At 66.3% G+C, this 112,568-nt stretch carries 104 protein-coding genes, 1 tRNA gene and 1 pseudogene (2 of these 106 running past the window's edge); 63 read left to right on the top strand and 43 right to left on the bottom strand.

The genetic code is table 11. The annotated features are described in order from the left end of the window. Together SPYCA_RS07960 and rsmD are read left to right on the top strand one after the other, a co-directional pair. A protein-coding gene (locus SPYCA_RS07960; RefSeq protein WP_120219703.1) for a pseudouridine synthase crosses the window boundary here: on the top strand, positions 1–124 show its 3' portion. Its footprint begins 731 nt before the window's first position; 124 of the gene's 855 nt are visible here — the last part of the coding sequence; the start codon falls outside the window, past its left edge; the stop codon is at positions 122–124. Next, entirely contained in the window at positions 124–666 is a 543-nt protein-coding gene (rsmD, locus tag SPYCA_RS07965) for a 16S rRNA (guanine(966)-N(2))-methyltransferase RsmD (protein ID WP_120219704.1), read from the top strand. The genes SPYCA_RS07960 and rsmD overlap by 1 nt, the downstream gene beginning before the upstream one ends. On the opposite strand, the gene SPYCA_RS07970 is transcribed toward rsmD, so the two are convergent. Beyond that, the gene (locus SPYCA_RS07970; RefSeq protein WP_172595007.1) at positions 663–1,217 is read right to left on the bottom strand and encodes a septal ring lytic transglycosylase RlpA family protein; all 555 of its coding nucleotides are present in this window, start codon (positions 1,215–1,217) and stop codon (positions 663–665) included. The two genes, rsmD and SPYCA_RS07970, sit on opposite strands and share 4 nt — an antisense overlap. A gap of 458 nt (positions 1,218–1,675) precedes the next feature. On the opposite strand from SPYCA_RS07970, the gene SPYCA_RS07975 reads away from it, so the two are divergent. From SPYCA_RS07975 to SPYCA_RS07985, 3 genes are read left to right on the top strand one after another with little or no spacing between them, the layout of a single operon-like run. Continuing rightward, complete coding sequence (locus SPYCA_RS07975; RefSeq protein WP_232003591.1) at positions 1,676–3,988, top strand: ATP-dependent helicase; 2,313 nt, start codon at positions 1,676–1,678, stop codon at positions 3,986–3,988. A 52-nt stretch (positions 3,989–4,040) separates the two neighbouring features. Then, positions 4,041–5,090 (top strand): aspartyl/asparaginyl beta-hydroxylase domain-containing protein, encoded by a 1,050-nt coding sequence (locus SPYCA_RS07980; protein WP_232003593.1) that lies wholly within the window; start codon positions 4,041–4,043, stop codon positions 5,088–5,090. Between the two features lie 19 nt (positions 5,091–5,109). Then, the gene (locus SPYCA_RS07985) at positions 5,110–6,273 is read left to right on the top strand and encodes an acyl-CoA dehydrogenase family protein (protein WP_120219707.1); all 1,164 of its coding nucleotides are present in this window, start codon (positions 5,110–5,112) and stop codon (positions 6,271–6,273) included. A 112-nt stretch (positions 6,274–6,385) separates the two neighbouring features. Here the strand turns inward: SPYCA_RS07985 and SPYCA_RS07990 are convergent. Then, positions 6,386–6,461: transfer RNA gene (locus SPYCA_RS07990), tRNA-Ala, on the bottom strand. 99 nt (positions 6,462–6,560) lie between these two features. On the opposite strand from SPYCA_RS07990, the gene SPYCA_RS07995 reads away from it, so the two are divergent. Then, entirely contained in the window at positions 6,561–7,574 is a 1,014-nt protein-coding gene (locus SPYCA_RS07995) for an NADP-dependent oxidoreductase (RefSeq protein WP_120219708.1), read from the top strand. A 434-nt stretch (positions 7,575–8,008) separates the two neighbouring features. Here SPYCA_RS07995 and SPYCA_RS08000 read toward each other — a convergent pair whose 3' ends face one another. Beyond that, the gene (locus tag SPYCA_RS08000) at positions 8,009–9,367 is read right to left on the bottom strand and encodes a DEAD/DEAH box helicase (protein ID WP_120219709.1); all 1,359 of its coding nucleotides are present in this window, start codon (positions 9,365–9,367) and stop codon (positions 8,009–8,011) included. 114 nt (positions 9,368–9,481) lie between these two features. Then, a complete protein-coding gene (locus SPYCA_RS08005; protein WP_120219710.1) occupies positions 9,482–9,997 on the bottom strand; it encodes a hypothetical protein in 516 nt (171 codons plus the stop codon). A gap of 187 nt (positions 9,998–10,184) precedes the next feature. Here SPYCA_RS08005 and SPYCA_RS08010 point away from each other — a divergent pair, with 187 nt between their 5' ends. Together SPYCA_RS08010 and SPYCA_RS08015 are read left to right on the top strand one after the other, a co-directional pair. Continuing rightward, positions 10,185–11,609 (top strand): FAD-binding oxidoreductase, encoded by a 1,425-nt coding sequence (locus tag SPYCA_RS08010; RefSeq protein WP_120219711.1) that lies wholly within the window; start codon positions 10,185–10,187, stop codon positions 11,607–11,609. 111 nt (positions 11,610–11,720) lie between these two features. Beyond that, on the top strand, positions 11,721–12,500 hold the full coding sequence (locus tag SPYCA_RS08015; protein WP_120219712.1) for a SapC family protein: 780 nt from the start codon (positions 11,721–11,723) through the stop codon (positions 12,498–12,500). 57 nt (positions 12,501–12,557) lie between these two features. Here SPYCA_RS08015 and SPYCA_RS08020 read toward each other — a convergent pair whose 3' ends face one another. Further along, positions 12,558–12,767 (bottom strand): DUF1674 domain-containing protein, encoded by a 210-nt coding sequence (locus SPYCA_RS08020; protein ID WP_120222215.1) that lies wholly within the window; start codon positions 12,765–12,767, stop codon positions 12,558–12,560. Between the two features lie 52 nt (positions 12,768–12,819). Here SPYCA_RS08020 and SPYCA_RS08025 point away from each other — a divergent pair, with 52 nt between their 5' ends. After that, the gene (locus tag SPYCA_RS08025; RefSeq protein ID WP_120219713.1) at positions 12,820–14,121 is read left to right on the top strand and encodes an RsmB/NOP family class I SAM-dependent RNA methyltransferase; all 1,302 of its coding nucleotides are present in this window, start codon (positions 12,820–12,822) and stop codon (positions 14,119–14,121) included. Here the strand turns inward: SPYCA_RS08025 and SPYCA_RS08030 are convergent. Both SPYCA_RS08030 and SPYCA_RS08035 read right to left on the bottom strand, forming a co-directional pair. Next, a complete protein-coding gene (locus tag SPYCA_RS08030) occupies positions 14,113–15,888 on the bottom strand; it encodes an adenylate/guanylate cyclase domain-containing protein (RefSeq protein WP_120219714.1) in 1,776 nt (591 codons plus the stop codon). The two genes, SPYCA_RS08025 and SPYCA_RS08030, sit on opposite strands and share 9 nt — an antisense overlap. Then, complete coding sequence (locus SPYCA_RS08035) at positions 15,885–17,060, bottom strand: TIR domain-containing protein (RefSeq protein WP_120219715.1); 1,176 nt, start codon at positions 17,058–17,060, stop codon at positions 15,885–15,887. The genes SPYCA_RS08030 and SPYCA_RS08035 overlap by 4 nt, the downstream gene beginning before the upstream one ends. A 117-nt stretch (positions 17,061–17,177) precedes the next feature. On the opposite strand from SPYCA_RS08035, the gene SPYCA_RS08040 reads away from it, so the two are divergent. The 6 genes from SPYCA_RS08040 (at position 17,178) to SPYCA_RS08065 (ending at position 22,277) form a co-directional block, all read left to right on the top strand. Next, the gene (locus tag SPYCA_RS08040) at positions 17,178–18,491 is read left to right on the top strand and encodes an MFS transporter (protein ID WP_120219716.1); all 1,314 of its coding nucleotides are present in this window, start codon (positions 17,178–17,180) and stop codon (positions 18,489–18,491) included. After that, positions 18,488–19,408 carry a cysteine synthase A gene (gene cysK, locus SPYCA_RS08045; RefSeq protein WP_120219717.1) on the top strand — a complete coding sequence of 307 codons (921 nt, stop codon included), beginning with the start codon at positions 18,488–18,490 and terminating at the stop codon, positions 19,406–19,408. Before SPYCA_RS08040 ends, cysK begins: the two co-directional genes overlap by 4 nt. A 9-nt stretch (positions 19,409–19,417) precedes the next feature. Next, positions 19,418–20,554, top strand: a complete 1,137-nt coding sequence (locus tag SPYCA_RS08050; RefSeq protein ID WP_120219718.1) for a cell wall hydrolase — start codon at positions 19,418–19,420, stop codon at positions 20,552–20,554. Between the two features lie 116 nt (positions 20,555–20,670). Next, positions 20,671–21,354 carry an RluA family pseudouridine synthase gene (locus SPYCA_RS08055; RefSeq protein ID WP_120219719.1) on the top strand — a complete coding sequence of 228 codons (684 nt, stop codon included), beginning with the start codon at positions 20,671–20,673 and terminating at the stop codon, positions 21,352–21,354. Continuing rightward, the gene (gene arfB, locus SPYCA_RS08060; RefSeq protein WP_120219720.1) at positions 21,347–21,748 is read left to right on the top strand and encodes an alternative ribosome rescue aminoacyl-tRNA hydrolase ArfB; all 402 of its coding nucleotides are present in this window, start codon (positions 21,347–21,349) and stop codon (positions 21,746–21,748) included. Before SPYCA_RS08055 ends, arfB begins: the two co-directional genes overlap by 8 nt. 199 nt (positions 21,749–21,947) lie before the next feature. Continuing rightward, entirely contained in the window at positions 21,948–22,277 is a 330-nt protein-coding gene (locus SPYCA_RS08065) for a PilZ domain-containing protein (RefSeq protein WP_172595008.1), read from the top strand. A 110-nt stretch (positions 22,278–22,387) separates the two neighbouring features. Here SPYCA_RS08065 and SPYCA_RS08070 read toward each other — a convergent pair whose 3' ends face one another. Continuing rightward, positions 22,388–22,813 carry an EVE domain-containing protein gene (locus SPYCA_RS08070; RefSeq protein WP_120219722.1) on the bottom strand — a complete coding sequence of 142 codons (426 nt, stop codon included), beginning with the start codon at positions 22,811–22,813 and terminating at the stop codon, positions 22,388–22,390. A gap of 217 nt (positions 22,814–23,030) precedes the next feature. On the opposite strand from SPYCA_RS08070, the gene SPYCA_RS08075 reads away from it, so the two are divergent. Beyond that, complete coding sequence (locus SPYCA_RS08075) at positions 23,031–23,960, top strand: isopenicillin N synthase family dioxygenase (RefSeq protein WP_120222216.1); 930 nt, start codon at positions 23,031–23,033, stop codon at positions 23,958–23,960. A gap of 307 nt (positions 23,961–24,267) precedes the next feature. Here the strand turns inward: SPYCA_RS08075 and rpsU are convergent, their stop codons facing one another. After that, positions 24,268–24,474, bottom strand: coding sequence for a 30S ribosomal protein S21 (gene rpsU, locus SPYCA_RS08080; protein WP_003047635.1), 207 nt, complete (start codon positions 24,472–24,474; stop codon positions 24,268–24,270). Between the two features lie 275 nt (positions 24,475–24,749). Here rpsU and SPYCA_RS08085 point away from each other — a divergent pair, with 275 nt between their 5' ends. The 3 genes from SPYCA_RS08085 (at position 24,750) to SPYCA_RS08095 (ending at position 27,071) form a co-directional block, all read left to right on the top strand. Beyond that, the gene (locus SPYCA_RS08085) at positions 24,750–25,514 is read left to right on the top strand and encodes a class II aldolase/adducin family protein (RefSeq protein WP_120219723.1); all 765 of its coding nucleotides are present in this window, start codon (positions 24,750–24,752) and stop codon (positions 25,512–25,514) included. 27 nt (positions 25,515–25,541) lie between these two features. After that, entirely contained in the window at positions 25,542–26,081 is a 540-nt protein-coding gene (locus SPYCA_RS08090) for a (2Fe-2S)-binding protein (protein WP_120219724.1), read from the top strand. A 111-nt stretch (positions 26,082–26,192) separates the two neighbouring features. Continuing rightward, a complete protein-coding gene (locus tag SPYCA_RS08095) occupies positions 26,193–27,071 on the top strand; it encodes an RcnB family protein (RefSeq protein ID WP_232003594.1) in 879 nt (292 codons plus the stop codon). 64 nt (positions 27,072–27,135) lie between these two features. On the opposite strand, the gene SPYCA_RS08100 is transcribed toward SPYCA_RS08095, so the two are convergent. The 5 genes from SPYCA_RS08100 to SPYCA_RS08120 all read right to left on the bottom strand — a co-directional run bounded on the left by SPYCA_RS08100 (position 27,136) and on the right by SPYCA_RS08120 (position 32,359). After that, entirely contained in the window at positions 27,136–27,540 is a 405-nt protein-coding gene (locus tag SPYCA_RS08100) for a ribose-phosphate pyrophosphokinase (protein WP_120219726.1), read from the bottom strand. Then, positions 27,516–28,331, bottom strand: coding sequence for a DUF1295 domain-containing protein (locus SPYCA_RS08105; RefSeq protein ID WP_120219727.1), 816 nt, complete (start codon positions 28,329–28,331; stop codon positions 27,516–27,518). The genes SPYCA_RS08100 and SPYCA_RS08105 overlap by 25 nt, the downstream gene beginning before the upstream one ends. Continuing rightward, positions 28,328–28,960 carry a lysophospholipid acyltransferase family protein gene (locus SPYCA_RS08110; RefSeq protein WP_120219728.1) on the bottom strand — a complete coding sequence of 211 codons (633 nt, stop codon included), beginning with the start codon at positions 28,958–28,960 and terminating at the stop codon, positions 28,328–28,330. The genes SPYCA_RS08105 and SPYCA_RS08110 overlap by 4 nt, the downstream gene beginning before the upstream one ends. A 70-nt stretch (positions 28,961–29,030) precedes the next feature. Next, a complete protein-coding gene (locus SPYCA_RS08115; RefSeq protein ID WP_120219729.1) occupies positions 29,031–29,846 on the bottom strand; it encodes a ferredoxin--NADP reductase in 816 nt (271 codons plus the stop codon). A gap of 593 nt (positions 29,847–30,439) precedes the next feature. Continuing rightward, the gene (locus SPYCA_RS08120) at positions 30,440–32,359 is read right to left on the bottom strand and encodes a potassium transporter Kup (protein WP_120219730.1); all 1,920 of its coding nucleotides are present in this window, start codon (positions 32,357–32,359) and stop codon (positions 30,440–30,442) included. 135 nt (positions 32,360–32,494) lie between these two features. Here SPYCA_RS08120 and SPYCA_RS19805 point away from each other — a divergent pair, with 135 nt between their 5' ends. Then, complete coding sequence (locus tag SPYCA_RS19805; RefSeq protein ID WP_172595009.1) at positions 32,495–33,796, top strand: DUF4118 domain-containing protein; 1,302 nt, start codon at positions 32,495–32,497, stop codon at positions 33,794–33,796. Between the two features lie 182 nt (positions 33,797–33,978). Here the strand turns inward: SPYCA_RS19805 and SPYCA_RS08130 are convergent. Continuing rightward, positions 33,979–35,153 (bottom strand): IS3 family transposase gene (locus SPYCA_RS08130; RefSeq protein WP_120219132.1). Its coding sequence is split into 2 segments (ribosomal slippage): positions 33,979–34,868 and positions 34,868–35,153, totalling 1,176 coding nucleotides; the frame shifts between segments, so codons are not numbered across the junction. Positions 35,154–35,209: 56 nt separating this feature from the next. On the opposite strand from SPYCA_RS08130, the pseudogene SPYCA_RS08135 reads away from it, so the two are divergent. Then, a pseudogene (locus SPYCA_RS08135) lies at positions 35,210–36,172 on the top strand (IS481 family transposase). Positions 36,173–36,201: 29 nt separating this feature from the next. Here the strand turns inward: SPYCA_RS08135 and SPYCA_RS08140 are convergent. After that, the gene (locus SPYCA_RS08140) at positions 36,202–36,897 is read right to left on the bottom strand and encodes an MBL fold metallo-hydrolase (protein ID WP_120219732.1); all 696 of its coding nucleotides are present in this window, start codon (positions 36,895–36,897) and stop codon (positions 36,202–36,204) included. Positions 36,898–36,990: 93 nt separating this feature from the next. Between SPYCA_RS08140 and SPYCA_RS08145 the strand changes: the two genes are divergently transcribed. Then, on the top strand, positions 36,991–37,296 hold the full coding sequence (locus SPYCA_RS08145) for a YdeI/OmpD-associated family protein (protein WP_120219733.1): 306 nt from the start codon (positions 36,991–36,993) through the stop codon (positions 37,294–37,296). A 12-nt stretch (positions 37,297–37,308) separates the two neighbouring features. On the opposite strand, the gene SPYCA_RS08150 is transcribed toward SPYCA_RS08145, so the two are convergent. The 3 genes from SPYCA_RS08150 to ygfZ are packed head-to-tail and all read right to left on the bottom strand — an operon-like array spanning position 37,309 to position 39,274. Further along, on the bottom strand, positions 37,309–37,866 hold the full coding sequence (locus SPYCA_RS08150) for a retropepsin-like aspartic protease family protein (protein ID WP_120219734.1): 558 nt from the start codon (positions 37,864–37,866) through the stop codon (positions 37,309–37,311). Positions 37,867–37,901: 35 nt separating this feature from the next. Continuing rightward, positions 37,902–38,537 (bottom strand): hypothetical protein, encoded by a 636-nt coding sequence (locus SPYCA_RS08155; RefSeq protein ID WP_120219735.1) that lies wholly within the window; start codon positions 38,535–38,537, stop codon positions 37,902–37,904. An 11-nt stretch (positions 38,538–38,548) separates the two neighbouring features. After that, the gene (gene ygfZ / locus SPYCA_RS08160) at positions 38,549–39,274 is read right to left on the bottom strand and encodes a CAF17-like 4Fe-4S cluster assembly/insertion protein YgfZ (protein ID WP_120219736.1); all 726 of its coding nucleotides are present in this window, start codon (positions 39,272–39,274) and stop codon (positions 38,549–38,551) included. 68 nt (positions 39,275–39,342) lie between these two features. Between ygfZ and pyrC the strand changes: the two genes are divergently transcribed. Beyond that, complete coding sequence (pyrC, locus tag SPYCA_RS08165; RefSeq protein ID WP_120219737.1) at positions 39,343–40,365, top strand: dihydroorotase; 1,023 nt, start codon at positions 39,343–39,345, stop codon at positions 40,363–40,365. A gap of 129 nt (positions 40,366–40,494) precedes the next feature. On the opposite strand, the gene rarD is transcribed toward pyrC, so the two are convergent. Continuing rightward, positions 40,495–41,412 (bottom strand): EamA family transporter RarD, encoded by a 918-nt coding sequence (gene rarD / locus SPYCA_RS08170; protein WP_120219738.1) that lies wholly within the window; start codon positions 41,410–41,412, stop codon positions 40,495–40,497. Positions 41,413–41,432: 20 nt separating this feature from the next. Then, complete coding sequence (locus tag SPYCA_RS08175; protein WP_120219739.1) at positions 41,433–41,654, bottom strand: hypothetical protein; 222 nt, start codon at positions 41,652–41,654, stop codon at positions 41,433–41,435. A 183-nt stretch (positions 41,655–41,837) separates the two neighbouring features. On the opposite strand from SPYCA_RS08175, the gene SPYCA_RS08180 reads away from it, so the two are divergent. The 4 genes from SPYCA_RS08180 to SPYCA_RS08195 all read left to right on the top strand — a co-directional run bounded on the left by SPYCA_RS08180 (position 41,838) and on the right by SPYCA_RS08195 (position 44,221). Next, the gene (locus SPYCA_RS08180) at positions 41,838–42,236 is read left to right on the top strand and encodes a glycine zipper 2TM domain-containing protein (RefSeq protein WP_120219740.1); all 399 of its coding nucleotides are present in this window, start codon (positions 41,838–41,840) and stop codon (positions 42,234–42,236) included. 160 nt (positions 42,237–42,396) lie between these two features. Beyond that, positions 42,397–42,948, top strand: coding sequence for a GNAT family N-acetyltransferase (locus tag SPYCA_RS08185; RefSeq protein ID WP_120222217.1), 552 nt, complete (start codon positions 42,397–42,399; stop codon positions 42,946–42,948). Continuing rightward, positions 42,945–43,385 carry a DUF1330 domain-containing protein gene (locus tag SPYCA_RS08190; protein ID WP_120219741.1) on the top strand — a complete coding sequence of 147 codons (441 nt, stop codon included), beginning with the start codon at positions 42,945–42,947 and terminating at the stop codon, positions 43,383–43,385. Before SPYCA_RS08185 ends, SPYCA_RS08190 begins: the two co-directional genes overlap by 4 nt. An 86-nt stretch (positions 43,386–43,471) precedes the next feature. After that, entirely contained in the window at positions 43,472–44,221 is a 750-nt protein-coding gene (locus tag SPYCA_RS08195) for a hypothetical protein (protein ID WP_120219742.1), read from the top strand. Positions 44,222–44,298: 77 nt separating this feature from the next. Here the strand turns inward: SPYCA_RS08195 and SPYCA_RS08200 are convergent, their stop codons facing one another. Further along, positions 44,299–44,481 carry a CsbD family protein gene (locus SPYCA_RS08200; RefSeq protein WP_120219743.1) on the bottom strand — a complete coding sequence of 61 codons (183 nt, stop codon included), beginning with the start codon at positions 44,479–44,481 and terminating at the stop codon, positions 44,299–44,301. A 233-nt stretch (positions 44,482–44,714) separates the two neighbouring features. Here SPYCA_RS08200 and SPYCA_RS08205 point away from each other — a divergent pair, with 233 nt between their 5' ends. After that, positions 44,715–46,361 carry a hypothetical protein gene (locus SPYCA_RS08205; protein WP_146625106.1) on the top strand — a complete coding sequence of 549 codons (1,647 nt, stop codon included), beginning with the start codon at positions 44,715–44,717 and terminating at the stop codon, positions 46,359–46,361. Between the two features lie 12 nt (positions 46,362–46,373). Here the strand turns inward: SPYCA_RS08205 and SPYCA_RS08210 are convergent, their stop codons facing one another. After that, the gene (locus tag SPYCA_RS08210; RefSeq protein WP_120219745.1) at positions 46,374–47,186 is read right to left on the bottom strand and encodes a bifunctional sulfur carrier protein/thiazole synthase protein; all 813 of its coding nucleotides are present in this window, start codon (positions 47,184–47,186) and stop codon (positions 46,374–46,376) included. Further along, positions 47,149–47,349, bottom strand: coding sequence for a sulfur carrier protein ThiS (thiS, locus tag SPYCA_RS19755; RefSeq protein WP_058804940.1), 201 nt, complete (start codon positions 47,347–47,349; stop codon positions 47,149–47,151). Before thiS ends, SPYCA_RS08210 begins: the two co-directional genes overlap by 38 nt. An 81-nt stretch (positions 47,350–47,430) precedes the next feature. Between thiS and SPYCA_RS08220 the strand changes: the two genes are divergently transcribed. The 4 genes from SPYCA_RS08220 to SPYCA_RS08235 all read left to right on the top strand — a co-directional run bounded on the left by SPYCA_RS08220 (position 47,431) and on the right by SPYCA_RS08235 (position 51,261). Then, positions 47,431–47,871 carry a type II 3-dehydroquinate dehydratase gene (locus SPYCA_RS08220; protein WP_172595011.1) on the top strand — a complete coding sequence of 147 codons (441 nt, stop codon included), beginning with the start codon at positions 47,431–47,433 and terminating at the stop codon, positions 47,869–47,871. Between the two features lie 67 nt (positions 47,872–47,938). Next, positions 47,939–48,427 (top strand): acetyl-CoA carboxylase biotin carboxyl carrier protein, encoded by a 489-nt coding sequence (accB, locus tag SPYCA_RS08225; RefSeq protein ID WP_120219746.1) that lies wholly within the window; start codon positions 47,939–47,941, stop codon positions 48,425–48,427. Between the two features lie 9 nt (positions 48,428–48,436). Further along, on the top strand, positions 48,437–49,798 hold the full coding sequence (gene accC, locus SPYCA_RS08230) for an acetyl-CoA carboxylase biotin carboxylase subunit (protein ID WP_120219747.1): 1,362 nt from the start codon (positions 48,437–48,439) through the stop codon (positions 49,796–49,798). Positions 49,799–49,902: 104 nt separating this feature from the next. Beyond that, the gene (locus tag SPYCA_RS08235) at positions 49,903–51,261 is read left to right on the top strand and encodes a L,D-transpeptidase family protein (RefSeq protein WP_232003596.1); all 1,359 of its coding nucleotides are present in this window, start codon (positions 49,903–49,905) and stop codon (positions 51,259–51,261) included. Between the two features lie 180 nt (positions 51,262–51,441). Here SPYCA_RS08235 and rplA read toward each other — a convergent pair whose 3' ends face one another. The 7 genes from rplA to SPYCA_RS08270 all read right to left on the bottom strand — a co-directional run bounded on the left by rplA (position 51,442) and on the right by SPYCA_RS08270 (position 56,809). Continuing rightward, positions 51,442–52,140 carry a 50S ribosomal protein L1 gene (gene rplA, locus SPYCA_RS08240; RefSeq protein ID WP_120219748.1) on the bottom strand — a complete coding sequence of 233 codons (699 nt, stop codon included), beginning with the start codon at positions 52,138–52,140 and terminating at the stop codon, positions 51,442–51,444. Between the two features lie 2 nt (positions 52,141–52,142). Next, positions 52,143–52,574, bottom strand: a complete 432-nt coding sequence (gene rplK, locus SPYCA_RS08245; RefSeq protein WP_120219749.1) for a 50S ribosomal protein L11 — start codon at positions 52,572–52,574, stop codon at positions 52,143–52,145. 252 nt (positions 52,575–52,826) lie between these two features. Then, positions 52,827–53,771, bottom strand: coding sequence for an acyl-CoA thioesterase (locus SPYCA_RS08250; protein WP_172595012.1), 945 nt, complete (start codon positions 53,769–53,771; stop codon positions 52,827–52,829). A gap of 61 nt (positions 53,772–53,832) precedes the next feature. Continuing rightward, a complete protein-coding gene (gene nusG / locus SPYCA_RS08255) occupies positions 53,833–54,369 on the bottom strand; it encodes a transcription termination/antitermination protein NusG (RefSeq protein WP_011541737.1) in 537 nt (178 codons plus the stop codon). Positions 54,370–54,404: 35 nt separating this feature from the next. Then, a complete protein-coding gene (gene secE, locus SPYCA_RS08260) occupies positions 54,405–54,602 on the bottom strand; it encodes a preprotein translocase subunit SecE (RefSeq protein WP_120219750.1) in 198 nt (65 codons plus the stop codon). 157 nt (positions 54,603–54,759) lie between these two features. Continuing rightward, positions 54,760–56,106 (bottom strand): MFS transporter, encoded by a 1,347-nt coding sequence (locus tag SPYCA_RS08265; protein WP_120219751.1) that lies wholly within the window; start codon positions 56,104–56,106, stop codon positions 54,760–54,762. Positions 56,107–56,164: 58 nt separating this feature from the next. Next, positions 56,165–56,809 carry a TetR/AcrR family transcriptional regulator gene (locus SPYCA_RS08270; RefSeq protein WP_172595013.1) on the bottom strand — a complete coding sequence of 215 codons (645 nt, stop codon included), beginning with the start codon at positions 56,807–56,809 and terminating at the stop codon, positions 56,165–56,167. 113 nt (positions 56,810–56,922) lie between these two features. On the opposite strand from SPYCA_RS08270, the gene SPYCA_RS08275 reads away from it, so the two are divergent. From SPYCA_RS08275 to SPYCA_RS08290, 4 genes are read left to right on the top strand one after another with little or no spacing between them, the layout of a single operon-like run. Then, positions 56,923–58,077, top strand: a complete 1,155-nt coding sequence (locus SPYCA_RS08275) for an efflux RND transporter periplasmic adaptor subunit (protein WP_120219753.1) — start codon at positions 56,923–56,925, stop codon at positions 58,075–58,077. Positions 58,078–58,083: 6 nt separating this feature from the next. Continuing rightward, on the top strand, positions 58,084–61,248 hold the full coding sequence (locus tag SPYCA_RS08280; RefSeq protein WP_120219754.1) for an efflux RND transporter permease subunit: 3,165 nt from the start codon (positions 58,084–58,086) through the stop codon (positions 61,246–61,248). Beyond that, positions 61,241–62,656: an efflux transporter outer membrane subunit gene (locus SPYCA_RS08285; protein WP_120219755.1), complete on the top strand. Its 1,416-nt coding sequence runs from the start codon at positions 61,241–61,243 to the stop codon at positions 62,654–62,656. The genes SPYCA_RS08280 and SPYCA_RS08285 overlap by 8 nt, the downstream gene beginning before the upstream one ends. Continuing rightward, positions 62,653–63,759 carry a DNA alkylation repair protein gene (locus tag SPYCA_RS08290; RefSeq protein WP_120219756.1) on the top strand — a complete coding sequence of 369 codons (1,107 nt, stop codon included), beginning with the start codon at positions 62,653–62,655 and terminating at the stop codon, positions 63,757–63,759. The genes SPYCA_RS08285 and SPYCA_RS08290 overlap by 4 nt, the downstream gene beginning before the upstream one ends. A gap of 62 nt (positions 63,760–63,821) precedes the next feature. On the opposite strand, the gene SPYCA_RS08295 is transcribed toward SPYCA_RS08290, so the two are convergent. From SPYCA_RS08295 to SPYCA_RS08310, 4 genes are read right to left on the bottom strand one after another with little or no spacing between them, the layout of a single operon-like run. Then, positions 63,822–65,891, bottom strand: a complete 2,070-nt coding sequence (locus tag SPYCA_RS08295; protein ID WP_232003598.1) for a transglycosylase domain-containing protein — start codon at positions 65,889–65,891, stop codon at positions 63,822–63,824. Positions 65,892–65,948: 57 nt separating this feature from the next. Then, positions 65,949–66,860, bottom strand: coding sequence for a DUF4886 domain-containing protein (locus SPYCA_RS08300; protein WP_232003600.1), 912 nt, complete (start codon positions 66,858–66,860; stop codon positions 65,949–65,951). A gap of 56 nt (positions 66,861–66,916) precedes the next feature. Beyond that, entirely contained in the window at positions 66,917–70,045 is a 3,129-nt protein-coding gene (locus tag SPYCA_RS08305; protein ID WP_120219759.1) for a TonB-dependent receptor domain-containing protein, read from the bottom strand. Positions 70,046–70,075: 30 nt separating this feature from the next. Then, positions 70,076–71,395: a dicarboxylate/amino acid:cation symporter gene (locus SPYCA_RS08310; protein ID WP_120222221.1), complete on the bottom strand. Its 1,320-nt coding sequence runs from the start codon at positions 71,393–71,395 to the stop codon at positions 70,076–70,078. Positions 71,396–71,635: 240 nt separating this feature from the next. Between SPYCA_RS08310 and SPYCA_RS08315 the strand changes: the two genes are divergently transcribed. Together SPYCA_RS08315 and SPYCA_RS08320 are read left to right on the top strand one after the other, a co-directional pair. Beyond that, positions 71,636–73,432: a sensor histidine kinase gene (locus SPYCA_RS08315; protein WP_120219760.1), complete on the top strand. Its 1,797-nt coding sequence runs from the start codon at positions 71,636–71,638 to the stop codon at positions 73,430–73,432. After that, complete coding sequence (locus SPYCA_RS08320; RefSeq protein ID WP_120219761.1) at positions 73,429–74,766, top strand: sigma-54-dependent transcriptional regulator; 1,338 nt, start codon at positions 73,429–73,431, stop codon at positions 74,764–74,766. The genes SPYCA_RS08315 and SPYCA_RS08320 overlap by 4 nt, the downstream gene beginning before the upstream one ends. A gap of 140 nt (positions 74,767–74,906) precedes the next feature. On the opposite strand, the gene SPYCA_RS08325 is transcribed toward SPYCA_RS08320, so the two are convergent. Then, entirely contained in the window at positions 74,907–76,088 is a 1,182-nt protein-coding gene (locus SPYCA_RS08325; RefSeq protein ID WP_232003602.1) for a dipeptidase, read from the bottom strand. A gap of 260 nt (positions 76,089–76,348) precedes the next feature. Between SPYCA_RS08325 and SPYCA_RS08330 the strand changes: the two genes are divergently transcribed. The 3 genes from SPYCA_RS08330 to SPYCA_RS08340 are packed head-to-tail and all read left to right on the top strand — an operon-like array spanning position 76,349 to position 79,992. Further along, the gene (locus SPYCA_RS08330) at positions 76,349–78,043 is read left to right on the top strand and encodes an N-acyl-D-amino-acid deacylase family protein (RefSeq protein WP_120219762.1); all 1,695 of its coding nucleotides are present in this window, start codon (positions 76,349–76,351) and stop codon (positions 78,041–78,043) included. A gap of 19 nt (positions 78,044–78,062) precedes the next feature. Further along, positions 78,063–78,812: a helix-turn-helix transcriptional regulator gene (locus SPYCA_RS08335; protein WP_120219763.1), complete on the top strand. Its 750-nt coding sequence runs from the start codon at positions 78,063–78,065 to the stop codon at positions 78,810–78,812. Positions 78,813–78,861: 49 nt separating this feature from the next. Next, entirely contained in the window at positions 78,862–79,992 is a 1,131-nt protein-coding gene (locus tag SPYCA_RS08340) for an acyl-CoA dehydrogenase family protein (protein ID WP_172595014.1), read from the top strand. A 140-nt stretch (positions 79,993–80,132) separates the two neighbouring features. On the opposite strand, the gene SPYCA_RS08345 is transcribed toward SPYCA_RS08340, so the two are convergent. Next, entirely contained in the window at positions 80,133–81,149 is a 1,017-nt protein-coding gene (locus tag SPYCA_RS08345) for an acyl-CoA dehydrogenase family protein (RefSeq protein ID WP_120219764.1), read from the bottom strand. Positions 81,150–81,380: 231 nt separating this feature from the next. Between SPYCA_RS08345 and SPYCA_RS08350 the strand changes: the two genes are divergently transcribed. Continuing rightward, positions 81,381–82,292 (top strand): EamA family transporter, encoded by a 912-nt coding sequence (locus SPYCA_RS08350; protein ID WP_232003604.1) that lies wholly within the window; start codon positions 81,381–81,383, stop codon positions 82,290–82,292. A 141-nt stretch (positions 82,293–82,433) separates the two neighbouring features. Here SPYCA_RS08350 and SPYCA_RS08355 read toward each other — a convergent pair whose 3' ends face one another. Then, positions 82,434–83,336, bottom strand: a complete 903-nt coding sequence (locus tag SPYCA_RS08355; protein ID WP_120219766.1) for a hydroxymethylglutaryl-CoA lyase — start codon at positions 83,334–83,336, stop codon at positions 82,434–82,436. Between the two features lie 119 nt (positions 83,337–83,455). Here SPYCA_RS08355 and SPYCA_RS08360 point away from each other — a divergent pair, with 119 nt between their 5' ends. Further along, positions 83,456–84,619: a CaiB/BaiF CoA transferase family protein gene (locus SPYCA_RS08360; RefSeq protein ID WP_120219767.1), complete on the top strand. Its 1,164-nt coding sequence runs from the start codon at positions 83,456–83,458 to the stop codon at positions 84,617–84,619. An 85-nt stretch (positions 84,620–84,704) separates the two neighbouring features. Here the strand turns inward: SPYCA_RS08360 and SPYCA_RS08365 are convergent, their stop codons facing one another. Further along, positions 84,705–85,211, bottom strand: a complete 507-nt coding sequence (locus SPYCA_RS08365) for a DUF3237 domain-containing protein (protein WP_120219768.1) — start codon at positions 85,209–85,211, stop codon at positions 84,705–84,707. A gap of 123 nt (positions 85,212–85,334) precedes the next feature. Here SPYCA_RS08365 and SPYCA_RS08370 point away from each other — a divergent pair, with 123 nt between their 5' ends. The 5 genes from SPYCA_RS08370 to SPYCA_RS08390 all read left to right on the top strand — a co-directional run bounded on the left by SPYCA_RS08370 (position 85,335) and on the right by SPYCA_RS08390 (position 91,037). Next, complete coding sequence (locus SPYCA_RS08370) at positions 85,335–87,698, top strand: TonB-dependent receptor (protein ID WP_172595015.1); 2,364 nt, start codon at positions 85,335–85,337, stop codon at positions 87,696–87,698. Between the two features lie 96 nt (positions 87,699–87,794). Further along, entirely contained in the window at positions 87,795–89,090 is a 1,296-nt protein-coding gene (locus SPYCA_RS08375; RefSeq protein WP_120219770.1) for a spinster family MFS transporter, read from the top strand. Positions 89,091–89,106: 16 nt separating this feature from the next. Continuing rightward, positions 89,107–89,502 (top strand): nuclear transport factor 2 family protein, encoded by a 396-nt coding sequence (locus SPYCA_RS08380; RefSeq protein WP_172595016.1) that lies wholly within the window; start codon positions 89,107–89,109, stop codon positions 89,500–89,502. Between the two features lie 151 nt (positions 89,503–89,653). Then, a complete protein-coding gene (locus SPYCA_RS08385; protein WP_120219772.1) occupies positions 89,654–90,301 on the top strand; it encodes a carboxymuconolactone decarboxylase family protein in 648 nt (215 codons plus the stop codon). A 142-nt stretch (positions 90,302–90,443) separates the two neighbouring features. Next, positions 90,444–91,037, top strand: coding sequence for a VOC family protein (locus SPYCA_RS08390; RefSeq protein ID WP_232003605.1), 594 nt, complete (start codon positions 90,444–90,446; stop codon positions 91,035–91,037). Positions 91,038–91,103: 66 nt separating this feature from the next. On the opposite strand, the gene serB is transcribed toward SPYCA_RS08390, so the two are convergent. After that, a complete protein-coding gene (gene serB / locus SPYCA_RS08395; RefSeq protein ID WP_120219774.1) occupies positions 91,104–91,988 on the bottom strand; it encodes a phosphoserine phosphatase SerB in 885 nt (294 codons plus the stop codon). On the opposite strand from serB, the gene miaA reads away from it, so the two are divergent. From miaA to rsmA, 10 genes are all read left to right on the top strand, one after another. Beyond that, positions 91,987–92,961 carry a tRNA (adenosine(37)-N6)-dimethylallyltransferase MiaA gene (gene miaA, locus SPYCA_RS08400; protein WP_120219775.1) on the top strand — a complete coding sequence of 325 codons (975 nt, stop codon included), beginning with the start codon at positions 91,987–91,989 and terminating at the stop codon, positions 92,959–92,961. The genes serB and miaA overlap by 2 nt on opposite strands. Before the next feature lie 74 nt (positions 92,962–93,035). Beyond that, positions 93,036–94,790 (top strand): biosynthetic-type acetolactate synthase large subunit, encoded by a 1,755-nt coding sequence (gene ilvB, locus SPYCA_RS08405; RefSeq protein WP_172595017.1) that lies wholly within the window; start codon positions 93,036–93,038, stop codon positions 94,788–94,790. A gap of 148 nt (positions 94,791–94,938) precedes the next feature. Further along, complete coding sequence (gene ilvN / locus SPYCA_RS08410; protein WP_011541764.1) at positions 94,939–95,457, top strand: acetolactate synthase small subunit; 519 nt, start codon at positions 94,939–94,941, stop codon at positions 95,455–95,457. A gap of 124 nt (positions 95,458–95,581) precedes the next feature. Then, positions 95,582–96,622: a ketol-acid reductoisomerase gene (gene ilvC, locus SPYCA_RS08415; RefSeq protein ID WP_120219777.1), complete on the top strand. Its 1,041-nt coding sequence runs from the start codon at positions 95,582–95,584 to the stop codon at positions 96,620–96,622. Positions 96,623–96,731: 109 nt separating this feature from the next. Continuing rightward, entirely contained in the window at positions 96,732–97,868 is a 1,137-nt protein-coding gene (locus SPYCA_RS08420) for an 8-amino-7-oxononanoate synthase (protein ID WP_120219778.1), read from the top strand. Beyond that, positions 97,865–98,473 (top strand): dethiobiotin synthase, encoded by a 609-nt coding sequence (gene bioD / locus SPYCA_RS08425; protein WP_120219779.1) that lies wholly within the window; start codon positions 97,865–97,867, stop codon positions 98,471–98,473. Before SPYCA_RS08420 ends, bioD begins: the two co-directional genes overlap by 4 nt. A gap of 68 nt (positions 98,474–98,541) precedes the next feature. After that, a complete protein-coding gene (locus tag SPYCA_RS08430) occupies positions 98,542–99,798 on the top strand; it encodes an adenosylmethionine--8-amino-7-oxononanoate transaminase (RefSeq protein WP_120219780.1) in 1,257 nt (418 codons plus the stop codon). A 134-nt stretch (positions 99,799–99,932) separates the two neighbouring features. Continuing rightward, on the top strand, positions 99,933–101,273 hold the full coding sequence (locus SPYCA_RS08435; protein WP_120219781.1) for a peptidylprolyl isomerase: 1,341 nt from the start codon (positions 99,933–99,935) through the stop codon (positions 101,271–101,273). Next, positions 101,273–102,292, top strand: coding sequence for a 4-hydroxythreonine-4-phosphate dehydrogenase PdxA (gene pdxA / locus SPYCA_RS08440; protein ID WP_120219782.1), 1,020 nt, complete (start codon positions 101,273–101,275; stop codon positions 102,290–102,292). Before SPYCA_RS08435 ends, pdxA begins: the two co-directional genes overlap by 1 nt. 14 nt (positions 102,293–102,306) lie before the next feature. Next, positions 102,307–103,128, top strand: a complete 822-nt coding sequence (rsmA, locus tag SPYCA_RS08445) for a 16S rRNA (adenine(1518)-N(6)/adenine(1519)-N(6))-dimethyltransferase RsmA (RefSeq protein WP_120222224.1) — start codon at positions 102,307–102,309, stop codon at positions 103,126–103,128. Between the two features lie 274 nt (positions 103,129–103,402). Here the strand turns inward: rsmA and SPYCA_RS08450 are convergent, their stop codons facing one another. The 3 genes from SPYCA_RS08450 to guaB all read right to left on the bottom strand — a co-directional run bounded on the left by SPYCA_RS08450 (position 103,403) and on the right by guaB (position 106,733). Continuing rightward, positions 103,403–103,933: a tetratricopeptide repeat protein gene (locus SPYCA_RS08450; RefSeq protein ID WP_120219783.1), complete on the bottom strand. Its 531-nt coding sequence runs from the start codon at positions 103,931–103,933 to the stop codon at positions 103,403–103,405. Between the two features lie 32 nt (positions 103,934–103,965). Further along, entirely contained in the window at positions 103,966–105,156 is a 1,191-nt protein-coding gene (locus SPYCA_RS08455) for an RsmB/NOP family class I SAM-dependent RNA methyltransferase (RefSeq protein ID WP_120219784.1), read from the bottom strand. Positions 105,157–105,275: 119 nt separating this feature from the next. Continuing rightward, a complete protein-coding gene (gene guaB, locus SPYCA_RS08460; RefSeq protein ID WP_120219785.1) occupies positions 105,276–106,733 on the bottom strand; it encodes an IMP dehydrogenase in 1,458 nt (485 codons plus the stop codon). Positions 106,734–106,995: 262 nt separating this feature from the next. On the opposite strand from guaB, the gene SPYCA_RS08465 reads away from it, so the two are divergent. The 5 genes from SPYCA_RS08465 to SPYCA_RS08485 form a co-directional block, all read left to right on the top strand. Next, on the top strand, positions 106,996–108,366 hold the full coding sequence (locus SPYCA_RS08465; protein WP_232003608.1) for an MFS transporter: 1,371 nt from the start codon (positions 106,996–106,998) through the stop codon (positions 108,364–108,366). A gap of 26 nt (positions 108,367–108,392) precedes the next feature. Then, positions 108,393–109,481 (top strand): ABC transporter ATP-binding protein, encoded by a 1,089-nt coding sequence (locus SPYCA_RS08470; RefSeq protein WP_120219786.1) that lies wholly within the window; start codon positions 108,393–108,395, stop codon positions 109,479–109,481. 112 nt (positions 109,482–109,593) lie between these two features. After that, positions 109,594–110,622 carry a LacI family DNA-binding transcriptional regulator gene (locus SPYCA_RS08475; protein WP_120219787.1) on the top strand — a complete coding sequence of 343 codons (1,029 nt, stop codon included), beginning with the start codon at positions 109,594–109,596 and terminating at the stop codon, positions 110,620–110,622. Between the two features lie 16 nt (positions 110,623–110,638). Then, the gene (locus SPYCA_RS08480) at positions 110,639–111,907 is read left to right on the top strand and encodes an extracellular solute-binding protein (protein ID WP_120219788.1); all 1,269 of its coding nucleotides are present in this window, start codon (positions 110,639–110,641) and stop codon (positions 111,905–111,907) included. Next, on the top strand, positions 111,904–112,568 hold the 5' portion of the coding sequence (locus SPYCA_RS08485; RefSeq protein ID WP_232003610.1) for a carbohydrate ABC transporter permease. 232 nt of this gene lie beyond the right edge of the window; the window shows 665 of its 897 coding nt (coding positions 1–665); its start codon is at positions 111,904–111,906; the stop codon falls past the right edge of the window. Before SPYCA_RS08480 ends, SPYCA_RS08485 begins: the two co-directional genes overlap by 4 nt.

Raw genomic sequence — 112,568 nt, forward strand, 5'->3', positions numbered from 1 at the left:
GCTTCAGGTCAGCCGCCTGATCCGCACCCGCTATGGCGAGTTCACCCTCGCCGGGCTCGACATGGGGGCGGTCGAGGTCGTGCCGCGCGATGAATTGTTCAAGTTCCGGCGGCATCTCGGCTGATGCGCGTGATCGCCGGCGAATGGCGCGGCCGCAAGCTGCTCGCGCCCAAAAACGACGCCACCCGCCCGACCGCCGACCGCACGCGCGAAACGCTCTTTTCGATGCTCGCCAGCCGTCTCGGCAGCTTCGAGGGACTGTATGTCGCCGACCTGTTCGCCGGGTCGGGCGCGCTGGGGATCGAGGCCCTGTCGCGCGGCGCCGAACAATGCCTCTTCGCCGAGCAGGATCGCGACGCGCTCGATGCGCTCCGCAGGAATCTCGACGCGCTGGGAGCAACCCCACGCGCCGACATCCGCGCCGGGTCGGTGCTCGCGCTCGGCCCTGCGCGGCGGACCTGTGACCTGCTGCTGTTCGACGCGCCCTATGCCACTGGCGCGGGCAGCGTCGCGCTCGACAAGCTCGCCCGCCTCGGCTGGATCGCCCCCGACGGCTGGATCTCGATCGAAACGGGCGAGCGCGAAACGGTCGAGGTCGCGGGCTTCGAGATCGACGCCGAGCGCAAGGTCGGCAAGGCGAAACTCACGCTTCTGCGCCCGGTTTAGCGCAATCGCGCGCGCAGCCGCTGCAATTCGTCCACAGGCACCGGCGCCAGCGCCGCCGCGGCCCTGCCCTCGCGCAGCCGCTTGCGGTCCTTTTCCGACGGTTCGACGCGGCGCACGCGCACCGGCACATGGCCCTGCGCGCGCATCCCCAGCGCCTCGGCCGCGCCGCGCGACAGGTCGATGATCCGCCCGCGCGCAAAGGGGCCGCGATCGTTGACGCGCACGATGATCCGCCGCCCGGTGTCGAGCGCGGTCACCTCAACATAGGTCGGCAGCGGCAGCGTCGTATGCGCGGCGGTGATCCAGCCGGGCCGGAACTTCTCGCCATTCGCGGTCCGGTTGCCCGACTCGCTCCCGTACCAGCTCGCATAACCGACGGCGTCATAGGCGGGCGCGGCGGCGGGGACATAGGTGGTGCCGCGGATCGTATAGGCGGGCCCGATCCGCACCGGGGTGTCGGCGACCGGGCGGTAATTGCCCCCGGCGCAGGCGGAGAGCGCCAGAACCGCCATCGCAGGCCCGGCCGCTCGCATCGCTGAATCCCATTGCATGACCCATGCCCTAAAGGGCCGGAAGGAGGAGATAAAGTCTGGAGTTGGTTGGGGTGTTCACTGCCATCAAACCTCGTCATGCTGAACTTGTTTCAGCATCCATGGCCTGACCTCTCATCCGGCGCCGCGCCAAAGGAAACGACCGGGCCATGGACCCTGAAGCAAGTTGGCGATTATCCCCTTACCATAGGGAGACCCGACTCGTCATTGCGAGGACCCCGGACTTGATCCGGGGGACGAAGCAATCTCCAGCCATCGTTCGGGTGCTACGCAAGCTGGAGATTGCTTCGCTGCGCTCGCAATGACGCCTACGGATGCGAGCGGGATAAGCGCCAAACAAGTTCAGGGTGACGGACAAGGAACAATGGCCTTCAGCCGAGCTACCCGCCCTCGCCACAACCGACCCGACCTCAGCCCCGCACTGGACAGTCCGCGCCGCGTTCCCTAATCGTTCGCGCGTGAACACGCCCCCCGCCTCGACGCCCGACCTGACCCGCCCCGACCCATCGGACCCGCCCTATCTGCGCGGATTGAACGGGCCGCAGCGGCAGGCGGTGCTGACGACCGAGGGCCCCGTGCTGATGCTCGCGGGCGCGGGCACGGGCAAGACCGCGGCGCTCACCGCGCGCCTCGCGCACATCATCTGGACGCGGCGCGCCTGGCCTTCGGAGATTCTCGCGGTCACCTTCACCAACAAGGCCGCGCGCGAGATGCGCGAGCGGATCGGGCGGATGATCGGCGACGCGGTCGAGGGAATGCCGTGGCTCGGCACCTTTCACAGCATCGCGGCCAAGATGCTGCGCCGCCACGCCGAGCTGGTGGGGCTCCAGAGCAATTTCACCATCCTCGACACCGACGACCAGCTGCGCGTCCTCAAACAGCTCATCCAGGCCGAAGGACTCGACGAAAAGCGCTGGCCCGCGCGCCAGCTCGCCGGCCTGATCGACAAATGGAAGAACCGCGGGCTGACGCCTGCCGATCTCGACGCCGCCGACAAGGAGGCCTATGCCGACGGCAAGGGGCAGCATCTCTACGCGCTCTATCAGGCGCGGCTGAAAACGCTCAACGCCTGCGACTTCGGCGACCTCTTGCTGCACATGCTTGTGATATTGAAGACGCACCGCGACGTGCTCGAGCACTATCAGCAACGCTTCAAATATATTCTCGTCGACGAATATCAGGACACCAACGCCAGCCAGTATCTGTGGCTCCGCCTGCTCGCGCAGGCGCGCAAGAATATCTGCTGCGTCGGCGACGACGACCAGTCGATCTATTCGTGGCGCGGCGCCGAGGTCGCGAACATCCTGCGCTTTGAAAAGGATTTTCCGGGCGCGACGGTCATCCGCCTCGAACAAAATTACCGCTCGACGCCGCAGATCCTTGCCGCCGCATCGGCGCTGATCGCGCAAAACAGCGACCGGCTCGGCAAGACGCTCTGGACCGAACTCGACGCCGGCGACAAGCTGCGCGTCGTCGGCGTCTGGGACGGGCCGGAGGAAGCGCGGCGGATCGGCGAGGAACTGGAAACGCTCCAGCATCGCGGGATCAGCCTCGACCGCGCCGCTATTCTCGTCCGCGCGCAGTTCCAGACGCGCGAGTTCGAGGACCGCTTCATCGCGATCGGCATGCCTTACCGCATCGTCGGCGGTTTCCGCTTTTACGAACGCGCCGAAATCCGCGACGCCCTCGCCTATCTCCGCCTCGTCCAGTCACCCGCCGACGATCTGGCGTTCGAGCGCATCGTCAACGTCCCCAAGCGCGGACTCGGCGACAAGGCGCTTGGGCGCATCCACCAGTTCGCGCGCGCCGAACGCGCCCCGCTGTTCCACGCCGCCTCGCGCATCACCGAAACCGATGAACTGACACCGCAGGCGCGCCGCCAGCTCGCCAGTTTCATCGCGATGATGCGCGGCTGGCAGGCGAAGGCAAGCCAGCTGCCGCACCCCGAGCTGACCCAGCTCATTCTCGACGAATCGGGTTATACCGCGATGCTCCAGGCCGATCGCAGCGCCGAAGCCGCGGGGCGCCTCGAAAATCTCTCCGAACTCGTCCGCGCGATGGAGGAGTATGACTCGCTCGAAGCCTTCCTCGAACATGTCAGCCTTGTCATGGACCGCGACAATGACGATCAGACCGAAACGGTCACGATCATGACGATCCACGCCGCCAAGGGACTCGAGTTCGACCATGTCTTTCTCGCCGGGTGGGAGGATGGCGTCTTTCCGTCGCAGCGCGCGATGGACGAGGGCGGCACCGCCAGCCTCGAGGAGGAACGCCGCCTCGCCTATGTCGCGATCACCCGCGCCCGCCAGCGCGCGAGCATCTATCACGCCGCGAACCGGCGTATCTATGGCCAGTGGATGAGCAGCATCCCCAGTCGCTTCATCGCCGAGATTCCACCCGAGCATGTGGAGAGCGAAAACAGCTTCGGCGGCGGGCAGAGCCTGTGGCGCGCCAACTGGTCGGTGCAGGGCGATCCTTTCGCGCATGTCGCCGAACGCCAACCGTCGCGCATCATGACGCGCGGCCCCGCCTGGCAGCGCGCGGTGGCGGCATCGAACACCGTCACCCGCGCGCCCGCGCCTTCCGAACGCGGCCCCGCCGCGTCGGTCGGCGCCAGGCCGCGCGCCGACCTCGCGATCGGGCTGCGCGTGTTCCACGAGAAGTTTGGCTATGGCGAGATTATCGACATCGACGGCAACAAGCTGGAGGTCGAGTTCGACCAGGCCGGAACCAAGCGCGTGCTCGACAGCTTCGTCCGCGCGGCCTGAAACGGCGGGGCGCTCGCTTGCAAAGCCCGGGTGGCGCGTTATGGCAAAGGCGATGACGGCACCCGCGACATGGCTCGATCAGGCGCGCGACGCGCACCGGCGCGGCGACGTCGAGGCGGAGACGGCGGCGCTCGACAGCGCGATTCGTGCCGACCGCGGCAACATCCCCGCATTGCTGGCGATGGCCGAACTCAAACGGCGGCTCGCCGACGAACGCGCGGCGGGCAGCTTCTATCGCCTCGCGCTGGCCACCGCTGCGCAGGCGCGCAGCGTCCCGGCTGCGCTCCATGCCGGGCTCCAGCGCGCCGAAGCGTTCATCGCCACGTCCGAGCGCGCCTTCGCCGACCATTTGCTTGCGCAGCTCGGCGCAGCGGGCATCGACCGGTGCACCGCCCCGCCGCGCGTCGCCGAAGCGCTCCGCATGCTCGCGGGCGAACAGCCGCTCTACCTGCAACAGCCGGGCATGTTCTATTTTCCCGGCCTCGCGCAGCGGCCTTTCTTCGAGCGTTCCAGTTTCGCCTGGGCGGAAGCGATCGAGGCGGCGACCGACATGATCCGTGCCGAGCTTCAGGCCTTGATCGAGCAGGCGGCCGACCGCTTCACTCCCTATGTCAGCGCGAACGCCGACCGCCCGCCGCCGAATAATCCGCTGCTCGACAAGCCCGACTGGGGCGCCGCCTGGCTGTGGAAAGACGGCGCGGTGGCCGACGGCATGGACCGACTGTGCCCCGCGACCCTCGGCGCGCTCGAACTGGCGCCGCAGCCCGTCATCCCGAACCGCGCGCCGATCGCGCTCTTTTCGCGCCTCACCCCCGGCACGCATATCCAGCCGCATCACGGCATGCTCAACACGCGGCTGATCTGCCACCTGCCCCTGATTGTCCCCGATGGTTGCGGGCTGCGCGTCGGCGCCGAAACGCGCAGCTGGCGCGAGGGCGAGCTGCTGATTTTCGACGACAGTTTCGAGCATGAGGCGTGGAACCGCGGGACGAGCGACCGCACCATCCTGTTGTTCGAAATCTGGCGCCCCGACATCGACGCCGACGAACGGGAACAATTGACGCGCATCTTCTCCGCGATCGACACATATGGCGAACAATAGACCAAGGGACACAGAAACGATGACCAATCCGGGAATGGACGCCGACATCTACGACGCTTTCATCGAACAGCTGCAACGCTATGTCCGCGAACGGCTGATCCCCGCCGAAGACCAGCTCGAGGAGCTCGGCCGCGTTCCCGACGACATCCTTGCCGAAATGCGCGACATGGGGCTGTTCGGGGTGACGATGCCCGAGGAATATGGCGGCGCGGGCATGAATATCAGCCAATATGTCGGCTTCATCCGCGAACTCGCTTACGCCGCGCCCGCCTATCGTTCGATCGTGTCGATCAATATCGGCATGGTGTGCAAATCGATCCTCGGTTTCGGAACCGAGCAGCAGAAGGCGCATTGGCTGCCCAGGCTCGCCGGCGGCAGCATCGCCGCCTTCGGCCTTACCGAGCCCGACAGCGGATCGGACAGCGCGGCGATGAAGACGCGCGCGGTGCCGAGCGGCAATGGCTATGTGCTGAACGGCACCAAGCGCTACATCACCAACGCGCCCTTTGCCGACGTCATCCTGGTCATGGCGCGCACCAATGCCGAGGCGCTGCCCAAGAATGCGCATGTCAGCGCGTTCCTCGTGCCGCGCGACACGCCGGGCGTGTCGATCGGCAAGCCCGACGGCAAGATGGGCCAGGCAGGGTCGCAGATCGCCGACGTGATCCTCGAGGATGTGCATGTCGACGGCGATGCGCTGCTCGGCGGCGAGGAAGGCATCGGTTTCCGCGCCGCGATGCAAAGCCTCGACAATGGCCGCCTGTCCGTGGCCGCGGCCAGCGTCGGCTATGCCAGGCGGATGCTCGACGCGGGGCTCAAATATGCGATGGAGCGCAAGGCGTTCGGCGAGCCCATCGCCAATTTCCAGCTGATCCAGGCGATGCTCGCCGACAGCAAGGCCGAAATCTACGCCGCCGACTGTATGCTGAGCGACGCCTGCGCGCGCGCCGATCGCGGCGAGAAGATACTGGTCGAGGCGGCGGCGACCAAGATGTTCGCCAGCGAAATGTGCGGCCGCGTCGCCGACCGCGTGGTACAGATCCACGGCGGCGCGGGCTATCTCAAGGAATATCCGGCCGAACGCTTCTATCGCGACTGCCGCATTTACCGCATTTATGAAGGGACGACGCAGATCCAGCAGCTAGTGATCGCGAAGAACATGATTCGCGATTATGTTGGTTAAGCTGTTCGGCACCGGCCCGCTCCCCCACCCGGCCTCCCCGACGATAGTAGCCTATGGCAGGCCGGGTGGGGGAGCGGGCCGGTGCCGAACAGCAATGTAGGGGAAAGGTCGCTGGTGGAGCCGAGGGGAATCGAACCCCTGACCTCTGCAGTGCGATTGCAGCGCTCTCCCATCTGAGCTACGGCCCCGCGACCGGCGGGGTCTTAACGGCACAGCCCGGCAGTGGCAACGGCTTTTCTGACCTTGGCCGTCGCCACGAAGTTTTTTTGAGGAATGGGGGGATTCCGATGAAAGCCTGGCATCTGACCAGTCGTCCGCAGGGGCTGCCGACGATCGACAATTTCGCACTCCGCGACCTGCCCGACACGCCGCTCGAAAAGGACCAGCTTCGCGTCCGCAACCGCTGGCTCTCGGTCGATCCCTATATGCGCGGGCGGATGAACGACGCCAAAAGCTATGCCGCGAGTTTCCAGCTCGACCAGCCGATGACCGGCGGCGCGATCGGCGAAGTCCTTGAAAGCCGGATGGACGGCTTTGCCCCCGGCGACCTGATCCTCCACATGGGCGGCTGGCGCGAAGGCGGCGTGATCGGCCTCGACATGATGCCGAACAAGCTGCCGACCGCGCTGCTCGATGCGGGGCTGCCGCCGCAGACCTTCCTGCACAATATGGGTCTCACCGGTGGCACGGCATGGATCGGCCTGCTCCGCGTCGCGGCGGCGAAACCCGGCGATACCGTCTTCGTCTCCGCCGCCGCGGGCGCGGTCGGATCGGCGGTGGTCCAGATCGCCAAGGCACGCGAGATGACCGTGATCGGCTCGGCCGGCGGCGCCGAAAAATGCGCCTGGGTGACCGAACTCGGCGCCGATGCGGTGGTCGATTACAAGTCGGCGCCGGTGCTGCCCCAACTCGCCGCCGCGCTCGAACGGCTCGGCAAGGGCGGCATCGACGTCTATTTCGACAATGTCGGCGGCGAACATCTCGACGCGGCTTTTGCGACCGCCAATGATTTTGCGCGCTTTGCGATCTGCGGGATGATCGACGTCTATAACGACGCAAAGCCGCAGGAGATGAAATATCTCATCCGCACCATCCCCGCGCGCATCCGCATGGAAGGCTTCATCTACACCGACCAGTTCAACGACTGCATGGAGGAATTCTATGCCGACATGAGCGGGCTGCTCGCCAGCGGCGCGGTGACGATCCGCGAAACGGTCCACGAAGGGATCGAGGCAACGCCCGACGCCTTCCTCGGTCTGTTTTCGGGGAAGAATATCGGGAAAATGCTGGTGCGGTTGTAGCGTGGCGGGGGGCGGCAGCTAGCGGCCGGAAGCTGCCATTCTCTCCCCTCCCGCTTGCGGGAGGGGTCGGGGGTGGGCAGCAGCGTGGCAATGGCCCACCCCGCTGCGACTAACGAACAAAGTTCGTAAGTCTCGCTGCCCCTCCCGCTTGCGGGAGGGGAGACCAGCGCAACCCCTCAATGTCCGCTAACCACCCCAAAGCAGCCGTCAACGCAGCCCAAAATACCGCTGTCCTACACGGCCGCGCCGTGCCAGCGTCGGGTCGCTCTTTGACATCGTCCGATTCCATGTACCGGCGCTAAAGCGACAAAGGAGACAGTTTCGCCGCGCCCATGCGTATCCTTTGCCGCGTTAACGCCACAAAGAACACAGAAACGATGCGCACATGCGGGGCTTTTGTGGCTTTATAGGCCTTCCGCCGAGCCGCTTTCAGCTCAGCTACCGAACCCCACCGACAGGAAATCGGGCATCGGGCCGTTCCAGCCGTCGTCGGCACCATCGTCATCGTCGCGCCGGGCCTGTGGTGCCGGTTTGCGTCCGGCGTCCTTCTTCGGAGCCTCGCGCGGCTTTTCCGTGGCACGTTTCGGCCCTCGCGCGGCTTTCGGTTCCGCGCGGCGTGCGCTGCGGCGCGGTTCGCGCGCCTCGGCGTCGCTTTCCGGCGCCGAGGCCGGGGTCGCCACGCCGCCACCATGCACCGGGATCTTATAGCCGGTCAGCTTCTGGATATTGTCGATCGCCTCGTCATCCGAGGGCGTCACCAGCGTGAACGCCCGCCCCTTCGCTCCCGCGCGGCCCGTGCGGCCGATGCGGTGAACATAATCGTCGGGGTGCCAGGGCGCGTCGAAATTGAAGACGTGACTGACGCCCTTGACATCGAGCCCGCGCGCCGCGACGTCCGACGCCACCAATATATTGATCGTTCCCGCCTTGAAGCGGTCGAGTTCGGCGATGCGGCTCGACTGGTCCATGTCGCCATGGATCTCGCCCGCCTTGTAACCATGGCGCTGAAGCGACTTCGCCAGCTCGCGCACGGTGGTCTTGCGGTTGCAGAAGATGATCGCGGTCGCCAGCTCCTCGGCCTCGATCAGCCCGCGCAGCGTGTCGCGCTTGCCCCGTTCGCTGGTCTTGACCACGAACTGCTCGATATTCTCGTTGCGGCTCGCCGGACGCGCGACCTCGATCGTCTTGGGGTTCGACAGGAACTTGTCGGCGAGTTTCTTGATCGGTGGCGGCATCGTTGCCGAGAAGAGCAAGGTCTGCCGATTCGCGGGCAGCTTGGTGCAGATATTCTCGATGTCGGGAATGAACCCCATGTCGAGCATCCGGTCGGCTTCGTCGATCACCAAGAGGTTGCAGCCGGTGAGCAAAATCTTGCCGCGCTCGAACAGGTCCATCAGGCGGCCCGGCGTCGCGATCAACACGTCGACGCCCTTTTCCAGCGCCTTGACCTGATCGCCCATCTGCACGCCGCCGATCAGCAGCGCCATCGACAGCTTGTGATATTTGCCGTATTTTTCAAAGTTTTCCGCCACTTGCGCGGCCAGTTCGCGCGTCGGCTCGAGGATCAGCGAGCGCGGCATCAGCGCGCGGGCACGACCATGCGCCAATATGTCGATCATCGGCAGCACGAAGGACGCCGTTTTACCCGTCCCCGTCTGCGCAATGCCGATCATGTCGCGCATCATCAACACCGAGGGGATCGCCCCCGCCTGGATCGCCGTCGGTTCGCTATAGCCCGACTCGTCGATCGCGCGCAAAAGTTCGTCGGAAAGGCCGAGATCGGCAAATTTCATGTGGTATCATGTCCGGAAAAAGAGGGTTCGCCCAGCCGCCCACGCAGGCGAGCGATGCCGCGGCCATTGGGCAAATCGGGGCGAAAAGTCAAGGAATGCCGGTGAAAAAGACGCTCAATCGTCGTCGCGGACCGGAACCAGCAGCCGAAACTTGTCGACCTCGCACTTCGCGCCCGTGCGCGCATGGATTTCGTCGCGGTCCTCGCAGAGCTTTCCGTCCTTGCTGCCCTCCATGTAAAAACCGGCGTAGAAATCGAGCGCTCGACACCCGCGGTTGAGCTGCGCGCGCAATCGCTGCTTCTGCCGCGTGATCAGGTCGATACTGTCGCGCTGCACCGCGCTCATCCCCACGATATTGCGCATGGCAACGCATTTCGGAGCCTTTTTTTCTTTCCATACAATGGGAACGTCGGCGATGCGCGGCGGCGGCGGGGCGGCGAAATTGTTGAGTTGCGATCGCTGCGCGGGCACGCGGATGATCAACTGCTGTTCGATCACCATCTGCCAGAAGGACAGCGGAGCGTCGGGCGCTGGGCGCGGGGCCGGCATCAACGCCTCTGGAACCGGAACGGGCGACGCCACATCGGCCGCGGGCGCGGCCATGATCCACAGGAAAGCCGCCGTCAGCACCGCCGCGCCACCGCCGTTCGCGCATCGTCACCCATATCGCCGCTCACTCGTCGCTCCCGCGCCCATCCCCGCTGGACGTAAAGACATTATTTGTCCATCGCAGCTTTACCATCCATGATTGAACGACCCATGAACTGCAACACGCGGCCGGATCGACCGTGAACCCGGACAAACGGAACCGAACGACATGACGCGCCCCCCTTCCCCTTCGCTGCTCCGGGCGCTCGCCGATCTGCTGGGCGCCAAGGGGTTCAGCACCGACGCCGACGCGATGGCGCCATGGCTCACCGACTGGCGCGGCAAATATCGCGGGCACGCCGCGGCGATGCTGTCGCCCGCCACCACCGAAGAGGTCGCCGCCGCGGTGCGGCTCTGCGCCGAGGCGGGCGTCGCGATCGTGCCGCAGGGCGGGAACAGCGGCATGGTCGGCGGCGCTACTCCCGACGCCAGCGGTAACCAGCTGCTGCTCAGCCTCCGCCGCATGAACCGCGTCCGCCGGATCGACGTCGAGGCCCAGATCGCAGTTGCCGAGGCGGGCGTGATCCTCCAGGCCTTCCACGACGCCATGTTCGCGCACGGCTTGCGCTTCCCGCTGACGCTCGGCGGCAAGGGATCGGCGACGATCGGCGGCCTCGTCTCGACCAACGCGGGGGGCACGCAGGTGCTGCGCCACGGCACGATGCGCGCGCTCGTCGCAGGGATCGAGGCGGTGCTTCCCGACGGCAGCATCTTCGACGGCCTCGCGCCGCTCAAGAAGGACAATCGCGGTTACGACCTCAAGCACCTCTTTTGCGGCGCCGAAGGCACGCTGGGCGTCGTCACCGCCGCGGCGCTGCATCTCGTCCCCGCGGCGGCGGCGCGGCGCACCGCCTGGATCGGCGTCGAATCGCCCGACGTCGCCCTCGCGCTTCTTCGCCGTCTCGACGCCGCGATAGGTCGCGCGCTCGAGGGGTTCGAGCTGATCCCGCACGCCTGCCTCGATGCCGTCCTGCGCCATATCCCCGGCACACGCGCGCCGCTCGCCGCCACGCATCCCTGGTATGTGCTCGCCGAACTGGTCGGCGACGATGATGCCGCGCTCGGCGACGCGCTTGAAGGGCAGCTCGCCGCCGCGCTCGACGCGGGGCTCGTCCGCGACGTCGCACTCGCCAAGAATGATCGCGAGAGCGAGGATTTCTGGCGCCTGCGCGATTCGATCTCGGAGGCCGAGCGCGCCGACGGCCCGGCGCTTCAGCACGATGTCAGCGTTCCCGTCGACCTGATGCCCACTTTCATCGCTGACAACCCCGCCCGTCTGGCCGCCGCCTTCCCCGGCGTGCGGGCCCTCTCCTTCGGTCATCTGGGCGACGGCAATGTCCATCATCATGTCCAGCCGCCCAGCGGCGGCGATGGCGCGGCGTGGATCGCCGCGCACGGCGCCGACGTCAGCCGTCTCGTCTACACCCATGTGATCGAGCTAGGCGGCTCGATTTCGGCCGAACATGGCATCGGCCAGATGAAGCGCGATATGCTCGCCGAGCTCGACAGTCCGGCGCGGCTCGCGGCATTGCGCGGCGTCAAGCACGGGCTCGACCCCACGGGCATCTTCAATCCGGGCAAGCTGATCGCCTGACACTTCGCCCGCCTTGCGTCATCGCCCCCTTGCGCCGCAAGCGCCGGGTCAATAAGGCGCCTTATCTTTCTGCATCCCCGCCCGCGCGGGACATCTTACCGGAGTTCGATCATGGCCACCGCGCCCGCACCTGCCAACCTGCCGCTGTTCTACAAAGATCTCACCCCGCTTTCGAGCGTCGATCACGCCGATTTCCACGCGCGCCCCCTCGACAGCGCGGAGTTCCTCGTCGGCCAGCACGCGGTCCCGCTGACCTCGGACGAGTTCGTCTCGGCGTGCCGCTTTTACCCGATCGTCTTTTCGGCCGGCGACAATCCCGTTCCGCTGGCGCTGATGGGCCTCAACGAAGGGATCAACACCTTTGTCGACGACCAGGGCAAGCTCATCAATCCCGTTTATGTCCCGGCCTATATCCGCCGCTACCCCTTCCTGCTCGCCAAGCTTCAGCCCAATACCGAAGAGCTGTCGCTCTGTTTCGACCCGACATCGGGCGCGATCGGCAAGTTCGACGAGGGCGACGCACTGTTCGTCGACGGCCAGCCGTCGGACCAGGTCAAGGCGGTGCTCGAGTTCTGCAAGAACTTCGAGGAAGCCGGCCAGCGCACCGGCATGTTCATGGAAGAGCTGAAAAAGGCCGACCTCCTCATGGACGGCGAAGTCGCGATCCAGCAGGAAGGCAATGACAAGCCCTATATCTATCGCGGTTTCCAGATGGTCGACGAGAACAAGCTGCGCGAACTGCGCGGCGACGTTCTGCGCAAGCTGATGCAGAACGGCATCCTCGGCCTCATCTTCGCGCATCTCTTCTCGTTGCAACTGATGCGCGAGGTTTTCGCCGAGCAGGTGAAGAGCGGCAAGATGCAGCTCGTCAGCGAAGCGCCGACCGTCTGACCTTCAACGAAAAGCCGCTTCCGTATTGCGCGGAGGCGGTTTTTTGTGCGGCGGCGGTCAGAAGTCGACCGCAATCCCCTTCAGCTCCCAATCGCCATAGCGCACCGGATTGCGGCCGCCCGGCTGATCCTCGGCGCGCTCCTCACGGATCGGCGCGGGCGATGGCAACGGGCTGTTCGTCCAGCCTGCGGGCGGCTTCACGTGCTGCGGGCGCTTTACAGCGCGTGGCGTTCCGCCGATGGTCGCATCTTCACTGATGTCGGTCATGCCCGCCATATAGGATCATTGATGCCTTCCGCCAACCATGCCCCGGTCCGTCATGGCTGATCGCCGTCCTGCCCGGCGCCGACGGCCGCGCGGCGCGGCCGATCCGCCGGGTCTCGCGCCGCGCCGCGCCGCGCTGCGGCTGCTCGACGCGATCCTGCGCCGCGGCGATCCGCTCGATGTCGCCATGCACGCCGCGGCGCAGGGGCTGACCGGCGCCGACCGCGCCTTTGCCGTCGCCATCGCGTCGGAAGCGCTGCGCTGGATGACCGACATCGACGCGCTGATCGACAGCGCGACCGCGCAGCCATTGCCCGACGATGTCAAGTCGCGCGCGGTGCTCAGGATCGCGCTGGCGCAGCTGCTCGCGCTCAAAAGTTCCGCCCACGCCGTCGTCGCGACCGCACTGCCGCTCGTCGATGGCGGCCCGCGTCGCCTCGTCCACGCGATCCTGTCGCGCGCGCAGCAGGAGGGGTGGCAGTTGCCCGACCGCGCGACATTGCCGTCCCCCGCCGCCGAACGCTGGACCGCGATATGGGGCGCACCGATGGTCGACGCGGCCGCCGCAAGCTGGAGCGTGCCGCCGCCGATCGACCTCAGCTTCGCCGCCGAACCCGGTTCCGACGAATGGCCCGATGCCGTGGCGCTCGCACCGCGCCACCGCCGCCTGCCGCGCGGGCAGGCGGTCGAGGCGATGCCCGGTTTTGCCGAAGGCGGCTGGTGGGTGCAGGATCTTGCCGCCAGCCTTCCCGCGCGCCTGCTCGGGGCGGGCGAGGGGCGGACCATCCTCGACCTCTGCGCCGCGCCGGGCGGCAAGACGATGCAGCTTGCGGCCGCCGGATGGGCGGTCACCGCGGTTGATGCCAGCGCCAGACGCCTCGAACGACTGCGCACCAACCTCGCGCGCACCGGGCTGGCCGCCGACGTCGTTCAGGGCGACATCCGCAGCTGGGCGCCCGATGCCGCGGCCGATGCCGTGCTGCTCGACGCTCCCTGTTCGGCGACGGGCATCTTCCGCCGCCACCCCGACGTCCTCCACCGCATCGAGCCGCGCCAGATCGCAGAGATGGCGGTGCTGCAATCTGAACTTCTCGCGCGGGCGGCAAACTGGGTCAAACCGGGCGGCACGCTCGTCTACGCGACCTGCTCGCTCGAACGCGCCGAGGGCGAGGATCAGATCGCCGCCTTCCTCGAGGCCAATCCGCGCTGGATGATCGAGCCTGCGCGCGCGGACGAGCTTCCCGCCGGTATCGGGCGCGATGCCAACGGCTTCGTCCGCACGCTTCCCGGCCAGCTTGCCGATGCTGGCGGCCTCGACGGCTTTTTCATCGCGCGCCTTCGTGCGCCGTCAGTCTGACCGCCGCGACAGGCGATAGAGCGCCAGCTCGCCATAATCCTTGGCGAGCCGCACCTTGCCGACATAGTCGCACGCGAAATCGCCCACATCGTTCAGCGCCAGCATCGCCGCCAGCGGCTGTGTGCAATAAACCTGGCCGACCAGCGTTACCGGCTCGATCCGCGCGGTGCGCGTCACCTCGGTTCCATACCACAGCTCACCGCCGACGATGGGGTCGATGCCGCGATAAATCGGACCGAAATGAACGCCGATACGCATTCCCGCGCGCGTTCCTTCCAGCCCCAGCCCCGCGGGCAGCACCCGCAGCGCATCCTGCATCGCCAGCGCAATCCGCGCCGCGGTCGTCGGCGCGTCGATCACCGCATAAACCGCGTCGCCCCAGGTGTTGCGGAACAGCACCGCCTCGCCAAACCCATCGAGGACGCGGCCGACACCACCCATCACCTCACGCGCGAAAATCGGCAATTCGGCCTCGCCCAATCTGGAAAAGCCCGCAAAATCGGCGAACAAAATTGCGTAAAGTCCCCGCCGCGCCCCCTCGGGCACCGATGGCGCCGCCGGAAAGTCGAGCGCGCGGTCCAGCCCCTTGGCAACAAGGCCGACGGTCCGCCCGCCGCAACCCTGCCACAGCGCAACATCGGCATCGGTCCCCGCCATCGCATCGGCAGACCGCGCATCGCCGTCGACCACCGCGAACTGTATCGCCTCGGTCTCCAGCTCGCGCGCGCGCAGCCGCGCCAGCCCCATCATCGTCTGCGCCCCCAGCACGAACTGGCCATCGTCCCCGACATAGCGCGCGCCGCTCGCCAAATGGACCGTCGCTGCCCCGGCGCGGCACGCCTCATATCGCGGCAGCCAGTCGGCGCCGCCCGATACGACCGACTGGGCGACAAAATCCTCTTCGGCAAAGGGCAGCACCACCGACAGGTCGATATCGCGCGCCATCGCTTCTTCGGCAAAGAGAATGTCGGCACCGCAGGCCAGCGGCCCGATCAGCGCCGACAGCGGCTGTGCGTCGAGCCCGGCGGCGATCGCGGCGCGGGCGCTGGCTTCGCCCGCCCCGCCCGCGCGGAACATCCGCCCGCAATAGACCCCGACCGGCGGCGGACGCAGCACCTCGATCACCGCCGCGGCATCGTCGCCGTCGATCGCCCCCGCCGCCGCAAGCCGCGCGATCTGGCGGCAGGTCGCGGCGCGGTCGCCGATCCGCTGGGCAGCGACCGCACAGGCCGCTTCGGCGGCCTGCCGCGCCCCGGCGCCGCGCCCCGTCAGCAGCAGTGCCTCGGCGAGCGTCGCCTGTTCCCAATAATCCTCGCCGGCGCCCGCCATCGCAATCGGTTCCGCCAATGCCGCGACCCGCGCACGATCGCCGAGCAGCGCACGCAGGCTCGCGGCATTGATCGCCGGAAAAGCCGCGCCCGACAGCGCAAAGGCCCGCTCATAGGCCGCGGCGGCGCGCGCCAGCAATTCGGTGCGGCGCGCGCCCGCATGGCCAAAGGCGGCGTCCTTCCAGATCCGCCCGGCAAGCGCGACGCAATCGACGTCGTCCGACGTCGCGAGTCCCAGCCGTTCGTACAGCGCCATCGCGCCCATGCTGTCGCCCGACGCTGCGAGCGCGCGCACCATCAGATAGCACAGCCGCGCGCTGTCGAGCCCGTCGCGGTGCGCCGCCGCTGCGCGGTCGAACGCGGTCAGCGCATCGCCCCGCTCCAGCCGCCGCGCGACCTCGACCTCGGCCGCCGCCACCGGGTCGTCGGCAGCGATCACCGCGCTGCGGCTTCGGCCGATTTGAGCAGCGCGACATTGGCCTTTTCGACGTCCGACAGCTCGACGGTCACGCTTGCCGGGCGATACCAGTCGAACCGGCCGAAATGCGCGCGCAACGCCGGGTCGCTGAAACGGAACCCGTGCCGCGCGAAAATCTCGTTGCGCGCGATCCGCAGCTCACCCGCGCTCAGCCCCCTCAACTCGTCCGGGGAGAGCAGCCGCTCCGACGAATCGGGGATGACCACGCCGCTGCCGCCAACCCCGGCCGGAACCTCCACAGCCGCAGGCGCCGCCGCGCCTTCGATCAGGCGGATATATTTTCGGTACATGAAACCCGTCGTGCCGTCGCCCTTGCGTACGCGCCACCAGGCGCCGGGTTGCCGGTAAGTCAGAAACGTCTCGCCCTCCAGCACCTTGCCGATGATCGCGTGTCTGGTCCCGCGACCCGCGCGAATGTTGGTAAAGCCGTCGGGATCGTCGATCACCGCGGCAAGCGTGAAAGCCTCGGCGGGCGCGCTCACCGTCGGCGCGCTTGCCGCGGCGGTTGGCTCTGCGGCGGCGTCGCCCTCTTTCTCCGCCACCACCGGCGGCGCATCGGGCGTCGCCGGCGCGGGCTCAGTCAGCTTCCATGCGAGCAGCGCGACGGCAACCACCGCCAGCCCCAGCAAGACCCAGGGCAGAAAGGAGGATTTGGGCGGCGTCGCGGCGCCGGGGTCGGCGAGCGGCGGCATCGGCGGCGGCGCGGCCGGGATCGGCCTTGGCGGCGGCGCTGACACCGCCCCGCGCCCGCACAATTCTTCGAGGCTCATCAGCACCTTGCGCCAGCCGCTGTGCGCCGGATCTCCCGTCCAGTCGCTGAGGTCGGCAAACTGGATCTGGTTGAACGGCAGCGGCGGCATGACGTCGTCAATCGCCGTCTGCACCAGCTTTTTCTGGTTGCGCGCGACATCGGCTTCAGCGCGCACCCATTCGGACTGCGCCGATGCCCGCGACCAGACAACGATCGCCGCCTTCGCGCTGCCGATCTTTTCGGTGATGACGTCGCCATAGGAGCGGTGCGGCGGCAGTTCGGCGTCCCACCACACGTCATATCCCGCCGCGGCCACCGCCGCGGCAATATCGGCCACCCGCGCCTTGTTGTCGCGCGAATAGGAAATGAAGACATCGACCATCGGCTCGCCCCCTCGATCGCAAGGCTAGCCGCGCCGCCCCCGATTCGCCAGCATCTCGGCGCGCGCTGTTCACCAAGCCATCTGGACAGTCGCGAAAAGCCGTTTAGGTGGAGCGTGATGGCGACGATCCCTCCCCCCGAAGGCGTAGATCCGGTCATGCCCGAGGCGGCGCCCAAAGCTCGCTCCCCGCTCAGCTTTCCCGATTTCCGTTATTTCTGGCTCGCGCGCTTCACCGCGGTGATGGCGACGATCGCGATGGTCGTCGTCATCGGCTACCAGCTCTATGACACCGCGCGCAGCGACTACGGTATGTCGATCAAGGAGGCATCGTTCCAGCTCGGGCTGCTCGGCCTGTTCCAGTTCGTCCCGCTCGCGGTTCTGACCCCCGTTGCGGGCTGGGCGGCCGATCGCTTCGAGCGGCGGCGCGTCGCCATCTTCTCGAACCTCATCGACCTCGTCATCGCCGCAACGCTCGGCTGGTTCACCTGGACCGACGGATTGACGCTCTGGCTGCTTTTTGCGCTTGCCGCCCTGCACGGCGTCGCACGCGTCTTTTCGGGCCCCGCAATGAGCGCGATCGCGCCGAACATCGTGCCGCCCGCGGTGCTGCCGCGCGCCATCGCGATGAGCAGCATCGCGTGGCAGTCGGCGTCGGTCATCGGCCCCGCCGCTGGCGGCCTCATCTATGCCGCGCATCCGGCGGCGGTCTACGTCTTCGCGGCGATCCTTCTCGCCGTCTCGGCTTTCACCCTGAGCCGCGTGCGCCCGGTGCTGCCCCCGCCCGCCGAGGTTCGCCGCCATCCGCTGCGCGAGATGGTCGATGGCCTGCAATTCGTCTGGGTTGAACGCTTCCTTTTGGGCACGATCACGCTCGACCTCTTCGCCGTGCTGCTCGCGGGGGCGACGGCGATGTTCCCGGTCTTCGCGCGCGACATATTGGACGCCGGGCCAGAGGGTGCCGGATTGATGCGCGCCGCGGTCGCGCTTGGTTCGGTCGCAGTAGCGGTCGGCCTCGCGATCCGCCCGATCGAGCGCAATGTCGGGGTCAAGATGCTGTGGGCGGTCGCCGTGTTCGGCGCCACGACCGTCGCCTTCGGCACTTCGACCAGCCTCCTCCTCTCGCTCGGCCTGCTCGTCGTGATGGGCGCCGCCGACATGTTCTCGGTCTTTGTGCGCGGCACGCTGATCCAGCTCAACACCCCCGATCATATGCGCGGGCGCGTCAGCGCCGCATCGGGCCTCGCCATCTCGGCGTCGAACGAACTGGGGGAAATGCGCGCGGGCGCGATGGCCGCGGCCCTGGGTCCGGTCGGCGCGGTGGTGATCGGCGGCGCTGGCGCGATCGGCGTGACGGCGCTATGGGCATGGATATTCCCCGAACTGCGCCGCGCGCGTACCTTTGAACCCCAATTCAAGGCAGGATCGACATGAAAGCCAATTCCATCCTCGATACGATCGGCAACACGCCGCACATTCGCATGGCCAAGCTTTTCCCCGATGCCGAAGTCTGGGTGAAGTCCGAACGCAGCAATCCGGGCGGGTCGATCAAGGATCGCATCGGCCTCGCGATGATCGAGGCGGCCGAGCGCGACGGCAGCCTGAAGGAGGGCGGCACGATCGTCGAGCCGACCTCGGGCAACACCGGCATCGGCCTGGCGATGGCCGCGGCGGTAAAGGGCTACAAGCTCGTGCTCGTCATGCCAGAATCGATGTCGCTCGAACGCCGCCGCCTGATGCTCGCCTATGGCGCGACCTTTGACCTCACCCCGCGCGAAAAGGGGATGAAGGGCGCGATCGAGCGTGCGATCGAACTGGTCGAGACGACGCCGGGCGCCTGGATGCCGCAGCAGTTCGAAAATGAAGCGAACATCGACGTCCATGTCCGCACCACCGGCCCCGAAATCCTCGCCGATTTCAAGGATACGCCGATCGACGTGCTGATCACCGGCGTCGGCACCGGCGGCCATATCACCGGCTGCGCGCAGTTCCTGAAAGCACATTGGCCGAACCTGAAAGTCTTTGCGGTCGAACCCGAAGCCTCGCCGGTGATATCAGGCGGCCAGCCGGCGCCGCACCCGATCCAGGGAATCGGCGCCGGGTTCATTCCGCGCAATCTCCATACCGACCTGCTTGACGGGGTGATCAAGGTCGACGCCGCCGCGGCAAAGGACATGGCGCGCCGCGCCGCGACCGAGGAAGGGATGCTCGTCGGCATCTCGTCGGGGGCCACGCTCGCGGCGATCCAGCAAAAGCTCGCCGAACTGCCGCCGGGCAGCCGCGTGCTCGGCTTCAACTACGACACGGGCGAGCGCTATCTGTCGGTGCCTGACTTCCTGCCGGAAATCTGACCTCTCGCCATGGGCGCGACAAGCGATCGGCCGGTGCCGCTGCGGCGCGACTGGACGGGCTGGCTGTTCGTCCTGCTCGTGGCGCTTGCCGTCGGGGCCGTCCTCGATGCGAGCGGCAACCGCAACATCCGCGCCCCGCGCCCGCATCCCGTCGCGCCGCCGGCCGACGTCGTGCCGCAGGCGCCGCCGATGGTCTTTGCGCCGGTGACCGAAGCCGATGCCCGCGCGCAGAATGCCGCGATTGCGCTCGTCACCACCGGCTTCGTCGCCCCGCGTCCTTTCGTCTATGTCGGCAACGGGGACGCCCGCGCCCGCGCGCGCGACTGTCTCGCCGCCGCGATGCTCTATGAAGCCGGAGACGATGCGCGGGGGCAGCAGGCGGTGGGACAGGTCGTCATCAACCGCGCGCGCCACCCCGCCTTCCCCAAATCGATCTGCGGCGTCGTGTTTCAGGGTGCCGAACGCGCGACCGGCTGCCAGTTCACCTTCACCTGCGACGGCGCGCTCGCGCGGCGCTATTCGGAAGCAGCGTGGCAGCGCGCGCGCGACAATGCCGATCTGATGCTGTCGGGCGGCACCTATCCGCCGGTCGGGCTTGCGACCCATTATCACACCGACTGGGTGCGCCCTTATTGGAGCGACAGCCTCGAGAAGATCGCCATCGTCGATACGCACCTCTTCTTCCGCTGGCCGGGCTATTGGGGCACGCCGGGCGCCTTTCGCGGCGCGGTGTCGGGCGGCGACGGCCCTGTCGCCAAGCTCGCCGCCATTTCGCCGCTCCACGCGGTCGCGCTGGGCCTGCCTGCCGACTCTGCGCCTGCCAATGCCACGGTGGGCGCGGCACGCGTCGTGCCCGGTCTCGGTGACGCCGCGGGGCGCGATACCATCTATGTCCAGCTCGACCGCCGCGCCGCGCCCGAAAGCTTCGTCACCACCGCGCTTCGCCTCTGCGGCGACCAGCCCTATTGCAAATTCATGGGCTGGACCAATCCGGTGCTCAAACCCGACAGCGACGCGATGTCCGACACGCAGCGCGCGGCGATGAGCTTTTCCTACCTTCGCGACGACAAGGCGGGGTTTGAAAAGGCGCTGTGGAATTGCAGCGAATATAAGCGCGACGACCCGCGCCAGTGCATGAAACGATAGCGCGAACCCCCTCCCCGTCATCCCGGCGAAGGCCGGGATGACCATGCCAAAGAGCGACAGCGCCGGTCCGCTTTGGGGGGGCTTCCACCCGCGCGCGCCGCGCCCTATAGCGCGCCATGCTCCTTTCCGACCGCGTCCTCTTCCTCGACGGCGAAGCGCTCGTCATCGACAAGCCCGCCGGGCTTCCCGTCGATGCGCCGCGCGACGGCAGCCTCAGCCTCGAGAACCATCTCGACTCGTTGCGCTTCGGCTTCAAGCGCTGGCCCCTGCCCGTTCACCGGCTCGACCGCGACACCTCGGGCTGCCTGCTTCTCGCGCGCAATCCCAAGGCACACGGCCGCTTCACCCGCGCGTTCGAGGAGCGCGCGGTCGAAAAACAATATCTCGCCATCCTCGACGGCGTGCCGACGGAAGGCGGCGGAACGATCGACCTGCCGCTCGCCAAGACCTCGACCGCCGAGGCGGGGTGGCGGATGGTCGTCGATCCCGCCGGGAAGCCCTCGGTCTCACATTGGGAAAAGCTTGCCGTCGTGGATGGCCGCGCGCTGCTGCGCTTCCGTCCCGAAACCGGCCGCACGCACCAACTGCGCGTCCACGCGCTCGAGGGACTTGGTTTTCCGCTCGCGGGCGACCCCGTCTACGGTCGCGGCGGCGCGAAGGACCGCACATTGCTCCACGCCGAACGGCTGGTGGTAAAACGTGACGTCAAGCCGTCCATAATTGCCGAGGCGCCCTTCCCCGACGCCTTCGCCGCGATGGGGTTCGCCGTGCCCGAGGGAGCGGCGCCGACCCGTGGCTGACATCCCCGAACAGGCGATCAGCGAAAAGTTCCTCGCCGGGTCGGGGCCGGGGGGCCAGAATGTCAACAAGGTCGCGACCGCGTGCCAGCTGCGCGTCGATGTCTATGCGCTCGGCCTGCCCCCCGACGCCTTTCGCCGGCTGAAGCAACTCGCGGGCAGTCGGCTCACCGGCGACGGCGAGCTGATCATCCTCGCGCGCCGCTTCCGCACGCAGGAAGCGAACCGCGCCGACGCGCGCGCGCGCCTCTCCGAGCTGATCGACGCTGCGCTCGTCCGCCCCGAACGCCGCATCAAGACCAGGCCGAGCAAGGCCGCAAAAGCGCGGCGCGTCGATGGCAAGAAGGCGCGGGGCGCACTCAAGGCCGGGCGCGGCCGCGTGCGCGCGTCGGACTAGGACGGATCGCGCATGGAGCCGAGGCTCCCTCAAGCGAGCGGCTTGATTTGCCTCGGAACCGGATGGCTCTCGGCTCCCAAGGCGGCCCACGATCCGACCCGTTATGGGACAAGGACGCGCGCGCCTTCACCATATCGCTTCATTTCGGGGTAACCAACACGGCCCTATTCTGTCCGTCATACAGAGACAGGCGGGGGTCATGGCCGTGTTGGGATACAACAGCATCGAAACCGGATCGGCGCTCAAAAGAGCACGTGGCGCCGAACGGGCGCCGGTCCGTGGCCGCGCGCGCTACCGCGAACCGGGGCTCAACCCCTTCGACGTCGAATTGTTCGATCTTTCGTCGACCGGCTTTCGCATGGTCACCTTTTTCCGGCCGCAGCTTGGCAAGCATATCTGGGTGAGTCTGCCCGGCCTCCAGCCACTCGAAGCGATCGTTCGCCGCGCCGACGGCAATGATTATGGTTGCGAGTTCGTCTATCCGCTCCACCCGTCGGTCGCCAAGCATCTGCAGATCAAGTTGCGTTGACACCGGCGCCGGCGACGGCGAGACCATCGGGAGGATGGTCGGCGTTTATTCTCTCGCCATGGCGGAGGAACGGAAAAAACTGCAAAAACCGCGGAGGCAATGTCGGCGATTCAACCCGCAGCCGTCTCCGACATCTGCAGAATCAGCTTCCATTCGGCCGCCGTCACGCGCCCGACCGACAGGCGCGACTGGCGGATCAGATCCATGTCGGCAAGCCGCGGCTCGGCCTTGATCGCCGCGAGCGTCACGGGATGCGCCAGCGCGCGCACGGGCGCAACGCGCACCACCACCCAGGGCGATCCTTCTTCGGCGGTCGGGTCGGGGAAGCTCTCCTCTACGATCTCCATGATCCCCACGCATTCCTTGCCGATATTGCTATGATAAAAGAGCGCTTCGTCGCCCTTTTTCATCGCCATCAGATTCAGCTTCGCGGTGTGATTGCGCACCCCGTCCCAGATGCCGGTGCCGTCCCGGACAAGCTGGTCCCACGCATAGGCGTCGGGTTCGGATTTCATCAGCCAGTATTGCTTTGCCATGCCGCTCTCTTATCAACCTCCTCGGCCGTGAAAAGAGCGCAGGTTTCTTTTCCGTCATCGTCGCGCGGCCCTGGCGCGCAAGCGACACTCTTCACATCGAGCGAAATCGGGATGCGCCGTGGGGTCGCGCGGCATCAAGCCGCGTCTCGACTTCGCTCGACACAAGCGAAATCTTGGCTAAACAGGCGATTTCCAGACCCCCACTACGGATGTAATGATGACCGCTGCCGTCCCCGTCATTTCCATGGCCCTTCCCGCCGACCAGTTCGCGCGCGATTTCGGGGGGTCGTTCGAGCGTTTCGGCTTCGCGATGATCACCGATCACGGCATCGACGCCGCGCTGATCGACGAGGCCTGGGCGAAAGCCAAGGCGTTTTTCGCGCTGCCCGAAGCGGTCAAGCGCGCCTATCACATCCCCGGCGGCGGCGGCGCGCGCGGTTACACGCCCTTCGGCACCGAAATCGCCAAGGGCGCCAAAGAGGTCGATCTCAAGGAGTTCTGGCACGTCGGGCGCGACCTGCCGCCCGGCCACCCGCTCGCCGCGCAGCAGCCGAACAATGTCTGGCCAACGGAGATCGAGGGATTCCGCGCCGTTTACGACAAGCTGTTCGCCGAGTTCGACCGCGTCGGCGGCCAGCTCCTGTCGGGAATCGCCCGCTATCTCGGCCTTGCCCCCGATTTCTTCGACGACCCGGTGAAGGACGGCAACAGCGTGATGCGCCTGCTCCACTATCCCCCCGTCGAAGCGCCCGCCAAGGGTATCCGCGCCGAAGCACATGAGGACATCAATACCATCACCCTGCTGTTGGGCGCCGAGGAAGCGGGGCTCGAAATACTCGACAAGGACGGCAGCTGGCTTCCCGTCTCGCCGCCGCCCGGCGCGATGGCGGTCAATGTCGGCGACATGCTCCAGCGCCTGACCAACAACCGCCTCCCCTCGACGACGCACCGCGTCCGCAATCCCGACGAAGGCCGCGCCGGCATCGCGCGCTATTCGATGCCCTTCTTCCTTCATTTCCGTTCGGACTATCTGATCGAAACACTGGACAACTGCATCGACGCCGACCATCCCAACCTTTACCCGACGCCAATCACCGCCGACGATTATCTGCAACAGCGCCTGCGCGAAATCGGGCTGAAGAAATAGGCCCTGGCCTTATCCTCCCTGTGGCGAAGCCATGGGGAGGGGGACCGCCGCCGCAGGCGGTGGTGGAGGGGCAAGGGTCGCGGCAGCGCCGTAAAACGGCCCTCATCCGCCAGATCAATCTCGCTCAGTCGTCATCCCGGCGAAGGCCGGTATCTCGCCGTCGCGCCCCAAGCCGAGGTCGAGATCCCGGCCTTCGCCGGGATGACGGAAGCTAGAGATGTTGACCCGCCACACTCCCAAACGAAAAAGGGCGCCGCGTTGCCGCAGCGCCCCCTTTTTCGATCAGGATCCCGAACGGGAACGGGTCTTACTTGATCCCGTCGCGCTCCATCCGCTTGCGCTCCATCTTGCGGGCGCGGCGGACGGCGGCGGCGCGCTCGCGGGCGCGCTTTTCGCTGGGCTTCTCGTAATGACGGCGCAGCTTCATTTCGCGATACACGCCCTCACGCTGCAGCTTCTTCTTGAGCGCGCGAAGGGCCTGGTCGACATTATTGTCGCGAACGATGATCTGCATAAACCGTGTCGTCTCCTGTTCGTCAAAACAGTCCGGGCCACCGGGTCATCCGGTCCGCCGCAAACCGCCGATATTCGGGCAATAAAAAGAGCGCCGCGAAAGCGCGACGTTCCGGTTGAGGGCCAACTAGAGGGATTCGCCCCGAAATGCAAGCATAAAGGCGGCGAGGCGCCCGCGGCGCTGCGCCGGACCGCTCTGCCTCGCACGGGATTGTGCCCGCCCCGCCCCCTGTGGCATAGGTAGCAGGACGAAACCGATAGGAAGAGGAACCGGCGATGGCGACCCAGCTCAAGCGCAACAGCAAATATAGCGAAGCCGAATGGACGGCGCGGCAGGAACTCGCCGCATGTTACCGCATTTTCGCGATGATGGGCTGGGACGAGATGATCTTCAACCATATCACGGTGAAGGTGCCCGACCAGGACGGCGCCTTCCTCATCAACCCCTACGGCCTGCATTTCAGCGAGGTTTGCGCGTCGAACCTCATCAAGATCGACATCGACGGCAACAAGCTCGACGCGGATAATCCCTGGCACGTCAACAAGGCGGGCTTCGTCCAGCACAGCCTGTTCCATCGCGTCCTGCCCGACGCGCACGCGATCATCCACACCCACACCACCGCGACGATGGCGGTTTGCGGGCTCGAAGATGGGCTGCAACCGACCAATTTCTATGCCTGCAACTTCATCGGCCAGCTCGCCTATCACGATTTCGAGGGCGTGACGGTGCGCGAGGAAGAGGGCGAGCGGCTGGTCAGGAACCTTGGCGACAAGCGCATCCTGATGCTGCGCAATCATGGGCCCGTCGTGATGGGCAAGTCGCTCACCGACGCCTTCATCAAATATTGGGCGCTCCAGCGCGCGTGCGAAATCCAGCTCGCGACGATGAGCATGGGCAAGCCGATCCTGGTGAACGACGACGTCATCAAGGTCCACCAGCGCGACCTCCATATGGCCGCCATCCCCGGCCAGTCGGGCAAGGCCGAGTTTGACGCCATGGTGCGCAAGGTCGACAAGATCGACACAAGCTGGCGTGACTAATCGGCAAAGGGCGCTAACAGGGGCGGCATGACGCGATTCTCGGTCAACGACCGTCCGGTCGAATATCGCATGGAGCCCGACACGCCGCTGCTGTGGGCGCTGCGCGATGCGTCGAACCTCACCGGCACCAAATATGGCTGCGGCACGGGCGATTGCGGCGCCTGCACCGTCGACATCGACGGCGAGGCGATCCGCAGCTGCCTGGTCACGATTGCCGAATGCGAAGGCCGTTTCGTGACGACGATCGAGGGACTTTCGCGCGACCGCAGCCATCCCGTTCAACAGGCGTGGGTCGCCGAACAGGTGCCGCAATGCGGTTTCTGCCAGTCGGGAATGATCATGGCCGCCGCCGCGCTGCTCCGCAAGAACAGCAATCCCAGCGATGCCGAGGTTGATGCGGCCATGACCAATATCTGCCGCTGCGGCACTTATCCGCGCATCCGCAGCGCGATCCGTCTCGCCGCACGGGTGATGCGCGGCGAGGAACGCATCGCCGCCGCGCCGCCGCCCGGCATCCGCCCCGACGACGCCGCGCGCGCCGTTCCCGCGCTGCGCCCCGAAAGCTGAACCGCAGGCAACGGCGCGGTCAGGCATCGATCATCTTGCCGCTGGTAAGAATCGATTCATCATCCCGGCTGGCGTCTCCAGCAAACGGGACGTGAGTTGGAGAATGGCGAGATGAGAAAGATGTTAGGAGGAGTGCTGATCGCCGCGACGATGCTGACCCCGATCGCGCCCGCCGCCGCGCAGGCATCGGGCGAGCGGATCCTGATCGCGCAGCGCGACGACCGCGGACCACGCGGTCCCGAGGTTCGCCGCGGCGGATACCGCGACGGCGAGGCCCGTCCGCAGCGCCAGCCACGCAGCGAAATGCGGGCCGAGCGCCGCGGCGAACAGCGTCAGCAATGGCAGGGACGAAGCGACCAGCAGCGCCAGCACTGGCAGCAGCAGCGCGAGGCGCGTCAGGCCGAGCGCAATCGCGGCAACGCCTATGACCGCAACCGCGATGGCCGCGTCGATCGCCGCTGGGATCGCAATCGCAACGGCGAGGTTGACCGGCGCTGGGACCGCAACGACAACGGACGCGTCGATCGCCGCTGGGATCGCAACCGTGACGGCGACCTCGATCGCCGCTGGGATCGCGACAACGACAATCGTGTCGATCGCCGCTGGGACCGCAATCGCAACGGCTATGTCGATCGCCGCTATCGCGACGGACGCCACGACCGCTGGGACCGGAATCACGATCGCTGGAACCGCGACTGGCGCCACGACCGCCGCTACGACTGGCGCAGCTATCGCGATCGCTATCGCAGCTACTACCGGATGCCGCGCTACTATAATCCTTATCGCGGCTATGGCTACACGCGCTTCAGCATCGGCTTCACGCTCGGCTCGCTGTTCTACAGCCCGCGCTACTGGATCAACAACCCCAGCTACTATCGCCTGCCGCCCGCCTATGGGGGCTATCGCTGGATCCGCTATTATGACGATGCACTGCTTGTCGACACCTACACCGGCGAGGTGGTCGACGTGATCTATGATTTCTTCTGGTAAACTTCCTTTCGGTTACCGGAATGACAAACTGGGGCCGCTTCGTCGGCCCCTTTTTTGCACCCTTTCATCGGTCGGTCCAATAGTCGAACACCGCCTGCTGCTGCTCGCGGATGAAGCGCGCCGCCGGCGCGCCCTCCCACGGTCCATCGTAACCGAGCAGCAGCGCCGTCCCGCCGACCCACCAACCCTGCCCCGGCAGCCGGTCGCTCTCGCGCACCACCAGCACCGCGAGGTCGGGTTCGCCGTCCAGCGCGCACAACCGGTCGACTTCGGCCAGCGTCTTGCACAGCGCGCGCATCTTGGGCCGCGTGAACCGGAACCCCAGCTCGCCAAGCAGCTCGGAATAGCTGACGCTGTTCCCCGCGCGCGCCGCGTCGGTCAGGATCGCCCGGATGCGCGGCGCATCACCGAGAGCGCCCGCGTCGGCGGCGGCGACCGCGCCGCCTAGGCCTTCGTCTTTGGCGGCCATGGCACAAACCCCGACGTGCGCGCGACATAGGCTGCATAGTCGGGTCGCGTCTTGTGCAGCCCCTTTTCGAGCAGCGCCTTGCCCGACCATTTGGTGAGCGTGAAGGTCAGGAAGACCGGACCGATCAGGCTCGCCAGGGCCGGTTGCCAGCCGATGTCGAGCACGACGATCCAGATGCCCCACCAGCTCAGCGCGTCGCCGAAATAATTGGGATGGCGCGTATAGCGCCACAGCCCCGTATCGAGCACCCGCCCCTTGTTCGCCGGATTCCGGCGAAAGGCGTGAAGCTGCGCGTCGCCGATGCTCTCGAACGCGATGCCCGTCAGCGCCGCCACCGCGCCGACCCAGCCGAGGATGCCGACGCCGACGCCGACGCCCCCGCCGGCCCAGATGCCCACCTGCGCGGGCAGGCAGGTGATGAACAGCAGCGGCGCCTGCGTCAGAAACACCGTCAGCAGCGACGCCCGCGCCCAGCTCCAGCCACGTGTCTCCATCGTTCTCGCCAGAATCCGGGCGTAGCGCGGGTCTTCGCCCTCGCGCACCCAGCGGCGCGCGAGGTGGATCGCGAGCCGCAGCCCCCACAGCGACGTCAGCCCCAGCAGCAGCCTGGCATGCGCCCCCTCGATCCCCGCCTGCGCCGCGCTCCCCCAGGCAAGCAGCACCATGCCGAACGCCCAGAAGGCGTCGATGAACGACACGTCGCGGATCGTCACGGCGAACAACCAGAGCAGCAGGATCACCGCCAGCAGCCCTGCGAAATTGATCGCCAAAAGCCCCGCTATCTCGGTCATACCGGCCTCTCTCCGTCCGCACCCGTCCCGACAATATCGTCGATCGAACGCACCGCGCGCTCGGGATATTTCGGGATACAGCTTTTATAGATGTCGAACACCTTTTGCATGTCGGCGCGAAAATCGCCCGTCGGCCAGATCAGCGGCCCCAGCCCACCGGTCCTGGTGCCATAATCCATCAACCCGACGACCAGCGGCACCTTGGCGCCCAGCGCAATCTGATAAAATCCGGTGCGCCACTTCGCCGTCTTGCCGCGCGTGCCTTCGGGCGCGACGGTCAGCATGAACTCCCCCCGCCGCGCGAACTCGGCGATCATCTGCGCGACAACGTCGCCACCGCCGCGCCGGTCGACGGGCACGCCGCCCATCTGGCGGATGAAACCACCGATCGGCCAGCGGAACAGCGACAGCTTCGCCATGAAATAGGGCCGGAGCTTGAGGTCGGCGGTCAGCCCCAGGAAGTTGACGAAATCCCAATTGCTCGTGTGCGGCGCCGCGATGATGATGAAGCGCCGTGGCTCGGGCACCACGCCCACCGCTTTCCACCCGCGCGCACGATAGAGCATCAGCAACAGGCAGCGCACCGCGCGCGCCGCCAGCCCCGGCGGATTGTCGTCGATCCTTGTCACGCCCGCTCCTCTCCCAACGTCGGATTGCGCGAAAGCCGCGCCCGACGCAAGGGGCCAAGCCTGGGCGGCTCTATCCGACGAACGCCCGTTCGATGACGAAATCGCCCGGCGCGGCGTTCGACCCTTCCTTGAACCCCAGCGCCTCGAACCGCGCTTCGAGGTCGCGGATCATCGCCATGCTGCCGCACATCATCACGCGGTCGGTCGCAGGGTCGAAATGCGCGGGGCCGGTCAGCGGATGGCCGAACAGCCGCCCGCCGTCGATCAGCGCGTCGATGCGCCCCGTGGTGCGGAACGGCTCGCGCGTCACCGTCGGCAGGTAATGGAATTGCAGCAGCGCCTGATCCTGAACCAGCGGATCCCCCGCAAGCTGGCTTTCCAGCGCGTCGCGGAAGGCGAGATCGCTCACCTGCCGCACGCAATGGACGAGCTGGATCTGGCTGAACCGCTCGTAAATGTCGGGATCGCGCACCAGACTCAGAAAGGGCGCCAGCCCCGTTCCCGTCGACAGCAGGAACAGCCGCTGGCCGGGAAGCAGTGCGTCGGCAACGAGCGTTCCCGTCGGTTTTCGGCCAAGATAGACCGGATCGCCCGGCTGGATCTTCTGAAGCCGCGAGGTCAGCGGCCCGTCAGGCACCTTGATGGACAGAAACTCCAGCTCGTCGGCATAGGCGGGGCTGGCGATCGAATAGGCGCGCAGCAGCGGCCGCCCCTCGCCCGGCAGCCCGATCATCACAAACTCGCCCGACCGAAAACGAAAGCTCGGCGGGCGCGTGATCGTGAAACTGAACAGATGCTGGTTCCAGTGCCGCACCGCGCGCACCTCCTCGACAGTCAGCGAGGCGGAGGGAGCCAGCTTGGCGGCGGCGGCAATACGGTCACTCATAATCTCGGCTTTCTTGACGGTTTTCGCGCCGACTGCGCGACATCAACCGCGCACCGGCGTCCGGGCTTCCCCAGAGCGGAATCCCGGCGCCAGGTCCAAGCAGAATTGCTTGCGCTGCTGAAACCGGAAACCACAGCGAATGATTCGCGCGGCCTGGAACATATATTTCTAGTGCAAATCATTATCAATAATGCGCTGACAGGGATTGCGTGCGAATCCTTATGTCCGACGGCACCAAGCTTGCTGCATCACGCGGTCGACGAAAGCCGTCGACTCACGCGAAGCCGGAAAATGGCGCGCCCACGATGATGAAGCTGACGACCATGTGGGGCTTCCCCGCAGGCCGATCAGCGCCGTCAGTTCCCGGGCAACGCGGATGCTGGACAGCGACCTATCGGCCACTGGCGCCGGACACTCCCACGCAAAGTCATCGACGATGCACAGGATGCGGACCGCCAACCGCACACCAGGCTGTCCGACACGGATTCCGAGCGAAGCGAAGAAGGGCGCGCAGCGCTCAATTCGAACGACCGGCGCTGGTTCGGACCCCGCGGCAGTGCCATCGGCGTCCGCGTGCCCCTGAACCGGCGCGCTCATATCTGGATCTGGCTGCCGAGTTCGACCACGCGGTTGGTCGGGATCTTGAAAAACTCCATCGCGCTTTCGGAGCTTTTGCTCATCCACGCGAACAGCCGCTCGCGCCACAGCGCCATCCCCGGCTTGGCAGCCGAGGCGACGAGCTTTTGCCGCCCAAGGAAGAAGCTCGTCGTCATCATGTCGAACGGTCCTCCGATCGCGTCCAGCCGCGCAAGGTCGCGCGGGACGTCAACGTCCTCCATGAAACCATAGCGCAGGATCACGCGATAAAAGCCGCGTCCGGCGTCCTGCGCCTCCAGCCGCGCTGCGGGATCGGCGTAGGGTACATCCTCGACCAGCACGGTCAGGATCAATACGCGCTCATGCAGCACCTGATTATGCTTCAGATTGTGGAGCAGCGCCGGGGGGATGCCCTCGGCCGCGGCCGACATGAACACCGCGGTGTTGCGAACGCGGTGCGCCGAGGCGGCGGCCGATTCGATGAACAGCGGCAGCGGCATACTCGCCTCCTCCAGCCGCGCGCGCATCAGGCGGCGGCCGGTCGCCCAGGTGGTGAGTATGGTGAACAGCGCCGCCGCGACCACCAGCGGGAACCAGCCGCCGTCGGGGATCTTGGTGATATTGGAGGCGAAGTAGATGCCATCGACGAGCAGGAACAGGCCGATTGTTCCCGCCGCCAGCCAGCGGTTCCAGCGCCACACCTTGAAGATCAGGAAGCCGAGCATCAGCGTGGTGATGAGCATCGTGCCGATCACCGAAATACCATAGGCCGATGCCAGCCGGGTCGATTCGCCGAAGCCGAGCACCAGCAGCAGCACCATCGCCAGCAGGCCCCAGTTGATCGCCGGAATATAGATCTGCCCCGCCGCCTTCTCGCTGGTGTGGAGCGTGCGCAGGCGCGGCAGGAAACCCAGCTGGATCGCCTGGTGCGTCACCGAAAAGGCGCCCGAAATCACCGCCTGGCTGGCGATGATCGTCGCTGCGGTAGCGATGAACACCAGCGGCAGCCGCGCCCATTCGGGCGCCATCAGGTAAAAGGGATTCTGGACGGCTTCGGGCGTGCCGAGCAGCAGCGCGCCCTGCCCCATATAGTTGAGCATCAGGCACGGATAGGCGAGCGTCAGCCAACTGAGCCCCACCGCCTTGCGCCCGAAATGGCCCATGTCGGCATAGAGCGTCTCGGCCCCGGTCACCGCGAGAAACACCGACCCCATCGCGAGGAAGGCGAGCCGCGTATCATAGAGAAAAAACTCGACCGCCCGCCAGGGGTTGAGGATGCCGAGGATTTCGGGGTGCGCCGCGATGTTGACCACGCCCAGCGTCGCCAGCGTCGCGAAATAGACGAGCACGATCGGCCCGAAGAACGCCCCCACCCGCGCCGTCCCGCGCGACTGGATCAGGAACAGCGCGATAAGGATCACCACCGCGATCGGCAGCACGAGCGGTTGCAGGCCCGCCTCGACCACCGTCAGCCCCTCGACCGCCGAGAGCACCGAGATCGCCGGGGTCAGCATCGCATCGCCATAGAACATTGAGGCCGCGAGCACGCCGAGCACCACCAATGTCCCGCTCCAGCGGCTTCGGCCGAGGTGGCGCGAGACCAGCGCCAGCAGCGCGAACGAACCGCCCTCGCCGCGATTATGCGCGCGCATCGCCACGAACACATATTTGACGGTCACGATCAGCATCAGCGACCAGAAGATCAGGCTGAGCACGCCAAAGATGTGCAGCCGGTCGACCGCGAGCGGATGCGGGCCGATGAAACTTTCCTTGAGCGCATAGAGCGGCGAGGTGCCGATGTCGCCAAAGACGACGCCGATGGCGCCGAGCATCAGCACGGGCAGGCGGTCCTTGGGCGCGTGGGAGAGCGGAGCCGCGGCAGCGGCGGACGATGATGCGTCGGGATGGTTTTCCATGCCCGCGATGTGGGCTTCCGGCGCATAAAGATTCCATGTGGATTTTATCCGCGCCTCTCGACGCCGGGGCGCGGGAAGCGCATTTAGGCGCGCATGGACACGATAGCGGCAGGCCGGGCGCTCCGGCAGAATGAGATGGCCAGGCGCCTTGGCAGCTATGCCGTCACCTTGCTTCTGATCGCCGGCGCGACGCTCGCCGGCTTGCTGATCGCCGATCGCTGGGGCAACGCGCCGGTCGCGCTGCTCTATATTCCGCCCGTGCTCGTCGCCGCGGTCAGCTGCGGGCAATGGCCGGCGATTATCGCCGCCACCCTCTCGACGCTCACCTATAATTTCTATTTCACCGAACCCTATCGCACCTTCGTCATCCACAGTCCGGCCGACATTGTGACGGTGGCCGCGCTGTTTCTGGTCGCCATGGTCACCAGCCGTCTGGCTGCGTCGCTGCGCGAACAGAGCCGACGCGCCGACGCGCACGCCGCGCGCAACGCGACGATCGCCGGCCTCGCGCGTCGCCTCCTCTCCTGCACCGACGAACAGGCGATTGCCGACGTCGCGGTGCATGAGCTTGCGCGCCTCTTCGGCGGTCATGCGGTGCTTGTCGTCGGACGCGAAGCACCGCAAATCGTCGCGGCCACCCCGGCCGGCGTCGCGCTCGGCCCCAGCGACCTTGGCGCCGCGGCGCTGACCCTCGACACCGGCGAACCGTCGGGCCGCGGCGTTTCGCGCCGCGATCCCGCCGACTGGCAATTCCATCCGATTGCCGCGGACCATGCCGTTCTCGCCGCCGTCGGCCTCGCGCGCGAGGATGGTTTGCCGCCGGTCGCTCCGAATCAGCATCAGCTGCTCGGCAATCTGCTCGACCAGGTCGCGCTCGCGCTGGAACGCGCGCGACTGGAGGGCGAGGCGCGCGATGTCGCCGCGCTGCGCGAGCGCGACCGGCTGCGCGCGGCGCTGCTCATGTCGATTGGCGAGGACGTCAAGCCGCGCCTCAACGCGATCGCGGCCGCGGCACGCGCGCTGCGGCGTGCCGAGGGCGGCGACAAGGCACTCGCCGCGACCGTCGCTGCCGAAACCGCGCAGCTCGATCGCTATGTCGACAGCCTCGTCGACCTCAGCCCCGGCGCCGCGCAGGAGCCGCTGGTCATTGGTTCGCTTGCGATCGACCTGCACCACCGCAGCGTCCGGCGCGACGGCGAAACGGTGCATCTGACACCCAAGGAATATGCGGTGCTCGCCGAGCTCGCCAAGCACGCCGGCCGCGTCCTCACCCACGCCCACCTGCTGCGATCGGTGTGGGGACCGGCGCAGCAGGACCATATCGACTATCTGCGCGTCGCGGTGCGAAGCCTGCGCCAGAAGCTCGAGCACGATCCGGCGCGGCCCGCGCTGATTATCAACGAGCCTGCGGTGGGGTATCGCCTGGTGGCCGGATAAGGTGGCGCGCTGTGACCGGCGAAGATGAGCAATACAGTTTCGCTATCGCGCGCTAGCTGTTTGGTCCCAGCATGTGGTGGTGTAATTTTGTCATCATCACAGCGGAGGGAGCTATGGGACAGATTCTACACGGCAGCGCCAAGACCACGCATGATCTTCCCCCGGTTGCGCGGACACCAGGGTTAGCCCGTCATGCGTTGCTCGGCCTGTTCGGGGGTGAGATACCCGAGGGCCGAGTGCATGCGGTTCCGATTATAATAGCCTTCGATATATCCGAACAGAGCCTGCCGGGCTTCGAGATGCGTTGCCCAGCGGCATTGATGGACCAGTTCGACCTTCAGCGTATGGAAGAAGCTCTCCATCGGCGCGTTGTCGTAACAGTTCCCAGTGCGGCTCATCGACGCGGTCGCGCCGATCGCAGTGAGTTGATCGACATAAGCCCCGGCGGCATATTGCGATCCGCGATCGGAGTGATGCACGAGTCCGCGTAGCGGTCGCTGCCGTTGGGCGGCCATCATCAACGCAGCGAGCGTCAGTTCGGTGCGCATGTGATCCCGCATCGCCCAGCCCACGATCTTGCGAGTCGCCAGATCGAGCACGGCGGCCAGATACAGCCAGCCTTCGCCGGTCGGGATATAGCTGATATCGGCCAGCCACACGCGGTTCGGCGCCGTGGCTTCGAAGCGCTGCGCGAGCAGGTTCGGCGCGATCGGCAGGTAATGGCGGCTGTCGGTCGTCGAGGGCCGAAAGCGGCGACCGGCAAGCGCACGGATGCCGTGGCGGCGCATCAGCCGCTCGACACGACCGCGGCTGCAGCCGCGCCCTTCCGCGCGCAGCGCGGCATGCATCCGGGGACTGCCGTATCGCCCGGAATGCCGCGCCTGGATCCGACGGATATCGCCGAGCAACACGGTGTTCGCCGTCGTGCGCATACTCGGCGGCCGATCGCGCCAATCGTAATAGCCGCTGCGCGACACACCGAGCATGCGGCACATGACGCTGACCGGCCAGGTGCCAGCATGGGCGCGGATGAACTGGAACTTCACCGTGGCATCTCCGCGCAAATGCCGACCGCTTTTTTCAGAATGTCGCGCTCCATGCGCGTGCGATCGAGTTCGCGGCGCAGCCTGGCAATCTCCGACGCCTGATCCGCCGGCGACGCCATCGGCGATGATAGCGGCTTCGCCGCAGGCACTGTCCCCTTGATCTCCAGTGCCCGCTGCCAGCGCCTCAACATCGTCGGCATGATCCCCAGCTCACGCGCAACGTCGGTCTGCATCCGACCGCTCGTCTCCCACAGCGTCACAGCCTCGCGCTTGAACTCGTCTGTGAAATATCGCTTCCCAACCTTCGCCATCTTACACCTCCTCGCTCCAATGAGCCGTTCATCGGTGTCCGCGCAACCGGGGGAAGATCACGCACGCCATTCGAGGCGAGCTACAGCGATCGCAAGCTTCGGTCGCGAGCCTTGCCAAGAAGTACGGGACCAACGAGAAGACCGTCCTGAAGTGGCGGCATCGGCAGTCTGTGGAGGACATGCCGATGGGGCCGAAGGAACGCCGCAGCACCGTGCTCTCGCCGATGGAGGAGGCCGCGATCGTCGCGCTGCGCGTGCAGGCCCGGTTGCCGCTCGACGATGTCTACATCGTGCTCAAGGACGTAATCCCGCACCTGACCCGCTCGTCGCTGCACCGCTGTCTGCAACGGCACGGCATCAGCCGACTGCCCAAGGCCGACCGCGAGAAGCCGAAGAGCGCAGGCGTGATCCGATGATCCGGGGGATCATCGGATAGGCAAGCCAAGAACTACGAGATCGGCTACTTCCACATCGACATTGCCGAGCTGCGCTATGAGGGCGGCAAGGCCTTCCTCTATGTCGCCGTGGACCGCACCTCGAAGCTGGTCTTCGCCCGCATCTACCGCAAGGCTACCAAGCTCGCCGGCGCCGGCTTCCTCAAGTCGTTGGTCAGAACCGTACCCTACATGATCCACACCGTGCTGACCGACAACGGCGTACAGTTCGTCCAGCTGCAGCGGGGCCAGAGCAGAAGCTACCTGATCCACATCTTCGAGCGCGTCTGCCTCGAAAACGGCATCGAGCACCGGCTGCCCAAGCCTTGCCATCCCTGGACCAATGGCCAAGCCGAGCGGATGGTCCGAACCATCAAGGACGCGACCGTCAAATCCTTCCATTACGCCTCGATCCAGGAGCTACGACGACACGTCGCCGACTGGCTGGTCGCCTACAACTTCGCCAAGCAGCTCAAGGCTCTCAAGTTCAGAACGCCATATCAGGCCATCGACGAACTCTGGAAATCAAACCCAGACGCCTTTATCGTTCAGCCAACCCACCACATGCTGGGACCAAACACCTAGATTCTTGTATTGCCGTGTTTTCCGAGTCATCAGGTGATTTCACCCGACTTGAAAACACTCTGGTTGTTCAAAGCCATATCGCTCACAAACGGGTTCGTGCGGCGTTCGTGCGCAAAACTGCTGTGCGCGCCATGCCCCGGCAGGAAGGTCGTGTCGCCGCCGAGCGGCCACAATTTCTGTGTGATCGATGCGAGCAGTTGCTGGTGATTGCCGCGCGGAAAATCGGTGCGCCCGATCGAGCCCTGAAAGATGACGTCGCCGACGATCGCCAGCTTCGACGGCGCATGATGGAACACGACATGTCCCGGCGTGTGGCCGGGGCAATGGATGACGTCGATCACGAGATTGCCCACCGTCACCGTGTCGCCGTCGACCAGCCAGCGGTCGGGCTCGAACGGCTCGCCGATCATGCCGAAGCGCGCGCCATCCTCGGCAAAGCGTTCGATCCAGAAACGGTCGTCCTCGTGCGGCCCTTCGATCGGCACGCCGAGTTCCTTCGCCAGCATTCCGGCCTGTCCGCAATGGTCCATATGGCCATGGGTGACGAGGATCTTCTCGACCTCCACGCCCGTCTGGCGCACCGCCTCCTTCAGCTTGGGCAGGTCGCCGCCGGGATCGACGAACGCCGCCTTGTTCGTTTCGGTGCACCAGAGGAGCGTGCAATTCTGCTGAAAGGCGGTGACGGGCACGATCGCCGCGCGCATCGGGGGGTTGGGAGCGTTCATGCCGGTGATGTGGGGAAAAGCGGCACAAATGGCAAGCCGCGCTCCCTCCCCGCCGTTTGACCCGGCAACGGGGCTGGCTTATGGCCTCACGCCATGACCGAGGCTTTTCTTCACGGAACCGTGCACGAGGCGCGGGCGGATATGCAGGCGGCCATCACGGCCGATCCAGCGGCGCTGGCGCTGTGGCAGGCGCTGACCCCGCTCGGGCGCAACGAGTTCATCTGCTGGGTCGATGACGCCAGGCAGGACAAGACGCGCGCGCGCCGGATCGTGCGGACCGTCGAGGAATTGCACGAAGGAAAAAAGCGCCCCTGCTGCTGGGCCGGATGTATTCATCGCACCGACAAGGCGCCGAGCAAGTGGCAGCAGGCGGTGCTGATCGACAAGAAGGCAAAATAGGGCGCCAGCGCCTCAGCGCAGAGTCATCGTGTCGCCTTCGACATTCACTGCGTCGAGCTTCGATAAAAAACTCTGTCCGAGCAGCGACACGCCCATGTCGGCGTCGATCACCGCCGCCCGGACGTCGCGCACCTCGATCCCCTGCACTTCGACGCTGTCCAGCATCACCGTCCGCATCGGCACGTCGCCGCCCGCGGTGCGCGCCATGCCGCCAATCGGCAGGCGGTCGACGTCGATCCCGATCGCCTCGGCGTCGCGCCGTGTCAGCGCGACGATCGACGCGCCGCTGTCGACCATCATTCGGATAGAGGCGCCATCGACTTGCGTATCGGCATAAAAATGCGAATCGCCCGCCCGCGCGAGGCGCACCTCGCCACCGGACGAAGCCGGAGCCGGCGCCGACGACCAGCCGCCGCGCCTGCCGCGCGCGGTCGTCCAATTGCTGTTGGTCGATGGATCCTCGGCCGCCGTTTCGGCGCGATCCTCACCCGTCGAGCGGCTGGCAACGCTCGCCACGCCGACCGACACCGCGGTAATCGCAACCGCCAAACCAAGAAACCGCCCGATCATGGGCATCCTTGTCGCAAACAGGGGTTGGGGATTGGTTAAGCGGGATCGCGGTTCGTGGCAGTTCCGGCCAACGCGCCGCCGCCCTGCTCGATGAAGGCGCGCCACCTGGGCGTTTCGCCGCGAATGCTGTAGGCGATGCGTGCGCAGGCATAAGGGCGTCCGGGCCGATTGTCGGCCTCCGATGCGGTCGTCGGCCACACGCTTTCGCCGCGCGATGACCAGCACACCAGCGCCTCGGCCTCCTGCCCCGCCTCGATCGCCGCGCGCTCGTCGGCGCTCCATGAAGCGGGGGCGCTCCAGCCGAAGATTGCGCGGTGCGGCGTCGCCCGGCCCCACAGGGCTTCGCCGAACGGGCTGTCGTGGTCGGCGAGCATCGCCCGCACCCGCGCGCGATCGGCGGGCGCGAGCCACTGGCCGCCGAGCATCGCCGCCCAGCGCGCCTCGTCGCGCGCGCGCAGCGCCGCCGCCAGTTCGTCCGCCGCTGCGGCGAAACGCGGGGTCCACGCCGAATCGGCCGCGAGCGGCGCGAGCCGCGCGGGCGGACGCGGGGCTTCGGCTTCGGCCGGCAGCAGCGATTCGGGCGCCGCGGCCAGCGGCGCGGTGGGGGCGATAGCGGCGGCGAACGCCGACAAGAGCAGCAGGGCGCGCATCGACACGATGATAGCAGACATGGCTGCACCTGTCATGAACTGGCGAGAAGCCCCTCGCGCATCCACGGCGGCGCGGCGGCGGGATCGATCGCCTCGACCCGCCGATGCTCGACCGACCAGCCAAGGTCGGAATAGGCAACGATCTGCCTTTTTTCATCGGCATCGGCGATCGGCACGACGACGAGCCGTCGGTTGACCTTTTGCCGCCAGTTCATCCGCGCGGTATTTTCCTGTCCGACATAGCAGCCCTTGACGAAGCTGACGCCATTAAGCTCGGCGGCATTGCATTCGAGCCACAGCGTCGTGCCGTCGCCCAGCTCGCCGCGCCCCTCGGCGACGCCGAGCGCCAGCCGGTGCGCGCGCCACGCGGCGTCGGCGCCCTCGCCTTCCGCCGCGGGCGCCAGCCAGCGCTGGCCGAGTTCAGGCAGACGCGGATCGACGACGCCAAGGTCGCCGCCGGGCGCCCAATGGACGCACAGATCGGGTTCGCGCGCGATGGTGATCGCGCGGCGCAGGCGATAGAGCGTCAGCCGCCTGGCAAGGTCACCCGCCGCGTCGCGCTCGCAGTCGATCAATATGTCGTCGCCATCGCCCCAGATCAGGAAATCGAACAGCGCCTTGCCCTGCGGTGTCAGCAGCGCCGCCCAGACGGGCAGATTGCCTGCCACATCATTGGTGACGAGGCCCTGGAGGAAACCGCGGACGTCCTCGCCCGACAGGCGGATGAGCGCGCGGTCCATGAGGGTTGTGTTAGCCATGCGCGGACAATAGGGAGCGCGGGAGCCAAGTTAAAGCCCCTCCCCTGAAGGAGAGGGGGGAGAATGACATGACCGACCGCCTGACGATCCGCCGCCCCGACGACTGGCACGTTCATCTGCGCGACGGGGCGATGCTGGCCCATGTCGCGCCCTATACCGCGCGCCAGTTCGCGCGCGCGATCGTCATGCCCAACCTGTCGCCGCCCGTGACCACCGCCGAGGAAGGCCGCGCCTATCGCGAACGGATCAATGCCGCGGTGCCCGCCGGGTTTGACTTCACTCCGCTGATCGTCGCCTATCTGACCGACGCCACCGACGCGGACGAAATCGCGCGCGGCCATGCCGAGGGGGTGTTCACCGCCGCCAAGCTCTACCCCGCCCATGCGACCACGGGCAGCGCGCACGGCGTCACCGACGTCGCGAACATCATGGGCGTGCTCGAACGGATGCAGGACATCGGCATGCCGTTGCTCATCCACGGCGAGGTCACCGACGCGCACGTCGACATCTTCGACCGCGAGGCGGTGTTCATCGACCGCACGCTCGAACCGCTGGTGCGCGCGCTGCCCGCGCTCAAGATCGTTTTCGAGCATATCACCACCGCCGAGGCCGCGCAGTTCGTCGCCGACGCGCCCGCCAATGTCGCCGCAACGATCACGCCGCAGCATCTCCACATCAATCGCAACGCGATGCTCGTCGGCGGCATCCGGCCGCACGCCTATTGCCTGCCCGTCGCCAAGCGCGAGCATCACCGGCTCGCGGTGCGCGCCGCGGCGACATCGGGCTCGCCCAAATTCTTCCTCGGCACGGACAGCGCGCCGCACGCGGTCCACACCAAGGAAGCGTCGTGCGGCTGCGCGGGCATTTTCAATGCGCCGTATGCGCTCGAAAGCTATGCGATGGCATTCGATCAGGACGGCGCGCTCGACAAGTTCGAGGGATTTGCCAGCGAGCATGGCCCGCGCTTCTACGGCCTGCCGCTCAATGAGGGAACGGTGACATTGGAGCGCGCCGAAATCATCGTCCCCGACCGGATCGGCGAGGTTGTTCCCTTCCACGCGGGCGAAACGATCGGCTGGCGGCTGGTCTGATCCAGCGGACCCTTATTTGACTATATCGTCATCCCGGCGAAGGCTGGGATGACGGGAAGGGATGAAGGCGGCGTCTGTGCGATCGATCGAGGTCGCTGGCGGCCCCCGCCTTCGCGGGAGCGACGGTGATTAGGCCACCTCGATCATCCGCTCGGCGCGCATCTTGCGCCACATGTCGAAACTGAACACCCCGATGCTGATCCAGATCAGCACGAAACAGGCAAGCTGGGCGGGTTTCATTGGCTCGCCGAAAACGAACAGGCTGAGCAGGAACTGGATCGTCGGCGCCAGATACTGCACAAAGCCGAGCGCGGCGTAGCTCATCCGCCGCGCCGCCGTCGCAAAGAGCAGCAGCGGCACCGCGGTCACCACCCCGCCCGCCATCAACAGCAGGCTGATCGACGTGTCGGAAGCAAAGCCGCGACCGTCGCCGATGCCGATATACCAGGCCGATAGCGCAAGCGACGGCAGCAGCAGCACCGTCGTTTCGACCGACAGGCCGGGAAGCGATCCCACCGGCACAACCTTGCGCAGCAGACCATAGACGCCGAAGGAAAAGGCCAGCGTCAGGCTGATCCACAGCGTATCGAGCGCCCCCGCGAGCAGGATCGCGACGCCGATGCCCGCGATCACCACCGCGAGCAGCTGCATCCGCGACAGCCGCTCGCCGAGGAAGAGCATCCCCAGCATCACATTGACGAGCGGATTGAGATAATAGCCGAGGCTCGCGGCGAGCACATGGTCGGTGAAGATCGCATAGATATAGACGAGCCAGTTGACCGCGATCAGCAGCGCGCTCGCGAGCAGCAGGCGCAGCGTCCGCCAGTCCTTGAGCGCCGCCAGATATTCGCCGATCTGGCGCCGGAAAAGCATGATGAGGAAACAGAGCGGCAGCGACCAGATGATCCGCTGTGTCAGCACTTCGACCGGCGGGACGCTGTCGACGAGCTTGAAGAACAGCGGGACAAATCCCCAGATGCCATAGGCGGCGATCGCAAAGGGCAGGCCGCCCTGGTCGCTCCCCGCGGGGGCCGCTGTCTGTGCCATGGCGCCGCGCTTCTAGAAGATCAGATGATGCCGCCGCCCAGCATCAGGCGGATGACGCCGATGATGACGACCACGATGTTGAGGTTCCGCCCGCTCGTCTTGTCCGACATCGCGCCGAGGGCGAGGCCGACCACGGCGAAAGGCACGATCACCCAGTTTGCCCAGCCGAGCAGCGGAATGAAGGCGAAAACCGCGAGAATCAGAGCGATAACCCCGATGGCGAGCGAAGCGATGTTGAGCATGGCCGGAGTTCTCGCACGCCGCCGCCGATGCGGCAAGGGGCTTTCGGTTCGTCGATGGATGCGGTCGATTCATCTTGTTGTTTCAGGTTCATGCAACGGGATTCGGGCCTGGCTCGTTTTTCTTCCCGAAGCGCCCGACCCCGTCCTGCGGGGTGGAAGCGCCGAACCAGGAAAGGACTTGTCATGCGTATCTTGAGCAAAGGCCTGATGGGCGCATTCGTCGCCGCCAGCGTCCTTGGCACCACGCCGCTCCATGCGGGTGTGACCACCCCGGCAAAGGCGCCGAGTTATCACGCGTTCGACCAGGCGTCGGACTTTCACCGCAAGCGCAAGGATCGCCGCTATTATGCGCGTGGCGAGCGTCTTGGTCGGGATTCGCGCATCTGGCGCGGCGATGACGGCCGCTATTATTGCCGGAAGGACAATGGCACCACCGGCCTGTTGATCGGCGGCGCCGTCGGCGGCCTCGCGGGGCACGAGATCGCGGGCGACGGCGACAAGCTGCTCGGCACCGTGCTTGGCGCCGCGGGCGGTGCGCTGCTCGGTCGCGAGATCGACCGCGACAAATATCGCTGCCGCTAACGAACAGAAACCGTCTCGCGTGCGGGTTTGAGACCCCTCCACCCGCACACGCTGATGGCGAGGGCACCGGTTAACGCCGGTGCCCTCAAGCGTGTGCGTCTTGTTCATCGGCCGTTCTTGCCCCACAAGCGTCGTCCAACGCTGCGGGAAAGTGAATATCATGCTGAACGGCCCTCTGCTCGTCACCGAGCGATTGATCCTTCGTCCACCCGCGGCGGAGGATTTCGACGCTTTTGCCGCGATGTGCGCCGAAGAAGAGACGATGCGCTTCATCGGCGGCGTCTGCCCGCGGTCGGCGGCCTGGCGTCAATGGTGTACGCTCGCCGGCGCCTGGCATATCCGCGGCTTTTCGATGTTCTCGGTGATTGAGCGCGCCAGCGGCGAATGGGTCGGCCGCCTCGGCCCGTGGGAGCCCGACGGCTGGCCCGCGCCTGAAATCGGTTACGGCGTGCGCGCGAAGTTTGCCGGCAAGGGCTATGCCTTTGAAGGCTGTATCGCGGCGTGCGACTTTGCGGTCGAGTTTCTGAAATGGCCCGAGCTGATGCACAGCATCGACCCCGCGAACACGCGGTCGCAGGCGCTGGCGACGCGGCTGGGGGCGAGGAACAGCGGACCGACCCGCCTCCCCGCGCCCTTTGAGGACGCACCCGTCGATGCCTGGACGCAAAGCGCCGACGCCTGGCGTAGCAAGCGAAAGGAGTTCCGCCCGTGACCGACCAGCATATCGACCCCGAACGCGCGCAGTTCGACGCCTTCAAGGCGCTGCCGCGCGATACCGTCATTCACATGCTCAACCTTGTCCGCTTCCGCGGCAAGGCCGCCTATCCGCCCGATCATCCGCTTGCCGCTGAGGGTCTGACGGGCGCCGAGGCCTACCGCCATTATGGCGCCGACAGCGGCCCGGTCTTCCGGCGTGTCGGCGGGCGGATCGTCTGGACGGGCACGATGGAGGCGATGGTGATCGGCCCCGCGGCCGAGCGCTGGGATGCGGTCTTTATCGCCGAATATCCGAACAGCGGCGCCTTTCTGGAAATGGTCACCGACCCCGTCTATCGCGCCGCCGTCGTTCACCGCCAGGCGGCGGTCGAAACCTCGCGGCTCATTCGCTGCGCGCCGAAAGCGTCTCGGTCCGAGACAGGTTTTGGCTAATAAAGCCTTACCCGTTAACGCATTTTCTTTGCCCCTTTTTAACCAGGATCGGGCAATCCGGGGGAAAGATTAAGGGAGTGTTAGCGATGATGGTGCGCGGAAAATGGCTGGTCGCCGGGCTGCTGATGGCGGCGATGCCGCTCGGCGGGTGCCGGGACCAACCCGAAGCCAAGTCCGACCTGGCACCGCTCGACGGCGATCTGGCGAGCGGCGATCCCGCGATCAGGGGCGCGCTCGAAGACAGGATCATGGTGGACCCCAAGCTCGCGGGGCAATCGAATCGCAACGCCGCCGGGCCCGGCAACCGTCCGGTCGACGGCGGCGTTCCCGGCCTTGCGGGCGGCAAGGCGGCGACGGCGGCAGAGGCCGCTGCGGCGCTCAAGGCGGGCAAGCTGCTCCCCGCGCCCAAGGCGCTGCCGCTGGAAGCCGGCTGTGACGGCTGCGAGGCGCAGGCGCGCCCGGTCACGATCGGCGCACTCGCGCGCGACCAGCAAAGGGGCGGCTGCGACGCGAAGCTGACCTATGGCAATGGCTGGGCGAACCGTCTGCCCGCGGCATTCAAAGTCTATCCGCGCGCGACGCTGCGCGAAGCCGCGGGCGTCGATGGCGGCAAGTGCAACCTGCGCGTCGTCAATTTCCAGACCGCGGCGTCGATGCAGGCGGTGCTCGACTATTATCACACCATGGCGATCCGCGCAGGCTATACGAGCGACCACCGCGTCAACGGCAACGAACATATGCTCGGCGGCACCAAGGGCGATCTGGCCTATGTGCTGATGCTGCGCCGCGACGGCGGGATGACCGACGTGGACCTGGTGGCATCAGGCGGCAAATAGGCTCTCCTTCAAGCGGGAAAGAAAGGCGCCGGGGACTGGCGCCCCGGAGCCTTCTCAAGCATAAGGACGGCCGCGCGTCAGACCTTGTCGCCGAGCGCGCCCTTGACCGTACCCTTCAGATTCTCGGCCTCGCCCTTGCGCTCCTGCACTTCGCCCTCGGCGCGCAGGCGCTCATTGTCCGTCGCCTTGCCGATCGCCTGCTTGACGTTGCCCACGGCTTCGTTGGCCAGGCCTTTCGCTTTGTCGGTGAGTTCACCCATGACATTTCTCCGTTGTTTTCCAAGAGGCTGTCGATCAACCTCCTGATAAGGCAACGCCCGCATGCCGCCATCGTTCCGTCGGCGACGATCAGGCGACGCCGCGCCGGGACAGGTCGCGCTTCGTGCCAATGTGGCCACGATATCGGTTGCAATCAGCGCCGGTTCGGGCATCCTCGACTTCTGGGCATCGCAAAAACAGTTCCATTCTTGTCCTGTTCGGGGGGAGTTCGGCGATGCGCAATTTTATTCCCGCAGCCATGATCGTGCCGCTTGCGGCCTGTACCCATGTTGCGACTTTTCGGACGCAGGACATTGCCCCGCCCGCAGAGGGCGAAGCGCTGAAGGGCGCCTCCTACGCCCTTCCGATGGTCCAGTTCGATCTGGAGATAGCCCGGTCGCTTTCCTCCTGCGACGCGACGGCCGCGCCTGTGTTCGCGGTCAAGGCGACCGCCAAGGAGTCCTATGTCGAAGGCGAAAGGTTCGAGATCGACCCCTCCGCGCTCAGTTCGGTTTTCAAGACATCCTCGCTCGCGATCGAGAAATATGACGATCTCGACACGCTCAAATCGTTCAACGCCAGCGCCGACGACCGAACCGGCGACATCCTCGTGGCCGTCGCGCGGACCGGGATCGCGATTGCCGGGGCGACCGCGGGCATCCCGGTGCCGCTGGACGCGGTCGGCGAGTCCTCGCCCTGGAAAAATGTGCTCGAAAGCTCGCAGTCCATCCGCTTGTGGTGCTCGGCGGAGGCGCAGAAGCGTCTGGCCGCGGTTGAGGCCGAAACCGACAATCTCGAACGGCTGAACGCCGAGCTCGATGCCGTCAACGCCCATGTCGTACGCCTGAAAGAACTCGCGGTGTTTCGCCGGTTCGACAAGGCGATGATGGACGAGTTGTATCAGGAGGTCCAGAAGCAGCAGCAGCTTGCGGCCGCGATCGAGACCGCCCAGACGGCGCTGGCCGACGCGACCGCCGCGCTCAGCGCGAAAACCGAACTTCGCTGGCCCACCGCCTCGTCGGCGACGCCGCGCGCGGAAGATCTCCAGCACGACGTCCGCTTTTCGGATTCCTCGCGCAAGCTACGAAAATTCTGCGCCAATTTTCAACTTGTCGCCTGGAACGGCGTCAGCGGCGTGCCGCTCGATCCTGCAACCCTCGCCGGCGATGACGCGGCGCTCGACGCGCATTGCGAAGCGGTGATTGCGGTCCTCCGGAAATCGATCGACGTCCGGCTGCGGTTCGCCCCCGTCACTCAGACCCGCTGGGTCGCCGACGGCACCGCCAGCCTCGCCTACCAGCTGCCATCCGGGGCACCGGCCAGGGGCCTTTTGATTCGCGAGCCGGTCCGCGCCAGCCTTGTCGCCGAATATCGCCTTTCCGGGTCTGCGGACTGGAAGACCGCGTTGAAGGATGAACCATTATGGGTGCCCCAGCTCGGTACGCTGCGTTTTCTGAAGTTCGCGAGCGGTCCGTTTGAAAATGAACTGCTGTCGGTCGAACTGCGCAAGGACGGCCGGATCGAAAAGCAGCGATATGAAACCAAGGAAGCCGCGCTTGCGCGGCTGGCGACGAGCGCCACGGACATCGCCGAACGTGTGCGCAGCGACGCCGAAAAGCGCGAGGACCGGCGGCGCGCCGACGAAAAATATCTCCGCGAGACCGCCGCGGCCGCGCGCGCCGAGGATCTGGCGCGGCTGCAATATCAACTCGACATGCTGACCAAGCAAAAAGCGCTGATCGAAGCGGCGCGCGACGATTCGGCGGAACGGCTCGCCGCCGCCGAACTGGCGCAGATCAACGCCGACATCGCGATGCTCAAGGCACAGATCGACCGGATCAAGCTGACAAACGAACTCAGTCTGCTGCAACCGCCGGAATGAACGACTCTCCGATCAGATGAGCCCCGCCAGCGGGCTCGACGGGTCGGCATAACGGCGCTGGCCCATCCGGCCCGCCAGATAGGCATCGCGCCCCGCCTCGACCGCGAGCTTCATCGCGCGCGCCATGCGCACGGGGTCTTTGGCTTCGGCGATAGCAGTATTCATCAGCACGCCGTCGCAGCCGAGTTCCATCGCCACCGCCGCATCGCTCGCCGTGCCGACGCCGGCGTCGACGAGCACCGGCACCGACGCGCCCTCGACGATCAGGCGGATCGTCACGCGATTCTGGATGCCGAGGCCCGACCCGATCGGTGCACCCAGCGGCATGATCGCGACCGCACCCGCATCCTCGAGCTGCTTCGCCGCGATCGGATCGTCGACGCAATAGACCATCGGCAGAAAACCCTCCTTGGCGAGCACCTCGGTCGCCTCGAGCGTTTCGCGCATGTTCGGATAGAGCGTCTTCGCCTCACCGAGCACCTCGAGCTTCACCAGATCCCATCCCCCCGCCTCGCGCGCGAGGCGCAGCGTGCGGATCGCGTCGTCGGCGTTGAAGCAGCCTGCGGTGTTGGGGAGGTAGGTGATCTTCTTGGGGTCGATATAGTCGGTCAGCATCGGCGCCGCCGGATCGGACACATTGACGCGGCGCACCGCGACGGTGACGATTTCCGCCCCCGACGCCGCGACCGCGGCGGCATTCTGCTCGAAATCCTTGTACTTGCCGGTGCCGACGATCAGTCGCGACGTAAATGTCCGCCCGGCGACACTCCATTGATCCGATGACAACTCAACCGCCTCCCACGAAATGAACGATCTCCAGCGCATCGCCTTCGGCGAGCGCGACGTCGGCGAGCGTCGAGCGCGGCACGATCGCGCGATTGCGTTCGACCGCGACCTTTTTGACGTCGAGGCCGAGCGACGCGACGAGATCGGCGATGCTGCCTTCGCGCACCTGCCGCGGCTCGCCGTTGAGAATGACCGAGATCACTTGGGATTCCGCCTTGCTTTGCCTTTTGCCGAGCAGCCCATATAGGGGGAGCGCGCATAGTAGCAACCGAAAGCCAAGCCTTTGCCCGACCTGCCCACCGTCTTCGTCCTCTCCGGCCCCAATCTCAACCTGCTCGGCACGCGCGAGCCCGAAATCTATGGCCATGACACGCTGAACGATATTCACGCCCGGCTGGAGGCGCAGGCGGCCGAGCTGGGCCTGCGCGTCGAATGCCGCCAGACCAACCATGAAGGCGTGCTGATCGACTGGCTGCACGAAGCCTATATATCGGGCGCCAAGGCCGTGCTGTTGAACGCGGGAGGCTATACGCACACGTCGATTGCGATCCACGACGCGATCAAGTCGATCAAGGTGCCGGTGATCGAGGTGCATCTGTCGGACCCGGCAAAGCGCGAGCCCTTTCGTCATATCAGCTATGTCGGCATGGCGGCCGCGGCTCATTTTGCGGGGCATGGCGCAAACAGCTACACGCTGGCGCTGGACGCCGCCGCCCGTCTCTGACAATAGGGCGCATCAAAAACGGGGTCAGGCGCCTCGACGACGGCGCCGCAACAACAGGACAATTCTCATGGGTGACCATAAAGACAATGGCATCAACATCGATCCGGCTTTCGTTCGCGCGCTCGCCGAATTGCTCGACGACACGCAGCTCAGCGAAATCGAGGTCGAAGACGGCGACCGCAAGGTGCGCGTCGCGCGCAACCTGAGCGCCGCCGCCGCGCCCGTCGCCTATGCGCCGCCGTCCGCGGCAGCCGCGCCCGCCGCCGCCGCTCCGACGCCCGCTGCCGCTACCGCTGCTGCCGCGCCCGCTGCCGACAACTTCGCCGACGCGGTCAAGTCGCCGATGGTCGGCACCGTCTATCTCGCGCCGGAACCCGGCGCGCCGAACTTTGCCACCGTCGGCTCGGCGGTGAAGGCAGGCGACACGATCCTGATCATCGAGGCGATGAAGGTGATGAATCCGATCACCGCGCCGACGGCGGGCACGCTGAAAGCCGTGCATGTCGAGAACAGCCAGCCGGTCGAGTTCGACCAGCCGCTGTTCACCATCGGATAAGGTCCGCCCATGGCCATCGAAAAACTGCTCATCGCCAACCGCGGCGAGATTGCGCTGCGTATCCACCGTGCGTGTCACGAAATGGGCATTCGGACGGTCGCGGTCCATTCGACCGCCGACACCGATGCGATGCACGTCCGCCTCGCCGACGAAGCCGTGTGCATCGGTCCGCCCGCGGCGAAAGACAGCTATCTCAACATCCCGGCGATCATCTCGGCCGCCGAGATCACCGGCGCGGACGCGATTCATCCGGGCTATGGCTTCCTGTCCGAAAACGAGCGCTTCGCCGAGATCATCGAAGCGCATGACATGATCTTCGTCGGCCCGAAGCCCGAGCATATCCGCACGATGGGCGACAAGGTCGAGGCGAAGCGCACCGCGGTCGCGCTGGGCCTTCCTGTGGTTCCGGGCTCACCGGGCGCCGTCACATTCAACGACGAGACGAAACGGCTCGCCAGGGACATCGGCTATCCCGTGCTCATCAAGGCCGCCTCCGGTGGCGGCGGGCGCGGCATGAAGGTGGTGCCCGACGAGGACAGCCTCGAAAGCCTGATGGGTCAGGCTTCATCCGAAGCGGCCGCGGCATTCGGTGACCCGACCGTTTACATGGAAAAATATCTCGGCAACCCGCGCCACATCGAGTTCCAGGTGTTCGGCGACGGCAACGGCAATGCCATCCACCTCGGCGAGCGCGACTGCTCGCTCCAGCGCCGTCACCAGAAGGTGCTCGAGGAAGCCCCCTCGCCCGTGATTTCGGCCGAGGAGCGCGCACGCATGGGCAAGGTCTGCGCCGACGCGATGGCGGCGATGGGCTATCGCGGCGCGGGCACGATCGAGTTCCTCTGGGAAAATGGCGAATTTTTCTTCATCGAGATGAACACGCGCATCCAGGTCGAACATCCGGTGACCGAGATGATCACCGGCTTCGACCTGGTGCGCGAACAGATCCGCATCGCGGGCGGCGCCGGGCTTTCGGTAAGGCAGGAAGAGCTGGAGTTCCGCGGCCATGCGATCGAATGCCGCATCAATGCCGAGGATCCGCGCACTTTCCTGCCCTCGCCGGGCAAGGTCACGGCCTATCACCCGGCGGGCGGGATGCATGTTCGCGTCGATAGCGGGCTTTATGCGGGCTATTCGATCCCGCCCTATTATGACAGCATGATCGGCAAGCTGATCGTCTATGGCCGCAGCCGGGAAAGCTGCATGATGCGGATGCGCCGCGCGCTCGAGGAAATGGTGATCGCAGGCGTCAAGACGAACATCCCGCTCCATCAGGCGCTGCTCGCCGACCCCGACGTCATCCACGGCGATTATACGATCAAATGGCTGGAAGAATGGCTGGCGAAGCAGGATGAGGGCGGCGGGGCCTGAGCCACGCCCGCTCTCCTTCAGGGGAGAGGGCATTGGGCCTCGTGCGCCGAGCCGTGCTCCGCTTGACTTTCGCTAACGCGTCTTTTTGGCTATGGGCTTTGACTATGGTCAAAAAAGCCTCTTTTCCGGCGCGTCCCGCCGCGATGTTTCTCATCCCGCTGGCGTTGCTCGCGGCCCCTTCCTTCGCGCAAACCGATGTCAAGGAAGATTCGGTCGTCCTCCAGCCCGACAAGGTGACCGACGACGCGCCGGTCGTCGCGGCGCAGCTCGAAATGCCGAGCTGGTCGGAGGAGAATGCAACCGCGCTGCTGAGCTTTATCGAAAGGGTCGGCGACGAGGGGCTGTTCGCCAGAGATTATAATCCCGATGCGCTCGCCGCCGCGATCCTGTCCGACGATCAGGCCCGGCTCGACAAGCTCGCGACCGAAACCTTCCTGCTGCTTGCAACGCATCTGCGCGATGGGCGCACGCCCAATGCGGCGCGCAAACAATGGTTTATGACCGACAGCGATGCCGAGACCGAGCCGCTGCTCGCGCTGCTGACCGCCGCGCTCGGCGCCGCTACCGTGCCCGAAACGCTGGCGAGCCTGAACCCCGTCCATCCCGATTTCGCGGCGCTCAGGGCATCGCTGAAAAAGGCGAAGACAAGCGCCGACGCCAATGCGATCCGCGTCAACATGGAACGCTGGCGCTGGATGCCGCGCGACCTTGGCGAACGCTATGTCGTCAGCAATGTGCCCGAATATCTGACGCGCGTCGTCCACGGCGGCACCGTCATCGCGACGCACAAGGCCGTCGTTGGCAAGAAATCGACCCCGACGCCGCAGCTCAACCCGATGGCGACCGGGATCATCGTCAACCCGAACTGGACGCTGCCGCGCAGCATCATCAACGAAGGCATCGGCGCGACGATCGCGCGCAACCCGGCCGCCGCGCGCGCGCAGGGCTATACCTGGACCGGCAGCGGCAAGACGCTGTCGGTCGTGCAGAAGCCGGGGCCGAACAATGCGCTCGGCGTGATGAAGATGGAAATGCTCAACGAACATGCCATCTATCTTCACGATACGCCCTCCAAGGAAGCGTTCAATGCCGCGGCGCGCGCTTTCAGCCACGGCTGCATCCGCACCGAACGCGCGCTGCACTTCTCGGGCCTGATGGCGGTGATGTTCGCGGGGCGCAGTCCCGAGGAGTTTGGCGAAGCCATCGCCAGCGGCAAGACGACGCGCTTCGGCTTCGACCAGCCCTTCCCCGTCTATGTCGCTTATTGGACCGTCGTGCCCGACGGCAAGGGCGGCGTCAGAAAGCTCGCCGACCTGTACGAGCGCGACGCGCCTGTTGTGGCGAGCTTCGCCAAGCCCGGCCGACCGGCCGCAACGGTGATCGCGCCGGTGCCGCCGCCGGTCGTCCCCACGGTCGAAACGACGGTGCGCGTCACGACGCCGGGGACCAGCGGCATTTATTGAGCGGCGTCGGCCGGCACGGCCGGAAGCTGCCCTCTATCTAATCGTCATACCGGCGAAGGGCGGGATCTCGCCGGTAGGGCATGGCCGAAAACCGCGATGCCCCCTTTCCGTACGCCGATGCGGCCACAAGAAAAGGGCCGGAGTTTCCCCCGGCCCTTCCCCAAATCCGATGCGCTTCGATCAGGCGCCGGTCAGTTCGGCCGTATCGACCTTCACGCCGGGGCCCATCGACGACGACAGCGCGACCTTGCGGACATATTTGCCCTTGGCGCCCGCCGGCTTCGCCTTGACGATCGCGTCGACGAAGGCGTCGAAGTTCTGGCGGAGCTTTTCCTCGCCGAACGACAGCTTGCCGAGACCGGCGTGGATGATGCCGACCTTTTCGACGCGGAACTCGATCTGACCGCCCTTGGCGGCCTTCACGGCTTCGGCGACGTTCGGGGTGACGGTGCCCAGCTTCGGGTTCGGCATCAGGCCCTTGGGCCCCAGCGTCTTGCCGAGGCGCCCGACGATGCCCATCATATCCGGCGTCGCGATGACGCGGCCATAATCGAGGTTGCCCGCGAGCATGTCTTCCATCAGGTCTTCGGCGCCAACCTTGTCGGCGCCGGCGGCCAGCGCCTTTTCGGCATTGTCGCCGCGTGCGAACACGGCAACCTTGACGTCCTTGCCGGTGCCGGCGGGCAGCGTGACGACGCCGCGGACCATCTGGTCGGCGTGACGCGGATCGACGCCCAGGTTCATCGCGATTTCCAGCGTTTCGTCGAACTTGGCCGAAGCCAGCTCGCGCACCAGCTTGATCGCTTCGTCGACGCCGTGCAGCTTGGCCTTGTCAATCTTGCCCTCGAGGGCCTTCTGCTTCTTGGTCAGCTTGGCCATGGTCAGCCCTCCGTCACTTCGAGGCCCATCGAGCGGGCGCTGCCTTCGATGATCTTCGTCGCCTGTTCGATGTCGTTGGCGTTGAGATCCTTCATCTTGATCGCGGCGATTTCGGCGAGCTTCGAGCGCGCGATCTTGCCGCCGCTGATCTTGCCGGGTTCCTTCGAGCCCGACTTCAGGTTCGCGGCCTTCTTGATGAGGTAGGTCGCCGGAGGCGTCTTGGTGACGAAGGAAAAGCTCTTGTCGGCGTAGACGGTGATGATCGTCGGCGTCGGCGTGCCCTTGTCGAGCCCGTCGGTCGCGGCGTTGAACGCCTTGCAGAACTCCATGATGTTGACGCCGCGCTGACCGAGCGCCGGCCCGAGCGGCGGCGAGGGGTTTGCGGTCCCCGCCGGAACTTGCAGCTTGATATAGCCGCTGATCTTCTTGGCCATGACGGCCTCCTTTCTTTCTGTCGCCCCGAACCTTGATCCGGGGCTCAAAATAAGCGGTCAAGCAGAGGGCATCACCCCTCCTCCCGCGCGGAATCGCACCCGTGCCTGATGCGAAGCGGCGCCGTTAGCGGGTATGGCTGGAAAAGGCAAGCATTGGTCGCCGACGGACCGGCGAGATCCCGGCCTTCGCCGGGATGACGATCAAAAGAATGTCGCCCTTATCGTCATCCCGGCGAAGGCCGGGATCTCGCCCTATCCGCCCGCCGCGCCTTCGGGCGGCGTGATGCGCAGCAGGCCTTCCTGCATCGCCGAGGCGATCAGCGTGCCGTCCTGGCGGTAGATCAGCCCGCGATTGATGCCGCGGCTGCCGCCGGTCCAGTCGCTGTCCATGACATAGACGAACCAGTCGTCGACGCGGATGTCGTCGTGGAACCACATCGCATGGTCGAGGCTGGTCGAGAACAGCCCCGGCGTCGACCAGGTGAAACCGTGCGGCAACAGCGACGAGGAGAGCAGCCCCATGTCGGAGGCATAGGCGAGGAAGGCGCGGTGGAGCAGCGGATCGTCGCCGATCGGCGCCGCGAGCCGATACCATTGATAATGCGCCGTGGCCTTTTCGGTCGAGGGGGGACGGAAACTGCGAATCTCGAACGGCCGCAGCCGCGCCATGCGGTCGAGCTGCGCGTCGCTGACATTGGGGTCGGCGGCCATATTCTCGACGAACTCGGCGCATTCTTCGGGCGGCAGCAGGTCGGGCATCAGCGCCTGGTGCGCGGCGCCCGGCTCGGGCGCGTGAAAGGATGCGGTGAGGTTGAAGATCACCTTGCCATCCTGTCGCACCACGACGCGGCGGTTGGCGAAGCTGCGCCCGTCGAAGTCGCGGTGGACGCGGAAATGGAGCGGCTTGGCCTCGTCGCCGCCGCGCAGGAAATAGGCGTGCAGCGAATGCGCCGCCTTTCCGGGATCGACGGTGCGCGCCGCGGCGACGAGCGCCTGCGCGATCACCTGCCCGCCAAAGATGCGCTGGCGCGTCGGCTTGGCAAAGGCGGGAAAGGTGAACTCATCCTCCAGCCCCGGCACGGGTTCGAGGTCGAACAGCCGCGTCACCGCCGCGACGACCTTTTCGGGCGAAAAGGTGGCCTGGATTTCGCGCGCGCGTTCCACGCGGGCCTGAATCGCGTCGGGAGTCAGGCTCATGCGATCATCCCATCTTTCGCTGGATCCCCGCGTTCGCGGGGATGACGACCTTTTGGGGTCGTCACTTCATCCGTTCCACCTGCTCGAAATCGAGTTCGACCGGCGTGGCGCGGCCGAAGATCGAGACGCTGACCTTCACGCGCGCCTTGTCGAAATCGAGTTCCTCGACCACGCCGTTGAAGCTCGCGAACGGGCCTTCGAGCACCTTGACCTGATCGCCGATTTCGTAATCGACCCGGATTTCGGTCTTCGGACGCGCCGCGGCCTCTTCCTTGCTGTTCAGGATGCGCGCGGCTTCGGCCTCGCTGATCGCCTGCGGCTTGCCCGACGAGCCGAGGAATCCCGTGACCTTCGGCGTATTCTTGACGAGGTGATAGACATCGTCGGTCATCGTCAGCTTGGCGAGGACGTAACCGGGGAAGAATTTGCGTTCGGCCTGAACCTTCTTGCCGCGCTTGACCTCGGTGACGGTTTCGACCGGCACCTCGACCGCCTCGACGAAGTCGGTGAGGCCCATGCGCTCGGCCTCGGCGAGCACCGAATCGCGAACCTTGTTCTCGAAACCCGAATAGGCGTGAATGATGTACCAGCGCGCCATAATGATCCGTATCCTGTCCCTGAAAGCCGCGGGCGTTAGCGCGCGAGCGACGTCAGCCAGCTGACGATGTAACTGAAAACCGTATCGACGCCGAGGAAGAAGAGCGACAGGATCGTGGCCATGATCAGCACCAGGATCGTCGTCTGCACCGTTTCGCGGCCGGTAGGCCAGACGATCTTGCCAGCTTCGGTCTTCACCTGGTTGACGAATTCGCCGATTTTGACTTTCGCCATGTCCGTTCGGTCCTCGTAAGCGTCAAAGTTACCGGCCAGATGGGTCGTCGCGCCCGGCGCGTCAAGCGCGCTTCGGGCAACAGTCCGCCCACCCTCCCCGAGCATGTCGGCGAAAGGCGGAAGGAAAACGGCGCATCTGTCCGAATGAAAGCGGCCTTTACTTGCGCGCCGTGGCGATTGCAAGCGGATGGTCGCGGGCGAAGTCACGGCGCATCAGCAGGAGCAGCAGCACCATCACCGCCCAGCTGGCGGTCGGCTGGAGCGCGAAAAGGAAATGCAGCTCGCGCGCCGCGGCGGCGCCGTCCCTGGGATCGAAGCCGACAAGGTCGAGCATCGCATAGCTGACCGCGATCGCCGCCGCGACGCCGAACTTCTGCATCAGGTTGAGCAGCGCGAACAAGAAGGCCGCGCGCGACCGGCCGCAGCGTTCGGCATCGCGCGGGATCAGATCGGCGAGCATCGAGTGAATGAACAGCAGGCCGACGAAACCGGTGCCGAGCGCCAGCGAAAAGAGCGTCGCCTGCGCAAGCCCGCGTGGCGCCTGTCCCAGCGTGGCCACGAGGAGCGTCGAAATGAGCAGCGCCATCGCAATCATCATCGGCGGTTTGCCAAAGCGCCGCGCGAGGAAAGTCCAGACGGGCGAAGCCAGCGCGCCGCCGACGAAGCTCGCGAACAGAAGCACCGCGCTCTGGGCGTCGAGGCCCAACACGGCATCGGCAAAAAAGACGAATAGCGAGGTGAGCGATCCGAACGCGAAACTGTTGAGGAACTGCACGCCGAAGAGCAGCATCATTGGCGGAAAGCCAAGCGAGACGCGCATTTCGTGGCGCCAGCCGATTCCCGGTTCGGCGACGACGCGACGCCGCGGGACGCGCGCGATGGCATAGAGGGCGACCGGCGCCAAAAGCAGGAAGAGACTGGCATAGGCGATGATCCGTCCCTGCAGGCTGATCGACGGCATGAGCAATTGTGCCGCCGCAGGAGCGGCGAAGGCCAGGATCAGCGCGATCTTCGCGAACCAGTCGCGCATCCCGTAGAGCAGCGCGCTGTCGGCGGGGGTGCGCACGAGCGCCGAACCCCACGACAGCTGGGCGACTTCGTAAAGGCTGAAGCTGGAGTAGAAGAGCACCATAATCAGAAACAGCGCGGCGAACGGTAAGCGGTCGCCGACCGCGACGAGCGCAAGCAGCAGCAGGCCGAGTGGCAGCAACGCGATCAGCATCCAGCGGCGATGCGCGCCGAGCCCGGTGCGGACGCGATCAACCATCGTCCCGATCAGCGGATCGACCACCCCGTCCCAGATCGTCGTGAGCGAAAAAAGCAACCCGACGAGCGCCACCGGAATCACCCCGCCTTCGGCGATATAGGGCGGGAGATAGACGCTGAACGGCAGCGCGAGCATTGCCGTTGGCCCTGCGGTCGCAGCATAGGCCGCGACGACCCGCGGCCGCAGCGCCGGCGGGCGGGGCGCGGACGCGGCCGTTGGCAGGGCGGAACTGGCCATGTGACGACGCTCCCCAAAAAGGCAGGAAGCGCAATGCTTTCAGCTATTGACAGCCGTGTCAATGAATCTGGCATATCCTGAAATGCGATATGAACGGCCGAAGGCGCCAGTCGATCTCTTCCCTGCCCAGCCATTCTTCCTCGATTCCCGCCAGCGCGTTGAGCATCGAATCGCCGAATACGATGTTGAGGAACAATTTCGCTGCGGCTTCGGGATCGTCAATGTCGGCCTCGCCCGCCGCCGCCCAGCGGGTGAAGAGTTCGGTCAATTCGGCGATCGCGGGCAGATGGATGTCGCGATAGATGCCGACCGCGAAATCACGGTCGCGCACGCTTTCCGACACCAGCATCCGCATGAGCGCTATCGCGCGCGGCGACTGCATCGCATCGCTCTGCCGATAGGCATAGCTTTTAAGAAGGTCCACGTTCGACATGGCCGCGGTCGCCGCCGGATCGGGGGGGCTGAACGCAGTCTCTTCGGACCACCGCGTCGCCATGGCGCGCAGCAGGCCCTGCTTGTTCCCGAAAAGGTCATAAAGCGTCGCCAGAGAGCCACCCGAACGCCGGACAATGTCGGCGAGACTGGTGCGGTCATAACCCTGTTCGAGGAACAGAGCCTCCGCCGCATCCAGAATCGCATTGTGCCGCCGTTCGCGCGGTGATCCTGTATCTCTTTGAGATAAAGTCGTTCCCGGCTCCGTCAATTTTTCATTCCTCGTCCCTTGCCCATGACTGTAATTTGAATTACAGAGCATCGTCGGCGCAAGCTTTCGCCTATAAAAACATCCCGCACAACAGCGATTTTTCAGGGGTCAACATGAGTCGCGTCTCTCCTCCCCGCTGCGCCGTCGGCGCCGCACTCGTCCTGCTGCTGACCAGTTGCTCGTCCGAAGCGCCATCCGCGCCGCCGCCGCCCGAAGTGAATATCGTCACCGTCCGCGCGCAGGCCGTGCCCAATGTCATCGAGCTACCCGGCCGCGTCCAGGCGTATCGGACGTCGGAGGTTCGGGCGCGTGTCGATGGCATCGTCGAACGCCGCCTGTTCGACGAAGGCAGTTTCGTGCGCGCGGGCACCGCGCTTTTCCGTATCGACCCGCGCCAGCTGATCGCGAACGCCAACGCCGCGCGCGCGCAACTGGCCCGCGCACAGGCGACCGCAGCGAACGCGCGGCAGGTGGTCGCGCGCTATCAGCCGCTGCTCGCCGACCAGGCGATCGGCAGGCAGGAATATGACGCCGCGGTCGCCGCGCAGCGCACCGCCGAAGCCGATGTCCAGGCGGCGCAGGCCAATCTGGAGTCGGCGCGGCTCAACCTCGGCTATGCGTCGGTCACCGCGCCGATTTCAGGCCGCGTGCGCCGCGCCGAAGTGACCGAGGGCGCGCTCGTGAGCGCCGCGCAGGGCACGCTGCTGACGACGATCGAGCAGATCGACCGCGTCTATGTCAATTTCGGCCAGTCGAGTTCGGACCTGCTGGCGACGCGCCGCGACATGGGGTCGGGCCGGATCAGCGCGCCGCAGCTCGAAAGGGTCGAAGTCCAGCTTATCCTTGAGGATGGCAGCGCCTACCCTGTCGTCGGCCACCTCGACTTCCTCGACCTATCCATCGACGAGGCAACGGGGACCGCCGCGCTGCGCGCCGAGTTCCCCAATCCCAACGCCGCGCTGCTTCCCGGCCAGTTCGTGCGCGCGCGCATCTTTGCCGGCAACCGCGCCGACGGGATGCTGATCCCGCAGCGCGCGGTCAAGCTGACTGCCGATAATGCGAGCGTGATGGTGCTCGACGCGAAGAATGTTGCGACGCCGCGCCCGATCAAGCTCGGCGCGATGGTCGCGGGCCAGTGGGCGGTGCTCGATGGGCTGAAACCCGGCGACCGGGTGATCGTCGACGGGCTGCAAAAGGTGCAGCCGGGCCAGCCGGTCCGCATCGCGCCGCCCAAGGGAACGGCGTCGACGCCGCCCGCGAAGCGCTGATCCGGCATGACCCCCCGCTTTTTCATCGACCGGCCCATTTTCTCCTGGGTCATCGCCATCGGCATCCTGCTCGCCGGGATCATCGCGCTGCGCGGGTTGCCCGTCGAGCAATATCCCTCGGTCGCGCCGCCGTCGCTGACGATCGGCGTGACCTATCCCGGCGCCGACGCGAGCACGCTCGAGCAGAATGTCACGCAGGTCATCGAGCAGGAACTGAACGGCGTCGAGGGTTTCCTCTACATGGCCTCGACCAGCGAATCGAACGGCACCGCGTCGATCACCCTGACCTTCGAGGCGGGGACCGACATCGACAATGCGCAGATGGAGGTGCAGAACCGCCTGCGCCGCGTCGAACAGCGCCTGCCCGAAGATGTGCGGCGCCAGGGCATTTCGGTGACCGAGGCCAATTCGGGCTTCCTGCTGATCGTCGCGATCACCTCGAAGAGCGGCAACACCGACCCGATGGAGGTCAACAATTTCGCCAACACGCGCGTGCTCGACGAGCTTCGCCGCGTGAACGGCGTCGGCAATGTGCAGGCGTTCGCGCCCGAATATGCGATGCGCATCTGGCTCGATCCGCAAAAGCTCGCGTCCTACAATCTCTCCGCCGCCGAAGCGCTGGGCGCGGTGCAGGAACAGAACAGCCAGACGCCGGGCGGCCAGTTGGGCGACCAGCCGATCGCCAAGGGCGCCGAGCTCAACGCCGTCATCACGACGCAGGGCCGCTTCACCAAGCCCGAACAGTTTGAAAGCATCATTCTGCGCGCCAACCCCGACGGGTCGGCGGTGACGCTGGCCGACGTCGGCCGCGTCGAGCTGGGCGCCGCAAGCTATCTCTTCTCGTCCGAGCTCAACGGCAAGCCGATGGCGGGCCTTGCGGTCCAGCTGACCCCCGGCGCCAATGCGCTGTCGACCGCCGCGGGCGTGCGCGCGCAGATGGCGGAACTGGAAAAGGGCTTCCCCCCCGACATCAGCTGGTCGATCCCCTACGACACGACGCCCTTTGTCGAGCTGTCGATCGAGGAGGTGGTGAAAACGCTGGTCGAGGCGATGGTCCTCGTCTTCCTCGTCATGTTCCTGTTCCTGCAGAACTGGCGCGCGACGGTGATCCCCACGATCGTCGTGCCGATCGCGCTCGCGGGGGCGTGCCTGGGCCTCTGGATGTTCGGATTTTCGATCAACGTGCTGACCTTGTTCGGCATGGTGCTGGCGATCGGCATCCTCGTCGACGACGCGATCGTCGTGATCGAGAATGTCGAGCGCATCATGAACGAAGAGCATCTGCCGCCCTATGAGGCGACGGTGAAGGCGATGGGACAGATCACCAGCGCGATCATCGGCATCACGCTGGTGCTGATCGCGGTGTTCATCCCGATGGCCTTTTTCCCCGGATCGACCGGCGGCATCTATCGCCAATTCTCGATGACGCTGGCGATCTCGATCGCCTTCTCGGCGCTGCTCGCGCTCACGCTGACGCCGGCGCTCTGTGCCACGATGCTGAAGCCGCACGACCAGACGCAGCGGACGGGCCCCGTGGGCGTGTTCTTCGATCGCTTCTTTGCGCGCTTCAACGAATGGTTCGGCCGCACGACCGACCGCTATCAGGGCAGCGTGGGCAAGATGCTGTCCGCGCCGCTGCGCTGGCTGGGAGTGTTCGTGGCGATGGTCGCGGTGACCGCGCTGCTGTTCTTCCGCCTGCCCGGATCCTTCCTGCCGCAGGAGGACCAGGGCTATCTCATCACCGTGATCCAGGCGCCGCCCGGCGCCACGACGCAGCGCACCAACGAAGCGACGAAACAGGTCAAGGCCTTTTTCGCCGAACAGCCGCAGGTCGCGAACATCGTGCTCGTCAACGGCTTCAGCTTCTTTGGCCAGGGGCAGGCGAACGCGATCATGTTCACGCCGCTGAAACCCTGGGACGAACGCACGGGCGAAGGCGACAGCGCCGACGCGATCGCCGGCAAGGCGATGGGCACGCTGATGGGCATAAAGGAGGCCTTTGCCTTTTCGCTGAGCCCGCCGTCGATCCCCGAACTCGGCACGTCGAGCGGCTTCACCTTCAAATTGCAGGATCGCGGCGCGAACGGGCGCGAGGCGCTGGTCGCCGCGCGCAACCAGATGCTCGGCGGCGCGATGCAGAGCAAGCTGCTCGCCAACGTCCGCCCCGAAGGGCAGGAGGACGCGCCGGTGCTGAAGCTCGACATCGACCGAATCCAGGCGCGCGCGCTCGGCCTGTCGATCGGTGACGTTAATGCAACGCTCGCGATCAGTTTCGGCAGCGCCTATGCCAATGATTTCACGCGCGAAGGCCGCGTGCTGCGCGTGCTGCTCCAGGCCGACGCCGCCAACCGGATGACGCCGCAGGACGTGCTCGATCTCCGCGTGCGCAGCGCAACGGGCGACATGGTCCCCTTCGGATCGTTCAGCAAGGCCGAATGGTCGGCCGAACCCCCGCAGCTTCAGCGCTACAACGGCTATCCGGCGATGACCATCTCGGGCGAGCCCGCGCCGGGCCAGTCGACCGGCGAGGCGATGGCCGAGATGGAGCGGCTGGCGGAGCAATTGCCGCCTGGATTCTCCTATGAATGGACCGGCATTTCCTATGAGGAGAAGCAGTCGGCGGGGCAGATCGGCATGTTGCTGGGCCTGTCGCTCGTCGTCGTCTTCCTGCTGCTCGCGGCGCTTTATGAAAGCTGGTCGGTGCCGGTCGCGGTGCTGCTGGTGGTGCCGCTGGGCGTGCTCGGCGCGGTCCTCTTCTCGATGGTCAGAGGACTTTCGGCCGACATCTATTTCAACGTCGGCCTGATCACGATCATCGGGCTTGCCGCGAAGAATGCGATCCTGATCGTCGAATTCGCGATCGAGCAGGAGGCGGAGGGCAAGTCGACGCTCGACGCGGTGATGGAGGCGGTGAAGCTGCGCCTCAGGCCGATCATCATGACCAGCCTGGCCTTCATCCTCGGCATGGTGCCGCTCGTCATCGCGACCGGGGCGGGCGCCGCGAGCCGCATCGCGGTCGGATCGGGCGTGATGGGCGGGATGATCGCCGCGACGTTGCTCGGCATCTTCTTCATCCCGCTCTTCTATCTGTCGGTGCGCAAGTGGCTGAGCCGCAAGCGGCCCCCCGCCCCCGCCGAGAAAGGTCATCATGAGGAACCCGGCCATGCGTAAGCTGATTGCGCTCGCCGCAGCGACAACGCTCGCTGGATGCGTGAACATGGCGCCGCCACACGAGCGGCCGCCGCTGGCGACCGCAGCCGATTATCCCGCCGAATTCGCGGGCGACGTGACGCTCGGCCAGCGCGCGACCGATATCGCCTGGCGCGATTTCTTTGCCGATCCGCGACTCGAAGCGCTGATCGTCGAAGCGATCGCCCATAACCGCGATCTCGCCGTTGCGGTGGCGCAGATCGAGGAGGCGCGCGGCCTCTATCGCATCCAGGCGGCCGATCGCCTGCCGACCATCGGCGCCAGCGCTGACGCAACGCGGACGCGCGGCCCATCGCTGACCGGTGCGGGCACCGACACGACGAACCGCTATTCCATCGGCGTCGGCGTCACCTCGTTCGAGCTCGATTTCTGGGGGCGCGTCAAGAATCTCTCCGAAGCGGCGCGCAGCCAGTATCTCGCGACCGAGGCGGCCGAGCGCGCCTTTCGCCTTGCGCTCGTGCGCGACGTTGCCTCGACCTATTTCGCCTCGCGCGGCGCCGAGGAGCAGATCGAGCTGGCGGAAGCGACGGTGACGAGCCGCAAGGAAGGGCTGCGCATCGCCAGGCGCCGCCTCGACGCCGGGGTCACCTCGGCGCTGGACTATCGCCAGTCGGAGACGCTGCTGACGCAGGCGGAGACGCAGCTCGCCAGTCTGAAACTCGGCAAGGCGCAGGCCGACAATTTTCTCGCCGTGCTGACCGGCGGTCCGGTCGCGGGGCCCCTGCCCGCGCCGCTCCCGCTTGTCGCGCAGGCCGGGTCGCCCGCGCTGACCGCAGGACTGCCCTCCGACCTGCTCGTCGCCCGCCCCGACATCGTCGCGGCCGAAGAACGGCTGCGCGCCGCCCGCGCCAATGTCGGCGCGGCGCGCGCCGCCTTTTTCCCGTCGATCTCGCTCACCGGCAGCTTCGGCTTTGCCTCGGGCGCGCTCGACGACCTGTTCGGCGACGATGGGATGACGTGGAGCTTCGGCCCGTCGATCAGCCTGCCGATCTTCGATTTCGGACGGCGGCAAGGCAATCTGACCGTCGCCGAGGCGCGCGAGGACATCGCCGTCGCCACCTATGAACGCACCGTGCAGGGCGCCTTTCGCGAAGTGGCCGACGCGCTCGCGGGCCGCCGCTATCTCGCCGAACAGGTCGCGGCGCAGGAGCGCGGCACGCTCGCCACGCGGCAGATCGCCGACCTCGCGCGCAAGCGGTACCGGGAGGGCGTTTCGACCTATCTCGAAGTGCTCGACGCCGAGCGCAATCTGTTCGCGTCCGAACAGACGCTGATCGAGCTCCGCCGCGCGCAGGTCGACAATCTCGTCACCCTCTATGTCGCGCTCGGCGGCGGGCTGGTCGAGCGCGCAGGAGGCGCGGCGCGGTGAGCGGCGAGACGCTGCTGCTCAAAAATCTGCTCGGCCCTCAAGCGATCGCGACGATCGCCGACGCCGGGGCGGCGGCCACACCGCACTTCGACCGGCCGATGTTCGTGCGCGCCGCGTCGGACGGCCTCGACGCGCTGTCGATCATGGAGCGCGTGCGCCATATCGCCGATGCGCTGCACCATGCACTGCCCGATGACTATGGCGCTACACTCGATACGTTGCGCGCCATGGCGCCGCGATTGACGCACGCTTTTCAGGCGATCGCGATCACCGAAGTCGTGGCGCGCCATGGCCTCGACGATTTCGACCGCTCGATGGCGGCGCTCGCCGACCTCACGCGCTTCGGTTCGGCCGAGTTCGCGATCCGTCCGTTCCTCGCCGCCGATCCCGACCGCGCGCTGGCGACGATGGAGCGCTGGACCGCGAGCGCCGACGAGCATGTCCGGCGGCTCGCGAGCGAAGGCGCGCGGCCGCGCCTGCCCTGGGCGGCGCGGGTGTCCGCGCTGAAGGCCGATCCTACACGCGCCGCGCCGATCCTTGAGGCGCTGAGGGCTGACCCTGCCATCTATGTCCGCAAATCGGTCGCGAATCATCTCAACGACATTGCCAAGGATCGGCCCGACTGGCTGCTCGGCCGTCTCGCCGCCTGGCCGCAGGAGGACGAGCGCACCGCATGGATCGTCCGCCACGCGCTGCGCACGCTGATCAAGAAAGGCGACCCCGCCGCGCTTGCGCTGATCGGCGTCGGGCACGGGGCAGCGGTGACGGTGCGCCGCTTTATTGTCGAACCCGCGTCGGTGCGCCTTGGCGAGCGGATTGCCATCGCCGTCGAGCTGGCGTCCGAGTCACCCGACGCTCAGCCGCTGGTGGTCGATTACCGCATCCGTTACGCGCGCCCCGGTGGCAAGAGCGCGGCCAAGGTGTTCAAGCTCAAGAGCTTCACGCTGGCGGGCCGCGACATCGCCACGCTGTCGATCTCGCAGACGATTCGCGACTTCACCACGCGCCGCCATCATCCGGGGCGGCACAGGGTCGAGTTGATCGTCAATGGTCGGGGGGTTGGCGAAGCGTCGTTCGAACTCCTGGCCGACGCCAACGATTAGACCCGGCCGCCTCTCTCCAGCTCGTCATTCCGGCGCAGGCCGGGACGACGGAATGAATGGAATCAATTGCCCGGCGGCGCCCCGGTATCGGGTCCGATCGGTTCGGGCTGGCGGTCCTCGATCGGGACGCGAAGGTCGATGCGGCTGCCATTGATCTCCGTCGAGATCACGGCGTCGCCGTCCCGGATGCCGATGCGCGTGCCGTCGGCGATGGGAATGTCGCCAACGTCAGGAATCACCGGACTGTCCTGCGGCTCGACGGGCCCGGTCGGATCGACGGGGCGCGGCCGCGGCGACGCCTTTTGCCCCGCCGCCTGGATCATGAAATCGCGCCACATGCGCGCGGGCAGGCCGCCGCCCGAGATCCCCTGAAGCGGGCTGTTGTCATCATTGCCGATCCAGATGCCAACGACGAGGCCGCCCGCATAGCCGACGAACAGCGCGTCGCGATTGTCCTGACTGGTGCCCGTCTTGCCGAAATTGGGCTGCGGCAGCCGCGCCGCGCGGCCCGTTCCCCGATTGACCGCGGCACGCAGCATCTTTTCCATATCCTTGTGCACACGCGACCCGAAGCGCGACGGCCCCCAGACGAGATTTTCGAGCCAGCCCTTTTCCTCGGCCTTGAAGGCGTGCGGTTCGACCGGATAGCTGTTCGCCGCAACCGCGGCATAGGCGGCGGTGAGTTCGAGCAAGGTCATGCTCGACGTTCCGAGCGCAAGGCTGGGATCACCCTCGGCCAGCGGCGCGGTGACGCCCAGGTCGCGCGCCATGTCGATCACCTTGTCGCTGCCAACTTCGCTGAACAGGCGCACGGCGGCAACGTTGCTGGACGACGCAAAGGCGTCTTCGAGGCTGATCTGCCGCGAATAGGCGCCGCCCGCATTTTTGGGGCGATAGGCGCCCGTTTCGATCGCGCGGTTGTCGATCATGTCACCCGGTTCCCACCCGGCGCGCAGCGCGGCAAGATAAACGAACAGCTTGAAGGTCGATCCTGGCTGGCGCCGCGCCTGCGTCGCGCGGTTGAAGGGCGAGGCGGCATAATCCTTGCCGCCGATCATCGCGACGACCTCGCCATTCGGGCGCATCGCGACGAGCGCGACCTGCGCCTTGCCCAGCCCCGCGCGGCTGGTGACGCGCCGCGCGATCGCCTGAAGCCGCGCATCGAGCGTCGTCGCGATCGTCTGGCGCGAATAGCCGACGTCGCTCAATTTGCGCGCCTCGGGCAGCGCCCAGTCGGCGAAATAGGTGCCCGTGGGCAGCGTATTGCGCGTGCGCACGTCGATGCGCGGGGTGCGGATCGCGCGCGCCTCGCGCTCGGTCATCCGGCCCGTCGCGACCATCGCGTTCAGCACCAGCTTCATGCGCTTTTCGGCGAGGCCGGGATTGCGCGTCGGGGCGAGGCGCGAGGGCGCCTGCACCAGCCCCGCGAGCATCGCCGCCTGCGCCGGGGTCAGATTTTCGGGCTGGCGGTAGAAATAATGGAGCGACGCCGCGCGCAGCCCATAGGTGTTGTCGCCGAAATAGGCGTTCGACAGATAGCGTTCGAGGATTTCGTCCTTCGTCAGCCACGCCTCCAGCCAGAAGGCGATCAGCGCCTCGCGCGCCTTGCGTCCCAGCGTGCGCTTCGGCGTCAGGAAAGTGAACTTGGCGAGCTGCTGGGTGATCGTGCTGCCGCCCTGCGTCGGACCGCCCGTCATGTTGCTCCACACGGCGCGCGCGACGCTGCGCGGGTCGATGCCCCAGTGCGAATAAAAGCGCCGGTCCTCGATCGCGAGGAAGGCGCCGGTGACATGGTCGGGCAGGTCGCGCGCCCTGACCGGCCGATCGACGATCGCCCCCGACCGCGCGATCGGCGTCCCGTCGGACGCGAGCAGGGTAATCTGCGGCGGCGCGATCGGTTCGAGCGATTTCGACAGCGGCGCGGTGAGCGCAAGCCAGCCGACGAGCAGGATGAAAATCACGCACAGAACCGAAAATCCGCGCGCGATCCGGCGCGCCCATTTACGCCGCCTGGATTCGGGAAGCGGCGGGGTCAGCGACAGCGGCGATGACGGCGGAACGTCGGCGAACGGCCCACCACCCGTCATCGCAAGGGTGGGGTCGGCGCCTTCGGGTTTGCGGAACCAGGTCATGCTTGGGGCCGTATTACAGCCCCAACACAGCATAGGCAAATGGCTTGTCGCGCCGTCTCAGCTGCCCGCGCTGCGCAGCGTATCGCGCGCGACGCGCTGCAACGCCGCCGCCTGCGCATTGGAAAGGCCAAGCTCGTCCGCTCCCTTCTCATCCGGTCCCAGCGTCGTCGGATCGCGGCCGGTGACCGCGCCAAAGGTCACCAGCGCCGAGAGATAATAGCCCGCGACGCTGGCGTGATAATGGTCATAGGCCCACAGGTCGAGCTGGCCATAGCCGATGCCGTCATAGGGGTTGGGATCGGCCACCCCCTCCATCATCGCGCGGTTCCACGCCTGTCCGACCGGCAGGATGCCGGCAATCGCGGGGTTGGATGCGCGCACCTTGTCGGCGGCGGCGCGCAGATCGTCGGCCATCGCGGTCACCGGCTTGCCATACCAATGTCCCTTGGGCGTATAGGTCTGGTCGGCGCGCGTCCAGCTGGCCATCAGGCGGATGTCGACCGCAGGATTGCGCGCCTTGAACAGCCTGGCAAGCCGATCGACATCGCGCAAATAATTGCCGGGATCGCCGGGCCGGTCGCGGTCGAGCGTGCTGAACTCCTGCAGCACGACGACGTCCCACGCGCGGTCGAACCGCTGGCGCCGCTCGTCATAATGAAAGCCCAGCGACTTGCCGCCCTGCGTCTCGAGGCTGACCCGATAGTCGAGCCCCGCCTGCTCGGTGAACAGCTTGAACAGCGCCGGAACGCCGCCATAGCCGGCGTTATTAAGGTCGGTGACCGATCCCGCGCGCCAGTTGCGCGCCGCCGAATGCGCGCCCTGCGTAAAGCTGTTGCCGATGAACAGAATCGTTCGCGGCGCGGCCCTGGGTTCGCTCCGCGCCGCCGCGGCATCACCATGCGGGGCGGTGCTGGCGACCGCCTGGCCGGGCGCGCACCCCGCCAGCGCGAGCAGCACCGCGCCCCACATGGCCTTCAGGGGTCCAGTGGATCGAAGCCCCGAAGCCGTTCGTTCGCTATATCGCATTAAAAGCTGCCCCGAAGCTGGACGTAGAACTCGCGCGGTTTAACCGAATGATATTCGGGGTAATAGCCATAGCTTTCGTCGACGAGCGGCGGCGCGCTGTCGAAGACGTTGTTGACGCCAAGGCGCAGGCGCACGTCGCGGCGGTCGCCGAGCCGGAAGCGATATTCGCCATAGAGGTTGACGCGCCAATCCTCCTTGACCTTCCAGTAGACGGTTTCGCCATCGACGGTGATGTCGGCGCTGGTGTCGATCATGTCGGACACATAGCGCACCGATCCGCCCAAGCTGAAATCGTCCAGCCGCCAGCCGAAGGTCGCGGTGCCGCGCCAGCGCGGATTGCCGTCGAGCTTGACGCGATCGACCTGCAATTCGGCAAAGTCGCCCGCGAAGGCGGGGTTCTGGGCGAGCGCGGCGAGCAGGTCGTTGCGCACCACATCGAGCTTGTTGAGATAGGTCGCCTCCACCCCGAAGCGGAAGGTGCCCGCCGACCCCGCGTCGATGCTGGTCGACAGGCCGAAATCGAAACCGTCCGCAACCTGGCGGTCAAGGTTGATATAGGGATCGAAAATGAACTGGACCTGCCCCGCCGCCTGCCGCGGCGCATCGGGATTGGCGGCATTATAGGCGTCGAAGGCGGCCTGATCGGCGGCGGTCACCGGCGCGCGGACGACGTTGGGATTGCTCGAACCCTGCTGGCGCAGCAGGAAGTCGAGCGCGAGCGCTTCCTGATCGCCAAAGGCGCCGATCACGCCCGTCTGCTCGAAGCGCCAATAATCGACATTGATCACAAAGCGCCGGAAGACGTTGCTTTCAAAAGCTTTGGTGAGATCGAGCGTCGCGCCGACGACAAAGGTTTCGGTGTCTTCATTCTTGAGGTCAGGGTTCGACTGGCGGACCGACGCCAGATAGGCGTCGCCGGTCGATACCGGATCGCCCGTCACGTCTCGGCGGTAATAATCCTCGGTGCCGAGGTTCAGCCGCGAAATGTCGCCGCGGTTGAGCTGGACCAGATTGGGAACGCGAAAGCCCTGCGAATAGGCGGCGCGCAGGTTGAACGCCGCGACCGGGAACCATGACAGCGCGACCTTGGGCTTCACCGCCCCGTCCTTGATGTCATCGAAATACTCGCCGCGCACCGCGAGTTGCAGCGTCAAATCGTTGATGAACCTCCCCTCGCCGCGGTGCAGCGGGATCAGCGCCTCGCCAAAGGCCGAAAAAACGTCGCGGCCCGCGCTGGAGTCGCGCGTCGGGCTGACCCCCACAACGTCGGACACGCCGGAAACGTTCGATTCATCGAAGATGATCGTCCCGTCGAGCCGCGGGTCGCGATCCTCTTCATAATAATCATGCCGCCACTCGGCCCCGAAAGCGAGCCCGACGGGACCGTCGATCAGGTCGAAGGCGGCGTTGTTCGATATGCGGAAATCGGCGGTCATCAATTCGGTCGTGCCGACGTTGGTATTGGAAATCCGCACCCGGTCCCACTGCTCCTTCGTGTTGGCGTTGGGGCCGCCGAAGGGGTTGATCGCGTCGGGGGTCGCTTTCGCCAGCTCGGCCGCGAGCAAAGTCTTCGACAGGCGATTGCTTTCGGTGTCTTCGGTGCGGTTGCCGCTCATCGCCACCGCGCCTTCCCAGTCCCAATCGCCGAACTGGCCGCGCAGCCCGGCGAGCAGGCGATAGGTTTCGGTCTGCGTGTCGATAAAGCGCGGGCCAAGGTCGGTCGGGCGCCAGTTGACGAGCAGGATGTCGCGCCCTTCGGCGGGCACATCGCTGCTATTGAGGCCGGGCAAGCGGTTTGGGCTGCCGACCGCGCCGAAGGGATTCCAGTAATTGCTCGCCGGGACGATCAGAAAGGCGAGCCCGCTGTCGACGGGCTGCGCCGCGCGGTTCGAACTGGTGGTCGCGCGGTAATAAAGCGCCTCGGCGAAGAGTTCGACGCCGCCCTCGAACTCATGCTCCAGATTGGCGAAAGCGTTATAGCGCTTGGCCGACGAAATCAGCTGACGTCCCTTGGCCGTCACCGGATCGTTGGCGATATCGACGCCCTCGTTCAGCGAATTGTTCGGCTGGTTCGCCCCGAAATCATAGCGCAATGCCGTGTCGAGCGAACCATCGTCGAGCCCCATGCAGCCCTCGCTGCCCGTGCCGAGTTCGGCGCGGGTTCCGGGGAAACCGCACGGCTGGATGTGAAAAACGCCGCTCGAACTGGTGAGCGCCGTCGTGCCCTGGCGAACGCGCCGACCGACGAAGACGCCGTCGGCATTGACCGACCCGACCTGAAACTGGCCAAAGGGTGACGAGGTCGAGGTGTTGCGAAAATCGACCGTCTCGGTCGCAAAGGGCGAGTCACCGAGAAAAGCGCGCTTGTCGACCGAGTTGAATTGCGGCCCCAGTTCGCTGGAGAAGAGGCCATTGCGATCATAATAGCTGCCCGAGACCATCAGGCGCGTGCGCCCCTTGTTGAACTCGACGCCAAAGCCGCCATCAATGCTGATCTCGTCGGATTTCGTCCCCTCAAGCCTGCTATATTCAAAGTTCAGCACATTGCGGTTGAAGTCCGCGTCGAGGATCGTGTTCACCACCCCCGCCGTCGCGTCCGATCCGTAGAGCGCCGACGCGCCATCGCGCAGCACCTCGACCCGGTCGATGCCCGTCGCCGGAAAGGCGTTGACGTTGACGATCTGGCGCGGGGTCGATCCGATGTCCTGGTTCGCGGCGTGCGCCGCGATACGGCGGCCGTTGAGCAGGATCAGCGTATTGCCGGTGCCAAGCCCGCGCAGATTGACCGTCGCGACGTCGCCGCGCGCATCGTTCGGGCCATCGGCGGCGCCGTTGATTTCGGCCGAACCCGCCTGCGCGATATATTCCATGATCTCGCCGGTCGAGCTGGCGCCGAAGCTGTCGATCTCCTCCTTGCCGAGCGTCGTGACCGCGATCGCGCCGCTGTCCGAGGCCCCCTTGATGTTCGATCCGGTCACGACGATTTCCTCGTCGGCGGCAGCCCGAGCAGTTTCGTCCTGCGGCGCGGCGTCCTGCGCCTGCACCATCGTCGCCGTCATTCCGGCCGCGACGATCAGCGCGATCCGGCTGCTCTGGCGCACCCAGCGGCTCTTTATGGTCTTGATCATATCATCCCCCATCCTTCTTTATTTGTCCGGTCAGTCGGTGTCGGTTTCGATCGGCACTGCGGCCAGTGGCGCGGGATCGCCAGCGAGCGCGCGGGCGAGCGCGTCGCGGTCGAGCCCCTTTTCCCAGCCCGCCACGACGATCGCCGCGAGCGCGTTGCCGATGAAATTGGTGAGCGCGCGGCACTCGCTCATGAAGCGGTCGATACCGAGGATCAGCGCGAGCCCCGCAACGGGCACCGACGGCACGATCGACAGCGTCGCCGCGAGCGTGATGAACCCCGCGCCGGTGACCCCCGCCGCGCCCTTCGAGCTGACCATCGCGACGAGCAGCAGTGCGATCTGGTCGCCGAGGCTGAGGTCGACGCCAACCGCCTGCGCGATGAACGCCGCCGCGAGCGTCATGTAGATGTTGGTGCCGTCGAGGTTGAAGCTGTAGCCCGTCGGCACGACGAGGCCGACGATCGGCTTGGCGCAGCCTGCGCGCTCGAGCTTTTCGATGAGGCTGGGCAAGGCGGCTTCGGACGAGGAGGTGCCGAGCACGAGCAGCAGTTCGGCCTTGAGATAGGCGATCAGGCGAAAGATCGAAAAGCCCGAGAAATGCGCGACCGCGCCGAGGATCACGATCACGAAAAAGAGCGAGGTCAGATAGAAGGTCGCGATCAGCAGGCCGAGATTGGCAAGCGATTCGACGCCATATTTGCCGATGGTGAAGGCCATCGCGCCGAACGCGCCGATCGGCGCGAACTTCATCAGCATCGCGACGAGGCCGAAAAACACCGTCGAAACCGTTTCGAGCAGGGTCAGCACCTGCCGCCCCGGCTCGCCCGCGTGCGACAGCGCAAGCCCGAACAGGATCGCGACGAACAGCGCCTGCAATATCGACCCTTCGGTCAGCGCCGAGACGAAGGTGACCGGAATGATGTCGAGCAGGAAGGCGGTCAGCGTCGCCTCATGCGCCTTCGCCTGATATTGCGCGACCGCGCCCGCGTCGAGCGTCGCGGGGTCGATATTCATCCCCGCGCCGGGCTGCACCACATTGGCGACCACCAGCCCGACGATCAGCGCGAGCGTCGAGAAAAAGAGGAAATAGGCAAAGGTCTTGCCGACGACGCGGCCGAGCGCTTTCGTCTCGCCGCCGATCGAGGCGATGCCGGTTGCGACGGTCAGGAAGATGACCGGCGCGATGATCATCTTCACCAGCTTGATGAAGCCGTCGCCGAGCGGCTTGAGTTCGGTGCCGACCGCGGGCCAGAAATGGCCGAGCAGCACACCCGCAACGATCGCGGCGAGCACCTGCACATACAGATGCGACCACCAGGCGCGCGGCCGGGCAGGGGTCGGCGCTGCCATCACATTGACGTTGGCTGCCACCAGCCTCTCCCCTTGTTGTGCGCCGCGGCGGCGCGACCTGCGGCCGTTCACTGGTCTTTGGGCAAGTTTAGGGAGCCGGTGGATCGGCGGTCAAACGGGCGACGAAATCCAGATAAGACGATGTATTTCATATATTAAATATCGGGCAGGATCGGCACGTCCACGCGATTTGTGCGAAATGCCACATACTAAAATCCCTTGTTGTGCAATAATCCGCACATGACCGAGTCGCGCGATTCGCCCATCATCGCTCCCTCCACCGGCCGCCGCCGGTTGCTGATTGCGGTCGCCACGGGGCTGGCGATCCTGCTGCTCGCGGGGTTCGGCCTCGCCCACTGGGCCGCCGACCGCGCCGGAGCGCAGACGGCCGTGGAAGCGCAACAGAATGCCCGCGCGCACGCGAGCCTGCTCGAAAGCGAATTGCAGAAGTTCCGCCTGCTGCCGCGCGTGCTCACCGAATTTCCCGATGTGCGCGCCGCGCTCGCCGACAAGAGCGATGCGGCGTCGCGCCGCCTGAACCGTGAGCTCGAACAGCTGGCGGCGCGCACCGATGCGGCGGTGATCTATGTGCTCGATGCCGACGGCACGACGATCGCGGCGAGCAACTGGCAGTCGCCGACCAGCTTCGTCGGCGAAAATTACCGCTTCCGCCCTTATTTTCGGGGCGCGATGCAGCGCGGCGAGGCCGAATTGTTCGCTCTGGGAACGGTGAGCGGGCGTCCCGGCCTCTACCTTGCACGGCGCGTCAATGCGGGCGAACGGGCGCTCGGCGTCATCGTGCTCAAGGTCGAGTTCGACAAGCTGGAAACCCGCTGGGCCGATTCGGCTGCGACAACGCTCGTCACCGACGCCGCGGGCATCGTCGTGATGAGCAGCGTGCCGCGCTGGCGCTTTCGCGCCTTCGCGCCCCTGTCGGCGGCCGACCGCCAGCGGCTGCGCGCGACGCGCAGCTATGGCGACGCGCCGCTCGACCCGCTGCCCCTCCGCCGCAGCGGCGACCTCCTCCGCATCGGCGATCGCTCCTATTTTCAGGTGGCGGAGCGCGTGTCGCTGCCCGGCAGCACGCTGCGTCTGCTCCAGCCCGCCGAACCCGCGCGCGCGAGTGCCGATGCGACCGCGCGCGTGATCTTCCTGATCCTTCTCATCCTTGTCGGCGCTGCGATCGTCACCCTGCTCCGCCTCGTCGAACGGCAGGCGCTGCGGCAGGCGGCGCATGAGGCGCTCGAACGCGAAGTGGCCGCGCGCACGCGCGATCTCCGCGATGCGAACGACGAGCTGCGGCAGGCGTCCGAGCGGCAGGCCGAAACCGACCGCCGCTATCGCGCCGCGCGCGAGGAGCTGGCGCAGGCCAGCCGCCTCGGTTCGATCGGACAGATCACCGCGGGGGTGGCGCACGAGATCAACCAGCCGGTCGCGGCGATCCGCAGTTTTGCCGAAAACGCCCTCGCCTATCTGAGCCGGGCAGAGGACGACAAGGCGCGCGCCAATCTGGACCATATCGTCGCGCTGACCGCGCGCGTCGGCGCGATCACCGGCGAATTGCGCAATTTCGCGCGCCGTGCGCCCGCGCCGCTGGGGCCGGTCGCGTTGCAGTCCGCCATCGACGGCACGCTGCTGCTGATCGGCGACCGGCTGCGCGCGCAGGGCATCGCGCTCGCCATCGACATCGAGAACCCCGCGGCGAGCGTCCACGCCGACCGCGTCCGGCTGGAGCAAATCCTGGTCAACCTGTTGCAGAATGCCGCCGATGCGGTGCGCGGCGTCGAGGATGCCCGCATCAGCCTGACCGCGCATGGCAGCGACCCGGTGATCATCGACATTTGCGACAACGGCCCCGGCGTACCCGCCGACATCAGGCCGCAGCTGTTCACCCCCTTCGTCACCGGCCGCCCCGATGGCCTGGGGCTGGGGCTCGCGATCGCCAGCGACATTGTGAAGGCGTTCGGCGGCACGCTGACGCTCATCCCCTCGCCATTGGGCGGTGCGGGGTTCCGCCTGACGCTGAGGTCGGCATGAGTTTTTTCACCACCGAGCAGTCGATCCTCTTCGTCGACGACGATGCGACGCTGCGCGAAGCCAATGCGCAGACGCTCGACCTGGCAGGCCTGGCGGTCGAAACCTTTGCCGATGCACAGAGCGTGCTGCCGCGCATCGCCGCCGATTTCGCGGGGATCGTCGTCACCGACATCAGAATGCCGGGCATGGACGGGCTGGAGCTGCGCGCCGCGATCCACGCCATCGACGCCGACATTCCCGTGGTGCTGATAACCGGCCACGCCGATGTGACGATGGCGGTGCGCGCACTGCACGACGGCGCCTTCGACTTCCTCGCCAAGCCTTTTGCGGCAGACCATCTGGTCGGCGTCGTGCGCCGCGCGCTCGCGCACCGCGCGCTGATCCTCGACAACCGGCGGCTGACCGCCGCGGCGGCGGCCATCGACAGTCCTTTGATCGGCGACAGCCCCGCGATGGTTCGTTTGCGCGAGACGATCGCGCAGCTGGCACAGGCCGACATCGACGTGCTGATCGAGGGCGAGACGGGAACGGGCAAGGAGCTGGTGGCGCACATGCTCCACCGCCAGAGCCGGCGGAGCGCGGCGTCGCTCGTCGCGGTCAATTGCGCCGCACTGCCGCACGACCTGGCCGAAGCCGAACTGTTCGGCAGCGACCTGACCGACCGCGCGACCGGCAAGCTGGGGCAAGCGGGGCGTATCCGCAGCGCGCATCGCGGGACTTTGTTCCTCGACGAGATCGACACGATGCACCCCGCGGTGCAGGCGAAGCTGCTGCGTGTGATCGAGGAGCGCGAGGTGCAACCGCTCGGCGCCAGCGCGCCCGAGCCCGTCGACCTGCGCGTCGTCGCGGCAACCAAGACCGACCTGATGGACGCGGTGCGCGGCGGCGACTTTCGCGAGGATCTTTATTACCGGCTGCACGTCGTCAAGCTGCGTATCCCGCCGCTGCGCGAGCGGCGGTCGGACATTCCGCAGACCTTTGCCTTCTTCCTCGATGAAGCGGCCTCCAAAATGGGCCTGCCGGGGTTCCGGATCGACGACGCCACGCGGCGGCATCTGGTCGAACATGACTGGCCGGGCAACGTCCGCGAGCTCAAGAACTTTGCCTATAGCGTCGTGCTCGACCTGCCGTCCGACCCCGCGCGTTCGGCGATGCCCGCCGCCGCGCCGCTCGCCGAGCGGCTGCGCCGGTTCGAGGCGACGATCATCGAGGACACGCTTGCCCAGACACGCGGCAATATCGCCGAAACGATGGCGCAGCTCGGCGTGCCGCGAAAGACGCTGTACGACAAGATGGCCAAGCTGGGGATCGACCCGAAACGGTTCCGCGGCTGAGCGCGGCAAGGGGACAACCAGCAAGGTCGTCATCCCGGCGAAGGCCGGGATCTCGCCGGTGCGTCAGGCAGAGTAAGGTGAGATCCCGGCCTTCGCCGGGATGACGATGGAATATGGGGCGGGCGTCAATCCGGCTCGCGCTATTTCCCCTGCGCCGCGAGGATACGCAGCACGTTGCCGCTCCACATTTTTTCGATGTCGGCGTCAGAATGGCCCGCCGCCTTCAGCCTGGCCGTGACCTTGGGCAGCGCGGTTATGTCCTCGATGCCTTTCAGCCCGCCGCCGCCGTCCCAGTCGGCGCCGAAGCAGATATGATCGGGGCCAGCCACCTCGATCGCGCGCAGCACCATCTTCATATAATCCTCGAAATCCGCCGCCCATAAGGGCTCGCGCTTGTCGAGTTCGCGCCATTTCCGGTGGAGCTCGGCCTGCTCGGCGCGCGTCATGGTGCCGATCCGCTCATATTGCCCGAACAGCTCGCCGCGCGCCGGGGTCATGTTCATTTCGGACAGGAAGACCGTCGAAATGCACATCGCCCCGCCCTTCGCCGCAAGCGCCTTCAGCCGCGCGTCGTCGAGGTTGCGCGGATGGTCATAGGCCGAGCGCAGGCTGGAGTGCGAGAGGATGATCGGATATTTCGACAGCTCCAGCAGCTGATCGAATGCGGCATCGGATGAATGGCTCGCGTCGATGACGATGCCGAGGCGGTTCATTTCGGCCACCCATTGCTTGCCAAGCGGGCTCAGCCCCTTCCAGCGGGCCTCGCCGGTCGCACTGTCGGCAAGCTGGTTTGTTCGCGAATGCACCGGCCCCGCCATCCGCACGCCCTTGCGGTAAAACTCCTCGAGCAGCGCCAGATCCTCGCCGAGCGGATAGCTGTTTTCCATCGACTTGAAGGCGACCAGCTTGCCCGCGCGCGTCAGCCGCTCGGCGTCCGCCGCGGTGCGCGCGGGGGCAATCGCGTCGGGATATTTCGCGATGGTCCTGTCGATCAGGTCCGACCTTCCCCGCGCAAAGGCGAGCGCGTCGGCATAGCCCTTTGCCGTCAGCGGCCCCTGCTCGGTATAGATGACGAAGAAGCCGCCATCGAGATGGCCGTCCTTCATCCGCGGAATATCGAGCTGGACCATATCATCGGCCAACGTGTGACGATCGGCAAAGCTCCACCCCGCGCGCTCGAAATGAAGCGGCGTGTCGAGATGGGTGTCGAGCACGAGCATCCGGCTGTGCAGCGGTGCTTCGGACGGCTTTGGCTTGTCGTCGCCGGTTGAACAGGCGGCAAGGGTGGCCGCGGCCAGCAGGATCGAGACAGGTTTCAACATCATTCTCCACGAACCGGCGGGTGTGGCCATGCCAATCGCTATGATCGGGGCATCAAGGATGAAATGGGTCGATCCCCCTTTGTCGGCGCGCGCGGCCCGGCCTTGCGAAAGGCCCGGCGCCCTCTTACCAATGGGTCAGCGAGAGGGAAGCCGATGCAACTTGATGATCCCGATCGGGCAATTGTCAAACAGGAAATGGAGGGGTTGACGGCCGGGCGGCTCGTGCTCGCGGCAGCGCCTCGCCAACCGACGGAGAGACCATGACCAGCCCGCGGCGCTTCACCCCGGCCCTGCTGCTGAGCGGTTCGATGCTGCTCGCGGCGCCGATCGCGGCCGAAACGCCCGCCTATGACGTGATCATTCGCGGCGGGACGATCTACGACGGGTCGGGCGGGCCGCCCGTCGTCGGCGATGTGGCGATCAGGGATGATCGCATCGTGGCGGTGGGCCGGGTTGCGGGCTCGGCCAAAAGCGAAATGTCGGCGAAGGGAATGGCGGTGGCGCCGGGCTTCATCAACATGCTGAGCTGGGCCACCGAATCGCTGATCGCCGATCCCAAAAGCCAGAGCAACATCCGGCAGGGCGTGACGCTGGAGGTGATGGGCGAAGGCTGGTCGATGGGGCCCCTGAACGCGGCGATGAAGGCGCAGGAAAGGGCGCGGCAGGGCGACATCCAATATGCGATCGAATGGACGAGCCTCGGTGACTATTTCGACTGGCTCGAAAAGCGCGGCATTTCGACCAATATCGCGAGCTTCGTCGGCGCGGCGACGGTGCGCGTGCACGAACTGGGCGAAGGCGATATCGACCCGACGCCCGAGCAGCTGGGCCGGATGCGCGCGCTGGTGCGGCAGGCGATGAACGAAGGCGCGATGGGCGTCGGCAGCTCGCTCATCTATGCGCCCGGCTCCTATGCCGAAACCGACGAGCTGGTCGCGCTGACCAGCGAGGCGGCGAAGTGCGGCGGCATGTATATCAGCCATATGCGATCCGAGGGCGACCGGATCGAGGAGGCGGTCGACGAGCTGATCGACATATCGCGCCGATCGGGCGCGCCCGCGGAAATCTATCACCTCAAGATGGCGGGGCGCAGCAACTGGGGCAAGCTCGATACCATCGTGAAGAAGATCGAGGATGCGCGCGCCGAAGGACTGCGCATCACGACCGACATGTATACCTATACCGCCGGTGCGACCGGGCTCGACGCCGCAATGCCGACCTGGGTGCAGGCGGGCGGGCTCGAGGCGTGGATCGAGCGGTTGAAAGACCCCGCGATCCGCGCGCGCGTTGCCGAGGAAATGAAGAAGCCCGGCGGCGACTGGGAAAATCTCTATTTCGGCGCGGGCGCCGACAAAATGATCCTGTCGGGGTTCAAGAGCGAGGCATTGAAGCCGCTCACCGGCAAGACGCTCGCCGAGGTCGCCGCGATGCGCGGCAAGTCGCCGGAGGAGACCGCGATGGACCTCGTCATCGAGGATGGCTCGCGCGTCGGCACCGTCTATTTCCTGATGTCCGAGGATAATGTCCGCAAACAGATCCAGCTGCCGTGGATGAGCTTCGGCTCCGATGCGGCGTCGCAGGCGACCGAGGGCGTGTTCCTGAAATCGGGCGCGCACCCGCGCACCTATGGCAATTTCGCGCGGCTGCTCGGCCGCTATGTCCGCGACGAAAAGCTGATCCCGCTCGAACAGGCGGTGTATCGGCTCACCACCCTGCCCGCGACCAATTTGGGCATCACGGATCGCGGCGCGCTGAAGCCCGGCTATTATGCCGATGTCGTGGTGTTCGATCCCGCGACGATCGCCGACCGTTCGACCTTCGAGGCGCCGCACCGATATTCGGTGGGCGTGCGCGATGTGTTCGTGAACGGCAAACAGGTGCTGAAGGACGGCGAACATAGCGGCGCGATGCCGGGACGCGCAGTGCGCGGAGCGGGTTTCAACCGCTGTCCATGAAGCGCGGAGGACGGAACGCGTGACCGATCGCAGGGCCGAATGCTGGGCGGACATGCCGCAGCTGATCGCCGCGGTGCAAGCAGCGGGCGATATGCTCGGCCTCCCCCATGTCGCGGCGCAAGCCAACCTCGGCGACCCCGAACCGATGAGCGATGTCGAGGGGCGTCCCTATGCCGAGACCAGCTTTCGATGGATCGACCCCGACTATGCCTATTGGCGCGACCGCAAGCTGGCGCTGCACGTCGCTTTCCTGACCGCGGCGCGGTTGATTGCCGAGCCCTTTTATTACAGCGACGGGCGCCTCGGCACCTGGCGGCCGACCGCGCTGCTCGACGCGGTCGATTGTTCGCAGGCCAGGAACACCCCCAATTTCGGCGAAGCGATCATCGCGCCCGTTCACCTGCCGCGCGGGCTGGTGGGGGCGGTCTTCTGGTGCTCGCGCGAGCCGGTGGGGGTCGAGGCGCTGTTCGATGAACATGCCGCGCGGCTGCACATGCTCGCGCTGCGCCTGGTCGCCACGCATAATGAAGCGCGCGGCCGCCCGCGCAACGCCATGGTGCCGCAGACGCTGACCCGGCGCGAGGTCCAGTGTCTGCGCTGGGCCGCCGCAGGCAAGACCGACGCGGAGATCGGTATCATCCTGTCGCTGTCGGTGTCGACGGTGCGCTTTCACCTTCGCAACGCCGCCGGCAAGCTGGGCGCCACCGGGCGCGCGCAGTCGATCCAGATCGCCGCGGGGCTCGGCTATGTCGGCGCGCGCGCAGCCTGACGCGGGTGCCAGCTTTGCGGCGCGCGGCAGGACGTCCTAATCCGGGCGCATGGACATGTTGAACGACCCCGCGCTGCTGGCCTTTCGCGACGAGGTTCGCGCCTTTCTGCGCGCGAACCTGCCCGAAGACATCCGCCACGGCGCGGCGCGCGCAACGAGCGTCTTCATCGACCCCGCCATCTCGCTGCCCTGGCAACGCATCCTGCATCGCAAGGGCTGGGCCGCGCCCGACTGGCCCGCCGAGTTCGGCGGTCCGGGGTGGACCGAGATCGAGCGCTATATCTTTGCGGCCGAATGCGCGCGCGCGGGTGCGCCGAACCTCGCGCCGATGGGGCTCAAAATGGTCGCGCCGGTGATCATGCATTATGGCAGCGCCGAACAGCGCGCCCATTATCTGCCGCGCATCCTGTCGGGCGAGGATTATTGGTGCCAGGGCTTTTCGGAGCCCGGCGCGGGGTCCGACCTTGCCGCGCTGCAATTGCGCGCGGTGCCTGATGGCGACGATTATGTCCTCAACGGGTCGAAGATATGGACGACGCACGCGCATTTCGCGAACCGCATGTTCGCGCTGGTGCGCACCTCGACCGAAGGCAAGCCGCAGGCAGGGATCAGCTTCCTGCTGCTCGACATGGCGACGCCGGGAATCAGCGTCGAACCGATCCGCACGCTCGCGGGCGACCATGAGTTCAACCAGGTCTTTTTCGACGAGGTTCGCGTGCCGCAGGCGAACCGGCTGGGCGCCGAAAATGCCGGCTGGTCGGTCGCGAAACATCTGCTGACCTTCGAGCGCGGGGGCAAATATGCGCCGGGCCTGATCGGGCGGCTCGAACGGCTGCGCGCGTTCGGCGGTCACGACCCTGTGCTGCGCGCCGCGCTCGACCGCGAGGCCGTGGCGCTGCGGGCGCTGCAAGCGCTCGAGCTCAAGGCGATGCGCGGGGTCGGCGGCAGTCCGGCGCTCCATGCCTCGGCGCTCAAGATCCTCGGAACGGAGGCAGCGCAGCGCATCGACACACTTGCCTGCGAAGCCATGGGCCAGGCAGCGTGGGCCGAGGCCGACGGACAAGTGGCCGACGAACTGGCGGTCGCCGTGCCGCGCTATCTGAACGACCGCGCCGCGACCATCTATGCCGGGTCGAACGAAATCCAGCGCGACCTGATTGCACGAACGCTGCTGGGTTAGGGCCGATCGACATTCAGAAGCTGGCGAGTCGAAAATGGTGGTTTTCCGTGGTCCGGAGCGCAGCGCGCTTTTTGCACATGAGCAGCGGAAGCGCGGAAGGCCGCCATTTGCAGACCGCCAGAGCTGAATGGCGATTGGTCCTAGGCGGCCGCAGAACGCGCCAGATGACCGGCACGCGCGCCGAAAGCCGCGACGATGGCGAGCGCGCGTTTGAAATGGCCGCCAAGGCGGAGCTCCTCGGTCAATCCCATCGCGCCGTGAATCTGCACCGCACTTTCGCCGACGACCCGCACCGCATCGGCGACTTCGATGCACGCCGCGCTGACTGCCGCCGCGCGGTCGGCGTGCGCCCGGTCGACGGCAAGAATGGCCTCCTCCGTCAGCGCCGCCGCCTTCATCATCGCCAGCTGCATGTCGGCGGCGCGGTGGCGCAACGCCTGAAAATGCCCGATGGGTGCCCCGAACTGCCGCCGCTGGCTCATATAGTCGATGCTGTCGGCGATCATCCGCTGCATCAGCCCGACGGCCTCGGCGCAACGCGCCGCGAGGATCAGATCGGTCGTCAGGTCGGCCGCGCACGCCGCGGCGTCGCCCGACGCGAGCAACTCCGCATCATTGGGTTGCAGCGCCACCGTCAAATCGGCAGTCACGCTGCCGTCGTGCATGATACGATGGCGCTGTTCGACCTTGTCATGGTCGGCGGCGATGAGCATCAGCGCGTCGGGATCGGCAAGCAGCAGCAAATCGGCTTCGGCCGCGCCCGCGACGAGCGCCGCGCCGCCGCGCACCGCGCCCGCGTCACAGACCGGCATCGACGCGGCCGACGCGGCACAGATCGTCGCGATCCGGCGCTCGCCGCTCGCAAGGCCGGGCAAGGCCCGGTGCGTCGGCGCGACGGCGCCGAGGATCATCGTCGCGGCGACGTGCGAAAGCCAGTCGGCGCCCGCCAGCGCCGGCCCGAGTTCGGCGATCACCAGCGCGATGTCGATCGCACCGCCGCCGAAGCCGCCGGCGGCCTCTGGCACGGCGAGACCGGCAAGCCCGAGCGCATCGGACAACTCGCGCCAGCCGGGCTGCGCATGGTCGGCCAGAAAGCGTTGCACGCTTTCGAGCAGCACCCGCTGCTCGTCGCTGAGCGGAAGGTCCAGCGTGGCCATGTCAGAATATGGCCGCGTCGGTTGCGGGCGCGCGGATGATGCTATCGGTCATTGTGTCTCCCGCCCCGCTTGTGCCGCGGTCCGTGGCGCGGGTCTAGCTGACGCGCGTGTCAGGTCGCACAGGCCCCCTCGCCGCCATATACTTAGTAATAAAACTATTGCATGGGGCACCATGCGCAAAGCGGGACGAATCGGGACAGCGGCGCCGCGAGGCGCAGAGGAGACGGGGCGGTGAATCCGATCTGGCTTCCTGCATCGCTGCTCGGCGGCTTGTTTCAGGCATGGCGCACCGCGCTCCAGCAACGCCTGCGCGCCGAGCTCAGCGTCAGCGGCGCAGGGCTGGTTCGCTATCTCTACGGCGTGCCCTTCGCATTTTTTCTGGCGGCGATCTGGCTCGCGATGCAGGGCGATGCGGCGCCAGCCCTTGACAAGGCCTTTGCGGGCTTCGCCGTCGCCGGGGCGATCACGCAGATGGCGGGCACGATCCTGCTCATCATGGCATTCGGACACCGCGGCTTTATCGTCGGTACGGCCTTTTCCAAGACCGAGGCGGTACAGGCAGCGCTGGTAACGGCATTTTTTCTCGGCGAACGACTGCCCCTGCTCGCCTGGTTCGGCATCGTCGCCGGGGTCGCGGGGGTGCTCATGCTCGCGCTGGCCGGGCGCGGCGTTTCGGCGGGCGAGGTCTGCCGCGCTCTGGGCCAGCCCGCCGCGCTCTGCGGCCTCGCTGCGGGGGCGATGTTCGCCCTCGCGGCGATAGCGGTCAAACTCGCGACCGCCGAGCTGGAGGGCGTCGACCTCATCGGGTCGGCGCTGATCACGCTCGTCGCCGTGATGGCGATCCAGACGAGCTTGCACCTGCTCTGGGTTGCCATGCGCGACCGCGCGACGCTCGCCGCCGTGTTTCGGACCTGGCGCAATTCGAGCCAGGTCGGCTTGCTTTCGGCGCTTGGTTCGGCCTGCTGGTATGTGGGTTTTGCCGCCGCACCCGCGGCGCTGGTTCGCGTCGTCGGCCAGGTCGAGGTTGTCTTCACCGTCGGCTTTGCGCATTTCTACCTGCGCGAGCCGGTACGCTGGCACGAGATTGCGGGGCTGCTCCTCGTCGTCGGCGGCGTGGTGATGGCGCTGATCGCGACGCTTTAGGGCCGATCGACATTCAGAAGCTGGCGAGTCGAAAATGGTGGTTTTCCGTGATCCGGAGCGCAGCGCGCTTTTTTTGCACGTGAGCAGCGGAAGCGCGGAAGGCCCCCATTTGAGACCGCCAGAGCTGAATGTCGATCGGCCCTAGGGAAAAGCGGGCGCCCGGCTGACCATCGCGGGCAATGGCCGATTCATCACGCCCGTCAGCCACCCGGCCGCGTCCACGGCCCGCGGCAAATCGAGTCCCGTACCGAACCCGCTGTTTTCGAGCATATAGACGACATCTTCGGTCGCGACATTGCCCGCCGCGCCGGGGGCAAAGGGGCAGCCGCCGAGTCCGCCGAGCGACGCATCGACCGTCGCGACGCCTTCCTGCACCGCCGCCCAGACATTCGCGATGCCCGTGCCGCGCGTGTTGTGGAAATGCACGCGCACCGGAACGCCGCCGATCGCTTCGCGGACGCGGCCGACCACCTCGGCGACCTGCGCGGGTACGCCAACCCCGATCGTGTCGGCGAGCGCGATTTCGCGCGGGGCCGCGTCGGCGGCGCGCTTCGCCATCTCGACGACGCGGCCGATCGCCACCCGGCCCTCAATGGGACAGCCGAAGGCGGTTGCAATGGTGATCTGGCCGCTGCGGCCGGCCTTCTTTGCCAGCGCGACGATCTCCATCGCGGCGGCGAGCGATTCGTCGGAGCTTTGCCCCTGATTGCGGATGCCGAAGCTGTCGCTCGTCACGCACACGGCGCCGAGTTCATCTATGCGCCCGGTGGCGACCGCACGTTCGGCGCCGCGACGGTTGAGGACGAGGCCGATAAAGGTCACATCCTCGCGATCGGGCAGCATCGCGACAAGCTCTTCCGCATCGGCGAGTTGCGGCACCTTCTTCGGATTGACGAAGCTCGTCACTTCGATGCGGCGCACGCCATAATCGATCGCGCGCCGGATCAGCGCGAGCTTGTCGGCGGTCGCGACGGTCGCCGCTTCATTCTGCAGCCCGTCACGCGGGCCGACCTCGACGATTTCCACGGCATGATTTCTCAACATCCTGGCCTCGGTCCCATGCGAGTCATTTAGCAGGTTGAAAATTACATAGCATTCTAAGTATAAGATGACCATGGGTGTTATGGGCCGACCCTATCAGAGCCGGCCGCGAAAGGAACGATATGGGCGAGACGGGCAGCGGGGGCGCGCTGGAAGGCATCAGGGTGGTCGAGATGGGGCAGCTCATCGCCGGTCCCTTCTGTGGCCAGTTGCTCGGTGACATGGGCGCCGAGATCGTCAAGCTCGAACCACCCGTGACGGGCGACCAGATGCGCCACTGGGGCCAGGGCGACAAGCCCAGCTGGTGGAGAGTCATCGCGCGCAACAAATTTTCGGTCGCGTGCGACCTGCGGACCGAAGACGGTCAGGCGCTTGCCCGCGACCTGATCGCGAGGGCCGACATCCTCATCGAGAACTTCCGCCCCGGCACGCTCGAAAAATGGAACCTCGATCCTTTGGAACTCCGCAAGACCAACCCCGGACTCATCGTCGTGCGCGTGTCGGGCTATGGTCAGACCGGACCCTATTCGGCCCGCGCGGGCTTCGGCGGGATCGGCGAGGCGATGGGCGGCTGGCGCGGCATCGTCGGCTATCCCGACCGGCCCCCTGCCCGCATGGGCGTGTCGATCGGCGATACGCTCGCCGCGACCTATGGATGCCTGGGCGCGCTCGCCGCGCTCCATCACCGCAGCAAGACCGGCGAGGGGCAGATCGTCGATTCGGCGCTCTATGAAGCGGTGTTGCAGGTGATGGAGTCGACCGTGTCGGACTATTCGGCCAGCGGCACCAAGCGGCGCCGCACCGGATCGACGCTGCCCGGCATCGCACCGTCGAACGTCTATCCCTGCAAGGATGGCGAATATCTGATCGGCGCCAACCAGGACGCGGTTTTTGCGCGGCTTTCCGCGGCGATGGGACGGCCCGAGCTTGCGAGCGACGCACGCTATGCCACGCACCGCGCCCGCGGAGCACGGCAGGAAGAGCTCGACGCACTGATCGGCGAATGGACGCGCACGCTGACCATCGCCGAGCTTGAAGCGAAGATGGTCGAAGCCGCCGTGCCCGCCGGCCGTGTGTTCGACGCCGAAGACATGCTCGCCGATCCGCATTTCGCCGCGCGCGAGGCGCTGGTGACAGTCGCCGACGACGAGTTTGGCGAGATCACCATGCAGGGCGTTTTCCCGAAACTGTCGGCGACGCCGGGCGGGGTGCGCCGCCCTGCTCCGCTGGGTGTCGGACAGGATAGCGCCGATGTGCTCAAACGCTGGCTGGGGCGCGAGACCTGAAGCAGTGGGACCAGCGCGCCGCGCGTCCGGTCTGGCCGACGGCGACCCCCCATCGCGATCGCTACCCCGAACAAGCGGCGTCAGTTCACAATATCTCGTGGATCACATGACGGACGCCGGACTCGGTTCGCTCGCCGACCCCGACCGCGAGCATACCGTTGAGCCAGCCATATTTCGCGTTCGCGGTTTCGAAGACCGGCGCGATTCGCAAATAGTAGCGCGAGGGGGGCGCGTCCGACACGGCCGGGTCGGCAAAGGTGGCGCGTACATCGTCGGGAATGAGGCTGCGGCCGGTATAGCTCACATAGATGAGCGCGCCGTCGTCGGTCTGCCACACCGCGCGCGCGTCGAAGGTGCCGACCGAGGCGCTTTCTCCCAGCCGTCCGCTGCGCGACCAGTTGCCACCGCCCGGCAGGACCATCCCGCTGAGTTGCGGACCGAAAAAGCGCCCGCCGCTGATGTAGCCGAGGCGCTGCTCGCCGAATGGCGAAGCCCCGATCCCGATGATCCCGCCGCCCACCTCGAACTCGGCGGTGCACAGATACCGGCTTGCCAGCGCGCTCGGCGCCGCCGTGCGATTTTCCGTCGTCATGCCACGAATCCCCTTCCTGCCTATGGACAAGCATAAAACAATTAGTATACTAAGGGTCAATCAGATTGACGGAACGGAATCATGTCCGGAACCGGCAGCAACAGCTTCTATGGGAGGGTGAACATGAAAGCTCGCAACAAGTTTCTGCTATCCGGCGCGGCACCGCTCGCGATGCTCCTGAGCGCCGCACCGGCGGTGGCGCAGGACAGTTTCGATCCGTCCGGCACCGACGAAGCCGGGGCCGCCAATGACGAAATCATCGTAACGGCGCGTTTCCGTGACGAATCGTTGCAGGACGTGCCGCAGGCGATTTCGGCCTTTGGCGAGCAGACGCTGACCAAGATTGCCGCGCGCGACATCACCGATCTGGCGCCGTCGACACCCAATATCAGCATCCAGCCGGTTGCGACCTTCTCCAACTCGGCGGCGATCTTCATTCGCGGCCTCGGCGCACAAGGGATCGAATCGACCGAGGAGAGCCCGGTGGGCGTGTCGATCGACGGCGTCTATATCACGCGCCCGGTGGCGACGATGCTCGACACCTTCGACCTCGATCGGATCGAAGTCCTGCGCGGTCCCCAGGGAACCTCGTTCGGCAAGAACTCGCTTGCGGGTGGTATCGCGGCCTATAGCAAGAACCCCGGTCGCGACTGGGGCGTGCAGGCCGAAGTGACCGTCGGCAACTACGGCCGGATGGACGCGCGCGCGGCGCTCGACATGCCGCTTGTCGAGGATCGGCTGGGCGTCCGGCTGGTGCTCAACAAGGAAACCTATGACGGCTATTTCACCAACCGGCTGAACGGCAAGAAGGTCGGCGGGCAGGACCGGCTGACGCTGCGTGGCACCGTGGTGTTCACGCCGACCGAGACGCTGGACGTCAACCTCAAGGCCTTTCTCGTCCGCGACCGGTCGAGCGCGCCCGGCGGCGACGCCGCGCCCAACCGCAACCAGCTGCTCTGGCAGGTCTTCCGCTTCGAGGAGCCCGACGACGGCGCCTATACGATCGGCCGCGACTTCCCCGCCGACCATGACACCGACCAGCTCGGCCTGATCGGCAATATCGGGTTCGACATGGGATCGTGGCAGGCGAAGTCGATCACCGGCTATATCGAAACCGACGATTTCAACGACAGCGACTTCGACCAGTCGGAGGTCTTTTTCTTTCCAACCTTTCGCCTGCAATCGCACCGCCAGTTCAGTCAGGAGCTGCGCCTGCAATCCGATTTCTCCGACCGCGAAGACGCCTTGGCGCGCCTCAGCCTGGTGTTCGGCGGCTATTATCTGAAACAGAGCTTCGAACTCACCCAGGCCTTCCCGACGCTTCCCGTCCTGCTTGCGCCCACCCTGCGCTTCGGCAGCCAGGATTTCGTGACCCAGGACAATAGCGCCAAGGCGCTGTTCGGGCAGGCCATCTATGGCGTGACCGACCGGCTGAACCTGACCTTCGGCGTGCGGCAAAGCTGGGAATCGAAAGATTATTTCCGCGACCCGACCGGCACGCTGCTCTCGCCCGCCTTCTTCAACACGCGCGCGACGGTCAGGTCGCTCGCCGAAATGGAAGAGATCGCCAATGCCAATTTTGCGGTCGGTCGGGCGTTCAAGCTCGGTTATGACCGCAATCGCATGACCTTCAAGGCGGGCGTCGATTATCGTCTGACCGACGACGTCATGGTCTATGCGGGTTTCAGCCAGGGTTACAAGGGCGGCGGTTTCGGCGCGCGATCGGCAACCACGACCACGGCGGGGCCGACGCGCGACAATACCGCCAACCTTTATGAAGCGGGATTCAAGGGCGACTTTTTCGACAATCTTCTTCGCCTCAACCTCACCGGCTTTGTGACGAAGTTCAAACAACTGGAGTTCGGCGTTTTCTTCCCCAATCCCAACGTCGCGTCGGGGCAGGAAACGGCGCAGCTCAACATCGGGTCGGCGACCACGAAAGGGCTCGAACTCGAAGCCACGCTGAAACCTTCGCAGGTCTTCCGTCTTTCGGCGAACATCGGCTATCTCGATGCAAAATACACCGATTTCTGCGCGGATATCGACGGTCCCTCCGCCTTCGCAACGCCGCCGACATCGACCTGCGGCAACGTCACGCTGCTGCCCAACGGCACCTATCTCGTCGACCGCGATCTCACGGGACTGAAGCTCGTGCGCGCGCCCCGATGGCAGACCCAGTTTTCGGCCGAATATGACGTCCCCCTTGGCAGCGCGGGCCGTTTGAGTTTCCGCGCGGCGATGCTGTATCGCAGCACCTATTATTCGAGCGTCGCGAACGATCTGGCCGGAAAGACGGGCGATTTCACGCTGGTCGACGGTTCGGTGGGCTGGGAAAGCGCCGACGGGCGGTTTCGGGCGATGGTCTGGGGCAAGAATCTGACCGACAAGACCTATGTGGCCGCGCTGACGCCGACCGCGCAATTCTTTACCCAGCGCTTCTACAACGCGCCGCGCACCTTCGGCCTGACGCTGGGGGCCAGCTTCTGACCATGGGCCAATGGCGTTCGCGGCCCGAACCCGTCAGGGGATCGGCGCCGCGCGCCGCCTTGCGTGCCTGACGGGCGCCGCAATCTGGGGAGTGTGATGACCGAGGCCACCGCCGTTTCCTCCGGCGCCGCAGCGTCCGACAGCGGCCTTGCGCTGCGTCGCAACGTCGCGCTGGTGATGCTGTTCATCGTCGGCACGATCAATTTCGTCGATCGCCAGCTTCTGTCGGTGCTCGTCGAACCGATCCGTGCCGAGATGAACTTCAGCGACACGCAGTTCGGCCTGCTGACCGGCCTCGCCTTCGCGCTTTTCTATGCCGCGATGGGCGTGCCGGTCGCGATGATCGCCGACCGCTGGAACCGCATCCGGCTGATCGGCATCGCCTGCGTGGTGTGGAGCGGTTTCACCGCCGCGTGCGGGCTGGTATCGACCTTCTGGCAATTGGCGCTGATGCGGTTCGGCGTCGGCGCGGGCGAAGCCGGTGGCACGGCGCCGTCGCTTTCGGTGCTCGCCGACTATTATCCGCCCGCGCAGCGCCCGCTCGCGATCGGCCTCTTCACCTGCAACGGCCCGTTCGGCGTGTTCGTCGGCGCCGCATTCGGTGCCTGGGCGGCCGCCAATATCGGCTGGCGAAACGCCTTTGTCGTGATTGGCATCGTCGGCATCCTGATCGCCCCCCTGCTCATCTGGCTGGTTCGCGAGCCCGCGCGCGGCGCCATGGACACGCACAAGCCCGCCGATAAAGCGCTGCCGTTCGGCCAGAGCCTCGCAATGTTCGTTCGCCGCCCCTCGCTGCGCATGGTGATGATCGGCAGCGGGCTTGCCGCCTTCGTCAGCTACGGGATGCTCAACTGGATCCCCGCCTTTCTGATGCGCACGCAAAAGATGCCGCTGGAGGCCATGGCGACCTGGTTCGCGCCGGCGGCGGGCATCACCTTCGGCATTGGCATTCTTGGCGGCGGCTGGCTCGTCAGCCATCGCGCCAAACGCTCCGCGCGCGCCTATGGCACGATTCCCGCCTGCGCGACGGCGGTGCTCGTCCCGACCTTCATCGCCGCGCTGCTCGTCGACACCTGGCAGGCGTCGCTCGCGCTGATGCTGATCCCGATGGCGGCATGCACCGCCTATATTGCCCCGGCGCTCGCGCTTGTGCAGAATCTGACCCCACCGCGCAGCCGCGCGACGGCCGCCGCGTTGCTGATGCTGATGTTCAACATCGTCGGCCTTGGCCTCGGCCCGCTTTTCGCTGGTATGGTCAGCGATGTGCTGAGGCCCCAGTTCGGCGACGCGAGCCTGCGCTGGGCTCTGATGGCGCTGATGCCCTTTGCCGCCGCGGCAGGCATCGCGCAGTTCGCGATGACGCGTCACCTCGACAATGATTTTGCCGAATAGACGGCGGGAGGAGTCCATGATCGACCTCGACGACATCCGCAGCCTGGCGACGCGCTTTTTCGACGCGATCGAGGCGGGCGACATCGACACGATGCGCGACAGCTTCACGCCCGATGCCGAAATCTGGCACAATAGCGACGAGTTGATCGTCACCCGTGATCAGACCGCCGCCACGTTGACCGGCATGGTCGCGCGAATCAGGGATCGCGAATATGCCGACCGCCGCCTCACCGTCTTTCCCGGCGGGTTTGTTCAGCAGCATGTGCTGAAGGGCGTCCGCGTCCACGACGGCGTTCCCGTCCGCCTGCCCTGCGCGATCATCTGCAAGGTCGAGAATGGCCGAATCACGCGGCTCGACGAGTATTTCGACAGCGCGCACGTCGCCGAGTTCCGCAAGTTCGCCGATGCTTGACCTTGCCACTCGTCATTGCGAGCGAAGCAGGCCGAAGGCGGCCGCAGGCCCACCAGTCCAGGGCGGTTTGCTCTGCTCTGGATTGTCGCGCCGCCCTCGACTCCTCGCGATGACGGGGATTTGATTTCCCAGGATTTTTCAGGAGTATCCCATGCCCGTTCTCCGTCAGGTTCCCCGTTCAGAAGTCACCGACGACACCGTGCTCGCCTATTACAACCGCCTGTTCGGCGATCGCGACCCTGTCGCCGAACCGGGCACGGCGACCGGTACGCCGGGCGATTGGTGGACGGTTTACGCGCTCGCCCCCGACATCTTCAAACATGCGGTCGACGGCTTTGCCGTCTATCGCCACCCGGCGCGCAAGATCGACCCCGTGCTGCGCGAACTCGGCCAGACGCGCGCCGGCTGGGTCAAGGGCAGCCAGTTCGTTTTTTCGCAGCATTGCAAGTCGCTCCGCGGACTCGGCGTCAGCGAAGAGAAGATCGCGGCGATCGCGCACTGGCAAGTCGCCGACTGCTACGACGAACAGGAACGCGCCGTGCTCGCCTATGCCGATTGTTTGAGCCAGGCGGGCGGGCGCGTGCCGCTGGCGGTGTTCGACAAGCTCAAGACCTTCTGGGACGATGAGCAGATTTTCGAGTTCACCTACATCACCTGCCTTTACGACATGCACGCGGTCATCACCCGCGCGCTGCGCATGGAATATGATGCACGCGAAGATCCGATCGTCGAGATTGCAGCACCCGAAGGCTTCAATGCCGCCGACTTCCTGAGCGCGCCGCGCCCGGCGACGGATTGAACGCCGACGGAACGCCAGCGTATATCGTCAATTAAATTGACGATTAAGGTCGACACTGGTACAAGACTCACGCTCGACTGGCACGAGTGGATGAAAAGCCGCCCCAGCGTCACCGCAAACCGAATGATCAAGGAGATGGATGATGGCTGCAACGAACAGCGAATTCGAGTTCTGCGGGGTCAACCACCTCGCGCTCGTGTGCAAGGATATGGCGAAAACGGTCGCCTTTTATCGCGACATCCTGGGCATGCCGCTGACCAAGACGATCGACCTGCCCGGCGGGCGCGGCCAGCATTTCTTTTTCGACATGGGCAATGGCGACAGCCTCGCCTTTTTCTGGTTCCCCGACGCGCCCGAAGCCGCGCCCGGCATTTCGGCCCCCGCGGCACTGCCGACGAAGGGCAGCTTCGTCTCGGCGCACGGGTCGATGAACCATATCGCGATCAATGTCCCCGCCGAACGCTTCGATGAATATTATCAGCGGCTGGTCGACAAGGGCGTCGAGGTCACCAGGATCCTCAACCACGACAATTCGCCGACGCAGTCGTCCGACGAGATGAACGACGATGTCTTTGTGCGGTCGGTCTATTTCTTCGATCCCGATGGCGTGTGTCTGGAGTTTGCCGCCTGGACCAAGACCTTCGACGACCGTGACGTTGCGCACGATCCGATGCAGGCCGACGGAACGAAGGCCGCAGGCATGGTTACCGGCCGCGCCGCGGTGCCCGCCGAATAAGGTTCCGATCCGCTGGATCTCCGCTTGCGGAACTCCTCCTCGACCCGGCCATCGGCCGGGTTCCTTTTATCCAAGTACCCAACTGCGCCGGGGATAGCCCTGAGCCCAGAGCAAGGCGGTCAGGTCGTGATGCCGGATCACCGCCGCCGACGCCGCGGCGGCGGCTGGATGCGGATGATAGCCGATGCCGAGCCCGGCTGCGGTTATCATCGGAATATCGTTTGCGCCGTCGCCAACCGCCAGCGTCTCGGCGAGCGGCAGGCCGTGCGCCGCGGCCTCGGCCTTCAGCGTCGCGAGCTTCGCCTTGCTGTCGACGATCGGTTCGAGCACCTTGCCGGTGAGCTTGCCGCCCGCGACCTCCAGCTCGTTGGCGACCACCTTGTCGAAGCCAACGGCTTCGCCCACCGGCCCGGCAAAGGGCATGAAGCCGCCCGACACCAGCACCGAGAATGCGCCATGCGCCTTCATCGTCTGCACCAGCGTCCGCGCGCCGCGCGTCAGTTTCACGCGCTCCATGCGGCATTCGACCAGCGCCGCCTCATCCATGCCCGCGAGCAGGCGGACGCGCTCCTCCAGCGCGGCGCGAAAATCAAGCTCGCCGTTCATCGCGCGCGCGGTAATCGCCGCAATCTGCGGTTTCAGCCCGGCATAATCGGCCAGCTCGTCAATGCACTCGACGGTGATCATCGTCGAATCCATGTCGGCGACGATCAGCTTCTTGGTGCGATCGCCCAGCGGCTGAACGACGATGTCGAGGACTCCATGGTCCATCAGCGCCAGCTCCCTGCGCGCGCTGACCAGGCTGCCGTGAAAGACGATGTCAGCGGCATCACCGACATCCAGCCAGTGCGGCGCGCCGACATCGTGCCCCGTTGCGTCGAGCCGGTCGATCGCCTCGCGAACCACCTCGTCGGTCAGCTTTCCGGCTGCTATCAGGGTCGCGACGAACATGGCATCTCCTTCTTTCTCGACCGCCAGCGCGCGGCTGCCCGTAGCACTTATCGCCGGACCCACCGCCAGCGGCAAGAGCGCTTTGGCGGTCGCGCTTGCGAAAAGGCTTGCCGAAGGCGGCCGCGGCGCGGTTGTGGTCAATGCCGATGCGAGCCAGATTTATGCCGATTTGCACATTCTGTCGGCACGTCCATCCGTCGAGGAGATGGGCGGTGTCCCGCATCGGCTGTTCGGCCATGTCGACGGCGCCGAAGCTTACAATGCCGCCCGCTGGGCCGCCGAAGCGCGCGACGCGATTGCCGACGCGCATGCAGGCGGCAACATTCCTATCCTGGTCGGCGGGACCGGCCTGTATCTTCGCACCCTGCTCGACGGTATCGCCCCCGTGCCCGTCATCGCGCCCGAGGTCCGAGACGCGGTGCGCGCCCTGCCCGTGGCCGAAGCCCATGCGGCGCTGGCCGTCGCCGATCCCGATGCGGCCGCGCGCCTGAACCCTGCCGACGCCACCCGCGTCGCGCGCGCGCTCGAAGTCGTGCGTTCGACCGGGCGCACGCTGGCCAGTTGGCAGCAGGCGCGCGAAGGAGGCATTGCCGACCATGTCGCCCTCGCCCCGATGGTCCTGTTGCCGCCGCGCGACTGGTTACGGCAACGCTGCGATGCGCGGCTTGGTCAGATGTTCGCGGGCGGCGCCATCGAAGAGGTCGAAGCCCTGCTGACCCGCGACCTCCACCCCGATCTTCCCGTCATGCGCGCGATCGGTGTCCCGCAGATCGCGGCCTTCCTCGATGGCACAGCGAGCCGCGACGAGGCGCTGGCGGCCGCGCAGGCGGCGACGCGCCAATATGCCAAACGCCAGGTCACCTGGTTCCGCCATCAGCCCCCGGCGAGCTGGCCACGCTCGACAGAGTCATTAAACAACGAGAAGCTCGATGATATAGTAATAAAATTACGTGATGCTGTGTTGACAAGATAGAATCATGCAACTATTGCCCGCAACCCTGTTGCAGCGCACAAGCGCTGCGTTTTTGTGTGGAAAGGTGTTTCGTCGTGACGGAAATGAGCGGTGCCGACATGGTGGTTCAGGCGCTGGTCGACCTTGGCGTCGATACGGTGTTCGGCTATCCGGGCGGCGCGGTGCTTCCGATCTATGACGCGCTCTACAAGCACCCGACGATCAAGCATATTCTCGTCCGCCATGAACAGGCCGCGACCCACGCGGCGGAGGGCTATGCGCGCTCGACCGGCAAGCCGGGTGTCGTGCTCGTCACCTCGGGCCCCGGCGCGACCAACGCCGTCACCGGCATCACCGACGCTTTGCTCGATTCGATCCCGATGGTCGTGCTCACCGGCCAGGTGCCAACGACGCTGATCGGCACCGACGCCTTTCAGGAGTGCGACACGGTCGGAATCACGCGTCACTGCACCAAGCATAATTATCTCGTCATGGACCCCGACCGCCTGGGGCCGATCCTGCACGAGGCGTTTCACATTGCGACGCACGGCCGCCCCGGCCCGGTGGTGATCGACATTCCGAAGAATGTGCAGGTCGCGACCGGCACCTACAGCGTGCCCGAGTTCATCCAGCACAACAGCTATCGTCCGCAGGTCGAACCCGACGCCGACGCCATCGCACAGGCGATCGACATGATCGCCGCGGCCGAGCGGCCGATCTTCTACACCGGCGGCGGCGTCATCAATGCGGGCCCCGACGCGAGTGCTGCCTTGCGCCAGCTCGTGTCGCTGACCGGCGCGCCGATCACCTCGACCTTGATGGGACTCGGCGCCTTTCCCGCCGATGATCCCAAATGGCTCGGCATGCTCGGCATGCACGGCACGTACGAGGCCAATATGGCGATGAACCGCGCCGACCTGATCATCGCGGTCGGCGCGCGCTTCGACGACCGCGTGACCGGCCGTCTCGACGCTTTTTCGCCCGATTCAAGGAAGATTCACATCGACATCGACCGTAGCTCGATCAACAAGATCGTCCCCGTCGATCTCGCGATCGTCGGCGACGCGGGCCGCGCGCTCGACGCGCTGATCGCGGCGTGGCACGACAAGGGGCACAGGGCGCGCGACCTCGGCGAATGGTGGCGCCGCGTCGATGGCTGGCGCGCGACGCGCTGCCTGGATTTCCCCGAAAAGACGGAAACCGACGCCGACATCATGCCGCAGCGTGCGGTCAAGGCGCTGTTCGACGCGACGCGCGGGATGGACCCGATCATCACCACCGAGGTCGGTCAGCACCAGATGTGGGCGGCGCAGCATTTCGGATTCTTCGCGCCGAACCGCTGGCTGACGTCGGGCGGGCTCGGCACGATGGGCTATGGCTTCCCTGCCGCGGTCGGCGCGCAGATCGCCAACCCGGACCGCCTCGTCATCTGCATCGCGGGCGAAGCCTCGCTCCAGATGAACATTCAGGAAATGGGCACGGTCAGCCAGTACCGGCTGCCGGTGAAGATCTTCATCCTCAACAATGAATGGATGGGGATGGTCCGCCAGTGGCAGGAACTCACTTACGAGAGCCGCTATTCGAACAGCTATTCGGACAGCCTGCCCGATTTTGTGAAACTCGCCGATGCCTATGGCTGGACGGGCCTCAGGATCGACACGCTGGGCCAGCTCGAGGAGGGCATCGCAAAGATGATCGAAACCCCCGGCCCGGTGATCGTCGACTGCCGTGTCGCCAAGCTGGCCAACTGTTTCCCGATGATCCCGTCGGGCGCCGCCCACACCGACATGATCCTTCAGCCGAACGACATCACCGGCACGATGGACGACGAAGCGAAAGCGCTGGTGTGACGATGGAAGCCGACATGATCCTCCCCCATCGGGGGAGGGGGACCATGCGAAGCATGGTGGAGGGGCACGCGGTGTCAAGCGCGGCGGATGCGGGCCTGTACCCCTCCACCAGCTTCGCTGGTCCCCCTCCCCGTGCCAGGGAGGATCAATGAAAATCAAAACCGAAGCCGGCGAGCGCCATGTGCTCGCGATAACCGTCGACAATGAAGCGGGGGTGCTCGCCAAGATCACCGGCCTGTTCACCGCGCGCGGCTATAATATCGAAAGCCTGACCGTGGCCGACATCAGTTCGGACCATGCGCTGAGTCGCATCACGATCGTCACCAACGGCCCGCCGCCGATCATCGACCAGATCATCGCGCAGCTCGACCGGCTGGTCCCCGTCCACAAGGTCGTCGACCTGACCGACGCGGGCGAAACGCATGTCGAGCGCGAGATCGCGCTGGTGAAGGTCGCGGGGACCGGCGACAAAAGGATCGAGGCGCTGCGCATGGCCGACGTCTTCCGCGCCAAGGTCGTCGATACGACGCTGACGAGCTTCATTTTCGAGATCACCGGGACGAGCGACAAGGTCGACCGCTTCATCGCCTTGATGCGCGAGTGCGGGCTGGTCGAGGTCGGCCGCACCGGCGTCGTCGCCATCGCCCGCGGGCCGGAGGCGCTCTAGGGTTTACGTTTAGGGTCTCAACGATCGTCACCCCGGACTTGATCCGGGGTCCCGCTCAGCAACGGTGAGAAGCGGGACCCCGGATCAAGTCCGGGGTGACGAAAGAGGAATAGGGAAGAATGACATGCAGGTTTATTACGATCGCGACGCCGACCAGGATCTGATCAAGGGCAAGAAGGTCGCCGTCGTCGGCTATGGCAGCCAGGGCCACGCCCACGCGCAGAATATGCGCGACAGCGGCGTCAGTGAAATCGTGATCGCGCTTCGTCCCGGTTCGCCCACTGCCAAAAAGGCCGAAGCCGCGGGCTTCACGGTCATGTCGAACAAGGAGGCCGCCGCGTGGGCCGACGTCATCATGATCGCGGCGCCCGACGAGCATCAGGCGAAAATCTATGCCGACGACATCGGCCCGAACATGAAGCCCGGCGCCGCGCTCGCCTTTGCCCACGGTCTCAACATCCACTTCGGCCTGATCGAAGCCCGCCCCGACATCGACGTCTTCATGGTCGCGCCCAAAGGCCCCGGCCATACGGTGCGCAGCGAATATCAGAAGGGCGGCGGCGTCCCCTGCCTGATCGCGGTCGCGCAGGAAGCACAGGGGCCGGGCGCGTCGGGCAACGGCTATGCCAAGGCGCTCGCCCTCTCCTACGCGAGCGCCGTCGGCGGCGGCCGCAGCGGCATCATCGAAACCACCTTCAAGGAAGAGTGCGAAACCGATCTGTTCGGCGAACAGGCGGTGCTTTGCGGCGGTATCACCCACCTCATCCAGGCGGGTTTCGAAACGCTCGTCGAGGCGGGCTATGCCCCCGAAATGGCCTATTTCGAATGCCTCCACGAAACCAAGCTGATTGTCGACCTTCTCTATGAAGGCGGGATCGCCAACATGCGCTATTCGATCTCGAACACCGCCGAATATGGCGACATCAAGACCGGCCCGCGCATCATCACCGACGAAACGAAGAAGGAAATGAAGCGCGTCCTCGCCGACATCCAGTCGGGCCGCTTCGTCAAGGATTTCGTCCTCGACAATCAGGCCGGCCAGCCCGAGCTGAAAGCGAGCCGCAAGGCCGCCGCCGCGCACCCGATCGAACAGACGGGCGCCAAGCTGCGCGCGATGATGCCGTGGATCGCCAAGAATCAGCTGGTGGACAAATCGAAGAATTGATAGCCGAATCTTGACTTTCGTCATCCCGGCGAAGGCCGGGATCCCGCCGTTGCGCTTTACGCGATGGTGAGATCCCGGCCTTCGCCGGGATGACGTGTTTGAGGATAGAATGCCCAACTCTCCCTTCGACACCCACCGCCGCGATCTCGCCGCCCTGTCGGCCCAAAGCCGCCGCCGCGCCCTCGCGCCGCGCACCGGCCGCGATTTCGCATCGAACGACTATCTGGGCCTCGCCAGCTCGGACGCGCTGCGCGCCGCGCTTGCCGCGGGCATCGAACGCGGCCTCCCCGTCGGCTCGGGCGGCTCGCGGCTGCTCCGCGGCAACCACGAAGAGCATGAAGCGCTCGAAGCGCACGCCGCGCGTCATTACGACAGCGAGGCGGCGCTGTTTTTCGCGACCGGATTCGCCGCCAATGCCGCGCTTTTCGCAACCTTGCCCCAGCGCGGCGACCTTGTCGTCCACGACGAACTGATCCATGCCAGCGCGCACGACGGGATGAAGCTCGGCCGCGCCGGGCATGTCGCCGCCGCGCACAATGACGCGCAGGCGTTCGAGGACATCATCGTCCGCTGGCGCGCGGGCGGCGGCGCCGGAACGCCGTGGATCGCGGTCGAAAGCCTCTACTCGATGGACGGCGACCGCGCGCCGCTCACGGACCTCGCCACCATCGCCGACCGTCACGACGCTATCCTCATTGTCGATGAAGCCCATGCAACGGGCGTCTTCGGTCCCGCCGGCGCGGGCCTGTCGCACGTTCTTGCACGCCGCGACAACCTCATCACGCTGCACACCTGCGGCAAGGCGCTGGGCGTCGAAGGCGCGCTGCTCTGCGCGCCCGCAATCGTTCGCGATTTCCTTCTAAACCGCGGCCGCCCTTTCATCTTTTCGACTGCACCGTCGCCGCTGACGGCGTGGCTGGTCCGACAGGCGATCGAGACGGTCGCAACCGAGCCCGAGCGTCAGGCACGCCTCCACGCCCGCGTCCGCCATGCCGCCGAACGCCTCGTCCCGCTGGGCATCCCGGCGAGCGGCACGCAGATCCTGCCGGTGATCCTTGGCGACAATGACCGCACGATGCGCATCGCGGACCAGCTTCAGCGTGCAGGCTTCGACATTCGCGGCATCCGTCCACCCACCGTCGCCCAAGGCACCGCGCGCCTCCGCATCGCAATCACGCTTAACGTCGATGAAGCCGATATCGACGATTTGGCCGACGCCCTCGCCGCCGCGATGGCCGTCGCATGATGCGCTTCGTCGTCACCGGCACCGACACGGGTATCGGAAAAACCATCTTCTCCGCCGCTTTGGCGCAAGCGACCTGCGCGTCCTACTGGAAGCCGATCCAATCGGGGCTTGACGAGGAAACCGATAGCGCGACCGTCGCACGCCTTGCGGACGTCCCCGTCCTGCCCGAAGCCTACCGCCTCGTCACCCCCGCCTCGCCGCATCTCGCCGCCGAACTTGACGGCGTCGAGATCGACGTCGCAACCCTCGTCCCGCCGCCCGGCGACCTCATCATAGAGGGGGCCGGCGGCGCGCTCGTGCCCGTCACGCGTGCGACCCTGTACGCCGACCTTTTTGCACGCTGGCAAATCCCGGTGATCGTTTGTGCGCGGACCAGTCTCGGCACGATCAATCATAGCCTGCTGACGATCGAGGCGCTCCGGTCGCGCGGCGCGCCTATCCACGGGCTCGCCTTCCTCGGCGACGCAGTGGAGGACAGCGAGGCGATCATCGCGGAAATCAGCGGCGTCCCCCGCCTGGGACGCCTGCCGATCATCGATCCGCTGAACAGCGACATGCTGGGGGAGGCGTTCAAAGCGAATTTCGACCTCTCCGACTTCCGCTAGTCTGCGTCATCCCCGCGAAAGCCGGGTTCCCGCTTCGCGGGAATGACGATGGGGTATAGGAGCACACGATGACCGCAAACCAATCCCCCGTCTGGCACCCCTTCACCCAGCACGGTCTCGGCGAGCCGATCCCGCTGATTTGCAACGCAAAAGACGCGAAACTCTACGACGCCGACGGCAACAGCTGGATCGACGCCATCTCCAGCTGGTGGGTCACCACCCACGGCCATGCGAACCCGCGCATCATGGCGGCGATCCGCGACCAGTCGGAGAAGCTCGACCAGATCATCTTTGCGGGCTGGACGCACGAGCCCGCCGAAACGCTCGCCGCCGAACTGGTCCGCATCACTCCCGAGCCGCTCACGCGCGTCTTCTTCTCGGATTCGGGTTCGACGAGCGTCGAGGTCGCGCTCAAGATGGCGCTTGGATACTGGTTCAACATCGGCGAGGCCCGAAGTCGCATCCTCGTGCTCGAACACAGCTATCACGGCGATACGATCGGAACGATGTCGGTCGGCGAGCGCGGCGTCTATAATCGCGCCTGGCAGCCGCTGCTCTTCGACGTCGACACCATCCCCTTTCCGCACGAAGCCATGGAACAGGCCACACTCGACGCGCTCGAAGCCGCCTGCGCCGCCAAACCGGCCGCCTTCATCGTCGAGCCCCTGATCCTCGGCGCGGGCGGGATGCTGATCTATCCCGCATGGGTGCTCGCCGAGATGCGCGCCATCTGCGCGCGCCACGGCGTCCTTTTCATCGCCGACGAGGTGATGACCGGCTGGGGCCGTACCGGCACGCGCTTCGCCTGCGACCAGGCGGGGGTGATCCCCGACATTATTTGCCTGTCAAAAGGCCTGACGGGCGGTGCGATCCCGCTCGCGGTGACGCTGTGCATCGAGCCGATATTCGACGCCCATTTTTCAAAGGACCGCGGCAAGACCTTTTATCATTCGTCGAGCTACACCGCGAACCCGATCGCCTGTGCCGCCGCGAAGGCGAACCTTGAAATCTGGCGGGACGAGCCGGTGTTGCAGCGGGTCGACGCTCTCGCCGAGGCACAGGCCGCGCATCTGGCGCTGCTTTCGCAGCATCCGCGCGTCGCCAACCCTCGCCGGATCGGCACGATCGCCGCGCTCGACGTGACGGCGCCCGATTCGGGCTATCTTTCAAGCCTCGCGCCCCGGCTCGCGGCCTTTTTCCGCACGCGCGGCATTCTCCTCCGCCCGCTCGGCAACAGCGTCTATGTGATGCCACCCTATTGCACCGATGCGACGGAACTGGGGAAGGTGTGGGAGGCGATCGCGGCCTCGCTCGACGAACTCTGACCGGACGCCTGCTCAGCCTAGGTTCAGCGTCGTCCCGCTATCGCGCACCCAAATGGCGCCAAAGGCGGATTGCGCTGGACCATCGGGCGTGTCCGCTGATACGGAGCGTCCGGACTTTCTCGAATAGGGTAAAGATGACCAGATTTTCGACCATGACCGGCCTGATTGCGCTGGCCGCCGCGGCGGTGACTCCGGGGTTTGCGCAGACGGTGGCCGACGACGACGTGCCCGCGACGAGCCTGAACATTCCGGGCAATGTTCAGCTTTACGGTGACAACAAGCCCAATGTCTATCGCCCCTCGGCGACGGTGAATGGCGAGATCATCACCGCGACCGACATCGAACAGCGGATGGCGTTGATCCGCATCGCCAACAACAATGTCGAGCTGCCGCCCGAAGAGGAACAGCGCCTGCGCAATCAGGTGTTCAGCAACCTGATCGACGAAAAACTGCAGATTCAGGAAGCGCGCGCCGCCGACATCACGATCGACGAGAATATCGTCAACGACCAGTTCGCCCGCCTGGCGGCACGCTTCAAACAGACGCCCGAGCAATTTTCGGCCTATCTGGCGTCCAAGGGTTCGTCAGCGGCTGCCGTGAAGCAGCAGATCCGCGGCGAGTTTGCATGGGACCGCCTGCTGTCGCGCAACATCCAGTCGACGACCAACGTGTCGACCGAAGAAGTCGACCTGATCGTCAAGCAGATGGAAGCGGCCAAGGGCCAGGACGAGTTTCACCTCGGCGAAATCTATCTGTCGGCGACCCCCGACAATATCGCCGCGGTCACCGAAAATGCGCGCAAAATCATTCAGGCGCTCCAGGCCGGGGGCAGCTTTGCCGCCTATGCCCGCCAGTTTTCGGAGGCATCGACCGCGGTGGTCGGTGGCGATCTCGGTTGGGTGAAGGCGGCGCAGCTTCCGGCTTCGATGGCTGAAGCGGCGTCACAGATGCAGCCCGGCCAGCTTGTCGGCCCGATCGAGGTGCCCGGCGGCATTTCGATCATGCTGCTGATCGACCGGCGGCAGGTACTGACCGCCGACCCGCGCGACGCCGTGCTCAGCCTCAAGCAGATTTCGCTCGACTTTCCCGAAGGCACGACGCCCGAAAAAGCGTCCGAACTCGCTGGCCGGTTCGCAAGCGCCACGCGCACGATTGCCGGCTGCGGCGCGGCCGACACGGTGGCGCAGCAGCTGGGAGCCTCTGTGGTGTCGCGCGACAATATCGCGATGCGCGCGCTTCCCGCGCCGTTGCAGGCGACGCTCGTCGACCTCCAGGTCGGCCAGACGACGCAGCCCTTCGGCGCCGCGAACGAGGGCATCAGCGTGCTCGTGCTGTGCGGGCGCGACATGCCCGAAACGGCAACCGCGCCGAACGTCGAGCAGATCGAGCAGAAGCTGCTGGAAGAAAAGGTCAACAAGCGCGCCCAGCGCTATTTGCGCGACCTGCGCCGCGACGCGGTGATCGAATATAGCTGATGCAGGCCCATGACACTCGGCGCCCGATCGCGGTCACCATGGGCGACCCGGCGGGCGTCGGCCCCGAAGTCACCGCCCGCGCCTGGGCCGCGCGACGCGAGCATGATCTGCCGCCCTTCGTCGCTATCGGCGACATCGCCGCGATCGAAGCCGTCTGGGAGGGGCCGGTCGCGCGCGTTGGCGACATGGCCGAAGTCGGCCGCACCTTTGCCACGGCGCTGCCCGTCTGGCACCTCGAGGACAGCGGGCCACTGACCCCCGGATCGCCGACGGCGGCGGGGGCGACCTGTGCGCTGCACGCGCTCGAAACGGGCATCGGGCTTACGCGCAACCAGGCGAGCGCCGCGCTCGTCACCGGATCGGTGTCGAAACATGCGCTGCACGGCATCGGCTATACGCACCCCGGCCAGACCGAGTTCATCGCCGAACGCTGCGGCGTCACCGCGACCAACGCGGTGATGATGCTGGCCGGGCCGTCGCTGCGCGTCGTGCCGCTGACCGTGCATATCCCGCTCGCCGAGGTGCCCGAGCGGCTGACGAGCGACCTCATCGTCGCCAAGGCGCGGATCGTCGCGCGCGGGCTGCGCCGCGATTTCGGCATCGCGGCGCCACGGATCGCGCTCGCGGGCATGAACCCCCATGCCGGGGAGAGCGGGCAATTGGGCGAAGAGGAGATTCGCGTCATGCAGCCCGCCGTCGCGCAGCTTGCGGACGAAGGCCTGATTGTCGATGGCCCGGTTGCCGCCGACGCGCTCTTCGCGCCGGGCATCCGCAACCGCTATGACGCGCTGCTCTGCGCCTATCACGACCAGGCGCTCGCGCCGTTCAAGGCGCTGCATTTCCATGACGGCGTCAATCTGACGCTGGGGCTGCCGATCATCCGCACGTCGCCCGACCATGGCACGGCGTTCAATATCGCGGGCACCGGCCGCGCCGATCCCGGCCCGACGATCGCCGCGATCGCGATGGCCGCGCGCATGGCCGCGGCGCGCGAGCGCAACTGCGCCCCGGCAAAGTGACGGTGCTGCCCCAGATGCCGCTGCCGCCGCTGCGCGAGACGGTGCGCACCCACGGCCTGTCGGCGAGCAAGGCGCTGGGGCAGAACTTCCTGTTCGATGAGCAATTGCTCGATCGCATTGCGGCCATCCCCGGCGACCTTCATGGCGCGACAGTGTTCGAGGTCGGCCCCGGCCCCGGCGGCCTGACGCGCGCGCTGCTCCGTGCGGGAGCCAAGGTCATCGCGGTCGAGCGCGACGACCGCTGCCTGCCCCTGCTCGCCGAGCTGGCGGACGCGTTTCCGGGGCAACTCGACGTGATCGCCGACGACGCGATGGCGGTCGATGTCGACACCCTGACCGGCGGCGAAGCTTATCATATCGTCGCCAACCTGCCCTATAATGTCGGCACGGCGCTGTTCACGCGCTGGCTGGAGCCCGCGGCGTGGCCGCCGCGCTGGCTGTCACTGACGCTGATGTTTCAGCAGGAGGTCGCCGAACGCATCGTGGCACCGGTGGGCACGAACGCCTATGGTCGGCTCGCCGTCCTCGCGCAGTGGCGCGCGAATGCGAAGATCGCGATGAAAGTGCATCGTTCGGCCTTCACCCCGCCGCCCAAGGTCATGTCGGCGATCGTCCATGTGACGCCCGCCGAACAGCCCGAAGGCATCGACTCGCGCCTCCTGTCGCGCCTCACCGAAAAAGGCTTTGGCCAGCGCCGCAAGATGCTGCGGCAGAGCCTGAAGGGCGTCGACGGTGCCGTCGCCGCCGCCGAGGCGCTCGGAATCGACCCGACACGCCGCGCCGAAACGGTGAGCGTCGGCGAGTGGGTGGCATTGACGCGCGCGCTGGGTCGCTGACGGAAATCGCTTTTGCCTTGTAACGACCGGAGTGTCTGCTTTGGGGTGGTTAGCGGACATTGAGGGGTTGCGCTGGTCTCCCCTCCCGCAAGCGGGAGGGGCAGCGAGACTTACGAACTTTGTTCGTTAGTCGCAGCGGGGTGGGCCATTGCCACGCTGCTGCCCACCCCCGACCCCTCCCGCAAGCGGGAGGGGAGAGAATGGCAGCTTCCGGCCGCTAGCCGCCATTCCCGATTGTACCCGGATAAAAGCGCGCCCTTCGCCGGGGCGGCGATCAATTCTGACCGCTGGCGGGCTTTACCGTAGCGACCACCGGCTTCGGCACCAGCGCTTCGGCGGCAACGACGCGCTTCGATGCGTTCGACGCGATCGTCTTTTCCAGCGCCGCGACCTGCGGGCATTGGCCCTTGCACACCCGCGTCGCCTCGGCCAGTTTTTCACGCGCCAGTTCGAGCGCGCCCTTGTCGGCGAGCGCCTCGCCCTGGCCGGTCAGCGCGACAACATCATTGGGTTCGAGCACCAGCGCTTCGCGATACAGGCCGATCGCTTTTCCCGGCAGGCCCTGCGCGCGCGCGACCTGCGCCAGCGCGATGATCGCCGAACGGTTGCGCGGGTCCGCGGCGAGCGCCGATTCATAATAGTCGATGGCAAGATTCAGATCGCCGGCTTGCTGCGCCTGCTCCCCTTCATGCTGGAGCGCGATCGAGCGCGGGAGAATATCCTTGTCGGCGCGTTGTGCATCGGAGGCGGTCGGCAGGCTGGCCAGAACAAGACCGGCGCCAAGGGCCAGCAAAGTGATGCGCATCGCTCTCTCCCATCGATTGAATGCAGACGATGCTAACATGGCGATGTCAGCCGTGCGAGAAAAAATCCGTCGCATCCATCCTGCGCCGGAGTCAGCAGGAAACCCGCGCCCGCCGCGCGTCCGATGCCGCCGGGAAGATAATCGGCGTCGGCCGTCCAGCCGGGATGCCGGTTCAGAAACTCATCCACCTGTGCCCGCCCCTCGCGCGCGATGATCGAGCAGACAGCATAAAGAAGTTTGCCGCCGGGCGCCACCAGATCGGCGCCAAGGTCGATCAGCTTCGCCTGATCGGCAAGATGGCGTTCGAGCCGCGCCGGGGTGAGCCGCCAGCGCAGTTCGGGGCTGCGCCGCCAGGTGCCGCTGCCCGAACAGGGCGCGTCGACGAACACACGGTCGGCGCGTCCGCGCCGGTCGGCGAGCATCGTTTCTTCCTGCCCCGGATTGAGCAGCCGCGTCTCGATCCGCGTCGCCCCCGCCCGCTCGGCGCGCGGCGGCAATTGTTGCAGGCGCGCGCGATTGGTGTCGCAGGCCAGAATATCGGCGGCGTCGCCGGTGAGCGACGCGATGGCGAGCGTCTTGCCGCCGCCACCGGCGCAAAGGTCGACAATCGCCTGTCCCGGCGCGACATCCAGCGCGGCAGACGCATATTGGCTTGCGGCGTCCTGCACCTCGAATGCGCCCTCGGTGTAGGCGGGGTGCTGAACCGCCGCGGTTTCGGGCGGCAGGCGCCAGCCGTCGGGGGCGCCGGGGATCGGCGCGCCTTCGGGAAAGAGCGTTGCCATATCGTCGCGCGATGCCCTCAGCCGGTTGGCGCGAAGGTCGAGCGGCGCGCGGGCAAGCATTGCGCCCCGCTCGGCTTCGCCGACGAGCGGGTCGAACAGGTCGATCAGCGCCTCGGCGGCAACGCCGGTCCGGGCGCGTGGCTCATCGGCGGCGACGGGAGCGGGACCATAAGTCGAACCGTCGAATAGCGCAGCAAGGTCGGGCTGCGCCTCGGCAAGCGCGAGCATCGCGGCGCGTCCCGATGCGGGGGCCGAGCGCACGGCGCGGATCGCGTCATAGACCAGCGCGCGGATCGCGCGGCGGTCCTTCGACCCCGCAAAGCGGCGCGCGCGCATCGCTTCGGCAAAAATCGCATCGGCGGGCGCCCCGCCCTCGCGCGCGGCGGCGGCGATCAGATCGAGGATTTCGATGGCGGTCTGAAGGCGGGCGGCGGGGGTCATAATTCACAATTCCTCGTCATTGCGAGCGAAGCGAAGCAATCTCCAGCCAGAACCCTTGCGCGACGATCGCTGGAGATTGCTTCGTCGCTTCGCTCCTCGCAATGACGAAAGCTGTTTCCTCAACCCGCCGGATAGTTCGGCGCCTCGCGCGTGATCGCGACGTCGTGGACATGGCTTTCGCGCAGGCCCGCGTTGGTGATGCGCACGAACTTCGCGCGTTCGCGCAGATCCTTGAGCGTGCGGCTGCCCGTATAGCCCATCGCCGCCTTCACGCCGCCGACAAGCTGATGGATCACGTCTTTCGCGGGGCCCTTGAACGGCACCTGCCCCTCGATCCCTTCGGGGACCAGCTTCATCTGGTCCTTGATGTCCTGCTGGAAATAGCGGTCGGCCGAGCCGCGCGCCATCGCGCCGACGCTGCCCATGCCGCGATAGCTTTTATAGGTGCGCCCCTGGAACAGGAAGGTCTCGCCGGGCGCCTCGGCGGTCCCCGCGAGCAGCGAGCCGACCATCACGCTCGACGCGCCGGCCGCCAAGGCCTTGGCGATGTCGCCCGAGGTGCGCAGTCCGCCATCGGCGATCACCGGCACGCCGAGCTTCGCCGCCGCCTCGACGCTGTCGAGGATCGCGGTCAGCTGCGGCACGCCGACCCCCGCGACGACGCGCGTGGTGCAGATCGAGCCCGGACCGATGCCCACCTTTACGCCGTCGGCGCCCGCGTCGATCAGCGCCCTGGTCGCGTCGCCGGTTGCGACATTGCCCGCGAGCACCTGCACGCGGTTCGACAATTTCTTGATGCGTTCGACGGTCTGGCCGACGCCCTTGCTGTGGCCGTGCGCGGTATCGACGACGATCAGGTCGCATTCGGCATCGAGCAGCGCCTCGGCGCGCTCGACCCCGCTGTCGCCGGTGTTGGTCGCCGCCGCGACGCGCAGGCGGCCGCTGGCATCCTTTGTCGCGTCGGGGAAATTGACCGCCTTTTCCATGTCCTTGACGGTGATGAGGCCGATGCAGTGATAATCGTCGTCGACGACGAGCAGCTTTTCGATGCGCCGCTGGTGAAGCAGCCTTCGCGCCTCGTCCTGGCCGACGCCGGGACGCACGGTCGCCAGATTATCGGCGGTCATCAACTCGCGCACCGGCTGGCCCGGATTGTCGGCGAAACGCACATCGCGGTGGGTCAGGATGCCGACAAGCCTGCCACCCGTTTCGACGACGGGAATGCCCGAAATCCGATGCTGCGCCATAAGCGCTTTCGCCTCGGACAGCGGCGCGTCGGGTCCGATGGTAATCGGGTTGACGATCATACCGCTCTCGAACCGCTTGACCTGCCGCACGGCAGCCGCCTGTTCCTCGATCGTCAGATTGCGGTGGAGGACGCCAATGCCGCCGATCTGTGCCATCAGGATCGCCATGTCGGCCTCGGTCACCGTGTCCATCGCCGACGACAGGATGGGAATGTTGAGGCCGATCTCACCGGTCAGCTGCGTCGCCAGATTGGCATCCGACGGCAATATGTCCGAGGCGCCGGGCACCAGCAGCACATCGTCAAAGGTCAGGCCGGTGATGATTTCCATGGGTCGCCACTTTCTGCTGCAAGGCGGTGCCCGTGTCCCGCTTGATCGGGGCCGGCACGCGCGAATCATTTGGTGGCGGCCCATGTAACCAGTCGCGCCCGCGCGCGCCAGTGGGCGGCGACCGATTATTTCGCGCGGCCGTCGGCGCTGGGGGCGCGCTTGGTGACAGGCGCTTCGGGAAGACGGATGTAACCGGTTGCATTGGTTCCGGCGTCCCGTTAGACCCATGGCATAACATAGTTTCGGTGAAGAGGATATCTGCATGGACGTGCCGAATCAGGCGTCCGCCCGGCCCGGCGGGCGATCGACCGCGATGGCGGCCTTTGCGGCGGTAACCGTCCTCTTCTTTGCCTGGGGCTTCATCACCTCGCTGATCGACCCGCTCGTCGCGGCCGTGAAGGGCATTTTCACGCTCAGCGATGCCGAGGCGCAATTGTCGGCCTTTGCCTTTTTCATCGCCTATGGCGTGATGTCCTTTCCAGCGGCCGCGCTGATCGCGCGCTTCCATTCGGTGCCCTCGATCCTGACCGCGCTGGCGACGATGGCTGCGGGCTGCCTCGTGATGCTCGCCGCCGCAAACCTCGCCGTCTATCCGCTCGTGCTCGCGGGATTGTTCATGCTGGCCGCCGGCATCACGATCCTCCAGGTCGCGGCGAACCCGCTCGCGACCGCACTCGGCGATCCGCGGCGGAGTCATTTCCGCCTGACGTTCAGCCAGACCTTCAACAGCTTCGGCACCTTCCTCGGGCCGCTGGTCGGCGCGCACCTGTTCCTCGAAGGCGTCGAGGTGAAGGAAGGCAGCGTCGTGACCGACGCCGCGCGCGCGCAGGCGCTCGCGGGCATCGACAGCGCCTATTTCTGGATCTGCGGGCTGATCCTCGCGCTCCTCATATTTTTCTGGGTCAGCCGCCGGATCGTCGATGCCGCCGTCCCGCCTGCCCCCGTCGGCGCGCGCGCGGGCATGGGCGAACTGGTCAGCGAGGCCTTCGCGTCGCGCTGGGCCTGTCTCGGCGCGCTTGCGATCTTCCTCTATGTCGGCGCCGAGGTCGCGATCGGCACGCAGATGGCGTGGTTCCTCAACAGCGACGCGATCTGGGGCCGGTCCGACGCCGCCTTTGGTGTGCCGCTGCTCGGCTTCGCAATGGGCAGCGACGGCCTCCCCGGCGTGTCGTTGCAGGAAGCAGGCAAGGCGGTCGCCTTCTATTGGGGCGGCGCGATGGTCGGGCGCGCGATCGGATCCATATTGCTCGCGCGCGTGTCGGCGGCGAAGCTGCTGCTTGTCTTTACCGCCGCGGCGTTCCTCATGTGCCTTTATGTCGTGCTCGTCGGCGGGGTCGGCGCGGGTTTCGTCGCGTTGGGAATCGGCCTGTTCAACTCGGTGATGTTTCCGGTGATCTTCTCGCTGACGCTCGAACGTTCGACCGCGCGCGCCGAGGCGACGTCGGGGCTGCTCTGCACCGCGATCATCGGCGGCGCGATCATCCCCTGGCTCGTCGGGCATCTGTCGGAAGCGACCGATTATGGCACGGCGGTCCTGCTGCCGGCGATATGCTATGCCGCGCTCTGCGTCTTCGCGCTCGCCGCGGCGCGAACGCCCGCGCGCCAGGCAAGCGCCGGCGCGACAGTCCACTGAACGGCGGCGCGGGCAGGGGCGAAGGCATGGCGGGACTGACGATCGAGACCGCACGCAAGCGCTTCGGTTCCACCGAGGTGCTGAAAGGCGTATCGATCGAGGTCGCCGACGGTGAGTTCGCGGTGATCGTCGGCCCGTCGGGCTGCGGCAAGTCGACACTGTTGCGCGCGGTGGCGGGGCTGGAGGAGCTGGACGGCGGGCGGGTCGTTATCGGCGATCGCGACGTGACCCGCCTTGCCCCGTCGGAGCGCGGCATCGCGATGGTGTTTCAATCCTATGCGCTCTATCCGCACCTCAGCGTCCGCGAAAATATGGCGTTCGGGCTGCGGATCGCGAAAGTCGACAAGGCCGAAATCGCGCAGCGGGTGCAGCGCGCCGCGCAGATCCTGAATATCGAAGGATTGCTCGACCGCAAGCCCGCGGCGCTGTCGGGCGGGCAGCGGCAGCGCGTCGCGATCGGCCGCGCGATCGTCCGCCAGCCGCAGATTTTCCTGTTCGACGAGCCGCTCTCGAACCTCGACGCCGACCTGCGCGTGCGGATGCGCTACGAGTTCGCCAGGCTGCATCGCCAGCTCGGCACGACGACGCTCTATGTCACCCACGACCAGGTCGAGGCGATGACGCTGGCCGACCGCATCGTCGTGCTGCGCGACGGGCGGATCGAACAGGTCGGCAGCCCGCGGATGCTTTACGAGCGCCCGGCCAATATCTTCGTCGCGCAGTTTCTGGGGACGCCGCGGATGAACATCCTGCCCGCGACGATGGCGGACGACGGGCGCGCCGCGCTCGCCGACGGACGCCGTATCGCCCTTCCCGCGCTCGCGGCGCCGCTGCCGGCGGGGACGCCGCTGTCGGTCGGCATCCGGCCCGAACATGTCCGGATCGGCGACGCTCCCGACGCGCTGGCGTTCACGATCGGTTTCATCGAGCGCCTCGGCGGCCTGGCAACGGTGCATTTGCAGAGCGCGGCGGGCGGCGGGCCCATCGCGTGCCAGCGTCGCGACGACGGCAGCCTCCGCGAAGGTTCGAGCGCTCCCGTGCGTCTGCCGACCGAACATCTCCACCTCTTCGACCCGTCGGGCACGGCTATCGAAACGCGGAGGGAACGGCCTTGATCTTGGGCATTGTAACCGGTTACTCTTTGCAGCTTTCCGTAATGCTCGCGGGGCGGGGCCCGCGAGTCGCAGGCGCGGCGCGGCGCAATGCAAGCGAAAGGGGGGTCTCGGCATGGCCACTTTGAGAGACGTCGCCCGCGAAGCCGGGGTCTCGGTCGCGACCGCTTCGCGCGCCATCAACGGGCTCGGCAATGTCACCGCGCCGACGCGCGCGGCGGTGATGGCAGCGGTCAAGAAGCTCAACTTCGTTCCGCACAGCGGCGCGCGCAGCCTGACGCGGCGCAAAACCGACACCGTCGGCGTCATCCTGCCCGACCTGTTCGGCGAATTCTTTTCCGAAATCATTCGCGGCATCGACCTTGTCGCGCATGAATCGGGGATGCACCTGCTGCTCGGCAACATGCACGGCAGCACGCACGAGACGGCGGCGGCGATCGCGGCGATGCGCGGGCGCGTCGACGGGCTGCTGGTGATGCCGCCCGACCTGAAACCCGAATTGCTCGCCGACTATCTCGACCCCGCGCTGCCGACGGTGCTGCTCAACTATGACGCCGGGCCGCTCGACCTGCCCTTTGTCGCCGTCGACAATTACCAGGGCGCCTATCGGATGACCGAGGCGCTGTTGGCGCGCGGCGCGAAGCAGGTCGTCCATATCGCCGGCCCCAAGCATAATCGCGACGCGCGCGACCGTCAGCGCGGTTTCACCGATGCGATGGCGAAAATCGGCGGTGTCCGCACCCCCGCGATCCTGCCGGGCGATTTTTCCGAGGAAAGCGGCGCGCAGGCGGCGCGGCTGCTGGTGCAGGGCCAGTTGCCCGCCGACGCGGTGTTCGCGGCCAATGACCAGATGGCGGTCGGGCTGATCGCGGGCCTCGCCGAAGCGGGCAAATCGGTGCCGGGCGACGTCATGGTCGCGGGGTTCGACGATATTCCGCTCGCGCGCCACCTGAACCCGTCGCTGTCGACGATGCAGGTGCATATCGACCGGCTGGGATCGACCGCGATGATGCTGCTGCTGCGCATGTTGCGCGGCGAAACGCTGGGCGCGGCGAACGCGACGATTCTGACGCCGGAGCTGACCGTGCGGGGGACGACCGGCGGCCCGATCGCCGACGTCGTGGCGGGCGCCAAGCAGCCGTGATCCGCAAGGGCGCCCGATGCGGTTAGGACGACGCCAGCTAACGGGCGCGCTCGCGGCGTTGCCGCTGCTGCCGATGCTCGGCGGCTGCGGCGCACGGCGCGCCGATGCGCTGACCATCTGGGCGATGGGCAATGAAGGGGCGAATCTTCCTGCTTTGCTAAAGACGCTCGCGCTTCCCGCGGACCTGCCGCCGGTCGAGGTGCAGCCGCTGCCGTGGAGCGCGGCGCACGAGAAATTGCTCACCGGCTTCGCGGGCGGGTCGCTGCCCGCAATCGGCCAGGTCGGCAACAGCTGGATCGCCGAAATGGCGGCGATCGGCGCGATCGTCCCCCTGCCCGCCCCGGCCGCCGCGCTGCTCGACGATCAGTTCGCCGCGGTCGTCGAAACCAATCGGATCGCGGGCACCGCCTGGGCCGTGCCCTGGTATGTCGACACGCGGCTGCAATTTTACCGCAAGGACATGTTTGCGCGCGCCGGCTATGCCGCGCCGCCGCTCGCATGGGCCGAATGGAAGCGGGCGCTGCACCGCGTCAAGGCGCTCGCCGGTCCCGGCAATTACGCGGTGCTGCTGCCGCTCAACGAGTTCGAGCAGTTGCTGACCATCGCGCTGTCGGCGGGCGCGCGGCTTCTGCGCGACAAGGATGCGCGCGGCGCCTTTTCGGACCCCGAGTTCAAGGCGGCGCTCGCCTTCTACAAATCGCTGTTCGACGAAAAACTCGCGCCGCTCGCCTCGGCAGCACAGATTTCGAACATCTGGAACGAATTTGCGAAGGGCTATTTCAGCATCTTCACGTCGGGCCCGTGGACGATCGGCGACATGAAAAGCCGCCTCGCGCCCGATATGCAGGACAAATGGGGTACGGCGCCCAATCCCGGCCCCGACGGCCTCGGTTCGGCCGCGCCCGGCGGGTCGAGCCTGGTCGTTTTCGCCAATCACGCGGACAGCACCGCCGCGTGGGATATCGTCGCGCGCCTGCTTGCGCCGGGCGCTCAGCTCGAACTTCACCGGCTGACCGGCAATCTTCCGGCGCGGCGTTCGGTCTGGCGCGCGGCGGGACTTGCAAGCGACTCCATCGTCGCCCCTTTCGCCACGCAGCTCGACCGTGCGACCGCGCTGCCCAAAGTGCCCGAATGGGAGCGCATCGTCACCGAAATGCAGGTGGTCGCCGAACGCATGGTGCGCGGCGAGTTTGGCGTCGATGCCGCCGCGCGCGAAATCGACCGCCGCGCCGACCGCCTGCTCGAAAAAAGGCGCTGGATGCTCGACCGGGGACGCGCGCTGTGACCGGCGTGGGCCGCCCCCGCGAGGCGCGCGCCGGATGGGCGATGACCGCGCCGGCGCTCGCCGCGATCCTGGCCTTCTTCGTCATCCCGGCGATCGGCTCGCTATTCCTCAGCTTCACCGATTTCGACATCTACGCGCTCGCCGACCTCGACAATCTGCGCTTCGTCGGTTTCCAGAATTACGAAAGGCTGGTCGCCAATCCCCTGTTCTGGAAGGCGATGACGAACAGCTTGCTGTTCGTTGCGATCGGCACCCCCTTTATCGTCACTCTGTCGCTCTTCGCCGCGATGCTCATCAATTCGCGCTGGCTCAAATGGCGCCCGGTGTGGCGGGTTGCCTTGTTCGCGCCCTATGTGACGACGCTCGTGGCGACGGCGGTTGTGTGGCGCTATCTGCTCCACACGCGCTATGGTCTCGTCAACTATCTGCTCTCGCTGGTCGGGATCGCACCGGTCGACTGGCTGGGCAGCCCGACCGCATCGCTGCCCGCGATCCTGCTTTTCGTCGGCTGGAAGACCTTTGGCTATACCATGATCATCTTCCTCGCCGCGCTCCAGACGGTGCCGCGCGAACTCGACGAAGCGGCGCGGATCGAGGGCGCGGGATGGTTGACCCGGCTGCGCCACGTCACCCTGCCCGCGATCGCACCGACGGTGCTGCT

The sequence above is a fragment of the Sphingopyxis sp. FD7 genome (genome assembly GCF_003609835.1).
Taxonomy (GTDB): Bacteria; Pseudomonadota; Alphaproteobacteria; order Sphingomonadales; family Sphingomonadaceae; genus Sphingopyxis.

What these genes read in the sequence shown, in the direction of transcription:
- rsmD (WP_120219704.1), top strand. Translation starts at nt 124, where the DNA reads ATGCGCGTGATCGCCGGCGAATGGCGCGGCCGCAAGCTGCTCGCGCCC.
- SPYCA_RS07970 (WP_172595007.1), bottom strand. Translation starts at nt 1,217, where the DNA reads ATGCAATGGGATTCAGCGATGCGAGCGGCCGGGCCTGCGATGGCGGTT.
- SPYCA_RS07980 (WP_232003593.1), top strand. Translation starts at nt 4,041, where the DNA reads ATGACGGCACCCGCGACATGGCTCGATCAGGCGCGCGACGCGCACCGG.
- SPYCA_RS07985 (WP_120219707.1), top strand. Translation starts at nt 5,110, where the DNA reads ATGACCAATCCGGGAATGGACGCCGACATCTACGACGCTTTCATCGAA.
- SPYCA_RS07995 (WP_120219708.1), top strand. Translation starts at nt 6,561, where the DNA reads ATGAAAGCCTGGCATCTGACCAGTCGTCCGCAGGGGCTGCCGACGATC.
- SPYCA_RS08000 (WP_120219709.1), bottom strand. Translation starts at nt 9,367, where the DNA reads ATGAAATTTGCCGATCTCGGCCTTTCCGACGAACTTTTGCGCGCGATC.
- SPYCA_RS08010 (WP_120219711.1), top strand. Translation starts at nt 10,185, where the DNA reads ATGACGCGCCCCCCTTCCCCTTCGCTGCTCCGGGCGCTCGCCGATCTG.
- SPYCA_RS08015 (WP_120219712.1), top strand. Translation starts at nt 11,721, where the DNA reads ATGGCCACCGCGCCCGCACCTGCCAACCTGCCGCTGTTCTACAAAGAT.
- SPYCA_RS08020 (WP_120222215.1), bottom strand. Translation starts at nt 12,767, where the DNA reads ATGACCGACATCAGTGAAGATGCGACCATCGGCGGAACGCCACGCGCT.
- SPYCA_RS08025 (WP_120219713.1), top strand. Translation starts at nt 12,820, where the DNA reads ATGGCTGATCGCCGTCCTGCCCGGCGCCGACGGCCGCGCGGCGCGGCC.
- SPYCA_RS08035 (WP_120219715.1), bottom strand. Translation starts at nt 17,060, where the DNA reads ATGGTCGATGTCTTCATTTCCTATTCGCGCGACAACAAGGCGCGGGTG.
- SPYCA_RS08040 (WP_120219716.1), top strand. Translation starts at nt 17,178, where the DNA reads ATGGCGACGATCCCTCCCCCCGAAGGCGTAGATCCGGTCATGCCCGAG.
- cysK (WP_120219717.1), top strand. Translation starts at nt 18,488, where the DNA reads ATGAAAGCCAATTCCATCCTCGATACGATCGGCAACACGCCGCACATT.
- SPYCA_RS08050 (WP_120219718.1), top strand. Translation starts at nt 19,418, where the DNA reads ATGGGCGCGACAAGCGATCGGCCGGTGCCGCTGCGGCGCGACTGGACG.
- SPYCA_RS08055 (WP_120219719.1), top strand. Translation starts at nt 20,671, where the DNA reads ATGCTCCTTTCCGACCGCGTCCTCTTCCTCGACGGCGAAGCGCTCGTC.
- SPYCA_RS08065 (WP_172595008.1), top strand. Translation starts at nt 21,948, where the DNA reads ATGGCCGTGTTGGGATACAACAGCATCGAAACCGGATCGGCGCTCAAA.
- SPYCA_RS08070 (WP_120219722.1), bottom strand. Translation starts at nt 22,813, where the DNA reads ATGGCAAAGCAATACTGGCTGATGAAATCCGAACCCGACGCCTATGCG.
- SPYCA_RS08075 (WP_120222216.1), top strand. Translation starts at nt 23,031, where the DNA reads ATGACCGCTGCCGTCCCCGTCATTTCCATGGCCCTTCCCGCCGACCAG.
- rpsU (WP_003047635.1), bottom strand. Translation starts at nt 24,474, where the DNA reads ATGCAGATCATCGTTCGCGACAATAATGTCGACCAGGCCCTTCGCGCG.
- SPYCA_RS08085 (WP_120219723.1), top strand. Translation starts at nt 24,750, where the DNA reads ATGGCGACCCAGCTCAAGCGCAACAGCAAATATAGCGAAGCCGAATGG.
- SPYCA_RS08090 (WP_120219724.1), top strand. Translation starts at nt 25,542, where the DNA reads ATGACGCGATTCTCGGTCAACGACCGTCCGGTCGAATATCGCATGGAG.
- SPYCA_RS08095 (WP_232003594.1), top strand. Translation starts at nt 26,193, where the DNA reads ATGAGAAAGATGTTAGGAGGAGTGCTGATCGCCGCGACGATGCTGACC.
- SPYCA_RS08100 (WP_120219726.1), bottom strand. Translation starts at nt 27,540, where the DNA reads ATGGCCGCCAAAGACGAAGGCCTAGGCGGCGCGGTCGCCGCCGCCGAC.
- SPYCA_RS08105 (WP_120219727.1), bottom strand. Translation starts at nt 28,331, where the DNA reads ATGACCGAGATAGCGGGGCTTTTGGCGATCAATTTCGCAGGGCTGCTG.
- SPYCA_RS08115 (WP_120219729.1), bottom strand. Translation starts at nt 29,846, where the DNA reads ATGAGTGACCGTATTGCCGCCGCCGCCAAGCTGGCTCCCTCCGCCTCG.
- SPYCA_RS08120 (WP_120219730.1), bottom strand. Translation starts at nt 32,359, where the DNA reads ATGGAAAACCATCCCGACGCATCATCGTCCGCCGCTGCCGCGGCTCCG.
- SPYCA_RS19805 (WP_172595009.1), top strand. Translation starts at nt 32,495, where the DNA reads ATGGCCAGGCGCCTTGGCAGCTATGCCGTCACCTTGCTTCTGATCGCC.
- SPYCA_RS08140 (WP_120219732.1), bottom strand. Translation starts at nt 36,897, where the DNA reads ATGAACGCTCCCAACCCCCCGATGCGCGCGGCGATCGTGCCCGTCACC.
- SPYCA_RS08145 (WP_120219733.1), top strand. Translation starts at nt 36,991, where the DNA reads ATGACCGAGGCTTTTCTTCACGGAACCGTGCACGAGGCGCGGGCGGAT.
- SPYCA_RS08150 (WP_120219734.1), bottom strand. Translation starts at nt 37,866, where the DNA reads ATGATCGGGCGGTTTCTTGGTTTGGCGGTTGCGATTACCGCGGTGTCG.
- SPYCA_RS08155 (WP_120219735.1), bottom strand. Translation starts at nt 38,537, where the DNA reads ATGTCTGCTATCATCGTGTCGATGCGCGCCCTGCTGCTCTTGTCGGCG.
- ygfZ (WP_120219736.1), bottom strand. Translation starts at nt 39,274, where the DNA reads ATGGCTAACACAACCCTCATGGACCGCGCGCTCATCCGCCTGTCGGGC.
- pyrC (WP_120219737.1), top strand. Translation starts at nt 39,343, where the DNA reads ATGACCGACCGCCTGACGATCCGCCGCCCCGACGACTGGCACGTTCAT.
- rarD (WP_120219738.1), bottom strand. Translation starts at nt 41,412, where the DNA reads ATGGCACAGACAGCGGCCCCCGCGGGGAGCGACCAGGGCGGCCTGCCC.
- SPYCA_RS08175 (WP_120219739.1), bottom strand. Translation starts at nt 41,654, where the DNA reads ATGCTCAACATCGCTTCGCTCGCCATCGGGGTTATCGCTCTGATTCTC.
- SPYCA_RS08180 (WP_120219740.1), top strand. Translation starts at nt 41,838, where the DNA reads ATGCGTATCTTGAGCAAAGGCCTGATGGGCGCATTCGTCGCCGCCAGC.
- SPYCA_RS08185 (WP_120222217.1), top strand. Translation starts at nt 42,397, where the DNA reads ATGCTGAACGGCCCTCTGCTCGTCACCGAGCGATTGATCCTTCGTCCA.
- SPYCA_RS08195 (WP_120219742.1), top strand. Translation starts at nt 43,472, where the DNA reads ATGATGGTGCGCGGAAAATGGCTGGTCGCCGGGCTGCTGATGGCGGCG.
- SPYCA_RS08200 (WP_120219743.1), bottom strand. Translation starts at nt 44,481, where the DNA reads ATGGGTGAACTCACCGACAAAGCGAAAGGCCTGGCCAACGAAGCCGTG.
- SPYCA_RS08205 (WP_146625106.1), top strand. Translation starts at nt 44,715, where the DNA reads ATGCGCAATTTTATTCCCGCAGCCATGATCGTGCCGCTTGCGGCCTGT.
- SPYCA_RS08210 (WP_120219745.1), bottom strand. Translation starts at nt 47,186, where the DNA reads ATGCGCTGGAGATCGTTCATTTCGTGGGAGGCGGTTGAGTTGTCATCG.
- accB (WP_120219746.1), top strand. Translation starts at nt 47,939, where the DNA reads ATGGGTGACCATAAAGACAATGGCATCAACATCGATCCGGCTTTCGTT.
- accC (WP_120219747.1), top strand. Translation starts at nt 48,437, where the DNA reads ATGGCCATCGAAAAACTGCTCATCGCCAACCGCGGCGAGATTGCGCTG.
- SPYCA_RS08235 (WP_232003596.1), top strand. Translation starts at nt 49,903, where the DNA reads ATGGTCAAAAAAGCCTCTTTTCCGGCGCGTCCCGCCGCGATGTTTCTC.
- rplA (WP_120219748.1), bottom strand. Translation starts at nt 52,140, where the DNA reads ATGGCCAAGCTGACCAAGAAGCAGAAGGCCCTCGAGGGCAAGATTGAC.
- rplK (WP_120219749.1), bottom strand. Translation starts at nt 52,574, where the DNA reads ATGGCCAAGAAGATCAGCGGCTATATCAAGCTGCAAGTTCCGGCGGGG.
- SPYCA_RS08250 (WP_172595012.1), bottom strand. Translation starts at nt 53,771, where the DNA reads ATGAGCCTGACTCCCGACGCGATTCAGGCCCGCGTGGAACGCGCGCGC.
- nusG (WP_011541737.1), bottom strand. Translation starts at nt 54,369, where the DNA reads ATGGCGCGCTGGTACATCATTCACGCCTATTCGGGTTTCGAGAACAAG.
- secE (WP_120219750.1), bottom strand. Translation starts at nt 54,602, where the DNA reads ATGGCGAAAGTCAAAATCGGCGAATTCGTCAACCAGGTGAAGACCGAA.
- SPYCA_RS08265 (WP_120219751.1), bottom strand. Translation starts at nt 56,106, where the DNA reads ATGGCCAGTTCCGCCCTGCCAACGGCCGCGTCCGCGCCCCGCCCGCCG.
- SPYCA_RS08275 (WP_120219753.1), top strand. Translation starts at nt 56,923, where the DNA reads ATGAGTCGCGTCTCTCCTCCCCGCTGCGCCGTCGGCGCCGCACTCGTC.
- SPYCA_RS08280 (WP_120219754.1), top strand. Translation starts at nt 58,084, where the DNA reads ATGACCCCCCGCTTTTTCATCGACCGGCCCATTTTCTCCTGGGTCATC.
- SPYCA_RS08285 (WP_120219755.1), top strand. Translation starts at nt 61,241, where the DNA reads ATGCGTAAGCTGATTGCGCTCGCCGCAGCGACAACGCTCGCTGGATGC.
- SPYCA_RS08295 (WP_232003598.1), bottom strand. Translation starts at nt 65,891, where the DNA reads ATGACCTGGTTCCGCAAACCCGAAGGCGCCGACCCCACCCTTGCGATG.
- SPYCA_RS08300 (WP_232003600.1), bottom strand. Translation starts at nt 66,860, where the DNA reads ATGTGGGGCGCGGTGCTGCTCGCGCTGGCGGGGTGCGCGCCCGGCCAG.
- SPYCA_RS08305 (WP_120219759.1), bottom strand. Translation starts at nt 70,045, where the DNA reads ATGATCAAGACCATAAAGAGCCGCTGGGTGCGCCAGAGCAGCCGGATC.
- SPYCA_RS08310 (WP_120222221.1), bottom strand. Translation starts at nt 71,395, where the DNA reads ATGGCAGCGCCGACCCCTGCCCGGCCGCGCGCCTGGTGGTCGCATCTG.
- SPYCA_RS08315 (WP_120219760.1), top strand. Translation starts at nt 71,636, where the DNA reads ATGACCGAGTCGCGCGATTCGCCCATCATCGCTCCCTCCACCGGCCGC.
- SPYCA_RS08320 (WP_120219761.1), top strand. Translation starts at nt 73,429, where the DNA reads ATGAGTTTTTTCACCACCGAGCAGTCGATCCTCTTCGTCGACGACGAT.
- SPYCA_RS08325 (WP_232003602.1), bottom strand. Translation starts at nt 76,088, where the DNA reads ATGTTGAAACCTGTCTCGATCCTGCTGGCCGCGGCCACCCTTGCCGCC.
- SPYCA_RS08330 (WP_120219762.1), top strand. Translation starts at nt 76,349, where the DNA reads ATGACCAGCCCGCGGCGCTTCACCCCGGCCCTGCTGCTGAGCGGTTCG.
- SPYCA_RS08340 (WP_172595014.1), top strand. Translation starts at nt 78,862, where the DNA reads ATGGACATGTTGAACGACCCCGCGCTGCTGGCCTTTCGCGACGAGGTT.
- SPYCA_RS08345 (WP_120219764.1), bottom strand. Translation starts at nt 81,149, where the DNA reads ATGGCCACGCTGGACCTTCCGCTCAGCGACGAGCAGCGGGTGCTGCTC.
- SPYCA_RS08355 (WP_120219766.1), bottom strand. Translation starts at nt 83,336, where the DNA reads ATGTTGAGAAATCATGCCGTGGAAATCGTCGAGGTCGGCCCGCGTGAC.
- SPYCA_RS08360 (WP_120219767.1), top strand. Translation starts at nt 83,456, where the DNA reads ATGGGCGAGACGGGCAGCGGGGGCGCGCTGGAAGGCATCAGGGTGGTC.
- SPYCA_RS08365 (WP_120219768.1), bottom strand. Translation starts at nt 85,211, where the DNA reads ATGACGACGGAAAATCGCACGGCGGCGCCGAGCGCGCTGGCAAGCCGG.
- SPYCA_RS08370 (WP_172595015.1), top strand. Translation starts at nt 85,335, where the DNA reads ATGAAAGCTCGCAACAAGTTTCTGCTATCCGGCGCGGCACCGCTCGCG.
- SPYCA_RS08375 (WP_120219770.1), top strand. Translation starts at nt 87,795, where the DNA reads ATGACCGAGGCCACCGCCGTTTCCTCCGGCGCCGCAGCGTCCGACAGC.
- SPYCA_RS08380 (WP_172595016.1), top strand. Translation starts at nt 89,107, where the DNA reads ATGATCGACCTCGACGACATCCGCAGCCTGGCGACGCGCTTTTTCGAC.
- SPYCA_RS08385 (WP_120219772.1), top strand. Translation starts at nt 89,654, where the DNA reads ATGCCCGTTCTCCGTCAGGTTCCCCGTTCAGAAGTCACCGACGACACC.
- SPYCA_RS08390 (WP_232003605.1), top strand. Translation starts at nt 90,444, where the DNA reads ATGGCTGCAACGAACAGCGAATTCGAGTTCTGCGGGGTCAACCACCTC.
- miaA (WP_120219775.1), top strand. Translation starts at nt 91,987, where the DNA reads ATGGCATCTCCTTCTTTCTCGACCGCCAGCGCGCGGCTGCCCGTAGCA.
- serB (WP_120219774.1), bottom strand. Translation starts at nt 91,988, where the DNA reads ATGTTCGTCGCGACCCTGATAGCAGCCGGAAAGCTGACCGACGAGGTG.
- ilvN (WP_011541764.1), top strand. Translation starts at nt 94,939, where the DNA reads ATGAAAATCAAAACCGAAGCCGGCGAGCGCCATGTGCTCGCGATAACC.
- ilvC (WP_120219777.1), top strand. Translation starts at nt 95,582, where the DNA reads ATGCAGGTTTATTACGATCGCGACGCCGACCAGGATCTGATCAAGGGC.
- SPYCA_RS08420 (WP_120219778.1), top strand. Translation starts at nt 96,732, where the DNA reads ATGCCCAACTCTCCCTTCGACACCCACCGCCGCGATCTCGCCGCCCTG.
- bioD (WP_120219779.1), top strand. Translation starts at nt 97,865, where the DNA reads ATGATGCGCTTCGTCGTCACCGGCACCGACACGGGTATCGGAAAAACC.
- SPYCA_RS08430 (WP_120219780.1), top strand. Translation starts at nt 98,542, where the DNA reads ATGACCGCAAACCAATCCCCCGTCTGGCACCCCTTCACCCAGCACGGT.
- SPYCA_RS08435 (WP_120219781.1), top strand. Translation starts at nt 99,933, where the DNA reads ATGACCAGATTTTCGACCATGACCGGCCTGATTGCGCTGGCCGCCGCG.
- pdxA (WP_120219782.1), top strand. Translation starts at nt 101,273, where the DNA reads ATGCAGGCCCATGACACTCGGCGCCCGATCGCGGTCACCATGGGCGAC.
- rsmA (WP_120222224.1), top strand. Translation starts at nt 102,307, where the DNA reads ATGCCGCTGCCGCCGCTGCGCGAGACGGTGCGCACCCACGGCCTGTCG.
- SPYCA_RS08450 (WP_120219783.1), bottom strand. Translation starts at nt 103,933, where the DNA reads ATGCGCATCACTTTGCTGGCCCTTGGCGCCGGTCTTGTTCTGGCCAGC.
- SPYCA_RS08455 (WP_120219784.1), bottom strand. Translation starts at nt 105,156, where the DNA reads ATGACCCCCGCCGCCCGCCTTCAGACCGCCATCGAAATCCTCGATCTG.
- guaB (WP_120219785.1), bottom strand. Translation starts at nt 106,733, where the DNA reads ATGGAAATCATCACCGGCCTGACCTTTGACGATGTGCTGCTGGTGCCC.
- SPYCA_RS08465 (WP_232003608.1), top strand. Translation starts at nt 106,996, where the DNA reads ATGGACGTGCCGAATCAGGCGTCCGCCCGGCCCGGCGGGCGATCGACC.
- SPYCA_RS08470 (WP_120219786.1), top strand. Translation starts at nt 108,393, where the DNA reads ATGGCGGGACTGACGATCGAGACCGCACGCAAGCGCTTCGGTTCCACC.
- SPYCA_RS08475 (WP_120219787.1), top strand. Translation starts at nt 109,594, where the DNA reads ATGGCCACTTTGAGAGACGTCGCCCGCGAAGCCGGGGTCTCGGTCGCG.
- SPYCA_RS08480 (WP_120219788.1), top strand. Translation starts at nt 110,639, where the DNA reads ATGCGGTTAGGACGACGCCAGCTAACGGGCGCGCTCGCGGCGTTGCCG.